Source organism: Chitinophaga silvisoli, assembly GCF_003412465.1.
GTDB lineage: Bacteria > Bacteroidota > Bacteroidia > Chitinophagales > Chitinophagaceae > Chitinophaga > Chitinophaga silvisoli.
This window is the reverse complement of the sequence record NZ_QTJV01000004.1, coordinates 57,672-173,014: the sequence shown is the minus strand read 5'-3', so window position 1 is coordinate 173,014 and position 115,343 is coordinate 57,672. Positions and strand designations below refer to the sequence as shown.

Below are 115,343 nucleotides of genomic sequence, written 5' to 3'. Positions count from 1 at the left end.
GGAAGAATGGACAGCGCAAAAAGCCTGGAAAGGGAAACCGGTTGTGAAGGACCATGCCTTATAATGGTTATTCAGCTGTTGCCATAGTTGTTTGTCTGAATACAAAATCCTGTACAGCGGGAAATAATTCAAATAACAACCCAAACATCATTCTCTTAATCAGTATTGATGTCGATCAGGCCATAGCGGATGCCGAAGATTACCAGACCTACCCGGGTTTTGACTTTCAGCTTATCGCATAGACTGCTCTTGTAGTCGTCGATCGTGCGTGGGCTGACGAACATCTTTTGCGCAATTTCTTTGTAGGACAATTCCGTACAGAGATATTGCAGGAAGGTTTTTTCCTTCGGCGTGAGTTCGATCTTTTCACTCAGCGACAACACATCTTTCTGCAGACCGGAGATCACCTTGCCGGAGATATAATCAGGCAGGTAGAAGTCTTTCTTGATGATAGAATCAAAGGCTTCCTTCAGGTCATCGGGTTCTACATTCTTCATAATGTAGCCTTTCGCGCCTGATTTCAGCATCTTAATGATCACAGATTCATCGTTCAGCATGGACAGTGCCAGTACCTTGATCTGGGGGAAATGGTTATTGATCCAGGTGGCAGTCTCATATCCGTTCATACCCGGCATATTCACGTCGAGAATGAGGATATCGGGGAGCTGCATTTCCCGGTTATTAATGATTTTGATGACTTCCTCTCCATTGTTCGCTTCGAAGAGAATGAAGTAATCCGTAAAAGTGTTAATTAATCGCCCAAGGGCTTTTCTGACAAGTACATGGTCATCAGCAATGGCAACACTATATTTCGCTTTCCTGGTTATGCTCATGGAATGATTGTTTGTTTACGGGTATAGTGATTCGGATAGCAGTTCCGCTGTTCTTAGCGCTGTTGATCTGAAAGGTTCCACCAATAAGACTGGCTCTTTTACGAATATTTCTGAGTCCAAGGCCCTTGTGCTGGTTTGAGTCGGCAAACAGGGCTTCCTGGTCAAAACCTATTCCGTTATCAGTTATTTCCAGGTCAATAAAGTCAATGTTATGGGAAAGTCTTACTTCCACTTTCGTTGCCTTGGCATGTTTCACAATGTTGTTCAGCATTTCCTGTACAATACGAAAGACAATGATTTCTGTCTGGTGGTCAAGCAGGTTCCGGATGTCTGCAAAATTAAAGGAAGTTTCGTACAAATTAGTTCGTCTCAGTCTTTCGAGTTCGAAATTGATACTTTGTCCTAAACCGACTTCCGTAATTCTGTCAGTATGGAGGCTGCGCGACAGGTCTCTCAGCTCTGTAATGGCTTTCTGCAGGGCTTTTCGGCTTTCCTCTATGTATTCATGCGCTTCACTGTTGTTTTCCACGGGTACGGTGAGCAGGGAGAGGGCTACAAAGGTCAGGGACTGACCAATGTTGTCATGGATCTCCTGGGATAGGTGTCCAAACACGTTTTCCTGGATTTCCAGCTGTGAGCGCAGTAGTTCCTGCTCATACCTTTCCTTGAGCAATCGTAGCTCCTGGGCCTGCGCAAGTCGGCCTTTCTGATTCAGAATCAGCATAATGATAATGAACCCTACCAGCAATACAAGTAGGAAGATCGATGTAAATACTACAGGGAAGATTTCCTGAAAATCAGATTGCATATAAACGAAATACTAAAGAATAAATATAGAATAATATTTATCATAATATTTGTTACATGTAGCGTAGTAAATACAAGCCATGGCATATTTGAAATAAAATTCAGGATTCCATTCAGCGGAAGGCTGCATGTATAAAAGAACAACAATCCGGTAGCTGTCCAGAAAGTAGGATCCTGGAGCAGGCTATGCGGACCGGGATATTTAATCCGCTCATAGAAGTAAAATATGCAGGTGATCACTACCAGCAGGCAGCCTACCATATAAGTATATGTATTGAAAATATTAGGTCCCTGAATAAAAAGCAGGTTGATCAGTGCACAAATGGGAAAGATGACAATGGTATAGCTCAGTGCTTTTATGACCTTAGGTGTCGATAAGAAGGAACGGAGCAGGAAGAGGAGGTAAGGAAAATTCAGCGTGATATAGCCATTATAGAATTTCAGGTTGTTCATATTATGAAGGCTGTACCACCAGGTAATAATTTCGACCGATATAGTGGCCAGTATATAAATAATGAACGAGTTCAGGTAGCTGGGAGGTTGTTTCTGCAATTTGGCCAGGAGTGCAACAATGAAGCATAACGAAATTGTCATGACAATCACCGGTTGCTGATAAAGCGAAAAATGTGATAACGTTAAAACGTTCAGTAGTGCACAGGACATAAAAATTATAATACGATAGCTTTTAACTGTTATTGGTCGTGGAAAGTTAGTAAAAGCAACGTGAAATTTTTTTTGCTTGAAATAAAACTGCCGGATGACTCATCCGGCAGTATAACTTGAAATCTGTATATAGATGGGGTATATATTAGATTTTACTGGTAACTGCAGCATCAATTTTAACACCCTTTAACTCGTTCCCAGCTTGACCGATGCAGGCTGGAGGGCAAGGATAACCAATATTAAAAGCTACGATCTCAGCACCATTAGGTGTGGAAACATACAGATCTTTATTTTCAGTTTTACCGGATTCGCTTACTTTCTGTTGAGTAGCTACGAAAGCAATGGTTTGTCTGTCTTCCAGCAGAATGTTTTCCGGGTAGGAAGAAGGATATACCCCGAAATAGACTCTGATACCGTCCGCACCAGCAGCTTCAGCTGTCTCGATATAGTGTTTCAGTTCAGCCAGGCTGTACCAAACACTCAGGGAATCCAATTTGCCCAGACGTTCAGAATTCGCTTTCCATCTGGTTTCCTTGTAATTATTCCGGAGCATGGTAACATGCTTATCGTTTACAAACTGACCGGCCTTCATAATAGTAGCGGCTGACATAAGATATTGTTTTAGGTTTTGAAAATCTCATTGACAACATAAAACTAATTATAAACAAATACAGTTATCACTGTAAGTTATTAATAATCATAACATTACAATGTGTATAAATTCGTAATTACTGTATAATCAGTTCATATATGATTTTATATAATGCAAAAACCGCCCTTTTCTACTCAAAATTCCTGTAAAGATGCAGTAATATTTGCGTTAATAACGGTACGTGTATACCGGGAATTATCGGTGTGGGTATTTTTTTTCTACATACTACCTGATTTAGGGATACTCCTTCGGTCAATTCAGGGCTATTACGATTACACTTTAGAATGGAGATCTTGAATACCGGGAAACCCCGGTCTTTCAAATACCGTGATTCACGCAGTTTTTATATACGTATAGGTACGTTTCGTGTTGATTCATTGCCGGTTTTTTATACCCACGAAATCGTAAAACTGAGACTGTATCTCAGTAATTTATCCACCAAAAACCTCCTACCAGCATGACTGACAGGCATTTTGCTCATTGCGTGTTTATTCGGATGTTATAACAGTTAATCCAAACATAACAAATGCACCTAACATATTCATTCATCAAGCGTGCTACGTCAACTTTATTTTTAATAATATTGATCAGGCAATTAGCCTGAATGCTGATTTAAAATATTGTACCCTTTGAAAACCCTAAATTGTATTGTCCCCCCCAAAGTACCATAACTGGCCTGCTTTTTAGCAGGCCTTTTCTTTTTATACTACTCTCACTTCGTATTCCTTCAAAGCCGTCACGTCATACAAAAACCGAAATGCAATCACCGTTTGCAACAGTGTATTGGAAGTCTGCAATGTAATCTCCGTATCACTCTCCGTTACCCAATTGTTTTGAGCAGCGGGCTCTCCGTATAAGTGGCTCAGCCTTGTAGCCAGCTGAAAACCAGCTTGATCCGGGTAAATAAATAGTCGGTTGATAAATCCATTCTCATTCACTCCCGCAAAGAGATGACTCAATGCAATCCCACTGTCTTTTTGCTCAATCATACACCTGATAGGTCTGTTAAATACATGGTAAAGACTGGCATGTGGTGAGACAGTAAAATGATGTTTGCCAGTGTATAAGTTAAAAGGTAACATACCTGGAATGTGTCCAGGTTTACGGCCCAGCTGAATATCGCCGATGCCCAGGTTGTGGAACCTGAAACGGGTTGGTTGCGATGAAGATTTCATATGTGCAGGGTTAGTTATTATAAATTTACGAAATCCTTTTATCATGATGCTCCCTTCAACCTGGCATGGATACTTAAGTACCAGGTAAATACCTATGCTTGTTCTATACTTCTTCGACGCTTGTTCGACGCTTCTTCGATGCTTGTTCGACGCTTCTTCGACACTTCTTCGACACCAAAAGGTCACCTCTATATCCCGGGGATATTGAAGTGACCTTTTGGTGCCCTTATAGTGCCCTTTCGATGTACTGTTTCCATCGAAGCCTACTACCCGCTTAAAACTCAAAAAGGCCCCTTCAAGGCCGTTTCCAACCTCAAAGAGACCTTTCGATCTATGCTTTAGCAAATAATGTTACAACCTACTTCTTTGGCTTCGCTCCCATATAAAACACCAGCTTACCACCATTCATAATATCTTCATGCGTAATTGAATTACTCAGTACCGGTTTACCATTCAGCGTCACCTTCTGCACATACACATTCGTCTCACTCTGATTCGGTGCCTCTACTGTAAAGGTTTTCCCGTTTTCTAACTCTAATACCGCATTCTTTACCGCCGGACTACCCAAAATGTACTCAGTAGATCCAGGACAAACCGGATAGAAACCAAGAGAAGTGAAAATATACCAGGCACTCATCTGACCACAGTCATCATTACCACCCAGACCATCAGCTGCCGGTTTATACATCTTCTTCAGGATCATCCTCACACGCTCCTGCGTTTTCCATGGCTCACCCGTCCAGTTATATAAGTAAGCCGCGTGGTGAGATGGCTCATTACCATGTACATAGTTACCAATTATACCATCCCTCGTGATATCCTCCGTCTCTGCAAAGAACTCATCCGGCAGGTGCATCGTGAACAGGGAATCCAGGTGACGGGAGAACGCCTTCTTATCACCACGCAGTGCTATCATGGCCGCAGGTGCCTGTGGTACATACAAACTGTAGTTCCAGGCATTGCCTTCTATGAAACCCTGGTTGTCTGTCTTCAGTGGATCGAACTCTTTCCTGAAACTACCATCACTCAGGCGTGGCCGCATATAACCCGAAGCAGGATCATATACGTTCTTATAATTTTCAGCCCGCTTCATGAATTCCGTATAGATATCGTTTCTGTTCAGTTTCTTCGCCATCTGTGCTATACACCAGTCATCATACGCATATTCCAGCGTCTTGGATACCGAAGCACCACTCTTGTCCTCAGGTACATAGCCATTGTCTATATAGTAGCCTAAACCATCATAGTTACGATGACGCGCCGTCGTTACACAGGCATCCAAAGCCTTGTTCGCATCGAAAGGAGCATTACCCTTGATCACCGCATCCGCAATCACCGATACACTGTGATAACCGATCATACACCAGTTCTCATTTGCATAATGTGACCATACCGGCAGCATATGCTGTGCACTCTGGTCAAAGTGTGCCAGCATGCTCTGTGCCATATCCGCATTGCGTTTTGGCTGGATGATATTGAACAGGGGATGCAATGCACGGTAAGTATCCCAGAGGGAGAAAGTCGTATAATTGGTGAAATTCTTTGCCTGGTGAATATTCTGGTCTAAACCACGGTAGCTGCCGTCTACATCCATATAGGTAGTAGGACTGATGAATGCATGATACATGGCAGTATAGAAGTTCACCATTTCATCCTCATTCAGCAGCTGCGCATCGATTTTGTGCAGTTCCTTATTCCACAGCGCCTGACCATCAGCTTTCACTTTTTCAAAATCCCATCCCGGAGCTTCTGCTCTCAGGTTCTTCAATGCACCTTCTGTACTCACTGGTGATAATGCAAACTTGATCTTCACCTTTTCGCCGGCGGCTACCTTGAAGTCAAAATAAGCGCGGATCTGTCTTCCCGCCATTTCAGGGAAATTGTGGTTCGTGTCGAACTTCCTCCAGAAACCTCTGTATACATCGTTCGTCTGGTTCTGATGCCCATACTGATAGAATGGTTTGGAGAAGGACATGGCGAAATATTCGATCCTTGTTCTTGCCCAGCCGTTCGTCTGGCGGTAACCTGTAATGAGGGTATCATTTTCCACTCTTACAAATGTCCACACGTTCTTGTTGGAATAATTATAAATACCCGCCATCAGATCGAGAATGATGTGTGCCTGATCTGTAGCTTCTGCAAAAGTATACTGGTGAAAACCGACCCTGTTGGTAGCCGTCAGTTCCGCTGTAATATTGTATTTATCCAGCTTCACTTTGTAGTAATCGGCAGCAGCGGTTTCATTGTCGTGCGAGAATGTACTGCGGTAACCCGTTTCAGGATGATCTGCTGTACCCGGGTTCAGGTGCAGCTGACCGGTAGTCGGCATAATGAGAAAATCACCCAGGTCAGAGTGACCGGTGCCACTGAAGTGGGTATGACTAAATCCACAAATCGTCTTGTCCGAATACTGATAACCCGCGCAATACTTATACACATCCGGGTTATATTTTCCATTCATTTCATAAGGAATGGTATCCGTGTCAGGACTCAGCTGCACCATGCCGAAAGGTACGGTAGCCCCGGGATATACATGCCCCATTTTGGCAGTACCGATTATAGGTTTCACATACCGGGTCAGGTCTTTTTCCTGTGCCTGTGAAGATTCCCTGGCAAAGAGCGTAACAGCGGTCAACATTGTAAGGTGAAAAGCAAAACGTGCACCCATTGGTTCAATTGATTTTTAAGCGTTGTAAAGTACAGGCACGGTTCAAAACACGTGTCACAGTTGGGTCAAAGAGTTTAAATGAAATGTAAATCCAGGGCCTGAATTGTAAATCTATTTCAAATACGGTTGCAGGTAAGTCGCCAGTTTACTATACCCTGTATTGTTTGGATGCAGGCCATCTGTGTAAAGAGTACTGTCAGGTGTCTGGTCTGCCTTCAGCAATACCTGCCCCGGGTTGATGAACTGCACCTGTGTACTGCCTGCCAGCTGGAGAATGCTTTTGTTGATTTTTGCTACTCTTTCAGCCATATCTACCCTTGGCAGTATGCCTGCTAAAAGTATATCCGCCTTTGCCTGTCTTGCTTTAATGGCAAGTACCAGTTGCTGCAGTCCTGCTATGATTTCCGCATCATTATTCATCTGCAGGTTATTCGTACCTATCATGATGAGGATCTTCTTTGCTTCAAAACCATCCAGTTCATCATGATAAACCCGCCAGAGCACATTTTCAATCCTGTCCCATCCAAAACCCATATTCCGTGCGCCTGCAGGCCAGGAATCTGTGCCCCTTGCAATTGGCCCCGCAGGTTGTCCACCCCAGAAGTGTGTGATGGAATTACCAATGATGGCAACTTTGGGGGCCTCCTTTTTGTTCATGCGCAACTGCGTATAATGGCGCAGATCCCAGTCATAGCGAACCAGTTCGCGGTATTGCCGGCAGGGGATGGTCGTATTGATATTGCCCACCGGCTCATTAAAAATCTGCCTGAGTACCTGCGCATAGCCTTTGGCATATTGCTGCATTCCTATATCATTGGGATGCGTGCCGTCTACGGTACTTTCCAGGTCTAAGCCTAATTGAGCCGCCGGCAGCAGGTATAATTGCTTTTCGCCATGCAGGAGCAATTGCTCATAAGCGGCTTCCTGTGCAGCATTGCCGCTGATACGGGCATGTTCTACCAGTAAAATCGGTGTCGCAGGTTTCATCTTCCTGATTTGCTTTACAGCCGTCAGTACCTTTTCAGTGATCTCTGCCGCGGGGAGCCCTGAGATATTGGGCAGACAATCCAGCACATACACCTTCGCATCTATATCAGTCAATAATTCCGTTACCGGCGGATCCAGTTTCCCGTTTCCCGCAAAACCAAGATTGACCAGGGGCCGGTCCATGATCCTTTCCAATTGATTGGCCCAGGCTAATCCCGGGCGGGAGGCACAGGCTCCCTGGGCAATAGAAGTGCCGTAAATGACAATAGGCTGCTCCAGCCGCAGGGGCAGAAAGTGAATAGAATCGGCTTTGGTACCTATTTCCAGCCATTGTACCGTATTGTAGAGTGGCAGGTACAGGCGGTATTCCCCCACATCCTTACTCATACCGGAAAACCTGTAAGTGATGGTATCCCCGAAACTGTATTTCCCAGCACTCCATTTCCATTCTCCATTAGGATCTATGCTGTATAAATCTACACCACTGGCACCTGTAGCCGGCATATGAGGCATTTCCTGTTTGCCACTTACCACATACCTGACCATAATATCCGGGGCAGAGGTACGAAAGCGAAGGGAAAGTCCCGCACTCATCCTGGATAGACTCCATACTTTGGGAGGCACTGTTTTTTCCGCCCTGGCGGGTAGTCTGTCATACTTGCCGGCAACCGGGAAGCCCTGACCTTCAATCCAGGCAGGGGTATACCAGTGATACCCGGTATCCTGCTGAGCATAAGCAGTGCCGCAGATCAGGCTGATAATGGCTATCATGGCTAAGGTAGGAATTCGACTGTTTTTCATGGGTTTCTCATTTTAACCGGCCGCAGGCCGCAACCAGACCTGGCAACAAAATACTTTTTTAAAATATACTCAGCAATTTGAATAATTTTGGCAACAAATTTTTGGGACAGTGACTAAACCGATACTCGTAATCAAATTTGGATCAGCCTCCATCACACATGCAGATGGGGAGCTGGATGAGACGATCATAGCTTCAATAGCCCGTCAGGTGGCAGAATTACAGGAGCAGTACAATATCGTGTTAGTTTCTTCAGGAGCAGTAGCTGCAGGCAAAAAATTCCTGCAGGGATACAGTGGCACCATTAGTGAGCGCAAAGCGGCAGCTGCCATCGGCAACCCCTTGCTGCTCAGCAAATATGCCCGTTATTTCGCTCCTTACAACATCGCCATTGCCCAAAGTCTCTGCGAACGCCGTCACTTCAGCAACAGGCAGCAGTTCCTGCAACTGAAGAAAACGTACGAAGAGCTGTGGGCCAGCAATGTCATCCCGGTAGCCAATGAAAATGACGTAGTGAGCGACCTGGAATTGAAATTCTCTGACAACGATGAACTGGCGACCCTGATTGCCGTAGGCTTTGGTGCCTCTTTGCTGTTATTCAGTACCTCCGTAGGCGGATTGCTGGGTAAAGACGGAAAGGTAGTCCCGGAAATCCCGGAAATCAACGAATCAATATTATCACTGGCAGATACAAAGAAATCATCAGTAGGCCTGGGTGGCATGGTGTCCAAACTCACCTTTGCCCGCCTGGCTACAAGAATGGGAATCGGTGTGGTGATCTTCGGTATTCATACCACCGATGGCATCCTCAATGCCATTGCAGGCACCACAGGCACCGTATGTTTACCACAGGAATGCAGCATGCCTGCAAGAAGGAAATGGCTGGCCAGCGGTAGTCTGGTCACAGGCAGAGTACTGGTAGATGCCGGTGCACTGACAGCACTACAGAAAAGACGTAGCTTGCTGGCAGTAGGTGTATTAACCGTGCTGGAAACATTTGAAGGAGGAGAGGTGTTTGAAATAGTAGACGAAGAGCACAATGTAATTGCCGTGGCACGCGCAAAAGTTTCTTCTGATTTACTCTCGGAAGACAACAAACAACATGACCTTGAGGTAGCACATGCAGACGATATCGTACTGCTGTAGCCACCGGAAACGAAATTACAATGCAAAGCATACAACAAATGCTGGTAGATGCACAACAGGCTACCAGCGCTATAAAATCACTTGCCGATGAGCAGAAGCAACAACTGCTGCGCAGACTGGCAGTGCAGGTGACAGCGCAGACAGCTGCAATCGTTGCCGAAAATAAAAAGGATCTGGATAAGATGTCTGACGAAGACCCTAAGAAAGATCGCTTATTACTGAATGAACTGCGCATACAACAACTCGCAGAGAGTCTGAACGAAATTGCCGCTTTACCTGATCCTGCCAATGAAGTAGTATTAGAACGCACGCTGGACAATGGGCTGCATGTACAAAAACGTACGGTTCCTTTGGGTGTAGTGGGGGTGATCTATGAATCAAGACCCAATGTAACCCTCGATGTGGCAGCACTCTGTATCCGTTCAGGCAACGTATGTGTGCTGAGAGGTGGCTCCGATGCTTTCCATACCAATACCATCCTGGTACAAATCATCCAGGATGTGCTGCAGGAATTCAACGTCAATGTACATACCGTACAATTACTGCCTGTGGATCGTGCCCTGATCCAGGAGATGCTCAGCGCAGTAAAGTATATCGATATCATCATTCCAAGAGGTTCCCAGCAACTCATCGAATTTGTACGTGCAAACAGTAAGGTACCTGTGATAGAAACAGGTGCAGGTGTATGCCATACATATGTGGAAGCCACAGCTGATCTGGAGAAAGCCAGCAGGATCGTGACGAATGCAAAAGTGAGCCGTCCCTCAGTGTGTAATTCACTGGATACAGTGTTAGTAGATCAGCAGGTAGCTGCCGGGTTATTGACATTGTTAGCTCCTTCACTGGCGGCGTATAATGTGGAGATCTTTGCAGATGCACCTTCTTACAAGATCCTGGAAGGCTTGTCTTATCCACATCTGCAACACGCAGCACCAGCAGATTTCGGTCGTGAATTTCTCGACTTCAAATGCTCTGTGAAAGTGGTAAATGGAGTAGAAGAAGCATTAACGCATATACGGGAATTCTCTTCCAAACACTCCGAAGCCATTGTATCCAACGATGCAGCCATCAGTGAACGCTTCCTGAACGAAGTAGATGCCGCTGCAGTGTATGTCAATGCCAGCACCCGTTTCACCGATGGCGGTGTATTCGGCTTGGGTGCAGAGATCGGGATCTCTACACAGAAACTCCATGCCCGCGGACCTTTTGCACTGGAAAAGCTGGTGACAGAAAAATGGTTCGTTAGAGGAGATGGGCAGGTGCGTTAATGTATTGACCTGATTCGAAATTCATGGAAAAAATTTTATCATTCATTGAATGGATTTCTTATTCAATTGACCGATTCATTTATTTTCCGGAAGCTATATCCTTGCTTTTTCAATGAGGTGATCAGCTCATCCAAATGATCATACAATTTATCTTTACGCCGGGGATCAGTGCCTGCATGAATCAGCAGGATCACACCATTCAATCCTCCCTTGAACCGGGAGATGGATGTCAGGATAGCCGCACTGCTTTTGTAAGCGGCACCCATTTCCGGATAGGTATAATCAGCATTGCTGCCTGTACCCGGCGTAAAGTTTACAATCTGTAATCCCATCTCAGCAGACCATGCAGCAATCGTACTGTTCCACCATTCATAAGGAGGAATATAATATCTCACTTCAGCAGTATCCACACCAGCCTTAGACATCTTTGCCAGGCAACGTTTCATATCATCCCGGAATTCAGCGGCTGTTACCAGTAAACTATCTCTCTTATTCCAGTCACAATACAATAAATGCTGATCAGAATGTGGTCCTAAATAATGACCTTGCCTGATCAAAGCACGTACATCATGTTGCGCATAAAACCTGCCTGTGAAGAAGAAAGAAGCCTTTACTTTCTGTTGCTGCAATACCCGTGTAATAGCAGGTAAACCATCTGCAAATTCATCTGCTGTAAATACAAGTGAGATTTCTTTTTTAGTAGTATCGGTTCTTACAATTCCCCGTTGCACCACCGTATTCTTAGCACTTTCCTGTGCTGCCAGCAAATAAATCAATACTGCCGTACCATCCATAGTCGGCTCATTCGTACTGTAATCTCCAAAGTCATCATGGTACACAGCGAGATCACTTTGGAAAGGTGCATACTCATCTTCATTCTCCAGTTTGATCCCGATCAAACCCTTGTAAATACTGGTATATACAGGCCCATCTACCAATCCGCCATCTATCGGATATTGTTTCAGGTGTGTAAAAGATGAATGCGGATCAGCTGGCGTATCGCCATTTGCAGGCAATCCATACACCATGGACGTACCCCAGGGATTACAACCAAAGAGCCAGTCAAAACAAGCCTGCTCCAGTGGCAGATAAGTATTATCACCACTCAGTTGTCTGTACCAGTAACATTGAATGGTAAATGCAGTTGTTAAATTATTACTACACCAGATGAAAGGAATGGCGCGATAAAAAGCATTGTGATTCGCTTTTTGCCAAACCCTTTCAATCCCTTCTTTATAAAATTGAACCAGGCTATCTCTTTGTGCGCCCTTTAGTTGTTTCGCCAGTTCATAATGCCCCGGGTTAATAAAAGGATACCATTGATAATGCCGGGCAGTATCTTTCCCTAACCAGGGAGTCACCGGTTCCTGCCTGGCAAAGGCCATTGCCTCCGCAGGTTTTGTGAGCATGGCGGCTGCCAGTTCCATATCATCTACCCAGTTGTCTTCTTCATAAAAATAAGGTGACCTGCCGGGTGCTGTCTGGCAGACACCCGGGTATTTCAATCCTAACTGGTATGCTGCATTTGCCTTATCCTTCATCAGGGAAGAAGAAAATAATTGTGATCCCAATGCAAAGCAACTGGCAAACTTACCTGCTGTAGAAGCGACTCCTGTAGCCCGGTTCTTATATTTCAACAATCCCTGGGGCTGGCCGGAACAGAAGTAAACGGGCCGCTCTAATCCATGCTGGTAAAAGTTTGTATCCTGTTTTGGTAAGCGCATACCCTGGTGATCCCTGTCGTCCCCAATCTGGTTAAATAGCCAGTCATCAGCAGGATACATTTTCAGCAACCAGTCAAGGCCCCATTTCGCCTCATCCATGGCATCAGAGAAGCCGTTTCTGCCGCTTAACCCATTAGCCTGTACAGTATCTCCAAATACATCGGGGAAGTCTCTGCAGGCAGCTAATAAGTGGTAAGTGGCATTAGCAGAAGTAGTGGCATATTGAAGGTAATCAGTAGCATCATGCCATCCTCCTGATACATTAATAAATGTATCCTTAGGTGCATACACCGTAAACCCGTCATGGGTATGACAGCTATCTTTCAAAAAGGGATTGAAACCACTTCTCTGTTGCCGCATATATCTTAGACAAAACTCCGCGGCTCCCCCATACACATTTTCATTGATTTCAAACTGTGGAGACCTTGTATCGCCGGTCTGTATATAATATAGCCCTGCCCGCTGCAAAGGCGAAAAATCCAGTCTGCATGTTTGCGCAAAGGGGCCATAAGCACCAGCGGCTTTTCCGGCAGCATGCCTGTACATCACCTTACCGGTACGGGCATCAACAACCTCAAAAATTTTTAATGTATCTTGGCCCTTACTGCACCAAACAGCGACTTTCATTCCTGCAGGGCGGTATCCGAGCTGATTAATTCGGATCCAGTCTGCACGCAGCGAAAGATGTAAAAACAGCAGCAGCAATAGTATGGATAATTTTTTCATACACTTATCTTTGTCTGTGGAATCAGGATGAATGTAAATTTATTCGTCTTTTTGCACATTATTTTAGTTTTTTTGCGTTTTTCTCTGTAAGTTTATTTGAGGGAATGCGTTTTTATGCGGTTTTATCTGCCAAAATTGTATATCGGTTATGTCACCAGTGCTCTTATTTTCAATCGTAGTCGTTTATTTTATTGTCTTATTGGTAGTAGCCTGGTATACCGGCCGTAATTCCAGTAACGAGTCTTTTTTTATTGGCAACCGCAATTCCAACTGGATGCTGGTAGCTTTTGGTATGATTGGTACCTCCCTGAGCGGTGTCACTTTTGTAAGTGTGCCCGGCGATGTGGCGAAGAATTCCTTCTCCTATTTCCAGGTGACCATCGGGTACCTGATTGGCTATCTTGTCATTGCCTTTGTGCTCCTGCCGCTCTATTACCGGCTGAAGCTGACATCGATCTATAATTACCTGGAGACCCGTTTCGGCGTGGCATCATACAAAACCGGCGCTTCCTTCTTTATATTATCCAGAACACTGGGGGCCACTGCAAGGTTGTACCTCGTAGTGAATATCCTGCAGGAAGCAATCATGAACCAGTTCGGAATCCCTTTCTGGGTTACGACGCTGGTCATCCTGCTCATGATCCTGCTTTATACTTTCGAAGGTGGGGTAAAGACCATCGTATACACAGATACTTTGCAGACCACCTGTATGCTCCTGGGCTTAGTACTTTGCACCATTTACATCCTGCACAGCATGGACATCAGCATGGGTGAAAGTATCAACAGGATGTCGCAGCAGGGTATGACGAGGATCTTCTTCGGTGATCCCAACAGTAAGTTATTCTTCCTGAAGCAAATACTGGGTGGTGCCTTTATCACTATCACCATGACGGGTATGGACCAGGAAATGATGCAGAAAAACATCTCTGTAAAAACACTGAAAGATGCACAGAAGAATGTGGTGACCCTGTCACTCATCCTGATGGTCGTATTACTGTTGTTCCTGTTCTTAGGCGGTTTATTATACCTGTATGCAGAGCAGCTGAATGTAGATGTAAAGGGCGATAAACTCTTCCCTGCACTGGCGCTGAATCACATGCCTGCTTACATGTCTATCATCTTTATCGTGGCCTTGATCTCTGCCCTGTTCCCAAGTGCAGATGGTGCCATTACAGCACTGACCTCCTCTTATTGTATAGATATCCTGGGTATTAACAGGAACGCTGAGCAGAACGAAAAGCAAAAGAAATCTACCAGGCAGCGCGTACACCTGGTCTTCACATTTATCTTCCTGCTCTTCGTACTGGTCTTTAAATGGATCAGCAGTGCGAGCATGATAGGTGTAATCCTTACTGTAGCGAGTTATACTTACGGACCATTGCTGGGTTTATTCTCCTTTGGCATACTCACCAATCGTCGTGTGCATGACAAGGCGGTGCCTGTAATTGCGGTGGTAGCACCATTGGCCTGTTTATTACTGGATACCTATCAATCAGCAATACTCGGCGATTTCAAAATAGGGCTGGAACTACTACTTATAAACGGATTGCTCATGTTCGCCGGCTTATGGATTTTCTCAAAACCCGCAGAAAAAACATTATTATAATATGCTAACTACTGAAAGTTCATCTCACTATAACAACCTCGAAAAGATGAGCGTAAAAGCCATCCTGGAAGGGATCAACAGTGAGGACAATACTGTACCACAGGCGGTCGCGAAGGCGCTGCCGCAAATCGAAAAGCTGGTAACGGCTACCGTAGAACGAATGAAAAAAGGGGGTCGCCTTTTTTACATCGGGGCAGGTACCAGCGGGCGATTGGGGATCCTGGATGCATCAGAATGTCCGCCCACATTCGGCGTAGGTTTTGATCTGGTCATAGGGTTGATAGCAGGTGGTGATACCGCCATCCGCAAAGCAGTAGAATTTGCAGAAGACGATAAAGAACAGGCGGTAAAAGACCTGGATGCATATCATATCAATGAGCATGACGTAGTGATAGGAATAGCAGCATCAGGGACCACGCCTTATGTAATAGGTGGTGTGAAACAAATGCGGGCACGTGGTATTCTCACGGGATGTATTACCTGCAATCAGAACAGTCCATTGGCCGCAGAAGTGGAATACCCTGTAGAGGTACCGGTAGGTGCAGAGTTCCTGACAGGCAGCACCCGGATGAAAGCCGGTACTGCACAGAAGCTGGTGTTGAATATGATCTCTACTACCGTCATGATCCAACTGGGCAGGGTAAAGGGCAATAAGATGGTGGACATGCAACTGAGCAATCATAAACTGATAGACAGGGGCATCAGGATGGTGATGAGTGAACTGGGAGTAGACAAGGACAAGGCAAAACAACTGATCGAAGAGCATGGCAGTATCAGAGCCGCCATCGAAAGCCGTATGCATGAACAGTAATTTACAAAGACTCTTTACCATTACGCAAAAGCCGGTACGACGTATTATCGGCCTGATGTCAGGTACATCGCTCGACGGGCTGGATGTAGCTTTGTGTGCAATCAGTGGCAGTGGCATGGAGACGAAAGTAGTACTGGAGCAATTTGAAACAGTACCCTATCCACTGGAAGTAAAAGATGAAATCCGCAAAATCTTTGCAAAGGAAACCATCGCTTTTCAGCAGCTTTGCCTGCTCAATCCATGGATTGCAAATCATCATGCAGCCTGGATTCTACAGTGCTTACAAAAATGGAATATAGCACCTGCAGCAGTCGATTTGATTGCATCGCACGGTCAGACAGTATATCATAGTCCTAAGATTTTGCATCAGCAGGCAGCGTTTCCAAATGCGACTTTGCAAATAGGAGATGGGGATCACATCGCCGTCAAAACAGGCATTATCACCCTGAGTGATTTTCGCCAGAAGCATATTGCGGCAGGAGGAGAAGGAGCCCCGCTTGCATTGTATGGTGATTACTGTTTATTCTCTCAACAGGGAGAAGACAGGATCATGCTGAACATGGGAGGAATTGCAAACTTCACATTCCTGCCCGGATCACTGGATGCAGGTAAAGTATTTGTAACGGATACGGGACCGGGCAATACCTTGCTGGATGCATTTTCCCGTCATTATTTCGGGAAAGAATTTGATGAAGATGCAGCATTTGCAAAGCAGGGAACAGTAAATGAACAATTGTTGGCTGCCTTAAAAGATAATTCCTTTTTCAAAGAAGGATTCCCACGTACGACAGGCCCTGAATTATTTAACAGGGAATACGTATTGGCAGCGCAATCAAAAAGTCAGACCACCGGTCTGCTCCCGTTTGATGTGATGGCCACCCTCACCCAATTCAGTGCAGATACAATCACCGATGCATTACTAAGTGTACTGGATGCAAACAAATCTTACGCCGTATACATGAGTGGTGGTGGTGCACACAATCCGCTCCTGGTAGAATTGATTAAAACCCGCATGCCGCATCTGAAAATTAAAACGACCGCTGAGCTGGGGATAGCCGGAGATGCAAAAGAAGCGGTTTTATTTGCTATCTTGGCAAATGAAGCGGTGATGGGAGAGGGAATCAATTTCGGGAAGCCCGGGATGCCGGCTATCACTATGGGCAAATGCTCATTTCCTGCATAAACCGGCAAGATTCTCAAAAATATTGGCGTGAACCAGCAAAAAATGCGGATTTATATTTGGATTTGTGCGTTTTTTTGCTGAATTTCATTTCCAGATCGCACCAATCATTATTTTCAACCAACTAATCATAGCGGGATGCTAAAAGAAGAACGCCACGCCTATATACTACACCAGGTGAACTTACATAACAAGGTGCTGTCTTCACATCTGAGTGAACAGATCCAGGTATCTGAAGATACGATCCGCAGGGACCTGGCTGAACTGGCGCAGGAAGGTAAAATCATCAAGGTACATGGTGGTGCGTTGTCAAATTCTTTTCATCTCGGTATCACTTCTCAGGATGTATATGCTGTAGAAGATAAAAAGACCATCGCGTTAAAAGCGGTACAGCTTATACAGGATGGCATGTTTGTATTAACAACAGGTGGTACCACCATTGCGGAACTGGCGCGGATGCTGCCCAAAGATCTGCAGGCCACTTTTATAACAGTTAGTTTACCGGCAGCTTTTGAATACGCCAACCATCCTAACATCGAAGTGATCGTAATAGGCGATAAACTGGCCAAAGGTTCCAAGATCACAGTAGGTGGAGAGGCGATTTCAAAAATCAAAATGATCAAAGCAGATCTGTGTTTCCTGGGGAATAATGCGATGGATGCCAATGATGGTTTGACGGACAATGACTGGGAAGTGGTGCAGGTAAAACGTGCCATGATCAGTACCTCGAAAAAAGTAGTGGTATTGTCCATCTCAGAGAAACTGGATACAGCAGAGCAGCTGAAGATCTGTGATGTGGAAGAGATAGATATTCTGATTACAGAGTTGCCACCTAATTCTAAGAAATTGCAACCTTACAGGAAGAAAGGCATTCAGATATTGTAATAAACACTTGTGAATAAACTACAGGATTGTTTTAAAAGTAAATTTCACCCAATTAAATTCGGGTAAGGGGAGGAGGAATTTTAATTTTCATTTTCTACATACCTCCTGGTTACTTTTGATGCAAACCCGGAAATCAAAATCGTCGTTCAGTATGGAAGCTATGCGCAAAGGATAATCAGTAATTCATTTTGCAGGACCGTTGTCGTAAACAGTGAAGTGTATCGCCTGAAAACTGGTGTGGAGCAACAATTGCCACCAGTCAACACCTGTAATCATTTTTTTATTAAGCATTATTGACTCATTGTATGCATGAGTCATTGTATCATTTAAAAAAACATTTATCCCTACGGGACATGGGGATACTTTGCCAGGATCTATCGTCTTTACATTTAAAAATTAGCTATGAGAATGTATCAATTATTCCGGCACATCAGGTGCAGGTACCTGTTACTCTTCTTTGTCATGCAGTGTTTAACTGCCGCCACCGTCTTCGCACAGGTAAAACTGACAGGTAAAGTAACAGACGAAACCGGCACTCCATTGCCCGGCATCACTGTAGCCATCAAAAACACCAAATCAGGTGCTATGACTGACGTGGATGGCAAATTTGTGATCAACGCCGAACTGAAACCAGGCACTTACACTGTGAGCTTCTCCGGTGTCGGCTTCGCTGCTAAACAAAGTGAGCTCGTCATTGGTACAGGCACCACCTATACATTAGATGCCCAACTGGGTGCTGCTGTATCCAAACTGGATGAAGTAGTCATTACAGGTACATCCGCAGGTACTACCCGCAGGCAACTGGGGAGTTATGTGAGCACTGTAAAAGCAGCAGAACTTTCCAAAGGTGCTACCGGCAACGTACTCGCTGCATTGCAGGGTAAAACCATGGGCGCACAGATTACTCAGAACTCCGGTGATCCTGCAGGCGGTATCTCCGTAAAACTACGTGGTATCAGTACCATTTCCGGTTCAACAGAACCATTGTACATTATAGATGGTGTGATCATTGACAACTCTACTACCCGTGTAACCAATGCAGATGCCAGCTACAATGGTGGTACATCTGTAGGTAGTGTAGGCCAGAACCGTATGGTGGATATCAACCCTGCGGATATCGAAAGCATGGAAGTACTGAACGGTGCAGCAGCAGCGGCCATTTATGGTAGCCGTGCAAATGCCGGTGTGGTACAGATCTTTACCAAGCGTGGTTCAGGTGGTGCGCCTATCGTGAATTTCAGCACCAGCTTCAATGTCAACCAGCTGCGCAAAAAACTGGATGTAAACGAAGCCCCTACCAAATTTGGCGGTGATCCGGCTACATCCACACAGACAATCCTGACACCTACTATCACCAATACTACCGATGTACAACGCTACGATTACCAGGACTACATCTTCCGCACTGGTGTAGGGTCTGACAACAATATCTCCGTTACCGGTGGCCAGAATAAAACCAAATACTATGCTTCAGCCGGTTATCTCTACAATCAGGGTATTGTAAGGAATACTGATTTCAACCGTTACAGCTTCCGCTTAAACCTCGACCAGGAACTGAACAACTGGATCAGCTTCAACGCCAGCATGAACTATGTGTATAGCAAATCAAACGAGAAACCGGATGGTAACTCTTTCTTCTCACCTACCAACTCTGTCACCATCATTGGTAACTATTACGACATCTGGGCAAGAGATGCACAGGGAAATATAAAGGCAGTGGGAGAACGTGGACGTGTAAACCCTGTTTCCGTAATAGAAGACATCAAACAGCAGCAGCAAACGAGCAGGATCATCGCGGGGGCGGGTATTAAACTCAAACCCGTGAAGAACCTGACTATCGACTATCATATGGGTATTGACAACTATAGTCAGGATGGTACTACCCTCATTCCTCCTTATGCTTACAATGTAAGTTCCAGCTTCTTTGGTGGTGGTGCTTCACTGGACCCTACCCAGAATGGTTACGCCAGTGCAGGTAACAACAATTCATTCCTGATCAACCATGATCTGAATGCTACTTACAATGCACAAATCAGTAGTCGCCTGGCTTCAGTAACACAGGTTGGTTTCTCCCAGCAATATTCCAGAATGCACTATGCTCTGCAGCAGGGCCGTGGTCTGCCTCCTTACGTAACGACTGTAAGTGGTGCAGCTACTGCTATCACGGGTTATGATCAGCGTACAGAAACTTCTATCTCCGGCGAATACATCCAGCAGAACTTTAAATACCGCGACCAGTTCTTTGTAACAGGTGCATTGAGAATAGATGGTTCATCCGTATTCGGAGAGTCAGAAAGAAACCAGCTGTATACAAAACTGAGTGGTAGCTATGTGATCTCCGGTACCGATTACTGGCAGAACCTCGGTGTATCCAAATGGTGGAATGTGTTAAAACTGCGTGCGGCATATGGTGAATCCGGCAACCTGACAGGCATCCCTGCCTATGGACGTTACAATACATACAATGCAGTGGCATTCGTAGGTGCAGCTTCTTTCACTTCACCTACCACTTACACCAACCCGAATGTAAAACCGGAAAGGCAAAAAGAACTTGAATTTGGTACAGACCTCGCTTTCCTGGACAGTCGTGTGAATGTGTCTGTGAACGTATATCATAAGCGTGTAAATGACCTGCTCATCAGCCGTGCCATTGCACCCACACAAGGCTATTCCAGCAGCCTGGACAACATCGGTTCGCTCCAGAACAATGGTGTGGAAGTATTGCTGAATGTAGCGCCTGTGAAGGCAAAAGATTTCGAATGGAACCTGACTGCTATCTGGAACCACAATAGAAACAAAGCACTGGATATCGGACAATCACTCATCCTGTACAGCACAAACAGTGGTGCCCCGGTAGCTATTGCAAATGGTCAGCCTATAGGTTTCTTCTATGGCACTTTCTTCGCACGCGATGCGAATGGCAAAGAAATCACCAATGCAGCCGGTATTCCGCTGACAGAACTGGGTACACAAAACGGTGCGATGAGCTATACCGCTGGTCGTGATGCGAATGGCTTACCAACAGGCTCCTCCCTGCAAAAGAAAATTGGTGATCCGAATCCTGACTGGACAGGTACCCTGACGAACGATTTCCGTTACAAAAGATGGAACCTGCATACACAGCTGGATGCCGTACAGGGAGGCAGCGTATTCAATGCTGACTTCAGAACCAGGCAGGGTGTGGATAATGGCAAGGTGGCAGAACAGGAAGACAGAGGTCAGCTGCCACGTGGTTATATCGCAGGTGTATATGCTATTCAGGAATGGAGAATTGATGATGGCTCTTTCGTAAAACTGAGAGAATTATCATTGAGCTACAATATTGGCAAAGTTAAAGGGATCAAAGATCTGACAGTGAGCGTGGGTGGTAGAAACCTTTACTCATGGGATCATTACAAAGGATACGATCCGGAAGTAAACGCAGCAGGACAAAGTACAATACTCCGTGGTATTGACTTCGGTACAGTGCCTGCTCCAAGAACTTACAACGTAGCGATTCGTGCCAAATTCTAAACCATCAAAAAGGAGATTCATGAAAAGGTATATCAATAACTATAGCAGGTCCATTATGGCAGGGATTCTTCTCTTTGCTGCATCATCCTGCAAAAAAGATTATACAGATCCTTCCGGGCCTTCAACGGACAATGCATTCAATACTCCGAATGCACTGACTGATGTAGCGGTAGGTTTACAAAACTGGTACACAGCCAACAGAACCGGGAATGTGTATACTAAGATAGCTGCTGCCAGTTTGCTGACCGGCGAAACCTATGTGGTCAACGCAGGTAATACAGATGAAAATCAGCTGTACCTGGGTGGTACCAATGTGCAGAACACCAATACAATTGTGACAGGCCTCTGGACCGTCAGCAATAAAATCATCTTCGATGCCAACAATGTACTGAGTCATGTGGATGCCGTAGTTGCCGATAAAAGCTATGCCAGTGGGCTCATCGCCTACACCTCCATCTGGAAGGCGCTGGCTATTGGTGATATGGCGGAGTTCTGGGAGCAGATTCCGGATACTACAGGTACAAATGTTCCCTTCATTACCAATACTGCTGGTTATGCCAAAGCCATTGCCATTATTAACAATGCGCTGGCAGCGATCAGTGCCAATGCAGTGAGCAGTACTTTTACTAAAAACATCCCTGCGGGTATCGATCTGCAAAACACCCTGTATGCGCTGAAAGCCCGCTATGCATTGTTTGCCGGCGATTATACTACAGCACTTGCAGCAGCTAATGCTGTAACACTAAGTACTACCTCTACTTATAACTACAATGCACTGACCACAAATCCCATCTTCACACTGGTAACGTCTACCAACAACATTTACCAGGTAACTGACTCTACTATGAGCCTGCCTGCAGGCCTCCGTCCTGATACTGATGACAAGCGTTATCCATTTTATGTAACGATCAGCAGCAGTCCGCGCTTCCGTATCAAAGGTTTCTACAACGCAGTGTCACAGGCTATTCCTGTATACCTCCCCGGAGAGATCACATTGATCAAGGCAGAGTGTTATGCCCGTCAGCATGATGTGGCAAATGGTTTAATCGAGTTGAATAAAGTGGTGACCAAAACCGCATCGCAGGATGCATTTGGTGTGGGAGCTGGTTTGCAACCAGTAGTAGCTGCCACCGAAAGTGAACTGCTGGACCTGATTTACAAACACCGCCGTATCGAACTGTTCATGGGTGGACTGGCACTGGAAGATGAGCGTCGCTTTGGCAGACCTACTACCGAGCGCAAGCGTTCTTATTTTCCTTATCCATTCGTAGAGCGGAACGATAATACAAATACGCCAACAGATCCATCATTCTAATAAACACTGAAGTTCAGTTGTAAGCCGGCCACATAATTTGTGGCCGGCTTTATTATTCATTCGTCTATAAATTCCCCCCTTCTGCATAGTATTTCCCCCTGTTAATGTTAATAGGATATTTTTGTCTCACCACTCGACCTAGCATTCTGTTAATCTCAAAGCATTTTCCGGTATTGACTCATCTTGTATTTTATTAAAAAAGAATGCCGAAAGGATGGCCTGCGGCCACTTTTAAAATCGAAATGCTGTCAATACCCAATTTCCAAGTACTATACCTGTATAATGATCATTGCTATCTTAAAACGTAAGCGTGCAAGAGTGAGCGCTTGTTTCAAGTGTTTGCTGTCGATGTGGTTGCTGCTACTTTGCTCACACGAAATGAAGGCCCAGTTATGTACCGGGAGCCTGGGTGATCCCGTTGTAAGTCTTGACTTCGGATCAGGCACTTCCGATTTTGGCGGTGCACTGGCATCGGGCATTACTACGTATACATATGTAGCGAAAGCATTTCCCAGTGATGGATATTATACAATAGAAAGTTCCACTGCCAATTCAGGTTCGGTATGGTGGAGTACCACGGATCATACGGGGGGTGGCTATATGATGGTCGTAAATGCCGCTACTTCAGTACAGGATTATTTCTATAAGAAAACAGTAACAGGTTTATGTGGAGGTACTACCTATGAATTTGCAGCATGGATTGTGAACCTGCTGCGTTCACAGGATAATAATCCTCCTAACGTGACATTCTCCATTCTGTCAACCGACGAATCTACCACTTATGGCAGCTATACCACAGGCTCTATTCCCCTCACCAGTGGGGGCGCTGTCTGGAAACAGATTGGTTTTTATTTCACCACACCCGCAGGGGTAACTGATGTAGAAATCAAAATCAGCAATAGTAGTCCGGGTGGTGCGCCAGCCAATGACCTGGCCCTGGATGACATTACATTTCGTGCCTGCGGACCTACCGTGACCGCCTATACCAGCGATGGCGCTTCTGCTAAGGAACTGTGTAAAGATGATGCCACCGTGTTCACATTCAATGGCACTGTATCCAGTGGCTATACAGATCCTGCTTATCAATGGCAGCTGAGTACAGATGGTGGTACTACCTGGACAGATATCAGTGGTGCGACCAGTACAACTTATGTACGCCAACCTACAGCAGCAGGTACTTATCTATATAGAATGACTGCCGCATCCACTACCAATATCGGATCTTCTGCTTGTCGTGTCAGTTCAAATGTGATCACGATCCAGGTCGATGATAACCCTGATCCGCAGGCCAGTAGTAATGATCCGGGCTGTGAAGGAGATACGCTTGCATTAAGTGCCACTACATTTTCCGGGGCCACCTATAGCTGGACTGGTCCTAATGGCTTTACGAGCAGTGAACAAAATCCCGTGATCTACCAAGTGACGGATGCTAACAACGGAGACTACATTGTAACCCTGACGACGGCAGTAGGTTGTACCAATAAAGATACCACCAGCATCGATGTAAACCCGGCACCCGATGCGGACGCGGGCGAAGATCAAAACATGTGTGAAGGCGCTTCCGTAACACTGGAAGGGAGTGGTGGCAGTACCTATTTATGGTCTCCATCAGCTACACTTACAGCTCCTACGAGTGCGACTACGAATGCTTCTCCAACCGATACTACTTCTTATATATTAACAGTGAGCAATGGTACCTGCAATGCTTATGATACAGTGACGGTGAATGTATGGAAACTGCCAACAGCTAATGCTGGTGCGGATCAGCACATCTTTGAAGGCGAAGCCGCACAGCTGGCAGGTATTGCAGGTGGCACGGATGTAAGCTATGCATGGACCCCGGTGTATAATATTACTGATGCATCGATTCTAAATCCCATCGTGACACCTGCGGACAATACCACCTATACCCTGACCGTCAGCTCCAACCTGGGTTGTGGTGATGCAACAGATGATGTATATATCCGGGTGTACAAAACGATCATCATCCCGAATGCATTTTCTCCCAATGGCGATGGGATAAATGATACCTGGAAGATAGCGAAGCTGGATACCTACCCTGAAGCCATCGTAAATGTATTCAACAGGTATGGACAGGTGGTTTTCCACAGCCAGGGCTATGGTACGGAATGGGATGGTACTTACAATGGTAAGCCCTTGCCGGTAGGCACTTATTATTATACAATAGATCTGAAAATTGGGTTTGGCACTAATCCCAGTGGTTGGGTGGTGATTCTCCGATAAGAAAACCAGCGATATGAACAAAGTGATCATTTTAGGTATTTCCATGCTGCTGGCGATAAATGGGTATGCACAGCAAAAGCCACACTATACACAGTATATCCTTAACCAGTATATCATCAATCCTGCATTGTCAGGTATAGAAAACTATATTGACGTGAAGGTGAGTCATCGCCATCAGTGGACGGGGCTGAGCGGAGGGCCGGTTACAAGTTATGTTACGATCCAGGGGCCGATCAATAAAAAGGATTATCATACTACCGCCACTTCTTTTGCTGTACCTGGCGAAAATCCACGCGGACAACGATATTGGGAAAATTATACGGCAGCAGCGCCTCATCACGGTGTAGGTATGCAGCTGATCAATGATGTGACAGGGCCTTTGTCTAACCTGAGTTTGTACGGCACCTATGCCTATCATATAGGTCTTACACCGCGAACGAATCTGTCAGCCGGATTTGGTGCGGGTTTCAGCCGCTTTAGTCTGAACAGTTCTTCCCTGAATTTTAATAATACGACCGTGGATCCGGTGGTCTATTCCAGCGGCATCCTGAACAGGACGAAGTTTGATATGACAGCGGGTGTATACCTCTATTCAGCAGATTATTTCATCGGTGTATCTGCACAGCAGATTGTGCCCAATACCCTGAGCTATTCAGATCATACTATCACAACAACAACCGGGAAAACGGTACCACACATATTCATAACTGGAGGGTATCGTTTTTTAATAACAGAGGATCTAAACCTGACACCATCTCTGATGGTCAAATATATCAACCCCCTGCCGCTGCAGGTGGAAGTGAATACTAAGTTGCAATACCGGGACATGATCTGGATAGGGGCGAGCTACCGGCATAAGGACAGTTTTGCGGGTATGGTGGGTTTCAATATCTCCAATACCGTGAACCTGGGTTACTCATATGACAATGCGACAACTGCGCTGGCGGCTTATAACCGTGGTACCCATGAGCTGGTACTGGGCTTTACTTTCGGCAATAAATATGACGATGGTTGCCCGCGAAATGTGTGGTAACGCCGTGTAATCGAAACGTTAAATATACTGCTGAGATTCGGCCAAAAATGTGAAAAGCAGTAATTTTCCGGCGCTTTTTTCTTAAACCTTCAACTGCCGATGGCCTGTCCCGCTCATAGGGACAGGCTACATTTTTATCCTGAAATGTCATCCATTCGTCATAATAAGTTTGTAATATCTGTTGAGTTTCCTAATTTCATTCCGGAAGCTTATTACTATTACAAAACCCATGGTCATGAAATTTAAGAAGTCCCTTATAGTGCCATTGTCATTGCTAGTGGCAGTGTCGCTTTGTTCACTTTCAATGCCTCCTGAGGAGAAGGCAAAGAACCTGAAAGTATTGCCTAAGAACACCAGTCATGAAGAGCTGATGCAGACAATGCGTGTTTTCAACAAGTCATTGGGTGTAAAATGTGATTTTTGCCATGCGCATTCCAAGGATGATCCTAAGAAGATGGATTTTGCCAGTGATGTAATGGAAGAAAAGGAAACGGCCAGGGATATGATGAAATTGACAATGCGGATCAACAAGAAGTATTTTAAATCAGGTAAGGATGAGAATGGTAAACAGATTATGACTGTGACCTGCTACACTTGCCACAACGGGCAGAAATTCCCCGAGTCAACCCCTCCCGGTGGTGGCCATGATGGTCCTCCGCCTCCCCCACAAAATAATTAATTATTTATTTCAGGCAGCCGGCCTACGCCGATTGCCTGAAATTAACTTGGTCGAAAGCATAAAGTTTTTAACTTTATAATTAAAGGTTCCACTGTAGTTTTTTTAAAAGATCAACACCATACCGCACAACTAAACTGGATTGTTATGACCATGTTCACAACGCTCGCCATCCTGGCCCTTGTATTTTTCGTCGCCCACGTTATTCTGTTATTTACATCCTTTGGTAAAAATGGATACCAGAAAAAGCGCTATTTCTATTCACACCTGACCCTGTGGATAACAGGCATATTACTGTTCGCGATGGCAGCACTATACGCCGGCAAAGAAGTATCCCCTGTCCTGGATGTATTTGACACCATTGGTAAGCAGGCGCTGATCCTGGGCGCAGTAGTGGTATTATCACTGACCGCACACACCATTTGCCGCTACCTGGTAATTCCCCGTTTTAATAAGTAATTAGCAGTTGATGCTTTAACAGATAGCCGCCTTTGCAAAAGGGCGGCTATTTTTTTTATGAAAATAGCGGTCCTATCTATTCGCCCCTTCGTCTTTATAGTGAAAAGCAGCTTTATTAATTGAGAACCCGTTAACCAAAATTGTAACACCATGAGAAAAACCCTCTTAATTGCCTGTAGTGGCTTGCTGATTCTTTCTGCCTGTAAAAAAGAGGCGGAAGATAAGTTAAAGAACACCGCTACTACCGCCGTGACCACGTCCTCAGTCACCAACTATTATGTCAATGGTACCACTGGTAGCGATGCCAATGCCGGTACCTCAGACACCTTGCCATTAAAGACCATCCAGGCCGCCCTGTGGAAAACTGCTGATGGGGTCGGAGCCACCATCTGGGTTGCCGCCGGTACCTACAAGGAAAAGCTCTGGTGGCCTTATTCAGGGGCAGACTCTACCCATCCCATTACCCTCACCAACTACAATGGTGGTACGGTGATCCTCGATGGAGTAGGCGCTGCCAATGGTGATCAGAAAGCAATGATTGCCGCAGTTTCCAGGAGCCATGTCCGCATCAACAACATCAGCGTGGCAAACAACATTACCTCCAGTGCCGTAGGCATCCTCTTCCAGGGCAGCGGTACCGACATCCAGGTCACCGGTTGTAAGATCTACAATATCGGCTGGACCACGGATTCTACTGCCGTACCTTCTTCTACCGACAATGCCAATCCACTCATGGTATGGGGCGATGCACTCGCTTCTTACAACAAAGTGTATATTGGCAGCAACCAGATCTACAGCTGTAATACCGGTTATAGCGAAGGGCTGACCATGGCTGGTAATGTGGAGAACTTCCTCATCGAAAGCAACGTGGTACATCACATTCGCAACATCGGTATCGACATGACAGGTCATTATTCCTGGGCAAATCCCAATGATAGTGTGAACATGGCCCGTAATGGAAATGTGAAATACAATATCGTATACAACTGTATTTCACCAGTTGCACTCAACGGCGGTATCTATGTAGATGGTGGTAAGTACATCAACATCGAAGGTAATATCTGCTATAATAACTATGCAGGTATTTCAGCTGGTTGTGAAAATAATAATTACACGGCGACTGGTATCAACATCAGGGACAACTTTATCTACAACAGTAAGAATGCAGGAATCCTTGTAGGCTCCAACCAGACAAACAGTAAGGTCACTTATTCTACCATCATGAACAATTCGCTGTATAAGAACAATACAGATGGTGGATGGGGTGGAGAAATCAGTCTGCAGAACACTGATTATCTCACCATCAAAAACAACATCGTGTATTCTGCCAGCGATATCATGATTATTGCACTCTGGGGGTATAATTCTACTAACCTGGTAAGTGATTATAACCTGTATTACGGAGCATCAGGCAGTGCGGCATCTTCTACTTTCGACTGGTATCCTACCGGCACTACCTATGGTTCACTGGCCGCCTTTACAGCAGCTACAGGCCTGGATGCACATTCTACTTATGGCAATCCAAACTATGTAAGTACCACGAATTTGCACCTGAGCAGTACTTCACCGGCTATCAATGCAGGTGATCCTTCATTTGTATTAGGTTACCAGGAATTGGATATAGATAAACAGAGCAGGATTCAGAATAGCAGAGTGGATAAAGGTGCAGACGAAACTGCATATTAATACTGAAACAGCCTGTTAATATTTTAACTGTCGTTCCTGCATTCAACAGGAGCGACAGTTTTTTTATCCTACCAGGTAAGCCTTCAGATTTCTACCTGCTTCATCACCCAGGTAAGCACCCTGTACCACAGTCCCCTGTCTGGAGATCACTGACTTGTGATGTGATCTGTGATGATAATAACTTTCTTTCTTCCAGTAAGAATGTTTAGAACTTTGACTCCATGTATAAGAATCAATATCTACAATCGCCCGGCTTCCGCAGGAATCGCAATAGTAAAAGATAATTTTAATGATTTCTTTTGGCTGAGCCGGCCCTTTTTCCGGCAGTTGATTCATATCCATTACCAGATCCAACAGAAAATCATAATCAGCTGGCTTCCTGGCGTGTTTGTAAAACTTGCCTGAATCTAAAATAAAGATGGATGTACTGGAATAGTATTGCCTGCATTTCTCACAGTAATAGTTCATCATCAGCATTATAGACAGCGGGAGGGCTACCATCACCAATTCTACTAAATGAATCCCCTTCATTTCCATATTACAATAAAAAATCCAGTTGGTGAGCCAGGAAGACAAACTAAGGAAGACCCCGATTCCAACATTGATCCTGGCATTTCTGTTATGATTATAACGTTTAAACAGGTAAAAGATGAGGGACAGGGCCGCTGTCCAGAAAGACATGGCCAGAATCCGCCCAAAGAGCCCCATTTCAGCAGCTATAGTAGGGTTATAGGAACCTGTCTGTGCCCCATAAAAGTTCCCGCACCAGATGCTGGCAGGGAGAGCCAGAAGAGTCGCTATCGTAAGGGGGATCGGGGCATATTTTCCCGAAGAGTGGTAGTGGGTTTTAGGCATAGGGGATCTAAATTGGGAATAAATTTACTGAAACAATGCTTCACTTTAATTATTTTTAGCAGGATAACATCAATTCAAAGCAGCTAAAGGAGCGATAGTCGGGTTTATTTACGCATGCAGGCTACCACGGATACGGAATTACTACAACAGCTGAGGAAGGGGAACGAAAGTGCCTTCCGGCAGCTATATGACCGGCATAGCAGGCCGGTAGCCGCGTTTATATACCAGTTAACCCACTCCTCGGTAGATGCGGAAGATATTCTCCAGGATACCTTCCTGAAACTATGGACCAGCCGCGACCAGCTTCCCGCTATCGAGAACATTGGTAACTACATCTTTATAATAGCCCGCAACAAGACGGTCGATCATCTCCGCAAGGTAGCACGGCAGCAACAGCTCGTGGACCAGGTATGGGCCAATATATCGGAAGTGGCCGATGCCCTGGATCTGCAGCTCAACGCCCGGGAGAGCCAGCAACTGATTTCCAATGCCCTGGCACAGTTGTCGGAGCAGAAACAGACCATTTTCCGCCTCAGCAGGGTAGAGGGCCTGAGTCATGATGATATTGCCGCACAGCTGGGTTTGTCAAAAAGCAGGGTTAAGAATTTGCAGGTAGAGACATTGAAACATATCCGTACATTTTTGTCACGTTATGGAGGGCCATTAGGGGTACTCCTGTTCATATGCTTAATGAAAAGCTAACATACAATTCATTGAATAATTTCCAATTTTAGGGCATGAAACAATTACTTATATTACTGTTGCTGGCTGGTACTGTCAGCGCACAATCCAAACGTGAGAAAAAGGTGGTATTTGTCATTGCAGACGGTATTCCTGCCGATGTAATAGAGAAGGTAGCCACCCCAAATATAGATAAAATCATTGCCGCAGGGACCTATACCCGCATGCATGTAGGTGGGGGCAAAAACACCTATTCAGAAACACCTACTATCTCGGCAGTGGGGTACAATAGCCTGCTCACAGGTACATGGGTCAATAAACACAATGTGCCTGACAATGATATCAAGGCTCCAAACTATCACTACCATAATATCTTCCGCCTTTTCAAAGAGGCCTACCCGACGAAGAAGACAGCGGTATATTCCAGCTGGGAAGATAACCGTACAAAACTTGCCCTGTCTGAATATGTAGACCTGCATGCAGATGGTTATGAACTGGATACTGCCAGTTTCCATCATGACAAGCAGCGTGATTTCATGCATAACATCGATGAAAAGGTGATTGCTGAAGCCGTAGCAGGCATCAAAAAAGACGCAGCATCCCTGAACTGGGTGTACCTCGAGTACACGGACGATATGGGGCATATGCATGGCGATAGCCCCGAATTTTACAAGGCTGTCAGCCTGATGGATGCCCAGATGGGAAAATTATGGGAGGCGATTCAGTATCGGCGACAGCATTTTCCTGAAGACTGGATGATCGTGATTACTACAGACCATGGTCGTGATGAAAAAACGGGTCGTGATCATGGCGGGCAGTCAGCACGCCAGCGCAGTACCTGGATGGTGACGAGCTATCGCCCCCTGAATAATTATGCAAAGTATTATGAACCGGGGATTGTGGATATCATGCCTACAATAGCACGCTATTTACAAATCAATATTCCGGACTCAGTAGCCCGTGAAGTGGATGGTACGCCCCTCATTGGTAAGGTGGCCATTGCGCAGGCAGCAGGTACTTTTATACAGGGGAATATCGATTTGAAGTGGAAGGCGCTGGAAGATGCCGGAAATGTGAAGATTTATGTAACAACCACTAACCAGTTTAAAGAAGGTGGGCAGGATGAATATAAATTAATAAAGGAAGTGCCATTGAAACAGGAGCATGCATTAATAGATGTGAAAAACCTGGGTGGTTCTTTTTATAAGATTGTTCTTGAAACCAGATTAAATACAGTAAATATCTGGGTGAAGTAGCCGGCTTTTCATTTTTGCATTAAGCGCCGGCCGCAGGCCATGAATACAGCAAAAAATCCTGCTTCTGCAACGGGTGGAAGCAGGATTTTTTGCCTGATTTAAAAAATTATTACTTTTTCACGGTCCTATCCCAAACATCAAACGTCTTTATAGTATATGCCAGAGCATCAGTCAAGGATAGAATATTTGTTGGATCGTTATGTGAATAGATCTTGCACCCGCGAAGAGCTGGACGAGCTATTTATATACATCAATGATGAACATCATCAGGAAGCCCTGAGTAGCTTCCTCGACAACTACGCTGAAAAAGCGGCTTCACACACCGCTCCTGACTTAGACTACGAGCACATCTACAGCCAGCTCATCCCTCCCCGGGGCCGGATCATCACATTCCGCCGCCTGGCAGCCGCTGCTGTAATCCTCCTGCTCGCAGGCTCCGCATTCTGGTACCTTGGCCAGACAGGCAAACAAAAACCTGCCCTGGCCCAAACCAATACTGATGCCATAAAAAGCATCAACCCGGGTAGCAACAAAGCCACCCTCACCCTCGCAGATGGTACCGTCGTAACACTGGACAGCGCCGGCAACCAAACCATTCACCAGGGCAACCAATCCATCAAACAGCAAAACGGACAATTACTATACACAGGACAGGGGAACACAAGTACTGTACACTACAATAAATTATCTACCCCAAGGGGAGGACAATTCCAGATCGTATTGCCCGACGGAACCAAAGTATGGCTCAACTCAGCTACCACCCTCCGCTATCCGACCGCTTTCACAGGCAGCAACCGTGTCGTGGAACTGGAAGGCCAGGGGTATTTTGAAGTAGCATCCAACGCCACACATCCTTTCCTCGTAAAAGTACCTTCCACACACAGGGACAGTATGGAAGTACAGGTACTGGGTACCGGATTTGATATAATGGCCTATGCCGACGAAGCCACAGTCAACACTACCCTCATTTCAGGAAGCGTAAGAGTAAAAGAAGGAAACACACTACAAACCCTGCAACCCGGTCAGCAGGCTGTCATGGACAATGAGAACCATGCCATCACTGTCAGACCCGCAGACATCCAAAAAGTAACCGCGTGGAAAAACGGTGTGTTCGTGTTTAATAATACAGCTTTGCCAGCCATTCTCAGAGAAGTAGCCCGCTGGTACGATGTAGAGATCGTATACAATGCGAGCCCAAGTGCTGAACTATATGGAGGGGGAATCAGCAGAAACCTGCAACTATCATCAGTGTTACGTTTGCTGGAAGCAAGCGGATATAATCACCTGAAACTGGAAGGAAGAAAGGTCATCGTATTACCGTAAACATTTAAACCAAAATTTATAGCTATTGTTACCGAGAGGTATCTGAACCAAAATTTAGAATTGAACCAAAATTTAAAAGCAGCAGAAGAATTCTAAAAAAGCAGCCGCTAAAAGGGATACCTATGTAAAAACCGGAGACGCTCGCAACATCCCCGGTTTAAGTATCTGGCATTCCTTGCATAATCACTGTAAGACCATTTAAGTACTACCAAACACTACAAAAGTATGCATTTCGATTGTAATGTAATGGCCCGCTGTGTGCGCGGGCTATCAACCAAAATTTGCCTGGTTATGAAATTGACCGCCCTGCTTCTCCTGGTCACCTGTCTGCACGTTGCTGCTGCAGGGTACTCCCAGAAGGTAACCTTAACGGTTAAAGAAGCGCCACTCCAGAAAGTGTTTGCCGAGATCATCACCCAGACAGGGGTCTCTATCGTTTATTCTGAAAAGGTATTGTCCAACACAATCCCTGTATCTTTTCAGGTAAGAGATGCCAATGTACAGGATGTACTCGACCTATGCCTTAAAAATCAACAGGTCACCTACTCGCTGGAAGGTAGCAGTTTCGTGATTCACAAAGCCCGGATCCCTGTTCCCATGGCTGATACCACTATTACCGTATCAGGCCGTGTCACTACACCCGGCGGCGCTGGTTTACCCGGTGCTACCGTGATGGTAAAAGGTTCCCGCAAAGGTACACAGTCTGATGCCGATGGTCACTTCACCATTCGCGACCTGAATAAGTCCGATGTACTGGTGATCAGCAATATTGGTTTCGCTACAAAAGAATACCCGGTAGCTGGTGTACATGGTAACATCAGTATCCTGATGGAAGAAGATACTAAGAAGTTCAACGAAGTAGTGGTAGTTGGTTATAGTGATAAAAAGAAAGGCGAACTGACAAGTGCTGTTGCTGTAGTGAGCGCTGAGAAACTGAAAGACGTAACCACCAATGACCTCGGTAGCATGCTGCAGGGTAAAGTACCTGGTCTCCAGGTGGTGAATAGTTCCGGTGCACCAGGTGCTGCTTCTGAAATAAGACTGCGTGGTGTTTCCTCTGTCAATGCATCGCAGACTCCATTGGTAGTCGTAGATGGGATCATCGGTGGTAATTACGATCCTAACGATGTGGAAAACGTAACCGTACTGAAAGATGCCGGTGCCACTGCTATGTATGGTTCACAGGCAAATGCAGGCGTAATCATCGTCACAACCAAAAGAGCAAAACTTGGTAAAACACAGTTCGAAGCAAAGGTAACCACCGGTCTGCGCAAACCTGACTTTGGAAAAATGAAGATGATGACCGGCAGCGAACTGTATGAACACCAGAAAGAATACTACCGCGATTATATTCCGGGTACTACAAATAACTCCTATAAAATTGATATCCTCAAGTTTTACAGCGAGCGCCCGAAAAGCCTCTTAGATCAAAACTACAGCTGGTTAAATACCATGTTCAGCACAGCACCTATGCAGAACATCTATATCGCTGCCAGCGGTAGCACTGAAAAGAATGACTACTATACAGCACTTACCTACTACAATGAAAAAGGTACTTTCATGAATTCAGGTTATCAGCGTGTAAACCTGCGTGCAAACTCTACCTATCATTTCACCAGGGATGTGGCTGTTACCAACAATATCAATATCAGCGGTACCAGCGGTAAGTCTTACAACTATGAAGATGTATACTATGCATACCTGGGCATGCCATGGGATAATCCATACAATGAAGACGGCTCACCTAAATATGTAGATGGCAGCTCCACTTTCAAATGGTGGTCAAGAGATAGAACAAACCCCGTGCATACCGTTGCCAATTCTTCACATCCATATAAGAGCTTTGATGTAAACTATGACCTGGGACTGAACGTAAACATCACGCCATGGTTGTCATTCAGCAGCAGCAATCGTGGTGCTGTAAACTATTCCAAATCCAAAGATTATTATTCTCCTGAAACGGTGGCTTATCACAATGATGGCTACCTCTACGAATACAGCACCCTTGGCTATGGCTTTATTTCTAACGACCTCCTGAAATTCAAATTCAGGTTTGGGGATCACTCCCTCACAGGTTTAGCAGGTGTGGCCATTGAAAACAGTAAAGCAGAAGTACTGGGTGCATCCGGCAGGGGCTTGCCTTTAGGACTGCAGGTACTGAATGTTGTATCCAATACCCAGCAGGTATATGGCTCCGCAGATCAGTCTATCATCCAGTCCCTGATCTCCCAGGTAAGCTATGGTTATAAAGAGAAGTACTTCCTCACAGGATCCTTCCGCGTGGATGGATCAACTGCCTTCCCTTCCAATAAACGTTATGGTAACTTCCCCGCAGTATCTGCAGCATGGGTGATCAGCAACGAAGACTTCATGAAGGATTCCAGGTTTGTAAACAACCTGAAACTGAGAGGTAGCTTTGGTGTGACAGGTACACAGGATATTGGTGCCGGTCGTTACCTGGGCCTGTACTCCCTGGGCAGCCAGTACAATGGTGCTACAGCCGCTACTCCTTCACAGCTGCCAAGTCCGAACCTGACCTGGGAAAGCAAGCAACAGATTAACGTAGGTGTGGATCTGAGTGTGCTCAACAACCGCTTGAACATCACTGCAGATGCTTATAATAATATTACCAAGAACCTGCTCCTGCAGGTATCCCAACCCCTGTCAGTTGGTTTTGAACAACGCTGGGAAAATGTGGGCCAGGTAGTGAACAATGGTATTGAACTGGGCATCAATTCAGTGAATATCCGTTCAAAAGATTTTGAGTGGAGCACAGACTTAAGTGTGAATGTGAATACCAACAAACTGCGCCAGTTGCCCAGCAGCATTACCCGTACACAATCTACCTGGAGCATTTCACAGATCTATCGCAACGATGGTAACCTCTATGAATTCTACATGCCTAAATGGTTAGGTGTAAACAAGGAAACAGGTGCACCACAGTGGGAAGTAGTGAACTATGATACAAATGGAAAGGTGACCAGCCGCGAAGCGACTTCTGACTATGCCAGCGCTACTTACCAGGAAGTTGGTTCTGCACTGCCTAAATTCCAGGGCGGTCTGTCATCTACCTGGAAATATAAAGGTATCAGCCTGAGCGTGAATACCTACTTCATCACTGGCAACAAGGTATTCAGTAACTCACTGCGCTTTGTGGAAAACGATGGCAATGAACCTTACTACAACCAGATTGTATTGCCAAAGGATCATAAGATCTGGACCAAACCAGGCGACGACGCAACAGAGCCTAGTCCGCAGAACGCTGCTAATTCTACAGAAACATCTACCCGTTATCTGAAAGATGGTAGCTTCCTCTCTATCCGCAATATCGCACTGGCTTACCAGCTGCCTAAATCACTGGTGAAAAAATGGTTGTTGAACGATGTGACAGTATCCCTGACAGCAGATAACGTGTATACGTTTACCAAATTCCTGGGTCAGGATCCAAATACATCCATCACCTCCACTGCTTATGTGATGCCGGGTGTTTCGGATTTCAAATATCCAAACAACCGCCAGTTTCTGTTTAACATCAACATCAGGTTTTAGTTAAAAACTATCAGGCCATGAGAACAAGATTTTTCTTTATCATACTTACATTACCAGTCTTTCTGGCCAGCTGCCTGAAAGATGTGAGTCCCAGTGATGCGCTTACAACTGAAAATCTGACCAGCACCGTGACTGGTATGAAGAATGCGCTGAACGGGGCATATGCATTGTTCAAGGATCACATGGATTTTGCCGGTGGTCGGGATGATAACAATATGTACCTGCGCCAGTACTTCCAGATGAATGATTTTGCCAGTGATGATATAGTATGTGGGCAAACGACAACAGATGCCTTCTATTATAGTTTCTCGCTGGCACATACGCCTACACAGACAAACAGCCGTTTCTTCTGGTACGTGTCTTATAAGATCATCAGCGATGCCAATACAGTACTCGCTGCCGCTGCAACGATCGCGAACCCCAGTGATGAGGTGAAGCAGATGATCGGGGAATGTTATTTCCTGCGTGCATGGGCCACCCTGGGACTGGCGCGTTTTTATGCAAAGCCTTACACACAGGATCCTTCAGCACCAGGTGTTATTCTTCGTACATCTACGACAGATCCTTCTTCCAAAGCCAGGTCTACAGTAGCCGAAACATATGCGCAGATCATCTCCGATGCTGAAATGGCGGCAAGCCTGATGAATACATCCCGCGGTGTACAATACGCTTCTAAAGAAGCTGCATATGCACTCCTGTCAAGAGCATTCCTCTATGAAGATAATACGGACAGCACCATTTATTATTCAAACCAGGTGATCAATTCAGGTCGTTTCAACCTGGAGACAGCTGCTGGTTTCCCCAGCATGTTTGCCAATGCCACCTCCAGCGCAGAGACGATTTTCTGTATCGCTTTCACAACAGTGGACGATTATAAAAAAGCATCTATCGCCTCTATGATCTATACAGATGGTACTTCTGGCTGGGGCGAAGAATTTGCCACTACCTCACTGAGAGATACCATGTCAGAATATGCGGACAAGGATGTTCGCTGGAGCTACATCGTTCCCTTCAAAGATGCAGATGGAAATGTATCTAAGAAGAACGGTATTGAGATGTACATGATCTCTAAGTTCTCCGGTCAGGGAGGTAGTCCTACCTTAAGTTCACCTATCCTGTTCCGCCTGGCAGAGATGTACCTGAACAGGGCGGAGGCAGAAGCCAAGGCCGGCAATGTGTCCGCAGCACTGGCAGATGTAAATATAATCCGTCAGCACCGTGGCCTGGAAGATGCCCAGTATACAGCATTGCCTGCAGGCAAAACGATCCTGGATGTAGTGCTGAAGGAAAGACGAATAGAACTGGCATTCGAAGGTCATCGTGCCTTTGACGTATACCGCAATAAACTGGCGCTGAACCGCACGTATTGGGGGTATCACCTGCCAGGTCTGAAAGAGTCTGATATTAACCTGTCTGTATTGCCGACGAATTATGATAACATGATCATTAACTGGGACAATACAAAGACCATCTATTACATCCCGATAGATGAGATGCAGACCAATACTTTGTGCACACAGAATCCTTAATCCTTAAAGCCGTAGATCATGCGTTTCAATAAATATATCATGATAGCCCTGATACTGCTGGTAGTAGCAGGAGCCTGTAAGAAAGATAATGACACCGCATCTGCTGATGTGTTTTACGAAGTGGCGGTAGATGGTAACAACGTTACATTTACAAATCAAACCACTGGTGCCACTTCCTATAAATGGGATTTCGGGGATGGGGATTCTTCTACCGAAGCAAGCCCTGTACATACCTATCCCGGTAAAGGGAAGTATGTACCTACCTTGTATGCTTATACGGCAGATGGCAGGGTAGCTGAAGGGTCTACAGTGATCAACATCGCTAAAACATCACCGGTAAAACTGAATGATAATACACTGTCCGACTGGGATACGATTTCTACCTATGTAGTTACACCTGCAGCCGGGGAAACATACTTCCAGAAAGCGAAGTTCGATTACGACGCGAACTATGTATACTGCTACTTTGAAATGAAATCCACCAAAGCAGCCAATGATATCTTTGACATCTATATGGATTCAGATAACAATCCTGCTACAGGTTATGTCACAGGTACATTCCTGGATGCAGGTATAGATGTATTGATAGAAGGTACCCTGCTGGATCCTGCCACGGTAGCACCTGCTGTGTATAACTATGGAGGTACCAATAATTCATGGGCCTGGAATGATTCCGGTGCGTCAGAATATTACTCCATAGGTACAACAGTACAGGATGGAAGCACCTTGAAATACGAAATGAGATTTGTACGAAGCAAGATCAAAAACCTGCCTGCATCCAGCGGATTCAGAATAGGTATACAGGCCTCTAAAAATGACTGGTCTGTTACCTATGGCTCACTGCCGGGATCCGGCGTAGCAGCATACCAGGTTGTATTTGAATAAATTTTTGCCGTAGCTGGTAAAGGGGGGCAGGGAGGCATTAATTTGCATGACCTGCCCTTTTTATTTTAACATTAAAGATAATTTCATGAGGGCGATACGCTTATTATTCCCCATTATACTGCTCACCGTAGCATGTGATAAAACCAGCGGAGGAGAGAGCAATGTGGGCAAGGATAGTACTACTATTACCTACACTGCCAGTACTGAAGATTTTACAAATCCGGAAAGAGGTTTCTACCGGTATTCAGAAACAACGGTTGATAATTTCACGGCGTTGAATGCGACAACCTTAGCTTCCTACAAAAGTGGTGCAACGCCTTCAGGTGGTAGTTTCAGTGTGATGAGTACATTGGTGTTCCGCTATTTTATTATGAGCGGGTATACCGGCAAGGCATTACCGGATGCGTTTCTTACTAACCTGGCAAAAGACTTTGCGACAGCCCGTGCAGCTGGTGTAAAACTGATTCCAAGATTTACATATACCATCAGCGTAACGGCAGGCAGCTGTCCGGAGAGCTGGATCTGTACCCCGTATGGAGATGCTCCAAAGAACATTGTATTGAATCATATCGCACAACTGAAACCGGTACTGCAGGCAAATGCAGATGTGATAGCTACCGTGCAGTTAGGTTTTATCGGTGTATGGGGCGAAAACTTTTATACAGACTATTTTGGCGATGCTTCCTCCAATGGGCAGAAGCAATTGCTGGATAAAAACTGGCAGGACAGGTCAGAAGTATTGAAGGCCATGCTGGATGCCTTGCCGGTAGACAGAATGGTGCAGATCCGTTTGCCACAGCTGAAACAGAAGTTTGTATATGGTGTAAGTGCATTGCCCACATCCGGTGCAATGACGGCAGAGGAAGCAGCCACAGGTACTGACAAGGCCAGGATCGGTTATCACAATGACTGTTTCCTGTCCAGCGCAAATGACTACGGCACCTTTGCTGATTATGACAGTTCCGCTGCCACACCGGTAGAAGCCACCACCGCTATGCACAACTTTACAGCTATGGACAGTAAGTATGTGGTAGTAGGAGGGGAGACCTGTAGTGATGCATATAGCCCGCAGAATGATTGTGAACCCTCAGGCCATGCAGAGCAGGAGTTCAGCGATATGCACTATAGTTTTCTGAATGCAGATTATAATTCGGAGGTAAACAATGACTGGCAGACGGGTGGATGCCTGGATAATATCAAGCGGAAACTGGGTTACAGGCTAGTGTTGAAAGATGCTACATTCCCTTCAAAATTATCGGCTACTGATTCATTGACAGCTACCATCCATATGCAAAATGAAGGCTATGCGGCTCCTTACAATCCACGGCCGGTACAATTGCTGCTGCGCAATACAGAGACGAAGAAAATAGATACCCTTACCTTTTCAACAGAAGTACGCAAATGGCTGACGGGCGCTGTTACATTGAGACAATCCTTTAAATTGCCGGCAGGTATTGTAGCAGGTACCTACGAAGTATTGCTTAACTTACCGGATGGATATAATTCGCTGCGCAATATGCCGGCATATAGTATCCGCCTGGCGAATAACAATGTTTGGGAATCCACCACAGGTTATAACAACCTGAATCATCAGATCACAATCCAATAATATGATAAAATCTTCCGGACGTTTATTATCACTGGATGTAATGCGTGGTATTATCATGATCCTGTTGGCAGGAGAGAGCTGCCGGGTGTATGATAGCCTGCATGAAGTATGGCCGAATGCATTTATAGAGCAGTTTTTTCATCATCCCTGGCATGGCCTGCGTTTCTGGGATCTGGTACAGCCGTCCTTTATGTTTATGGCGGGTACGGCAATGTATATCTCTTACGAAAGTAAGTTGAGAAAAGGCGTGAGCTGGTCGCAGAACTTCCGGCATATATTGATCCGGAGTCTGAAACTCTTTATCTGTGGAGTGGGTTTGCATTGCATCTACGCGGGGAAACCGGTATGGGAGCTATGGAATGTATTGACACAACTGGCATTTACCAGCATCATCGCTTATTTGTTTATCCGCAATTCATTTACAGTACAGATAATCGAGGGTTTCCTGTTGATCATCCTCAACGATGTGTTGTATAGAACGATCCTGGTGCCGGGTTTTGATCAGCCTTTCGTAGAATACCACAATTTTGGTGCATACATGGATACGGTATTGATGGGAAAGATCAATACAGATGGCTGGGTAGCGATCAATATTATTCCTACGGCGGCACATACCCTGTGGGGAATGGCAGCGGGGAAATTGCTGACGGGCTCCCGAACAGGCAACCAGAAGATCATGGCGCTTTTGGTGGCTGGCCTGGCAGGATTGATATTAGGTTTTGCGGCAGACTGGTTTGAGTTATCCCCGATCATAAAAAGAATAGCAACGGCTGGATTTGTGTTGGCATCCGCAGGCTGGGTCTTATTGATCTTAGCTTTCCTGTATTGGTGGATCGATCTTCAGGAGCATAGCAGGTACACCTGGATAGCGGTGGTAGTAGGGATGAATGCGATTTTCATTTACCTGTTTTTTGAAACGGTGGGTGCTCAGTGGGTGAATGGGGTAGTAGGGATTTTTGTGCCGGTGAAGGTATTGGCGGCGTTTGTGACCTGGGGACTGGAATGGGGTTTATGTTATTGGTTATATAAGCGAAACATTTTCTTTAAACTATAATAATTAATACGCCGTTGCCAAAGGCAACGGCGTAACTTTATAAATAGCGTTCTTTCAAAATTTGCATGTGATGCAGTTCATGACCTGCCATAATATACAAAATCGTCCTTACTGAAATCGGGTTGCCGGCAGAACGGCCTTTGATCGCTCCCTGTTCTTCCGTCAGGTTGCGTACCAGGTAATAATTCGCTGCGCGCACCAGTTTCATTTCTTCGGCCAGGTCCCGGATGGTTCTTGCACCGGCATCTGAATTGACTACATAATCATCCTGCTCAAAGCCTGGCAAACCCTGTTTTTCTCCCCTGATGAAGGCGAGCAGGCGATACCCAAAGATCCTTTCCGTATCTATGATATGCCCTAATACTTCCTTGATGGTCCATTTGCCCGGGGCGTAAGCATGATTTCCCTTCTCCTCCGGGATGCTGGTATAAAAATCGTAACCCTTGTCCTTCAGTTCCAGCAGCAACTGCTGAACAGGGGCATCTCCCACCTGTTTAATGTAATTCATCTGGTAGTCAACATATTCTCCTGGCTGTGGTTTGGTTGTTATCATGGCGGTAATTTTAACAACAATATAGTTTAGGAATCAGGATTTTTTTGTATATTTTTAGGCATAATATCTCAATACCGCAAAAAGATGGGGACAATTGGAATAACGTGTTTGTTAATTATTCTCGTTAACGTCATCGTCTCGTTCAAAGGTTTCAGGGACGAAGCATTTTTTAACCGTTACGCCTTTGATGTAGACGGCATCATTCTTTATAAGCAATATGACCGCCTTATCAGTTCAGGTTTTCTGCATGCCAATAAGATGCACCTGTTTTTTAACATGCTGGCGCTCTTTTTCTTCAGTACCAGCCTGGATTATGTACTTAGCAATGCAGCTTTCCTGGCCGTATTTTTTATGAGCCTGGTAGGGGGCAGCTTATTATCACTCTTCCTGCACCGGCATCATGGAGATTATACGGCTATTGGTGCCTCAGGAGCGGTCAGCGGCATTATATTCGCCGCTATAGCACTGGAACCCGGGATCCATGTAGGCTTGTTATTCCTCCCTTTCCGTGTGCCTGGCTGGCTCTTTGGCATCTGCTATGTATTGTATTCCATATATGGCATCCGTTCCCAAAGGGATAATATCGGGCATGATGCACACCTGGGCGGGGCCATGGTAGGAATGGTGACAGCCCTCTTTTTCCAGCCCCTGGCAATGGTTTACAACTACTCAACTATACTACTCATCCTGGTGCCTGGTATCTTTTTTATTTACATGGTCATCCGGCATCCGCATCTCCTGCTGGTTGATAACCTGTATTTCAAACGCCACCATAAAGGGGACCTGACCATAGATGACAAATACAACTCTGCACGTGTAATTAGGGAACAGGAAATAGACGGGCTGCTGGAAAAAATCCATAAAAACGGGCTCCGCAGTCTCACCAAAAAAGAAAGAAAAACACTGGAAGATAACTCCAAACTATGAAGAAAGTACTGAAAATCATCTTGTTTACGATTCTTACACCTGTAGTACTTGTAGCACTTTACCTGTTTTCTGCCTGGGGGCTTTCCCGCATTGCTGTAGCAGCAGAGCCATCAACCAATAACAATATTCCCATGTACATCCTCACCAATGGTGTGCATACAGACCTGGTGGTACCAGTCAGAAATGCACAGATCGACTGGAGCAAAAGCGTATTATTTGAAAACACCATTGGCAGGGATACGACGGCCCGGTGGATCGCTTTCGGCTGGGGCGACAAAGGCTTCTACCTCGAAACTCCTACCTGGGCAGACCTGAAGTTCAGCACAGCTTTTAAGGCGGCTACAGGTCTTAGTACAGCTGCCATCCATGCAACTTACTACCATCAGCTCCGCGAAGGGAAAGACTGTATTCGTACCAGCATTGACAGCGCCAGGTATGCACGGCTCATTGCCTATATACAGCAAAGTTTCAGGAGAGATGGCAATGACCAGATCATACACATCGTAACGAATGCCAACTATGGCCGTACAGATGCCTTCTACGAGGCAAAAGGCAGCTACAGCCTCTTCCATACCTGCAATACCTGGGCAAACAATGGGCTGAAGGCATGTGGACAACGTGCCTGCCTCTGGACTCCTTTTGATAAAGGCATCTTTTATCAATACAGGCAATAAGATTACATCATTGTATATGGCTTGATGATAGAGATCAGCTTCTGCGTACGCAGCTCCCTGGCATTTTTTCTCAGGTGATAAACCGTGTCATAATATTCGCTGTCATCGAAAACGAAATCTTCAGGGGAATTAATGACCGGTATTTGCAGATTCATCGCCAGGTCGTTCTGGTACTTTTTAATGACAGCTTTATTGATGTTATAAGCGTTCCTGGAATAAGTTGGAAACACGAAGTAAAGATGTATGCCATTGTCTTTGGCATATTGCGCCAGTGCGTTTATTTTTTGGATCCCATCCCAGTACCTGTATTCAAAAGCTTTCTTATCCTTGATGGTAGCAGGAGCAGGACGATTCAGGTGGGCCACCACATCACCATATTCATTGAATGAGGTGATGGAAGCGATCGTGTTTTCTTTTTTAGCCCCAAAGAATTTTTTCGAGAGCTTATCAAACATCACATCCTTATTGGTCTTTAACTGTTCCATGATGCCATCCACCAGGATCGGGAAATCATTGAGTGCAAGGTGTTTCAGGTACTGCCTGGCCTCGGGGTAACTGTCAGCCGCTTCTTCATCCAGTTTATAACGGCCTTCGTCCAGGTAATATTCAGGAGAAAGAAAAATGTAATCACCCCTGCGTGCACTGTGCTTCAGTTCAGAGAGCATAAAGTCCAGGCCCAGCCCTGCATGGATGGCAAGATTGGTAACCGGCAATTTGATAGAATCTTCAATCTCCCTGCTATCTATACCATATGCGACATTAGACCCTCCGGCAAACATGACTCTAGGTCCTTTAAAACTATTCAGTCTTTCGTGTTTTAAGCGGATTGCACTCACAAAATTGCCTTCTGCTGACTTCGCATAATTTGCGCTCAGGAGCGCTACTAAGCCGCCTAAGATAACTGAGAATATAAATAATCTGGCAAGAAACTGTTTCATACTAAAACTGGAAATAAATGAACTGTTGAGGAGAACCTTTAAATATTGCGATAATGAATATGATCATAAAGTAAAACGACCATCTGACAGGTCTGGGCCATTGAATGCTAATGCCCGCAATGGCATAAGGTTGTTCCCTTCCCAGCCATTCGATGACGAGGAAGATCGCAATCAGCACCAACTGGGTTTTAGGAAACACTTCGGGCGTGCTGAAAAGGGTGCGGCTAAAGATGCCTTTTACGTAGTTAAATGCATACCGGAGACTTTCTGCCCTGAAGAAGATCCACGCAAAGACCACCTGTGCAAAGGTGATGAGGATAGCGAAGAATTCTCTGAGAGAAGGCAGTGTTTTCCCTTTTGCCGCGATTTCAATATTATTCCTGTTCCTGTCAAAAAGCAGGAGGGGCAGGAAATAGATAGCATTTAATAAACCCCAGAAAATAAAGGTCCAGTTGGCACCATGCCAGAAACCACTAAGCAGGAAGATAATAAAGGTATTACGCACTGCTTTCAGCTTTCCACCCCGGCTACCTCCCAGCGGGATGTATACGTAGTCTTTAAACCAGGAGGACAGGGAGATATGCCATCTCCGCCAGAACTCAGCAATATCTCTCGAAAAATATGGATAGGAGAAGTTCTTTAAGAGCTCAAAACCTAATAAGCGGGCCACGCCCAATGCAATGTCAGAATAACCGGAAAAATCGCCGTAGATCTGGAAGGTAAAGAGGATGGCCCCTAAAACCAGGGTACTTGCATGGAGGTGTGTACTGGATGAAAAAATTTCATTGGCGTACATGGCACTTACATCTGCAATCACTATCTTCTTAAAAAGCCCCCATAGAATCTGCCTTAAACCATCGCTGGCTTTCTCTGCAGAAAAGTGCCGGGCTTGCTGTACCTGCGGTAACAGGTGGGAGGCACGCTCAATAGGACCTGCCACCAGCAAAGGAAAGAAACTCACAAATACAGAGTAGTCGATCAGGTTCCTGGTAGGCTCACTTCGTCCTTTGTAGATATCAATGACATAGGAGAGACCATGGAAAGTATAAAATGAAATACCTACAGGAAGGATGATTTTGAGTGTCCAGATGTTAGGCTGGAAACCAAAATTCATCAGCAGGTCCGCAAAGGACTGTACAAAGAAATTATAATATTTGAAGAAGAGCAGGAAGCCCAGGTTGATCGTAATACTTGTAATCAGCCATAGCTTTTTAGACCTTGGAGTGGCTGCTTCGCTGATTTTGATCCCACTGTAAAAATCCAGGAGAATCGAAAACGATAAGAGGAAAAGGAAACGATAATCCCAGCAACCGTAAAAGAAGAGGCTGGAAATCAAAATAATGATATTCTGTAATCTGGTATTTTCCTTTCCTACGAACCAATACAGAAAAAATACAATGGGAAGGAAAATTGCAAACTCTAAGGAGTTAAATAACATAACAGCAAAATATAAGATAATGGTTTAGTTGGTCTGTGTCCTAAAGGAAATTATAACATTTAAGTTGGATTTTTATTTAGCAGGCTGAGTTTGAATGAAATTATACTTGTTTGAGTAGTTGATCATCTTTGTTTGGCGGGATTTGAATTGTTTATAATAGTAGCATTGTATCTTTGTAAAATGGATACCTTCAATCTGCCAATGGACCTGGTACAGGAAAGTGACAACCTGCATATCATCGGCTATGAGTCATCAGCGAACCTGGTGAAGAATAAGATCACGATGCATACCAATTTATTCAGTTTCCTGCTGGAGGGGGTAAAAACCACGTTTTATGCAGAAAAGAGCGCGCAGATTGACCCGACTCAGTTCATCCTGCTCTCCGGTGGCAATTGTTTGATGAGTGAGAAAAATGCGCCTGAAAATGGCATTTATCGCAGTATCCTTTTTTTCTTCGACAATAAGGTTCTTTCAGACTTCTTTATCAAGTATCCAGGTCCACCACAAGTCCACGTTGAACAGGGCGCTTATTCGACTGAGCAACCTTTCATCACCTTCCGGCACGATGCTTTTTTACTGAACTTCCTGCGTTCCCTGGAACTGATGCTGGCGACCGGCAGGCCTATTTCAAGGGCTATGCGGGTGCTGAAGTTCGAAGAGCTCATGTTGTATATGGTGGACAAGTACCCCCGGCAGGTGCTAAGTCTGCGTACTGCCAACAGGGAGGAACACGATTTCCGCCAGGCAGTGGAAGCACACATAGAAAACAACATTAGCGTCGAAGAACTTGCTTTCCTCTGTAATATGAGTACTTCTACCTTCAAGCGTCGTTTTGCGAAGGTGTATGGGGTAGCACCCAGTAAATGGTATTTACAGAAGCGAATGGAAATAGCGGCTACCTTATTGCTAAACAACCGCGAAAAGCCCAGTGATGTATACCATAAGGTAGGGTATGAGAACCATTCCAGTTTTAGCCAGTCTTTCAAACAGGTCTTCGGTGTAAGTCCCAGTGAATACCAGCAACAAAAAATGAACGTTTTGCCATAAGTTCTGAGCTGTTAGCTATAAACCCGCCCCCATGGCTCCCCTTAACTTTGTATCACAAACAAATAAGAGGAACTATGAAGAAATTAAGCACCTTATTAGCCATGATAGCCATCTTCGCTATCAGTGCACATGCCCAGACCTTTACCCTGAAGAGCAGTGACCTGGGTGGTCAGTTTTCGAACAAACAGTATAACAATTTTATGGGATATACTGGTGAGAACCAGTCTCCGGCCCTGTCATGGGAACATGCGCCCGCGGGTACAAAGGCTTTTGCTGTAACCATGTATGATTTTGATGCGCCAACAGGTAGTGGGTTCTGGCATTGGGTGGTATACAATATTCCTGCGGATGTGAAGGAGCTGAAAGCGGGTGCGGGTAATCCGGCGAAGCAGTTATTGCCTGCCGGTGCTGTGCAGGGAGTAACGGATTTTGGTCAGCCGGGTTATGGTGGTCCTGCACCGACTCCGGGATTACCGCATATGTATTTGATCACTGTATATGCTTTGAAGAGTCCTTTAACCCTGGATAAGGGAGCGACAGCGGCGTATGTTGGGTTTAATCTGAATATGACGATGCTGGGTAAAGCATCTATCATAGCATATGCACAACACCCCTGAATAATATGGGCCGTCCACATGGACGGCCCATATTTATTGTATAAATGTTGCTTTCTTACTCATTTGCTGCACCCAGTTCGAAGCGTAAATCACCTGCCCGTCATCCGCCAGCCGTTTCATCATTCCCTTCACAAAACTTTGCACCTTCTCCGGCAATTCATAAAACTCCTTATCTACCTCCGTGGTCCGGCTTCCATCAAACTCTGAATTCTGATGCCTGATCGCCACCTTCTTCCCCTTATAATACATGAGGATCTTCAACCTTCCGTCGCTCTTCCCATTCTGTCCCGTGCTGCCATAAATAATCAGGGGATCTGTTTCTCCATCTCCATCCAGATCTTTGATCGTCACATACTTTGTATAAAACCAGATACTTTCTTCCATCTGTGCCGTCAGGATATAATCATTCAGCTCCCACTGCTTTACAAACTGCCCGCCTTCATATTTCAGGTTGATGGCTTTGATCTTGTAATGCGTAGTGTCATCTTCTCCTACACCATCAAAGCTCTCACAGATGGGCAGGTAATAGGTCCCGTTCTTATCGGTAAAGTTATACACTAATCTGATCCGGGACTTGAAACCCAACTGTTGTTGTACACCCTCCGGGAATAATTTATCCATTTCCCCTTTAAGTAAAATTTTCGTTTGGCTATGCCCATTTATAAAAACCATCAGGGCAAACAATGTGATTATAATTCTCTTCATGCCCTAAATATACAACAGAATCACTTCGCCCTTTCCTGTTCCTGGTCAGCTGTATTATCACTATGGTTCCGTTTACGCGCAAACGTTTCTCTGCCAAAGCGATAGGTGAACGCCACACTTACTTTCTGAGAATCATAGATTCCCCTGTGTGTATAATAACTGTCCTTTACGCCTTCAGAATGGCCGGTTTGACCGGAAGAATGGAAAATGTCGTCCATATTGAGTTTTAGAGTAGCCTTGTTATGCCACAGCTTTTTCTGCACAGCCGCATACATAATATACCTTGGATTCGTGATGTCCTGGCCATTGAGGTTCACACCTGAATAATCTCCACTGGCTTCCGCGCTCCAGCCATGTGATAAATCAAACTGGTTGTACAAACGGACTCTTACAGAAAAGATACCGGAATTCAGGGCCGTTGTAAATGCCTTTCCATGTAACTGTGCACGTCCTGTCATTATATTACCGTTCAATGACCACCACTTCGCAGGATGTGCACTTACATTGGCGAGGAACATGAAGATAAATCCCTTTGCTACATTGTCCGGTTTCGAAATATAGATGTTGTCCACCACATCACTCATCGTAAAAATAATATCTTTAAACCAGTTGTATTGTAAGCCCAATCCCAGCCATTGTTTATATTGATATTTTAACTCGGTTCTGTAGTTGGTTTGTGGTTTCAAATTAGGGTTACCTGTGGAATAAGTATAACTATTCTCAAAGGCGATGAAAGGATTTAACTGTTGGTAATTAGGTCTGTTCACCCGTCTGCCCAGGTTCCAGCTCAGGGTATGGTTGCCGGCGCTATCCATTTTATAACTCAGGAATACAGTAGGGAATGCCTGTGTATAACTGCGGGTAAATAAGGAGGGAGCAATCGCTGTATTCCCCGGTTGTCTGCCCTGGATATTGGTATTTTCTATCCTCAAACCTGCCTGGGCTCCCCAGCGTTTCCATTTCTTCCTGGCGCTGATGTATGCTGCATTGATGTTTTCATCATAAATGAAATGGTTGGAATTACTATCTACCTGCATGATCTTTTCGTTCAGGTAGCGGGAGTCATAATCGTTTTTGACAAAACTGGATTTTACGCCTGCCTCAATCCCGATAGGGTGCACGTAATCAGCTTTCACTGCAAAGATCCGCATGTCTGATAAGAGCTTGTAGTGGAAATAATCGTTGTCATTATTCAGGTCCTGCATGTCATTATTCTTATAGGAAATATAACTGGCATCGGCGGAAATTTCATGTCCTTTGTTATTGAACCTGTGCAGGAAGTTCAGGTTGCCGCTGAGGTTTTTCCAATTGGCATCGCTATAGGTATAGCCCCTGCTGCTACTGTCATTATTGGCTTCACTGGTATAGTTCCTGGTGTAGATACTCGGTCTTTGTTGCGCATTTACCTCAAATCCCAGGACGGTTTTGGCACTAGCATTATAATCCATTCCCAACCTGATACCTTTGGTATTAGACCGGCCTTTCACACGGGAATGCAGAAATACACTCAGATTTTCTGCATAGTAATCCCTGTTGGTTTTGTCGTCATTGTATTCCGCATCCCTGTTATAGCTAAGGCCGGCAAACCAGTTCATTTTTTTATAGTTATAATTGACATTAAGTGAATTATTTGTCCTGGCATAAATACCTTGGGTAGCACTCAGCGATATATTGCCTGTCAAACCCAGGATGGTGCTCTTTTTCAACCTGAGGTTGATCACCGCCCCGCCACCCGCATCATATTTCGCAGGAGGGGCATCCATCAGTTCTATTTTATCAAGTGTGCTACCGGGCAGGCCTTTCAGGTAATTGGCCAGATCCTGGCCGGACATATAGGTGGTTCTGCCATTGATCAATACCAGCACTCCTTTCCCATTCAGGTTGATGGTGCCGTTCTGATCTACCGTTACCCCGGGGGTTTTATTCAGTACTTCCAGGGTATTGCTGCTGGCGGCACTGATCATGGCATCTACATTCACTACGGTTCTGTCAATACTCTGTTCCAGCAAGGGCTTTTTGCTGGTTACTTCTATACTTTTCAGCTGTACCTGTTTGGGTTTGGTAGTATCCTGCCCATATACCTGGACAAAGGAAAGAAGGGGGATGAAGATGGCGAAAATGGGTCTCATTGCTGTGTGATTTTTAGCAAAGATTGTCTGGTAGCGGGGGTAATAGAAATTTTAGTGATGTAACTGGCCGGATCCGTGACGAAAACCTTATTTTCAGGGTTCGTCAGTCCTTTTCACAGGTTCGTCATTATAAGCTGGCAGATTGAGACATGTTACTCATATTTGTAGCATAGAAACACAATCGATATGAAAACGGTGAGTAATCTGAAAATACATCTTATAGCCGGCATGGTATCCGGGGTGGTGTTGTTTATAGTAATAAGACAATATGTACATTCTTTCACAACGATGGACGATGAGGAGATTGCCTTTGCCATGACTGTCGGGTTCCTGGGTGCTGTTTATACCGGCCGGTTTCTATCTCTCTTATTCATCGATAGCAGGAGGCATGTACATTGGACCATATTGTCGTTCCTCTCATTGATCTTCCTGTTGGCCGCCGGTCTCTGTTTCCTGTTTATAGGCAAGGCTATTCAGCGGCAGGACTTCTTCCACGACTTCCTGTTCCCCCTGTCTTTCCTGGTCATGAGTCTTACACTGGGCATGCTCATCAAGCTATACCGCACCCGGATCTATACGCACCTGCGGGAAGCCCAGATTCTGGCTGCCAATAGCCAGAGTGAACTGCAAAACCTGCAATCCCAGTTAAGTCCACATTTCCTGTTCAATACGCTCAATAACATGTATGGACTCTCTATCACCTCTCCGGACAAGGTGCCGTCCCTGCTGCTGCAATTGTCCGATTTGCTGCGCTACTCTGTATACGATGCCAAGGAAATGTTCGTACCTTTAAAAGATGAGCTGAATTACATCAACAACTACATGGAGTTTGAGAAGATCAGGATAGGGGAGCGCCTGCACCTGAATACCGTGATAGAGCCATTTGATGATGTACAGGATATGATTGCACCTATGCTCCTGATTGTATTTATAGAAAATGCATTCAAGCATTCCAGGAATACTACCAGCGAAAAAATCTATATAGAAATCATGATCAGGCGCTGGAGCGATACCATCCTCTTCTCCGTGAAAAACTCTAAAGGTGAGGCCCCTCATGAACGCAGCGGTGGCCTGGGGCTGGAGAATGTAAGTAAGCGCTTATCTTTACTGTACCCGAATCAATATGACCTGAATATAGAGGAGAGCGATAAATATTTCACAGTACAGTTGCAGCTAAAAATAAAGAATAATGAGAAAGATCAATTGTCTGATAGTAGACGATGAGCCAATTGCCAGGCAGATAATACAAACGTATTGTAGTCATTTTCCGATGCTGCACATCGTAGCCTCCTGCGGTAATGCGCTGGAAGCAAAGGCCATTGCGCAGCAGGAAGACATTGAACTGATCTTTCTCGATATCAATATGCCGGTATTGAATGGACTGGCATTTCTGAAAACGCTGAAGTACCAGCCACAGGTGATCTTTACAACGGCATACAAGGAATATGCAGTAGAAGCTTTTGACCTGAATGCAACGGATTACCTATTGAAACCGTTTTCATTGGAAAGATTTATTGTAGCTGTGGATAAGGCCTTGGAGAAGCTGACCGGGCCTGAATTTACAGTGAGCAAAAAAGAGCATTTCATCTTTATAAAAGCAGATGGAAAGATCTATAAGATCCTGTATGAAGATATCTATTATGCAGAAGCCAGCGGTAATTATACAAAAGTGGTAACGAAGCAGCGCACCATCCTGCCTACCATTACTTTTTCTGGTTTCGAGGAATTATTACCATCGAATTTATTTATCAGGATCCATCGTTCATTTATAATCAACAAAGCCAGCATTACACATATAGAAGGCAACAGGGCATTTATCAATGCCACAGAAATACCTATAGGCAGCAACTATAAAGAAAATTTCCTGAAACAACTCGGCCTGTAATCAGATCCGCACACCTACTCCCGCAGAAAAATAAAACATATTACTACCTGTTTCTACACCACTGATCAGGTGCTGTGGCATGACATAAGTACCTGATAGGGTGGCATTGAATTTCTTATAAACAAATACCACGGGCAGTGAAAATTCGTAAGAAAGTACATTGAATTGTTCACTGTTTTTAGTCACCACTTCCGGTGTTGTTGGAATGAGGTTGAAGAGCTTCTTTTGTTCGTAATAAGTATGGCTGAAATTCTGTGTTCCGAAGTACGCATATGCAGAAGGATTGATGCCAATAGCGGCATGCTGGTTGGGATACCGGATCAGGAACAGGTGATCCAGGCCTGCTGCTGCGCCTACGTCGGTCTTATTACTGAACTTGAGGTTCCCATTGATGTTGAAAGTGATCACCTTTGTTTCGTACGCTACATTAAAACCAGTTTGTGATTTTACGACAGACTGGATAAGGCGGGTATCTTTTTCATACAGGTATTGATTGTAAAAGATATTGCCGGAGAATTTTTTGTTTTGTCCGAAGCGGTAGCCCCCTTCAAAAATGGTGGCTGTATAATCCAGTGACTGGACAGGATTATTGATAAAGATCATGCTTGCCTGCGCATACAATCCCATTTTGAGCTGGTAGCCAATGCTGGGATTGAGCAGACTGCTTTTCAGGCTGTCAGTACGGCCGTAATAGGAGATCCTTGACTGGAAATCCAGGTTAGCGGTAAATACATTCCTGCGTGTATCAGGCTTTGTAGTCTGCGTAGTGTCCTGTGCACGGAGGAATAAAGGCATGGCAATGCCAGCCAGCAAAAGGAATTGTATGCGGGCAATCATGACTAATAATTGATGGTTACTTGTGGGGGGAGTAATTAATGATTGGCATTCACATGACCAGATACGTTGGCGCTGGCACTGGCAGAAGGTTTAACAGCATTGGCTGTGTTGGTCGTAGTGGTCTTTGCTGCATTGGCAGTAGACTTTACATCATTCACAGTGTTGGCAGCTGCTGTTTTGGTAGTAGTTGCTGCTTTGTGCGCAGTGCTTTTAACCTCGCTGCTGGCAGCCTTTGTATCTACATTCGCATTGGCTGTAGTAGCAGAAGATGTAGTGGCATTAGTACCGCTTGCAGCTGCAGTCGTGTTGGAAGAAACTGATACGCCGGTGCTACCTTTAGCGCGTTGTACAGCTGCTGTTGTATTGGCTGCTGTATTGCTTGTAGCTGCTGTTGTTTTACTTACAGTAGACTGGGTGGCACTGGCTACTTTGCTGGTAGTTTTGTTCACTACTGCTGCATTCGTTTTTGCTGCCACCGAACTGCTGGTAGCGGATGTAACACCCAGGTTAACCTGGGAGAACCCTGCATAGCTAATGAACATAGCACCTGCTGTCAGCAGGAATTTGAAACGTGCATTCATGTTGATATGGTTTTAGGTGATTCAGAAAAAATATGTAATGGAAGAAAATCCATAATTATGCCAGACTCAAAAATGCCTGGCATAATAAGCTTACGTAATCACCTAAGTCATTGGTTTTAATTTTAAAAAAAGAAAACCAGGTCACCACCCTGCATGATTTGTTCATATGTAATTGCGTGTCCTTTCAACTCTTTCCCGTTATAAATCACAGCCCTCCTGTCTCCTGTCTGAATGGCTCTCATCTGGAATTTTTTATTGTTGGGCAGTAAAATAGTTACAGTGTTAAAAATTGGAACGGACAACTCATAATTATTACTGACAGGATCTACGGGGTAGAAGCCCATTGCAGCAAACAGGTACCAGGCTGACATTTGTCCGGCATCGTCATTGCCACTCAGGCCTCCCGGTCCGTCCGAATATTCTTCGTCCAATATTTTCCGTACCACCTTACGTGTTTTCTGGGGGGTAGATGTAAAGTTGTACAAAAATGGAATCTGGTGCCCGGGCTCATTGCCATGCCAGTACTCATCTTTTGCAAATAAACTATCCAGTGCTGCTTTCAGGTTTATTTTCTTAGCTAGTCCACTTATATCATGCGGTACATAAAAAGTGTACTGCCTGGGTGTGCCTTCAGTAATATATGGTTCTTTTTTATCGGCATTAAAGGGTGTATACCAGCTGCCATCAGCATACTTCCCTCTGGCCATACCTACTTTCGGATCAATGACATTATTGTAATTCTGCGCGCGCCTGCTTAATACCCCGTAATCTTCTGTTTTGCCTAAAGCTTTTGCTACTGTAGACAATGCATAATCATCATAAGCGTACTCCAGCGTTCTGCTTACCTGTTCTTTTTTGTGAAATGCCATGGGTACGCTATCTTCCATTGGAATGTATCCGTATTTCAAATAGGAATCCAGTGCCCTTCTGCCTTTCCCGTTTTTATAATCATCACCGGTGGCCATTTCAAAAGCATTTTTACGCATCAATGCATAAGCTGCATCCACATCATAATCTTTGATTCCCTTGTTAAATGCAGAAGCAATAAATGCCGTGGAGTGATCTCCGATCATGGCAGCAGTATAACTATTCCAGCAGGGGAAAATAGGTAGCCATCCACCTTGTTGTCCTTTCAGTATCAAAGAGGAAACAAAATCATTTACCAGTTTCGGCTGTAATATTTCAAACAATGGTAGTTGCGCCCTGTAGATATCCCACATGGAATAATCGTCATAATAATTCCCTTTGCTCACCCGCTCATTTTGATAGTCCCCTGTAAAGCGTGGATAACTGCCATCTACATCATTGAACAAACGGGGATGCTGCATGGCATGATAGAATGCGGTATAGAATATACGTTTGTCCTGTTCATCAGCAGTAGATACCTGGATCTGGTTCAGCGCCGTATTCCATACGGCTTCGTTCTTTGCTTTCAGGGCAGCAAAGTCCCAATCGGGTATTTCTGCTTCCAGGTTTTTGCGGGCATTGTCAATGCTGGTAAAAGAGGTACCGATACGTACCCTGACCTGTTCCCCTTTCTGCAGGTAAAAAGCGGCGTAACCGGGTTTCGCGACAGTAGCCATGGTCTCGATCTGCATGACGAAATAACCACAGAAACCTGCCGGTTCACCCCATCCCTGGTAGATCCGGTGCACAGGATTGTAACCTGAAATTTCACGCCTGTAGCTATGAATATTTACAATACCCTCTTTCCGGTCACTATTCGGGGTGAGTAACAGGTACAGGCTATCCGTTTTCTCCATGGTGAACTGGATCATGCTACACCTGGCAGTTGCCGTAATTTCAGTAGTCACTGCCGGCAATGACAGTTTATAATAGGCAGGAGTACTGGTTTCCTTGTCGTGAGAGAAAGGTACGGCATAGTCGGTAGTGAAATGGCCTACGATCGGCATGATCGTAAAGCTGCCGTAATCCTGTGTGCAGGAGCCACTGAGCCAGTGAGTACCTCTGAACCCGGTCAAAAGGGTGTCTCTATAAGTATAGGGTGGGACGCACTTATTTTCCGTAGTGTTTGTTTGCGGTGTCCATTGCGTCATACCAAAGGGCAGGCCTACAGCCGGGATGGTATTGGCATAAGACTCAGTGCCGCTGCCATGTTTCCGGGAAGAAGCCGTGGTGCTGGCTGCAGTGCCCGAAAGAGGCTGAACATAACGTAGAAGATCTGATGACTGTGCATTCACCTCTATGTGGAAAAGGCAGGCAAGTGCCGCCAGTGATACAAATAAGCGCATAGCCACAAGTATAAAAAATAATTATGTCATTTTCTCCGCTTGTTTACTAAATTTGAGATGGCTTTAGGGGTGTTCCTGATAAGGAACTGAGAATTACTCTTCGAACCTGATCCGGTTAATACCGGCGTAGGGAAAAGCAGCAGCTTAACGCATGCGTACTCCTGGCCATTATACTATAAAACTTATATGGCATTATGAAGGAGTCTATCAGGGAACAGATCCTGGCTGTTCGGCAACAATCCCCGCTGGTTCACAGTATCACTAATTATGTAGTTATGAACAATACTGCCAATGCTTTGCTGGCAGTAGGGGCATCGCCCATAATGGCCCATGCCCATTCGGAAATGGCAGACATGGTTAAGATTGTAGGGGCGCTCGTAATCAATATCGGTACCCTCGATGAATATTGGGTAAAGAGTATGGAACTCGCTATCGGACAAGCCAATACCCTCGGCAAGCCCTGGATCCTGGATCCCGTTGGGGCAGGCGCTACTCCTTACAGAGATGAGATCTTAAGACAGTTACTGGAATTGAAACCGACCATTATCCGTGGCAATGCCTCCGAAATTATGGCTTTGGCCCGCAGGAATGTAGCTACTACCAAAGGAGTGGATAGCACGGAGGAAAGTACGGCAGCTGTAGACGCTGCCCGCTACCTGCAACAGCAGTTTGGCAGCGTGGTATGCGTATCAGGAGCCGTGGATATCATAGTTGGAAAAGATACAACCATATTATTGTCAAACGGACACCCGCTGATGGCCAAAGTAACGGGTATGGGTTGTACGGCGACCGCGCTTATCGGGGCTTTTGCTGCCGCCAACCCGGCTGATCCTTTCTGTGCCACTGTTTCGGCCATGGCACTCCTGGGTATAGCAGGTGAGAAAGCGGCCAAGGTATCCAATGGTCCTGGAAGTATGCAGGTGAATATCCTGGATCAGTTATATCAACTCACAGATGAAGCAGTGGCATCAATGGTAAAACTGGAGGAGTCGCATGTTTAATCGCAGATTATACCTGGTCATCAGTGAGGATGCCTGTAAAGGCAGAGACCTGGTCAGTGTGGCAACAGCCGCGGTGAAAGGAGGGGTAGACGTGATCCAGCTAAGGGAAAAGCATTTGGATAACCCGGCTTTTCTGGAGCGGGCACTCCGCCTGAAAGAAGCGCTCGTACCCTTTAGAGTGCCCCTGGTCATCAACGACAATTTATGGGTAGCACAGCAATGTTGTGCTACAGGGATCCACGTAGGTAACAGCGATCTGCCGCCTTTGGATATCAGGGCACAATGGCCCTCCTGTGGGATCTTAGGCTATTCCATAGAGTATGAAAAGCAGCTCTGTACAGCAGATGCTGCTGCGGCTGATTACCTGGCACTGAGTCCTGTTTTTGCCACCGCTACCAAAACAGATACCGTTACCGAATGGAAACTGGAAGGCATCAGGAAAATCCGTGCGATGACAGACAAACCCCTGGTAGCAATTGGTGCTATCCACGAAGGGAATGCTGCCGGTGTAATCAGGGCCGGAGCTGATTGTCTGGCCATTGTATCCGCAATTTGTGCAGCCCCGGATCCTGAAAAGGCAGCCGCTGCTATTCGTCTTCAAATAGAAAAAGCACTATGACAAAATATAAATATGTAGGAGTGTTAACCATCGCTGGTTCAGACAGTGGGGGTGGGGCTGGCATACAGGCAGACCTCAAAACATTTTCTGCGCTTGGGTGCTTTGGCACCTCAGCGATTACAGCGATTACTGTACAGAATACATTGGGTGTAACAGGTATTCACAGTATTCCACCTGATATCGTAGCAGGTCAGATTCGTGCAGTGATGGACGATATACAACCTGCTGCAATTAAGATAGGTATGATCCATTCTCCTGATCTGGCACTGGCAATAGCAGCGACTTTAGAGCGCTACCCCGATGTGCCGGTGGTACTCGATCCTGTTATGGTGGCTACGAGTGGAGACAGGTTGATAGAATCCGAAACCATTTCCATCTTAAAAGAGAAATTATTCCCTTTGGTATCGCTCGTGACTCCTAACCTGGATGAAGCAGCAATACTGGCAGATATGCCCCTGCATCATCTTTCAGATATGCAGGAAGCAGCAGACAGAATCTTACAAACAGGGTGCAATGCCGTGTTGGTAAAAGGGGGCCATCTGGCAGGAAAGGAACTCTTTGATGTATACAAAGATCAGCAGCATAATGCGCATATCATCTCCAGTCAGCATATAGCCACGGAGAATACGCATGGTACGGGTTGTACCTTATCATCCGCCATTGCTGCATACCTGGCCAGGGGCGAAAAACTGCTTACTGCAATCGATAAAGCCAGTCATTATATCCATACTGCTATTGCCGCAGGGCAGGATGTACAAACAGGGAAAGGACATGGTCCTTTGAATCATTTTTTTGCACCGGAAAAACTAATTACACATGAGTTGGAGTGAAAGAGCCTGGCAGCGAACTGCCCATATCTATGACGAAATCATCACCATGCCGTTTATCAAAGAACTGATAGATGGCACATTGCCGGTAGAGAAATTCAAATTTTATATTTCGCAGGATGCATTGTACCTGGAACAGTTCGGGCGTGCATTATCCCTGATAGCAGCGAGGGCTTATACAGTAGAACAGGTATTGCAATATACACGTTTTGCAGAAGGGGCCATTGTAGTAGAAAATGCGTTGCATGCTGCTTATTTTCAACAATACGATATTACTGAAAAGATCAGCATCTCTCCTTCCTGCCATCATTACACCAGCTTCTTACTGGGTACCTGTGCATTGGCCCCGGTGGAAGTAGCCATGGCAGCAGTACTGCCCTGTTTCTGGATTTATAAGAGAGTAGGGGATTACATCTATGCACAGCAAACAGCGGCAGATCATCCTTATCGTAACTGGATAGATACTTATGCAGGAGAGGCTTTTGGTGAGCTGGTAAAGAAAGCCATTGATTTTTGTGATGCTGTAGCGACACCTGCCCAGGAAGAGGCGATGCATGTGGCATATGAAAAGGCCTGCAGGCTGGAATATATGTTTTGGGACAGTGCTTACAGGCAGGAAAAATGGACAGTTTAAAAGTAGTTTGTAGTCCTAATTTTTTTGCTATATTGAGAGCATGACACAACAAAATCCACGCAAAACTATCGTAATATTCCTGCTGATCACCTTTGCCATCAGTGCTATTTTTTACGCCTTTATCATTCATACAGGAAAAATCATGGGTGGCAGGGGTGCATTTGTTATTGGTATGATGTGGAGTCCTGCCCTGGCTGCTTTCCTGACATCATTGATTATCAAACGACCCATCAGTGCCATGGCCTGGAAATGGGGGGAGGCCCGTTACCAGTTATGGAGTTACCTGGTGCCCTTCTTATATAGTTTCGCCGCCTATTTAATAATCTGGACAGTAGGATGGGGCAAATTTTATGACCCTGAGTTTGTAGGGGGCGTAGCGGAATCATTTGGATTGGAAAAGTTACCGAAGGTCATTGTGATTGCCTTGTATATTTTTCTGACGGCCACCTATGGCATGGTGAGAAGTATGTCTACCGCATTGGGAGAAGAGATCGGCTGGCGTGGATTTCTGGCACCTGAGATGTACAGGATCCTGGGCTATACAAAAACCGCCTTTATCACAGGTTGTATCTGGGCGCTCTGGCATCTGCCCATCTTGCTCTTTGCCGATTATAATAGTGGTACCCCTGCCTGGTATGGGTTCTCCTGCTTTTCTATCTTAGTAATCAGTGGCAGTTTCATATTCACCTGGTTTCGTCTTAAATCAGGTAGTCTGTGGTCGGCGGTGATTTTACATGCCAGCCATAACCTGTTTATCCAGGCCATCTTTACACCACTCACCCTTACTTCGGAGAAAACTAAATACTTCTATGATGAATTTGGGATAGTAATTCCTATCTTGAGCCTGTTGGTGGCTATTTATCTCTGGACAAGGAGAGGAGAACTGCCGGCACCAAAATAAGAACAGCTACATGAATGCATCTACGCGTCCCTTTGTATTATCAGGAGGGGGAGCCAGGGGTTATGCCCACCTGGGAGTACTGAAAGCCTTTGCAGAACAACAGGTTACACCATCCGCAATCGCGGCTACAAGTGCCGGCTCTATCGCCGCTGCTTTTATCTGTGATGGGTATACGACAGATGAGGTGAGAGAAATATTCCAGCACAATAAGATAGGCCTTTCTATGGAATGGCGCAATTGGCGGACAGGACTGCTCTCCTTAAAAACCGTGGAGAAGGTGTTGACCCAAACCCTGCGCCACAGGAACTTTGAAGACCTGGAAGCACCTTTATATATAGCGGCTACCGATTTCAACAAGGGGACCCAGATGATCTTTGACAAAGGGCCGATCATCCCTGCTGTATTGGCAGCATCTTCCATTCCACTGTTATTCCAGCCGATCGTGATAGACGGCATTCCTTATGTGGATGGCGGACTGACAGGTAATCTGCCTGCTGAGCCCCTGCTTGAAAAACATGACGATATCATTGGGGTGCATGTGAATCCGCTCACAGCATACCATCCTGAAAATGGTTACCTCGCCAATATCGATCGTACCCTGCACCTGGCTATCCGGGAGCCGGTGTTGAAAAATAAAGCACGTTGCCGTGAGTTCATCGAACCGGAGGGCTTAGGGAAGTTCGGAATGTTTGATTTTAAGCACTTTGAAGAGATCTATAATATTGGGTTAGCATATACCCGCCAACTATTACAACCGTAAAAAATCAAAAAAATCTTCCTTGTTGTTGCAGGTCCTGATTCCAGAAACAGGACTTTCCATCCTTGCAGCAGCATGCAATCCTAAAAATAATTGACAGCTTTTCGGCAATAACACGTAACTTATTGCAGAATTATGAACACGGATTATACTATCAACCCGCTGGGCGATCATTCCCTGATCATAGAATGGTCACAGGAAATCTCTGCTGCAGTTCACGACCAGGTCATGAACGTGTATAATCACCTGCTCACCATGCAGCTGCCATACATTCTCGATATCATTCCTGCTTACGCATCGCTTACAATCGTATACGATATTCTGTTAGTACGCCGTGAACAAAACAATAATGCCTTTACTACCATACAGTCATTAATTGGGCCTGCGCTAACAGCTCCGCTCGTACACAAAACAGAAAAACATCGTCTTTTAGAGATTCCTGTATGCTATGATCCATCGCTTGGGCTGGATCTGGCTACAATGGCGGCTCAAAAAGGCATGAGCGAAGCAGACATCATCGACCTGCACACTTCACAAACATATACTGTCTACATGCTGGGTTTTCTCCCGGGTTTCCCATATATGGGCAAGGTAGACGATCGCCTGGCTACGCCAAGGCAAAAAAAGCCCCGCTTAAACATTTCGGCGGGCAGTGTCGGCATTGCCGGGGGGCAAACCGGCATCTACCCATTAGCATCTCCGGGGGGCTGGAACATCATCGGGCAAACACCTGTGAAAATGTTTGACCCTGCACTGGAATCCCCCTGCTATTGTCATCCCGGCGACGAGGTGAAATTCATACCTATCTCGCTGCGTGAATTCCATAAAATGATATAAATGATACAGGTTATCCAACAGGGCTTACTGGATACAATACAGGATGGGGGCAGATATGGCTACCAGCATCTGGGCATAAACCCGGGTGGTGCCATGGACCGTGCCGCTATGTATGTGGCCAACATTCTCGTAGGCAACGATCCGGAAGCTGCTGTTATAGAGTTACATTTTCCTGCAGCTGTGTTACTTTTTGAAGAGGATACCCTGATTGCACTCTCGGGAGGCGATTTTGGAGCGATGGTGAATGAGCAGCCACTGGACATTAATCAACCTATCTGGATTTCCCAGTTGTCTATATTACGTTTTACCAAACCAGTTTCCGGCGCACGTTGCTATCTTGCTATCAGGGGTGGTTTGAACAATACACCCTGGTTAGGCAGCCATAGTACCCATCTGAAGGCAGGTGCCGGTGGCTTCGAAGGCAGAAAACTGCAAAAAAACGACCGCATTCCTGTCAATCATGTAGATGAGGATATCGACAAGGCATTGCATCAGAAATATCTGCATACTACCCAACTGGGTACGCCCTTGCCCTGGCGGGCAGATGTGCGTGACCTGTATTCGGATGGAAGTGTGATCAGGGTGGTGACAAGCCTGGAATATCCTGAGCTGACACCTGCATCGCAATCGGTATTTACTTCTCATCTCTTTACCTTGTCGGAACAATGTGACAGAATGGGATACCGGCTCAAAGGCCCCGCATTACACATGGTACACGAACAGGAACGGCTCTCGGCCGGCATTACCAGGGGTACCGTACAACTATTACCTGATGGCCACCTGATCATTCTTATGGCCGATCACCAGACAACAGGGGGATATCCACGCATCGCACACGTGGTCAGTGCAGACCTTCCAATATTGGCGCAGTTACTGCCACACAGCAAATTTATATTCCAGATCATACCACATGATGAAGCCGAAGAGCTGCTGATAGCAGCCGAACAACACTTGCATTTTCTCCAAAATGCCTGTAACTTACGATGGCAGGAATGGCTGCAACACAACCAAAAGTAAATATGTACATCGACCTTAACTGTGACATGGGCGAAGGTATGGCTACCGATGCCGGAATAATGCCTTACATCAGCAGTGCAAATATTGCCTGTGGCTATCATGCCGGAGATAAGGCAACCATGGAGCGGACAGTGAGCCTGGCCCTGCAACATGGAGTAGCCATCGGCGCACACCCGGGCTTTAATGACAAAGCCAATTTCGGCAGAACAGAACAACAATTAGCCGATCAGGAAGTGTACGACCTCATCACCACACAAATACACAGTTTACAGGAAGTATGCCGCTCACTGGGTGCCACCCTGCAGCATGTAAAACCACATGGTGCTTTGTACAACATGGCAGCCAGAGATCAACAGCTGTCAACCACCATCGCACAGGCGATCAGGGATACCAATCCGGCGCTCTGTTTGTTTGGCTTGTCTAACAGCTGGCTCATCAAAGCAGCGGCTGAAATGGGCCTTAAAACAGCCAGTGAAGTGTTCGCCGACAGGACTTATCAGGATGATGGTTCTCTCACACCACGCAGCAAACCCAATGCCCTGATAGAAAATGAAGCAGATGCCCTGGCACAGGTCATACAAATGGTGACGAAACAGGAAGTCACCGCCGTCAGTGGAAAAGTAGTGCCACTGCGTGCCGAAACAATTTGCCTGCATGGCGATGGGGCACATGCCGTCACATTCGCAAAAGCAGTGCATCAGACCTTACAAAGAATACAACACTCTTGAATAAACAACGCGCTTCCGTTCTCCTGGGTGCCGCCTTTTTAATGGCGACATCCGCAATAGGACCAGGTTTCCTGACCCAGACAACCGTATTTACACAGCAGCATGCCGCTGCTTTCAGCTTTGCTATCCTGGTATCTATCCTGCTGGACATTGGGGCACAGGTAAACATCTGGCGAATTTTGACAGTGAGTCAATCCCGTGCACAGGACCTGGCCAATGCCTTACTACCCGGCCTGGGATATTTCCTGGCATTGCTGGTGGTATTGGGTGGACTGGTTTTTAATATCGCGAATATTGGTGGTTGTGGATTGGGATTACAAGCCTTGTTTGGTCTTGATACCTTGTATGGCGCTATCCTGAGTGGGGCGATCTCGCTTTTTATCTTCTGGATGAAGGAGGCGGGGAATGCCATGGATCAGTTTACACGTTATTTAGGTATCTTAATGGTCTTACTCACCCTGTATGTAGCGGTAAGCTCTCATCCCCCTGTAATAGATGCGATGCGGCAAATGGTTTGGCCGGATCGCATTGATACAAAATCTATCATCACACTGGTAGGAGGTACAGTAGGCGGGTATATCAGTTTTGCAGGCGCACATCGTCTGCTGGATGCGGGAATAGGAGGCCCCGAATCTATTCCGCAGGTAAACCGGAGTGCAACAAAGGGGATCCTGATCACAGGTGTGATGCGGATCCTGTTATTCCTGGCAGCACTGGGTGTAGTGACGGCAGGTGTGAAACTGGATAGCGGAAATCCGGCGGCGGCCGTGTTCAGAAGTGCTGCAGGGGAGATCGGGTATCGTTTCTTTGGTATGGTGATGTGGAGTGCAGCGATTACTTCTGTGGTAGGTGCTGCATATACCTCGGTATCATTTTTAAAAACATTTCATCCTTTTATAGCGAAAAATGAAAAATGGTTTATTACCTTTTTCATCGTGTTCAGTACTGTGATTTTTGCGGCAGTGGGAAATCCGGTGCAGTTGCTCATCATAGCAGGTGCATTAAATGGATTGATCCTGCCGGTAGCACTGGCAGTGATGTTGCTGGCAGCTTACAATAAAAGACTGGTGCAGGGATATAATCATCCGCTGTTGTTGTCTTTGATCGGCTGGATAGTAGTGCTGATCATGGGCTGCCTGAGCATCCTTACGCTGAAGGAGTGGTTGGTGTAATATATTTTTCTACGTTATGAATAAACGAATGCTGTGGGTGGCATCAGGCATTATAAGTCTGATCGCATTATTATCCCAATGTATCACACAGCCGGCGCAGGACCTGAGAGGGCCGGCATATGCCGGTGCCAATACCTGTATCAGTTGTCACCAGGACATTTACAATCATTATTTACAGACAACCCATTTTAAAACGAGTAGTACCAATGTATTGGGTACTTTCCCGGGCTCCTTTACCTATGATGATAGTACCCGTGTAGAGATGGTCGTGACGGATAGCGGCAAGGTACAGGGCGGACATTTATTTCACCTGGCAGTGGGTTCAGGGCGGCATGCACAAACCTATTTGTACTGGAATAATGAGAACTATTACCAGTTGCCCGTATCCTACTATGTAAGTGCAGGGCATTGGGCCAATAGTCCCGGTTTCCCGAACTCCCATCCTAAGTTCGACAGGCAGATTCCAAGTACCTGTTTTGGTTGTCATAGTTCGGCAATTGGTATTAAAAGTGTAGCGATGGTAGGCCGGGGATTGAAAGAAACGTTTGAAAAAGGTAAGATCATTTATGGAATAGATTGCGAGCGTTGTCATGGGCCGGCAGCGGAACATGTGGCTTATCATACAGCACACCCGGAGGAGAAGAAGCCAATGCATATGACAGCTGTTCGCTCCCTGGGTAATCAGCAGCAACTTGATATGTGTGCCTTGTGTCATTCGGGTCTGAAGACACCGCAGAAATCACTTTTTGACTATCAACCGGGAGATGCTTACGACGATTATTTCTTCCCTGATATCAGTGGGCCTTCCAGGCCGGAGCAACTGGATATTCATGGTACACAATACCAGTTGTTCACAGCGAGTCAGTGTTTTAAAAAAAGCCGGCAGATGAATTGTACGACTTGTCATGATCCGCATCAGAACGAGGCGAATAATATGGTGGCATTTTCAAAGAAATGTATGCAGTGTCATCAGCAACAGCCATCTCCGGCTTGTAAGTTTGATAAAATGGCGGTATTGAATTGTGTGGATTGTCATATGCCCCAATTACCTTCCTCAAAGATTGTATTGTCGGGTACTTACTACCTGCGCACTCACCTGATTGGTATTTATAAACAATAACTTAACACAGGGCATTCCATGGGATGTATAACTTTGCCAGGATCTTAAGAAGAACCTTATTCAAGCGAATGGGCGGCCTGTTACTCGCCCCTGCCTTGCCATTGAGCAGTATGGCGGATACTGGTGCAAAACCTGCATTGCGCATCGCCCACCTTACAGATATTCATCTGAAAGACAAGTTTGATGCTCCCCTTCACCTGCGGGATTGTTTACATCATGTACAGTCCCGGCAACCCGCTGTTGATTTTATATTGAATGGTGGTGACCTGGTATTTGACATGAACAAAGAGGACCTGGCTACGAATGAAGCGCAGTGGAAACTGGTGAAGAGTGTGTTCAGATCGGAATCCAATCTGCCTGTGTATTCAGTGTTAGGGAATCATGACATCTGGTGGAAGGAGAAAAATGAGAAAGCGTATGCACTGCATCAGCTGGAACTTGCAAAACCTTATTACAGTTTTGTAAAGGGTGGGTGGAAATTCATTTGCCTGGATAGTGTGCACCTGGATATAGATAATACCTGGTATATCGGCAAGCTGGGAGAAGAGCAGTTTCACTGGCTGGAAAATGAATTGAGTAATACAGACAGGAACATGCCTGTATGTGTCTTATCACATATCCCTATACTTACCGCTACTTTAATGATTGAAGATAACATCGTCAATAAATGGACGATGTTAGGCGGCGATATGCACACGGATACAGCTGCTATTATCAGTTTGTTTTATAAGCATCCAAATGTGAAATTGTGTTTGAGCGGGCATATTCACCTGAGAGATAAGGTGGTGTATAACAATGTGACATATATATGCAATGGAGCAGTAAGTGGTGCATGGTGGGAAGGTAACAGGAGGGAGACAGCACCGGGCTATGGGTTGATAGATCTGTATGCGGATGGAACCTTTGCAGAGCAGTATGTAAATTATAAATAAAGAAAAAGTGGGTGAACCAAAAAATTTTAAAAGCATTGAGATGACATAAACAATAATTCTATCCATCGGAGCTCCGGATTAAATCAGGAAATTTTACCTTCGCAATGCACGACAATTATGGAGAAAACTCATTTCAAATATGCCCGCCAAACTGGTGGCCTGGGCTTTTACGCCGAGGTAACTATTTCGCTTACACGGGATCATGCAGGTACTATAAAAGATAACTGTGACAGGATAGAATTACCCTGGCGCGCAGCTGCAATTCAGGGTATGAATTTCGCCCTTGGCAATGTATTGCTGCGCAGTAGTTACCGGTTTGCCCTGGAGGAGATAGAAGGACATATAGCGCATTCCAGTGAAAATGCATTCTTTATAGCCGGGGCATCGGCGGTATTCAAATCTCTGGGAATCAATCTGAAAGAAGAGGACAACGCATTGCTGCTCAGCTATATAACAACAGGTACCATCAGCCGCTTCAATAATCTGTATGAAGTACCATAAATACCGGGTATAACTCCATTCCGCCTGTATGATGTCACCGACCTTTGATATTCTAAATCATTCAAAATGAAAGTTTTCATCACAGGAGTTAATGGATATATCGGAGGTACAATTGCCAACTTATTAATAAGCAAAGGTTACGAAGTCTCAGGTTTGGTTCGTCGCCCGGAATTGCTGTCACCCTTAGCCGACATGGGCATCAAAGCAATTGCCGGTAATATCGACAATGCAGCATTATTACAATCAGCAGCAGCAGGAGCTGATGCCGTTATTCACACTGCTTCTCATGTAGATCCATATAGTATTGAAGTACTGTTAGCAACACTAAAAGGTACCGGCAAGACACTTATTCACACTTCTGGTTCCAGTATTTTAGGAAGAAAGGAATATGGTGCAGCTGCCGGCTTTATTTACACAGAAGATTACCCCATTGCTCCACGAATAGAACGGATTGCCTGGACGGGGATCAATAACCACGTCTTGCAGGCGGCAAGGACGGGCATCCGTACCATAGTCATTATTCCTACCATGGTATATGGTGTAGGTACAGGGCTGCACAAAGAAAGCATCCAGCTTCCACTATTATATAAGGTGGCCAAAGAAAAAGGGCAGGGTATTTATGTGGAAAAAGGAGAAAGTATCTGGTCAAATGTGCATGTAGCTGACCTTGCTGAATTATATGTGAAAGCATTGGAAAATGCGCCGGCAGGGAGTGCATTTTATGCAGAAAATGGCGAAGCCAGCTTTAAAGATCTTGCAGCAGCCATGAGTGCGAAATTAGGTGTAGAAAAGACATTATCACTTTCTATGGATGAGGCAATCAGCATTTTCGGCCCTGATATGAGCCATTATGGCCTTGCTTCCAACAGCAGGGCATCTTCTGAAAAAGCCCGCCGCATGCTGGGCTGGCAACCGTCAATAAATGGTATCTTTGCTCATATCAAAAATGAAATCAGTTAAGCATAAAATACCTGTTATTAACGGCAGTAATTTCCGGGATAAATATTTTTATCCTGCGGATACGCATATAGATTCAGGACGCTTCGAAATTCATCGCAGGGAAGATGAAGCATATCGTTGTCAACCCCTGATCACTGCAAACAGGCTGGATTTCTACATGGTGGTATTAGTGACAGGGGGAGAAGGCATCAAAACTTTTGGAACCAAAGAATATTACATCCGCAAGGGAATGTTGTGCTTTATACCTCCGGGCATGGTCACAAACTGGGAGTCTGTGGTAGATGAGCATGAGGGATACATTATGACATTTGATGAGCACATATTGCCCAACCTGCATGCGTATCCATTCTTCCAGGTAGATGGTTGTCCGGTCATCACATTGAATGAAGCACAGCAGCAATATTTCTATCATTATTTTCAGGAAATAGAGCAGGAATATATAGCGGGCCAGCCGCATCAACTGGAATTAATAAAGGCTTTGCTGACGGTTGTTTTTATAAAAACCCAACAGCTGTATACAGTTACTGAACCAATGGGAGGCAGCAATGCCGCCATTCGGCTTACAGCAGCTTTCACGGCATTGATAGATAAGGATTTTGAACAGAAATTATCTACCTATGCAGGCTTGCTGAATGTGACACAAAATCACCTGAATGATACGGTAAAAGCTGTTACGGGCAAGACTCCGGGTACGCATCTACATGAGCGGATGATTAAGGAAGCAGTACAATTACTAATCCACACTCAGCTTACAATTGCGGAGATCTGCTACAGGTTGAATTTTTCAGATCAATCCTATTTTGTTCGTTTTTTCAAAAAGTACACGGGCCTTACACCGGGGCAATACAGGGCAAATTCAAAAAGATAAATCAATCATTCCCTCCTGGAAAATCTTCCAGCTTTTTCGAAACCGGCATCTCTGTTTCATCGATCGCCCATACAGCCATTGCATACAAGACCGGCCTGAGTGCATGTCCGGAAGGTGTAAGACTATAATGCACCACAGGCGGGACATTACCAGTAGCATCTCTTAGAATCAATGCATCTGTTTCCAGTTGTTTCAATTGCTGGATAAATACTTTCTCACTAATACCCGGAATGTTTTTTTTCAGTTCATGGTATCGTTTTCTGCCGGATAATAATTGGAAAAGGATAATGGGTTTCCAGTATCCGCCTATCTTTTCCATCACATAAGTGACAGGGCATTCCTGGAATACCGTCTTTTTATTTTCCTGAATAGTCGAGCTTTCTTTTACAGCGGTCATAGCTACCTACTTTAGGGTAAGTTCTTCTTTTAGGTTCTGTACAAAGGTAGCTTTGCGATAGTAAAATGACAAGACATGAAAATAACACTCACAGGTTCATTAGGTAATATCGGCAAACCACTGGCGGAAACTTTGATTAGTGCGGGACATGAGGTAAGGATCATTAGTAGTAAGGAAGGGAATATTCCAGCGATTAAAAGTTTGGGAGGTATACCTGCTATCGGAAATCTGCAGGATCTGGCGTTTTTGACTGCAGCATTTAAAGGAGCGGATGTAGTTTATACGATGATTCCACCTAATTTCAATGTGCCTGATTACAGGGCTTACAGTGCCACTATCGGGCAAATATATGCACAGGTTATCCAGGCAGCAGGTGTGACTCATATTGTGAATCTAAGCAGTATGGGCGCACATCTCAGTGAAGGAACGGGATTGACAGTGGGCGCTCACGAGGTGGCGAAAATACTCAATCAAATTCCGGGGATATCTATAAAACACCTGGCTATACCTTACATCTTCACAAACCTTTATGGCAATATTGCCATGATCCGGCATATGGGAATGCTGGGGGCTAATTATGATGCAAATACCCGTTTGGTGATGGCGCACCCGCTGGATATTGCAGCGGCGGTGGCAAAGGCAATTCAGGCACCATTTGCAGGGAATGAAATCATCTATGTAGTGAGTGATGATCGTACTACGGGAGAGGTAGCAAAGGCGCTTGGACAGGCTATTGGTCAGCCGGACCTGCCCTGGGTGACTTTCAGTGATGAACAGGCTTTAACGGGTATGATACAGGGTGGAATCAGGGAAGAAATTGCCCGCCTGCTGGTAGAAGTGGGGGTAGCGGTACGCACAGGAATCCTGTGGATGCCGTATGGAAAGAAGACAGGTTCCCGTTCGCTGGAGGTCTTCGCGGAAGAATTCGCTACCCGTTATCAGCAAAACTAACCGCTGATATTAATATATTTTTATATTATAAAAATATATTATCTTGTGGTTCGCTATGAGATATACATTATTTATCCTTGGAATTACCTTGGGGTTTATTGCTTGTAAAAACTCAGTTGCCAGTAAACCTGAATCTGAAATTGAAACCGCTACTGAATCCGCGCCCCCTGTAGCAGAGCCTGATTCTGTTGGTACCTTTGAAGCATTGGATACGGCTTTGAGTTTTGCCGGAATATGGGTGAATGAAGGGTATGTCAATGACCTGCATATCACCCAGTCTCCCCGTCTTTGCAGGGCGGACAGTATTAGCTGTATTGAGATTCCTGCCCGCACATTGATGGTGACCAGGTACATTAGTGGTTTCCATGATGGAGCACAGGATATGGTGGTCGTGAAAAACGGCAATCAATATCTTTTCACAGCACCAGACCTTTCTAAAAAGAATGTGGATACAATCCAGGTGCTTTCACCTACGAGAATCAGGATCCGTAACACTTACCTGTATAAATTAGGGAAAGGAGATGTGAAAAAATCTGACTGGGGAATATTGGAAGAATTATTGTTCAGTGGTACCTACCATTTTGAAAATGGCAAGAAGGTGATATTTGGAGAAAATGATACGATCATTGGGCTGGATCTTTTCACAAGGTATACACCGGTCATTGATGGTTTGGCGGAGGAAGTAGAAAATGATGTGGATTTTATCGATTTTGAGACATCCACAAATACGAGGGAGACATACGGATACAAGTTTTTTATGGATACATTGACGATCTATAAAACGAAATGTCTACAGCGGAATGCACGAACGAAAGCGTGTACGTTTGAGACATATGGAGAGAAGGTATTTACTTTGATAAAAGAAAAATAAAAAAAGAGGGTGCTTCGATGGAGGCACCCTCTTTTTTTATAAGAATAATAGCTTACCTGATCTGATATCGTCTGTCATTCCCTTATAGGGAGCTACTGCAATCACCTTCTCATTGTTCACCCCTTCATTTTTTGCAAAAGTGATGGTCGCAAATTCAGGGACCACATACTTTGGATAAGTCTCATACTTCAACCTGGACTCATGCATTACATTGATAAAATCGTTCTGGAAGCAAACCGTGATTTCAGGATGCTCATGTACCCATTTTGGAAAGAAAATAACCCCGTGCAATTTCTTCTGTTCAGGCATAATGTTCAGACATACATCAGTACCGGTGGGTTCCGTCCATGAAATCTTATATACATCGTCTGCAAGTTGTACAAGATCTACTTTCTGGTCCCTTACCCATCTGCCGCCTACCATTCCACTATGTATTCTATAGTCGATTGTATTTTCATTCTTTACATACAGTTCATATTCCCAGCCATTATCGTAAGTATAGATAAAGTGAGCGCCGATAAATTCTTTCATGATTAATAATTTATCACAAAATTACCCCGCATTTGAGTAGGCTTTTTTACGTGGAAAGTCAAAGTTTCGCTCATTTACGCCAATCAGGTATCTTTGTACTATGGCATTATCATTTGATAAGGTTTATCAGGATGTACAGCGGTTCCGCCTGGGAGCCTATTGCAGTACATCGGAAAAAGGGGAGATTGCTACGCCTTTTCACACGCATAATAAAGGGCAGTTTATTTATGCAGAGAAAGGTACCCTGCACATTGCTACTGCAGACAGGCAGTACTTTCTGCCGGTAGAGCATTTTATCTGGATTCCCAGGGGTGTTACACACAGGATGTGGACAAACAATGCTACTGTGCGGATGTTTACCATTTATTTTGACAACCAGCATCTGGAGGATGATTTCTATCAGACTACCGGCGTTTATATGGTCAATAATCTGCTGCATGAGATGATTCGCTTTGTATTGAGTTGGGAGGGGCATATCGGGAAAAGTGAGTTTTCTTCCTATCAGTTTTTACAGGCATTGAAAGCGATTTTGCCGGGAGTGAGTAAGACAAGGCAACTCCCTTTGTTAGGTTTCATAAAACCGCGGGATGAGCGATTACAGGAAGTGATTGATTATATGCGGAAACACCTTGATGAAAAATTAGAATTAGGACAGGTGGCAGGAAAATTTGGATTTAGCACACGCTCGCTGAGTAGAAGTTTCAATGCGGAGGGAACGAGTTTTATTGAGTACCTGCAGTCCTTGAGAATAATTCAGTCCATGGAGTTGCTGGCAGAGAAAGATTTCTCAATAAGTAGAATTGCGGCTATGGTGGGGTATGATAGTATCACGGCGTTTAGTCATACTTTCATGCGGTTTACGGGCATCAGACCTTCGGCATATACAAAAGGGCTGTTATCTTAAATGATTTCCGTTATAAAAGGGGGAAAAACGATCAATTACCTTGCTGCCGCGGGCCAAAAAGAAATAATTTATTCTCCAAAAAAAGATCATCCAAAAATAATTTCAATCATTAATACCAATCCATCACATTTAAATTTTATATACTATATTTGACCCTCCAATTTTAGCATATCGAAAGGCCTAATACGAACGTGAATTCTGAGACTATGAAATATACCATCCTTTTCGCATCAGCATTTATGCTAATGACGAGTTGCCGGCAACAGGCCATAGATACTGCCAATAGCGACAGTACCTTCTCTCTCGAGTCAGCACCTCCTATTGCAAAACAAGCCGATGATGCAAATGTGCTGAAAGTGTACGTCGAAAAAAACGGTACCATCTTCGCCAATGGCACTCAGGTCACCATCGATGAATTAGATAATCAATTAAAACAATTGAAAGAAAAAAACGGTATTGTCTGGTATTCCAGGGATAATCTCTCTGACGATCCATCCCGCGAAGCAATGGCTGCCGTAAACATTATCCTGCAATATGAATTAAGCGTAAAATTTTACGCTGATAAGGAATTCACTAAAGAAGCAAATTTCTAATGTTTGCTCCGGATTGCTGACATAAACCGGCAAGATTGCCCCGGAGAATCATTCACAAAATTCTAATGTCTGTCCGGGCGTATAAATCCTAAAGCAAAGGGAACACCTGCACCAAGCAAAGCACCCGTTGCCACATCAGTAGGATAATGCACACCCAGGTACATCCTGGAATATCCAATCGCCGAAGCCCAGAGCATGGAAGGCGCTATGATATACCACCTGGGATACGCCCTGGAAAGCGCCGTAGTAGCACTGAAAGCAGAAGAAGTATGACCCGAAGGAAATGAATATGACGTAGGTTCGTACACTGCTTTCAGTCTTACATTACTCACAAAAGGCCTTGGCCTTTTCACAATCACCTTTATCAGTGTATTCAACAGGAAAGTAGAGGCTGTACTACTGGCAATGTACAGCGCATTCTGTTTCATGTCAGGATCATTTTTGATAAGCCCGGCCGTTAATACAACTACAGGTATTCCCACATCAACATAGTCATTCATATTGGAAATAGTGCGCCACATCTTTGTTTGCCCGGGTGTACGGTGGGCGGCGAGGTCCTCGAGCACATGATCATCGAACTGTTGCAATTTGGATTGGGCAAATGTAGCCGGACGGAAAAAGATTAACAATGCCGGAATAATGAACCATTTCATGTGAGCAAAGGTACTCAATCCTGATGAAATACAGGAGATGGCTGATGCCACAGGCACCAGCCACCGGAACTACTATTATGAAATAGCTGACAGCACTACTTTTATAAAATAGTTATCAGTAGTACTCTTTTATGAAAGAGCTATCTCCACTATTCTTTTATGAAAGAGCTATCTCCACTATTCTTTTATGAAAGAGCTATCTCCACTATTCTTTTATGAAAGAGCTATCTCCACTATTCTTTTATGAAAGAGCTATCTCCACTATTCTTTTATGAAAGAGCTATCTCCACTATTCTTTTATGAAAGAGCTATCTCCACTATTCTTTTATGAAAGAGCTATCCCACTATTCTTTTATAAAAGAGCTATCCCACTATTCTTTTATGAAATTACCTGTCAGCTGCTTCACACCACCAATCACCACAAAATACATTCCCGCTTTCAGGCCCGAAACATCCAACGTTTGCTGTTGCCCTACTACCATTAACTTTCTTACTCCGGATAAATCATAAATTGTAATGTACTTACCTGTTACATCTACCCCGGAGAATGTAATCGTATTTCTGGCAGGATTAGGATAGATCTGCAATGCACTACTCTTCACCGTCTTCATAAACGTATCTGACACCGTCTCCGGATGCAATACAAACTTTACCCCATCTGCAATTACATACCCATTCGCTGAATCATTCCGTATTAATACATTGCCACTAGTGCCCGCTGCAAAGTCATAAGTACCCAGGTACTTCCACACGCCATTATCTATTTGCTGATTGATCAGGTATGTATTACTGCCACCATCATAATTCACATCCACAGGTGTATTGGATGCCCTGTTTGTACCAGAGGACCATCGCATATATACATCATAAGCGCCTGCTACCGGAAGGTTGGGAGAATACCTCATACTCTTCCCACCTGTGGCACCTGTATTACCATCCGTAGAATAATTTGTACCATAATACCCCGGACTTGATGTACTGCCCGTCCAGGTACCTGTAGCCACAGCAGCTGTGTTGTCTACATATACAATATTTGCCGAAGGCATATCTTCTGTTACATGCCCCAGTGCACTTTCTGCCCCACCTACGGAAGAAATTCTGTAGTAATAATTCACATCATTCGTCACATTGGCATCTGTATAAGTTGTGCCGGTAAGTCCTGAAGCAATCAGGGAATAAGGTCCCGTTACATCGTTTGCCCTGTATACATTATAACTGGTTGCGCCTACCGCTGCTTTCCACCAGTTTAACTGTATGGTCTGATTGCCTGCTTCACTCGTGAGGTACATGGGCAGGTCAGGCGCAAAGCCTGTACCCGTGGTAGTGGCCTGCACTTCCGGACCATTATTCACAACATAATAATAAGTGGTATTGGCTGTCAATACTGTATCAGCATAATTGGTTCCTGTCACTGAGTCAATCGTAGTATAAGGTCCGCCACTCACAGTGCCTCTTTTTATAACATAAGCAGTTACAGCAGTATCAGCCGGCCATGAAAGGTTGATAGCGGTAGGAGAAACTCCATAGGCACTCAGCTGCGCTGGCTGAGGCTGATCTGAATTTTGTTTATCTGCAAACCATTGCTGCATAAATAACCCCTGGTTTTCTCCACTCATCAGGTTCCAGCTCCAGTCGAAATACTGTGGCTTCCAGTAATTATCAAAAATATAACCCGTAAAACCTATCTCAGGATGTGCGTCGAGATAAGTTCTGAAAGGCGTGCCCCAGGCAGTCGTTGTACCATGCGTCACCCCGTCTGAATAACTACTGTTATCATTCCAGCCAAACTCGGTCAGCATCACGGGAATTGTCTGTGCCGATGTACCAAACTTCGTGTCCAGGTTAGCTGTTGTAGCTGCTCCCTGGTTCGGATAAATATGATACACATACACCAGGTTTGCCCCCGTCATGGGATTCGCCGCCGCACTATTTACCCTGGTACTCCATTGTGGTCCACCTACGAGAATAATATTCCTGGGTGCCACCGCCCTGATCGTATCAATCACCGGCTGTATATAGCTTTTCCAGGTAGTCCATACATCCGGATTAATCGGTTCATTATAGACCTCAAACAGTACATTGGGCGTGTTGGCATACCTGGGGGCGACATACTTCCAGAAGTTCATCACATACACCTGAGGGATCCCACCCGAACCATAATTGGATACAAAATGAAGGTCTACAATTATGTACAATCCTTTGGCAATCGCCTGCTGTACATAAGGGTCAATAATGTCTGCAAAACTTTGTGCCGGATCGCTCACCTTTGCGCAGGTAACCTGCAACCTGACGATGCGTGAATGCCAGCCCCTGCCGGCATCCGCCTGCCATTGCAGCATTTCACTGATAGGTTTGGCAGCACAGGTAGTACATTCATTATTATGCTCAGGTGCCAGGATGGATACGCCTCTCAGCGTAACATTATTCCCGCTGGAATCTTTGATTCGGTTACCATCTACATGGAGCCAGGATACCTGCGCATGACCTGTAAAACAAAGTAATAGCAATACGAAGAGTAGATTTTGGATTTTCATAAGGAAGTGGAATTTAACAGTGAACAAACAATATTTAAATTTAAGGAAAATAAAAAAGCTTCTGCCATCGACAGAAGCTTTTTTTCTGAAAATAGATTTCATTTCCCTTAGTGAATTCCCTCTTTCTTGACGATTTTATTTAAATTTCGAAACTATTCGCAATTTGCAATCCTTGGATTATCACCGGATCCGCAAGGGAAGAGATATTTACTTTGCGGGAAGGCCGCCACCGGGTTATCCGTCACTTCCAGCGGTGTCATTCCCTGTGGCAGACTCACCTGTACTGATGCGCCATTTCCCAGGGCCGTATTCTTCGCATTTGCATTGCCGTTGAAACTATAATCTATCATCGCATCCAGTAATCTGTATACTACATAATAATCATATGCATCATAAGCCGTTCTCGTATTGGGCAGATCATGCGCCGCCGTATAAGTATATCCATCTACCACACTTTGCTTTACTAAAATATAATCCTTCTCCGCATCTGCAATATTGATATGCTTAAACATATCGATTGCCAATCTGTGATCATTGGTTACGTCGTCATTATATACTTCTGAAATCAGCTTTGTATTGGTAGGAAAACTTTGCAGCTGTGTGGCTGTAATGTTATAAGAATACCACTGTGCCATGGTGAAAATAAACCTTCCGTTTACCCCCCATCCATTCTCCACAAATCCCTTATAGGCCAGTGCAAAGGAAGCGCCTCCGCCAAATGAATGACCCATGAAGCCGACCTTCTTTGTGTCAATGATACCAGGATAGTCATTCACCGCTTTCAGAAAACTCTGCCACAGTGTATTATATCTTGAATCCACCGTAACACCTGTGGTCGGATAAGGTGCAAATACGACGGCATAACCTTTCTTTGCAATAAAATTGTACAAACCTATATTATAACTGACTTCCTCTCCACCATAAGGATGTGAATAGAAAATAACAGGTACAGGTCCGGTAGCCTCTTTAGGATAAAACAGGGTCACCTTTTTACCACTATAAGTAGGGCTGTCAAAACTCACGCTGGCAACTGTATAAGAACCATCCGCACCATACCCGCTGGCAGGTCTTGATACGGGGCCTTCCAGATCGTCATCAGTATAATTGGTTGTGGTAGTGTCAGATTTTCTGCAGCTACAGCAGATCAGCATTAGGGCGATTACGAACATTCTCATGGTAGTAAATAATTATACAGTAAAGAAAATAAAAATCTGATAGAGAATTTTAATAATCCGGGTAAAACAGATGATTTGTATGGTGAAGCTGATAATAGCCACAGCCAGTTAATTTTTTCCTTTTGCGTAAATGAAATTCCGGATTCGCATAACTATCAGTCGCTTTACTTATTTCCTTTGCAGCCCTAAACTATATTCTGTACAATGATCCGGACTACAACAACTTTAGCAGCAATATTGCTATTATCTACTCTTTGTGCTTTTGCACAGCATAGCATCAGTGGTACAGTAAAAGATATTAATAACCAACCACTTCAGAAAGTAAGTATCTCATTAAAAGGTCACAAAAACAGCACTTTTACAGATGGAAATGGTGCATTTCATATAGAAGACCTGCCTGCAGGGAAGTATACCATTCACTTCTCTCACACTGGTTTCCAGGGGCAGGATGTAGCCTTCAATGCAGATTCGGCTATGCCAGTAGATGTTGTATTGTTGCCATCTCTGGAACAGTTGCAGACGGTCGAAATCACAGGCAGAAAAGAAATAGGGTATAAGAACACTAATACCTTCATTGGTACCAAGACCGCCACCCCCCTGAAAGATGTACCTGCGGCCATCGCTTATGTCACCAAGGAATTAATTCAGGATCAGGCAGCCGTAAGAATCGGTGATGTCGTAAAGAATATGAGTGGTGTGAACCAGTTCACCTTTTACGACGACCTGACGATTCGTGGTTTCCGTATCAATGGGGGGAGTACCACACAGCTCATGAACGGCATGCGTACCTTCACCGGCTTCTGGAAACAACCCATGGTGAACTACCTGGAAAGGGTAGAAGTGATCAAGGGGCCGGCATCCGCATTATTTGGAAACGCTTCTCCGGGTGGTGTAATCAACCGTGTGACCAAAAAGCCTCTCGATGAAGATCGTAAATCACTCAGCTTTACCATGGGTAGTTTCAATACCACCCGTGCATTATTAGACTTTACCGGTCCGCTGAATGAGGATAAGACGATCCTGTATCGCCTGAACCTGGGTTATGAAAATGCCGAGTCATTCCGTGTATTACAATTCGATAAGAACCTGGTGATAGCACCATCAGTATCTTTCCTTCCAAATAAGAAAACCCGTATCAACTTTGACGCGGTATATAATAAGTCTAATAGCCGCCTGGATCGTGGTCAATCCATTTTCCTGGGTCAGGACCTCTATTCAACCCCCATCTCACAGTCACTCAACGCTACCAACGACTACCTGAACGAGGAAACCTATACGGTAATGGCCTCTTTGAATCATCAGTTCAGCAGTCGCCTGGCATTCAATCTTGCTTACCTGCGTACAGGTTATACAGAAGATCTGCTGGAGCACAGAAGCGCCAATGCATATGCTGTGGATGCGGATGGCAATGTAATTTCCAGTCTGATAGCCAGGCAGGTTTTCGTACGTAAAAAGAATCCTGCCAGTGCCAATGCCAGCATGTACCTGACCTACGATGCCAATACAGGAAAGGTGGAGCACAAGTTACTCGCAGGATATGACTATTCACAGGCTACACTTTCTCCCGGCGCATCCCAGATGACGGCGACTAACTACCAGCTGAAAAATGGTGGAGTGGCTCCTTACAAAGCGGCGAATGCTGCCGATTATGTGATGTATAAATATACTACAGCCTCAGGTCAGGTGATTAACATTCCCAAACCCAACGTACCTTCCTTCGATTTGCTGAACCCTAATAATATCCTGGAAGATATGACCCGGTATGTATACACGCCTCAAAACAGTGCAGTACAACCTGCCTTCAATAGCCTGGGTGGTGTATATGTACAGGACCAGATCAAATTTGGTGCATTGCAACTGCTGCTGGGTGTCCGTTACGAAACTTACACCGACAGACCTAATTATAAAAAAGCGAATGAAACAAAGGTAAACCAGCATGCTTTGCTGCCTCGTGTAGGCCTGGTATACTCCGCTACTAAAAATGTCAATGTATATGGTGTATATACAAGAGGTTACAACCCACAGGATGCCAGCATTCAGAGCAATCCGGCATCAGGCGGTCCATTCGATCCGATCGAAAGTGAGCTGATAGAAGGTGGTCTGAAAACAGAATGGCTGGAGGGTAAACTGACCGGCAATCTCTCTGTTTATCACATCATTCAGAAGAATACATTATACCTGGCCGGAGTGGCAGAACAACCTGATTTGTATACACAGATAGGTAAAGAAAGAGCCCAGGGAGTGGAATTAGACATCACAGGTCAGGTGACGAAAGACTGGACTATTATGGCTAACTATTCTTACAATGATGCGGTGATCACTGGTGCCAAAGGTACTGACACCACATTGATCGGCCGTCAGAAACCAAATGCACCAAAGCACCAGGGGAACCTCTGGACTAAATATACCATTCCCACAGGCAAAGTAAAAGGTCTCGGCCTTGGTGTAGGTGCCAACTTTGTAACGACCCGCAATGTATCGCTGAATTCTACACAGACATTACCGGGATATGCATTGCTGAATGCTGCCCTGTATTACAAGGTGAATAAGGTACAGTTGCAGGTGAACTTCAATAACCTGACAAATAAAATTTACTGGGTAGGTGGTTATGATTACCTGCGTCTCTTCCCGGGAGCACCGAGAAGCTGGCAGGCGACCATCTCTTATACATTCTAAGCATGAAGAAAATATTAGGCTGGCTACATTTATGGCTGGGCATCGCCTCGGGTATCGTAGTGCTGATAGTGGCGCTGACGGGAAGTCTGCTGGTATTTGAAGAAGAGCTGGAACACACGTTCCACTCTTCCTTTTTTTATGTAGCAGCACCTGCACATGTAAATCGCCTACCACTGGATCAGCTGGTGACGACCGTGCAGGAAAAGTATAGCGGCTACAAAACCGCTAACATGAAAATAGAGCCAGCGGGCAACCGGAGCATCATTTTCCTGTTGCAGAAAAATAAGGCAAATCAACTGTATATCGCCGTCAATCCCTATACAGGGCACATTATAGAGGCAATGCCTGCCAGCAGGCGCTTCTTTACGATCGTACTGCAACTGCATCGTTACCTCTGCATGGGAGCGGTGGGTAAGGCAATAACCGGCATTTCCTGCGCTATATTCGTCTTTCTCACCCTGAGTGGACTCATACTATGGTGGCCAAAAAGAAATAACAGGAAGCAACGTTTCCGTGTGAAATGGAAGGCTTCGTTTAAGCGCTTGAACTGGGATCTGCATGCAGTGTTTGGATTTTACATTCACCTGGTATTATTGGCGATCTCTTTGACAGGACTGGTGTGGAGTTATCAGTGGGTGAACGGATTGTTATTCTACACCTTCAATGGCGGCTTTAAGGCGGAGAAAGTAACCCCGCCACCCAGTATTGCACGACAGGGAAGTGGCTATTTTGAAAAGATCTATCGTACTACCAATGAAACCCTGGTCTATGATGGGCCGGTGACCATTACCTATGGCAACGATTCCCTGGCAATCACCGCTTTTAAGAACAACATCGCTGCTTCCACAGCTAACACATACGATTTTCTTTATTTCGAAGCAGGGACCGGGAACTTGCTGAAGAAAAGACTCCATAAAGATGAAAGTGCGGGTATGAAAGCGAGAAGACTGGTATACCCCATTCATACAGGCAGCATCTTTGGTTGGCCGACACGGATCATTGCATTGATCAGCGCATTGGTGGCGGCTTCACTGCCAGTTACCGGCTTACTTATATACCTGGGCAGAAAGAAAAAGCAACCCATTGTGGCGAAGAAACGCGTGTTGGCCTAGCTATCACGCGTTTTTGCATTGATATTTACTCATATATTTGTCCCCAAATTATCTCTTATATTTATGAAATCCCCGATCGGCATACTGAGTTTATCGCTCCTTACCTTGTTTTCCTGTCATTCGCAACCCCCGGATGCGGGAGGAAACAGGGTTATTTTCAAGGACAGTCTTGGTCATACTATCACCAGCGCCGTGCTCTCCAATGCTACGGGGCAGGTCAATTATGAAGTGATGGATAAGCTAAGCATCAATCCTGAAGCAAAGGAACTGCATAATGAAGCGAGGGAGCTGGGGCAGGCGGGAAAGTATGAGGAGGCGATCGCTAAGCTGGAACAGGCAATCAAAATACAGCCCGCATGGGCTTATCCACCCTATGACCTGGCTTTCGTGTATCTATTAAAGGGAGACTTTGATAATGCCCTGAAGTATTATAAGGCCGCAGATGACTTATCTCCCAAAGGTTTTTTCACTGCCAAGACGGCCGTCTACACCCTGGAAGGTGAAAAGGCAGGGAAGTTCCCAAAAGGCATGTATGCTGCTTACCTGCAAATAGAATGGGCGGCGGACGAAAATAAGAAACTGGAAATAGCCCAGACTATCACGGAGAAGGTGCCTGATTTTGCACCGGGCTGGAAGGAAATGGCGATCCTGGCAGATAAGCCGGCAGAAAAACTGGAATATATCAACCTGGGGCTTTCAAAGAACCCGGATCTGGAAACGAAAGGTGTGTTGCTGATTAATAAAGCGATTAACCTGAATGGATTGGGGAAAAAGGAGGAAGCGAAAAAACTGCTGGGAGACCTGATTTTTTCTCCGGATGTGACGACGGGCAACCTGGAACTGGCTAAGTTTACTTTAAAATCTATAGTAGAATAAAGTTGTACCAAAGGTAACCTGAAACCATAGAGAATAACATTTACAAAATTGTCTTCATCAGTTACCCGAATTAAATCCCGGGAATTTTAGTCATAATACAGCCTGGTTCATTAGGTATTATTTCTCAGTACATTTTTCAGCACTTTCAAGGCGCTTTTAGTATCCTGGGATAAGCCGCTGATGATTTCCCTGAACCCGTACAGCAGGTTATCCAGGTTGTTCTTTTCGCTCTTCCAGTCGATGAACCGGGCGCTTTGTGGTGTCTTTGCAAAGCCTTGCAGGAATTCATATTTTGGGTGATTGAAAAGGGATTTAATTTGTTCCTGCAGATCCTTCACCTGTTCTTTCAGGGTGGTATTATACAGGTGTAATTTATCGTTTGTGAGCTGATCAGGGTGTTTGTCTTCCCTTTCGATCCATTGCAGTTCCAGCTGTAACATGGTGAGCAAATCTTCGTTTTCTTTTGCGATGATGAGCTGCTTCATGAGGTCTTCTTTCAGCTGAACCTTTGCCGGGTCCTGCTCCAGGTCAGGATGAAAGAACTTGGCCAGTTGCCTGTAGAGCTGTTGAATATTCTTTCTGCGCAGTGCATCCAGTAGTCTTTCCTTTTCTTCCTTATAGCGTTCCCGTTTGGATGTCTTTACGGTTGCAGGCAAGGTTTCTTCGGTAGCTGCAGCGGCCCTTAATTTCGACAGGTATTGTTCATTGATATCCTGGTAGCTGGTATCGGACAGGGCATTGAAGATGTCGAGTAATTCGCCTTCAGGTTCTCCCTGCTGGTACCTGAAAATATCCTGTAACAAGTGTAGGATGAGTATACGCAGGTCTTCTTTTTCATGGTCTGAGAGGCCTTTGGAAAGGGTCATAAAACCATTCATAAGTACCACAAGTTGTGCACGCAGACCGGTGAGCTGCTGAACGAAAGGGTAGATGTGTTTGATGTAGTGCTGGCGTTGTTTATCCAGCACTATGGTGAGTTCGGCCAGTTCCTGCCGAAGGCTGGCGATCTGTTGGATGAGTTTGTTGAAAGTCTTTTGCTCTTTGCTGAGACTGGACTTATTGATATTGAGTTCCCCCGGGCGCTTTTCTAATTCCTGTGACATGCAGTCAAAAGTAGGATAATTATTTTTGCGAAACAGGATGAACGAATTTATGTTTACCACATTTTGGACAACTATCCGATGCCTTTATTTCATCATTGCCACAATTATAACATACCTGTCCGTCAGCATTGATATGTAAGCGATTAATGAATTTTTCATCTTCCTCCGGCAGCACGGAGAGACCTGGTTTAGGCACTGTTTTGTTAATAAGCGTAAAGGTTCCATCTGCCTCAAAGTAAAAACGTCCCACTTGTCCAAGGTGTTTCACCCCCTCTTTACGCAGCTGTGCAAAGAGACGTTCCCGCGAAATGCGGGAGGATACCATCGCTTTTATATTCATGGTTCCTTCATGAATCAGCACCCCAATATCGCCCTGCGATTTCTCTTCAAACCGTTCACTTTTTGTAAAAAAAGCGGCAATAATGCGTTGTCCGAGAATTACAATCATAGCGACAATAACTGCTGGTAACAGCCCTCTGTCAGGCGACTGAATAGGAATACCAATAGCCGCTGCAAGTGAAGACATAGCTGCCATTTCATTACGGCTTAATTGTGAGGACATTCTTTTCCCCATCATCCGCATAGAAAAAAGTAATAACAGGAAAACAAAGAGTACCCTGAAGATTACTTCTATGAAGAATATTACCGGTACATTACCTATTAATATGCGCATCCAGTCATCGATGAAGATCTCATTCTCTTTCATATGTTATAATTTATATTACAGCCTTATCCCATTTTTTTTCGCCACAATTGGCACATGTAGTATCCGCCTGAATTATTTGCTGAGTAGCACCACAATTCTTACAGGCATAAACATCATCCGCTACCTGTTGCTGATAGGAATGCACCTGTTCATCCTTTTGTGGCAGCAAAGACAAGCCCGGTTTTGCTTTTTCCATTTTAAATATACTGAAGATCCCACAGGCCTCCAGGTATACGCGTTCTACCTCTCCAAGATTAAAAATCTTTTTTTGCCTGAGTAAGCTATACAGCTGCCCACGTGAAATGCGTGTTTTTTTTAATTCCTCAGTAACCATTAAACCATCCTTTACAAGGATAGACATTTTACCAAAGGTGATATCTTCAACCTTACTATTTTTTACACCCCAAAGGCTTAACCCGCGATGGAAAAATAATATCAGGAACAAAATCATAATTCCCTGAATGATTCCCCGGTCAGGCATTTCCATCGGAGGGGCTACAATGGCACCCAGCATGATAGTAATGCTCAGGTCAATAATAGTAAGTTGTCCTGACATGCGTTTGCCCAGCCACCTCATGAGCATCAGAAGAAATGCATAAATAATGACAGTGCGGCAAAATACCTCTATCATATACACCATCGGGGCATCACCTATAAAGATGCGTTTTAGATCTGTTAGCTTAATCTGTGATTTGTCCATAATCAATTCTATTCAAAAATTATGCATGGCAAATGGTCGGGAACGCTTACTGGTTAAGGATTTAAATTTGCATATAATCAACAAAAATCATCACAATGGAAAATGAAAGCAAACAGGAATGTCCGGTTCCAAAAGGAATACTGGTAATCATTGGCGGAAAGGAAAACAAAGGCGAAAAACCAGATTCTGAAGTGCAGGAAGAAAATGGATCTCCTCTTGAAATTCTGAAAACAATTGTAAAATTGATCAATAAACCAGATCCTTTGGTAGAAATAATTACTACTGCCAGCTCAGAAGGCGAAGAATCTTATAAAGAATATGTGGCTGTGTTCAAAAAGATTGGGGTTAAACGTTCCCGTCATATCCATCATAATTCCCGGCCTGAGGTAATGGTACACAGAGGGCCCTTTGTACGAATGGCGCAGATCATCATTACCAATCCTACCTGTATCGGAATTGGGGATTGAAGAAGATTCAGCAATTATTGTAGGGGATGGTTTGAATGCAACAATAATTGGAAGTGGAGTCGTATCATTATAGATGGCTCCCATTCAGAGAAAATGGATAGTGACTCTTTTACAAATATGAATGCAGTATCGGTAAGAACTTTGAAAGTTCACTTACTACTTCTACCTGTGGAATTTTATTTTGCTGCATATATTATCCAGAGGAGAGAAATATAACCTGGCTGAACGCCAGGCTATCCGGCAAATAATTTAAAAAAATCCGGCTTATTATAAGCCGGATTTAATTATTTTATCGGTCCCTGCTGATCACTGCCATTCGGATGATGGAACAACTTATTATTCCTGTCATACGTGTCAATAAACGGGTACAACCTATTCACCGTCGCCTGGATCTCGAATAACTTCTTCAATTCCTCCAGCTTCTCCGGATACTTCTTCGCCAAATCCACCCGCTCATTAAAATCCTCCTTCAGGTTATACAAAGCCCATACATCATCCTCAAACCTGGTTTTCTCCAGCTTCTTCCCCTCTGAGAAATTATAATCAATCCCATCCGGCCTATGTGCCGCACTAATCTTCCATCCATCATAATACAATGCCCTGGCACCAAAGATGTAATAATGCTGGATCAAATGTCTTGATTTCGCCTGCGCATCATTGATGGAATAGACCAGTGAAGTACCTTGAACAGAATCCTGCTTCACACTCCGGATATACTTTGGTTGCTGAATCCCTACCAGTTCAAGTGTAGTCGGCAAGATATCTATCACGTGTCCATACTGCTCACGAATCCCGCCTTTTTGCTGAATCCCTTTTGGATAATAAACAATCAGGGGATTATGTGTACCTCCCTCAGAATGCGCATCCTGCTTCCAGTCTTTAAAAGGCGTATTCGCTGCCTGCGCCCACCCAATCGGATAGTTAGTACTCGCGGCTGCCGTACCGATAGAATCAATAAAGGTCAGGTTGGTTTTCAAATACTCTGCTTCAGAAGCCTGGGTAACTTTGTTTAATCCCGGTTTGATCACACCATCCACAGTACCTTCCTTACTCGCGCCATTATCCCCAATGATCACATAGATTACCGTATTCTGCTCCAGGTTATTTTCACGGAGATAATTCACCAGTCGGCCAATCTGGTAATCAGTATAAGTAAGATATCCCGCATATACCTCAAAGAATCGTGCAAACAACTTTTTCTCATCAGCAGAAAGACTATTCCATGCCTTCACTCTTGAATTGCGATCCGGCAACTGTGCATTTGCAGGAATCACTCCCAGCTTTTTCTGTTGGGCCAGTACTCTTTCTCTATACACATCCCAGCCTTCATCAAACTGCCCTTTATACTGATCACTCCAGTATTTATCTACCTGGTGCGGAGCATGTGTAGCCCCTGGTGCATAATAAAGGAAGAATGGTTTATCCGGAGCGACCCTGTGTTGCCTGTCAATGTAAGCAATGGCCTTATCTGTAATCTGTTCATTCAGGTGTCTGCCATCTGGTTTGATATGCTCATTGTCTTCCACCAGGTCTGGTTTATATTGATCCGTAGCGGAACCCAGGAATCCGAAGAAGTGTTCAAACCCTTTCCCACTCGGCCAGCGATCAAATGGTCCTGCATCAGTAGCATCTTCATCGGGTGTCAACCCATACTTACCTACCGCAAATGTATTATACCCATTGTCTCTCAGGATCTCAGCAATCGTACCCGCAGAAGAAGGAATACGTCCGTCCCAACCCGGGAAGCCTGCAGACATTGCAATATGCGAGAATCCACCTTCATGTACAAAATGACTATTCCTGCCCGTTAGCAATGCAGATCGTGTCGGTGCACAAATGGCAGTCGTATGAAAATTAGTATACCGCAATCCATTATTGGCCAGGTTATCCAGCACAGGTGTGCGGATTAATCCTCCAAAACTACTGGAAGCTCCAAAGCCAACATCATCCAAAAGAATCAGGACTACATTGGGAGCACCCGCCGGTGCTTTCGGAACAGGTGCCCACCACTCCTGTGATTCAGCAAGCGTTTTGCCTATCTTGCCCTTATAGGTAGTATCCTGTGCGTATAAAAAGGAAGAAAAACTTCCTGTCATGAACAATAGCAAAAATTTCTTTTTCATAATTATAAAGAATGGGTTTTACTACCACCCAGGGTTCTGAGTGAGTAATGGATTATTGTCAATTTCTGTTTGTGGAATAGGATATAAATAATGTTTGTCCGCTACGTTGGTCTTTCCCACCTTCTGCAGACTGCTAAGCAGGATACCACCACCACTGGCATTCTTTTCACGGATCAGATCAAACCATCGCTGGTATTCATACACGAGTTCCAGTCTGCGCTCTAAATAAACAGAATCCCTGAACTGATCCTGTGAAAGGCCCGTAGTCAAATCAGGCAATCCTGCCCTGGTCCTTACCCGGTTAATGGATTTGTATGCCTTGGCCGTTGGACCATTCAGCTCATTTTCCGCTTCCGCATGAATAAGTAATACTTCTGAATAACGAAGGATAGTCACATTGGTAGAAGACTCACCTGCACTGGCATAGTTAGGGTCCCACCACTTATTGTAGAAAGGAGTGGAGTCATTGGGTACAGCAGGATTCGAAAGCGGCAGTCCATATTTCTTACCATTCGTAGGACTGGTAAAGCTGCGTACAAAAGTGACGTTTCTTCTTTTGTCATCCGCCCTGAATATTTTATAAATGCTGTAATAGTTGTCGCTACCCACGGTATAATAGCGTACCATGTGAGCATAGTTATTGCCAGTAATTCCAGGGATTGCAGATAAAATAGCTCTCTGTGTTTCATTGTTATCCTGGTTATTGGAATTGGCCAGCATTTGCGCGGAAAAGACATGCTCTACACCATTTTTATAAGCAGGCAGGAAGGTATGTGAATAGTCTGTGAACAGGTCATAACCATAAGTACCGGTTCCTCCATCCTGTGCAGACAACACTTCTTCTGCTTTGCTGACAGCCAGCTGGTATTTGCTGGTGATTTTCAGTGGCAGGGAAGCCTCATATAAATAAACTTTCGCCAGCAATGCCTTTGCTGCGCCTGCTGTTGCCCTACCTACATCCGGAGAGGTATAGGAAGCAGGGAGTGCAGTCGCTGCTTCAGCCAGGTCTGTTTCAATCTGTGCATATACGGAGTCAGATGCTGTTCTTGTAGTATAATAGGAAGATGCCAGCACTTCAGACTGATAAGTAGTAATCAATGGCACATCGCCAAACAGGCGCACAAGGTTGAAATAAAAAAGGGCACGCAGGAACTTTGCTTCACCCAGGATCCTGTTTTTCTTTGTTTCATCGCTGAAGCTAATGTCCGGCACCTTTGCCAGCACCACATTCGCTTTCCTGATAGCCGCATAATGTTGTTGCCATAGCTCATATACACGCTGATTGCTGGTGGTATGAGACAATACTGCCAGTGAACGTACATCTGAATTAGTTGCACCAGGACCGGGATCTTCATCATCATCCGCCATATTCATTCCGGTATTGAACAGGGTATTGTATGGACTTTGTACAGAGCCTGTATTCAGGTGATAGTACACGGCGTTGATAGCAGTTTCTGCATCAGATTCTGTCTGGTAAAACTGTTCTTCCGAAACAAAAGACTCCGGATCTTCTTCCAGGAAATTTTTGCAGGAGCTTAAAAAAACAGGGAGCGCAATGAGTATATAATAAAATTTCATGATCAAGTTTTTAAAGAGTGAGGGTAAGACCTGCCTGGTAAGATTTATTGTTAGGGTAAGAGTTGTTATCAACGCCCTTATTAATCAGACTTTGGCCATTACTGCTTACCTCAGGATCAAAGCCTGTATAATTCGTCCAGGTAGCCAGGTTCTGTGCGGAGATGTAAAGCCTTAACCCTTTTAACTTCGCAGCTGTTAAGAAAGACCTTGGGAAAGTATAACTCAGCGATACGTTTTTTAGCCTGTAATAAGTGGCATCTTCAATAAAGCGGTCGGACATGGTGATTGCGGGATCCTGGTAAGCTTCTTTCACATCAGTGTTGGTATTGGTAGGAGTCCATCTTCTCAGCATCACTTTCGATGCATTGGTATACCCGGTTCCCAGCTCCAGCTGCGCTTCATTGGTATTATATATTTTACCACCTACAGAAGCCTGGAAGAATACATTCAGGTCAAACCCTTTATAGCTGAATGAGTTTGTCAGGCCAGCGGTGAACTTCAGCTGGTTGTCGATAACAATACGGTCAGCAGAAGTGATCTTACCATCACCATTTACATCTTTATACTGTTGCCCTCCCGGACCATTATCTGCCTGTGGAGTCAATGCTGTTTGACCTTCCTGTATAATGCCGTCAGTCTGGTATACGATAAAAGAACCTACAGGATGACCGATCTTAGCGATAGAAGGTGCTGCGCTATTCGGAATGTACTCGTTTACGCCCTCCGTCAATTGCAGGATCCTGTTAGTATTCCTGGAGAAGTTCAGGATCGTGTTCCACCTGAACTCACCGGTGAGATTATTGGAATTCACATTCAGCTCAAAACCCTTATTGGAGATAGCCCCTATATTCTGATAGGTCGTAGATGTCTGGTTATTGCTCAGGTCAGCGAGACCGGAACTACCAGGTACAGTACCTGTCAGCAGCAGATTCGTCGTTTTTTTATAGTAGTAGTCAGCCACGATAGAGATTCGTCCATTCAGCAATCCGAGATCTAAGCCACCGTTAACCTGGAAGGTTTTTTCCCAGGTAAGGTTCTGGTTAGATACAGTGCGGGGTGCATATCCTGATACAGCAGTGCCTGAGAAGTTGTAAGGGTAATAAGAGATCCTGGCCAGTGACTGATATGCATCGATATCCTGGTTACCCGTAGACCCGGCACTTACTCTCAGCTTCAATACACTGATACCTTTTACATTTTCAAAGAATTTTTCTTTATAGATGTTCCATCCAATGGCACCTGAGGGGAAGTAACCCCATTTATTGCCTGCGGAAAATTTGGAAGAACCATCTGCTCTGAAAGAAAAAGTGACAAGGAAGCGATCATCAAAAGCATAATTTACCCTGGCGAGATAAGATGCCAGTGCCCACTTGAGCGCAGAGGAACCTGGTGTGGCAGCACTGGTACCACTACCCAGGTCATTGTAAGTCAGCTTATCAGAAGTATAGCCATAGGAAGCGGCTGTTAAACCTTTTGACTGTGATTGCTGGGCGGTAAAACCTGCAACAGTGCTGATCCTGTGTTTGTCGTTAAACTGTTTGTCATAAGTGATGGTATTCTCATTCAGCCAGTTACTGGTAAAGAGTGAACCTACAGCAGCATATCCGTTATAGGAAGCACCTTCATAGGTAGATTTTGGCAGGTACCTGTTTTGCTTATTATCTACGATGTCTGCACCTAACAATACTTTTGCCTTCAATCCATCAAGGATGGTATACTCACCTGTTACATTACCAAGAAAGCGATTGGTGATGGTTTCATTTGTCTGGTTGTTTAAGGTATTGATGGGATTTGCATATATTGTTTCAAAAGGACTGTTCACTACATAGGCACCATTATCCTGGTAAATGGGTAAGGAGGGTGGCGTATAAAGCAGGCCCTGCACGATATTGGCGGGTGCTACATCCGCTTTGGTATGCGTGCCGATGATGCTGGAAGTCAGTTTTAATTTAGAGCTATAATCATGTTCTACATTTACACGTGCAGAGATGCGTTCAAACCCGGTTTTAATAATCACCCCTTCCTGTTTCAGGTAGTTGCCCGCAATTGCCAGGCGCGTTTTATCACCTCCGGAAAAGATAGATAAGCTATGACTCTGCACCGGTGCAGTAGTAAATGCTGCTGCCTGCCAGTCAGTTCCCACGCCGCTTGTATCGAGGGTATAACCAGATACAGCAGGGAGTGTCACAGTCTTACCGGAATTCGTTGCAGCGTCTTTACGTAGCTCCCACCATTCGCGGGCATTCAGCAAAGGAATCGTTTTAATTACTTTTTGGATGCCATAGTAAGCATCGTAATTAACAGAAGACTTGTTCCTGGATCCTTTTCTGGTCGTGATCAATACTACACCATTCGCACCTCTTGAACCATAGATCGCAGTGGCAGAAGCGTCTTTCAATACATCGATAGATTCAATATCATTTGTATTTAAGGTAGAAAGGGGATTGATATTAGGACCATTGGTTACACCGGCATTGGCCACGCTGTAATTATTATTGATCGGGAAACCATCGATGACATAGAGCGGATCACTACCTGCAGAGATGGAGTTGTTTCCACGTATCTGCACACTCACACCACCTCCCGGCTGACCATTGGTCTGAGTAACGACTACACCTGATACAGAGCCTTGTAACAGGCGTTCAATGGAGTTGACAGGTTGTTCTTTTACAGCAGGAGGAACAGATGCAATAGAACCGGTGACATCACTTTTCTTTTGTGTACCATAACCTACTACAACCACGCCATCTAACTGGTTTAATGTTTGTGTTAATTCCAGTCTCGCCGGGGAGGCCGTTAATTGAACTCTTAAAGTATCATACCCAATAAAGCGGACTACAACATAGTAAGGTAACTTCTGGCCTGTTACCAATTGAAAATGCCCTTTGTCATCCGTGACAGTCTGATTGGTCACACCTTCGATCTTGATAGATGCGCCGGGCAATGGCTCTTTAGTTCGGGCATCCACCACTGTTCCGCTCACAGAAGAATTAATCAGTGGCTTATCCTGCGCGGGCGATAGCATTGCAGACAGCAATGGCAAAGCCAGTAATACTAACTTTTTATACATGACATTTTTGATTATAGACAAAGACTTCCCCCTGGCCATGAGCGCATGGCCTGTAGATGATGATTACAGGAAATGAAAAGAGAGGATTATTGACAACAGCAGCTAATAGTGCTATTGCATAGAACACTGCCTGGGATGGAATGAGAATAGATAATTGGATTCTTTTTCATCGTTATATTATTAGGTTGATTTTTAGTGTGAACAGGCTAAAAATGCAATTAGCTGGACATAGCATCCCTCAAAGCTTTCGCTCAGGAAAATAAAAAATGGAAAAAGTAAATGAATTTGTAAGAAATCAACACCCTCAGAATGACATGCTCTGTTTGCGTGTATAAGGGAGGTTTGGTGGGGACATACCTTATAACAGAACAAACATACAATTAAATGTTTAATCTACAAAATTAATAGACTAATAATTATATTTGCTCTCCCACCAATCAATTCATCTCAATCAAATCTAATGAAAAGTATAGGAGCTATGCTTGCGCTGCTGACTATTCCTGTCTTCCATGTCGCAGCCCAGACAAAAACAGAGAGGCCAAATATTCTCTGGATTGTAAGTGAAGATAACACGACCTTCCTTGGTTGTTATGGTGATCAGTTTGCAACAACACCCAATCTTGACAGATTTTCAAAACAAGGTGTATTGTATGAGAATGCATTTTCTACCGCACCTGTTTGTGCACCTTCACGGAATACGCTTATCACAGGCATGTTGCCAACCAGCCTGGGTACGGAGAATATGAGAAGCACTTATCCCGTTCCTTCCTTTGTACAGTTCTTTCCAAAGTACCTGCGTGCTGCCGGATACTATACCACCAACAATTCAAAGAAGGATTATAACACGATTGATCAGACAGATGCCTGGGATGAATCAAGTGATCAGGCGACTTACAAAAACCGTAAACCCGGTCAGCCATTCTTTGCCGTCTTCAATATCTTCACTACTCATGAAAGTAGCATCTTCGGCAATCAGCCTGACCTGAAACATGATCCGGAGAAAGTACCCATACCTCCCTATTTGCCCAGGACTACAGAAATGAAACATGATTGGGCGCTCTACTATGATAAGGTGGAACTGATGGATAAGCGGGTAGGAGAGTTGTTGCAGGAACTGGAAGAATCCGGGCAGGCAGATAATACCATTGTATTCTATTATGCAGATAATGGCGGCGTATTAGGCAGAAGTAAACGCTTTATTTATGAATCAGGTTTGCATGTACCGCTGATCATTCGCTTCCCTGAAAAGTATAAACATTTATCCCCCGGTACACGCACTGATCAACTGGTGACCTTCGTAGACTTTGCACCTACAGTATTAAATCTGGCAGGTGTCAAAATACCGGCTTATATACAAGGCAAGGCATTTGCCGGCCCCAATCTGCCGGCTCCACATGACTATGCCTTCAACTTCCGTGGAAGAATGGATGAGAGTGATGATAAAGTACGATCCATCAGGGACAAACAATATAGGTATGTATGGAATTTTTATCCGCACAAGATCTACGGTCAGCATGTCGGGTTCCTATGGAATGCAGCTTCCATGCGGTCATGGGAAAGTGCATACAAAGCAGGCAGCCTGAATGAACTGCAATCAAGATTCTGGAAAGAAAAGCCAACAGAAGAATTATATGATGTAATCAATGATCCTGATAACATCCATAACCTGGCAGGACAAAAAGAATATAAGCAGGTATTGGCGAGAATGCACCAGGAACTACACAAAGAACTGATCCATACAAAGGATGCCGGATTTATTCCTGAAGCACAGCTCACAGAGATCATAGGGAAAACAACTCCTTATGAATATGCGCATTCAGTAAATTATGATATTGATAAGGTGTTGGCTACAGCAGAAGCAGCGTCCTCCAGAGATGTAAAGTACCTTCCTTCATTAATTAAAAAACTAAAAGATAAAGATCCTGTCACCCGCTATTGGGCGGTCACAGGTATTATTATCCTGGGTGCAAAAGCCGATGTATTGCCCTTACTACAGGATGAGAGTATCGCAGTCAGAATCGCTGCAGCAGAAGCTGCCTATAAGTTGGGAGAGAAAGAACCGGCCCTGAATGTACTCCTGTCGGCCATTGATAGTCCTAATGAAATGGCAAGACTACAGGCCCTGAATGTACTGCAGTCAGTAGACAAGAATGATTTAACCAGGTTCCGGGAGAAATTCAACACCCTATCTGCTACTTACGAACTGACATTATCTAAGTACCTCTTAAATAAATAATATCATATGAAACATGCTGCATTCATGACCATCAGTGCACTGGCCTTTGGCTTGCTGTCTCCACAAAAGAGTATAGCCAGGCAGCAACCGAATATCGTCGTTATTCTTGCTGATGACATGGGTTACTCCGATCTGGGATGTTATGGTAGTGAAATTCCCACACCCAACCTGGATAAGCTGGCGCAGAACGGTGTCAGGTTCACACAGTTTTATAATACCGCACGCTGTTGCCCGTCCAGAGCCACCTTACTGACAGGGCTGTATAGCCATCAGGCCGGAGTAGGGCATATGATGAATGATCAGGGGCCTGATCACGAAGCATACCGCGGACAGTTGAACAACAAGTCAGTCACTATTGGTGAAGCCTTAAAAAGTGCCGGTTACTTTACAGCCATGTCCGGAAAGTGGCATGTGAGCTTTGACTTCAATGTAAATCCTGCCAACAGGGGCTTCGACAGATCCCTGGCAGCCCCTAATGGTGGATTCTACTATGCTGACAAGAGATCCCGGCTCTTCCTGAATGGGAGAGAACTGGATGTGAACAATGCGCCGGAACTGCCTAAGAACTGGTATACTACAGATATCTGGACAGACTATGGCCTCAAATTCATAGATGAGGCATTGACAGAGAAAAAGCCTTTCCTCTTATACCTTGCCTACAATGCGCCTCATTTCCCGTTACAGGCACCAGAAAGCGAGATTGCGCCGTTCAGGGGCAAGTACCTGCAAGGCTGGGATAAAGTAAGAGAAGCGCGTTATCGTAAACAAATTCAACTTGGTTTAATAGACTCCTCATTGAAACCAGCACCTGGTAACCCAATCATCTACAAATGGGATACCCTGAGCGATGCAAAGAAAAAACAGTACGATGATATGATGGCAATATATGCAGCCGTGATTACTCATCTTGATAAAGAAGTAGGTGTGCTCATAGACGGACTTAAGAAGAGGGGAGTCTTTGATAACACAGTTATCCTTTTTGTTTCAGATAACGGAGGCAACGCAGAACCAGGCATAGAAGGCCGATATGACGGCGCGCATCCCGGCACCGTGAATTCAGATGTTTATATCGGACAGGGATGGGCACAGGTAGCGTGTACGCCATTCTGGATGTATAAGCACCATACGCACGAAGGAGGCATTTCCAGTCCTGCAATCGTGAGCTGGCCTGCTGGTATCCCTAAGGAGAGAAACGGGAAATTTGAGCAGCAACCGGCCCATTTGGTAGATATTCTTCCTACCCTCCTGGATCTGGCTCATGCCACTTATCCTTCCGAATATAATGGCAATAAAATACAGCCATTGGAAGGTACCAGCATCAGACCTGCATTCACAGGAAAGAATATTGACCGGAAAAATCCTATCTTCTGGGAGCATGAAGGTAACAGGGCCATTCGCGAAGGCAAATGGAAACTGGTGGCGGAGCGCTCAGAAAGATGGCAGTTGTACGACCTGGAAAAGGATCGTTCAGAACTGAAAGATGTATCCCGTCAATACCCAAAAGTTGCGGCAGACCTGGAGGCCAAATACAATGCCTGGTATACCCGTGTGCATGCAGAGCCATACCCTAAACCACTCAATAGCTGGTTCTATGATTATACCAGCCTGAAAAGCGGGGAGTAAAAACCTGAAGGAAGATAGGTAGCTACTAAAAAATGAGGAAGAATGATCTTTCATTCTTCCTCTCAGATAATTATAGGTTATTCAATGCTAACTGGGCTCTTTTTTTCATCCGTCCATCCATCCTCACTAATTCCTTAAACATATTCCGCGCTTTGACTTTCTGCTTTTTATATTTAAAACACATGGCCAGCTGATACCGGGCTAGTTCCCTGTAATTGCTGCTGGTATCTGTTGTCAACTTTGTAAGTAAGGGCATGGCATCATCCAGGTTACCTTTGTAATAATGTGCCATGGCTGTTTTAAAAATAGACTGATCTGTTTCAGTTGTTGTTGCTGCTGTTGCTAATACAGGAGGCGCAGCAGCAGTACTGTCTCCTTCTCCTGTAGCCACCGTATCGGTATGGGCAGTGCCGGGAGATACCGTTTCCTGTGCAGCTACCTTTTCCGTTTTTACAATAGCAGGATGTCCGTTGTCTGTTTTTGTCTGTTGCGTGATCAGGAATACGAGACCGGTTACAAGGGCCGCCGCAACTACACTCCAGAAGTAGGTGAGGAACTTTTCCTCTGTTTCTATTTTCTTCTGGTAGCGTTCAGTCTCATACACCGGGGCTATTTCATTGCTGCGTATCAGCTCCTGCACTTTCACACCCATCGCCTGGTATTGTGCATGATACTTTGGCTTTTGAAGAATTTCAACAGCGCTGCTGCAAAGCTCACAATTCACAAGATGCTGTTCCAGGAGGTGCTTTTCAACATGCGTTAAACGGCCATCTACATAACGGGGAAGTTGATCTTTACTAAAACAACGAACCTTGCTGAAGATCTTTAATATCTTGTCCTTGTTTTCGGGAGTTTGCATATCCTTGATTTGAATCTTGTTCTTGATTGCCTGAATTTTCTATTTCCGTTTCTAAATTGGCAGAGACCAGTACTAAAGTAGGTGCCGGTTTAATTGCCTGGAGATTTTCCTCAGCTTGTACAGCTACCCTTAGCGTGGCTGCTTCCTGTCCCTCATCTACAGATATCAGTATGCCTGCTGGCTGCGATTCCTGTTCCTGTATGGCTGATTTTGCCGATATCAGCACTAATGCCGGTTCCTGTTTCTCTTCAACTACCATTGTGTCACTCTGTTTTTGCTTCCGGGGAGCTGCATTTTTCAGAGATGAAGTACTGCTCTTTTTCCGCTTTTTGGGTGGTTCATTTTCTATTACCAATACTGGTTCAGGTGTCTCATTTACCGGTCTTGTATGTTTATTGATTTTCGCATATTCCAGTTTCTCCAAAATAAGAGAAGCTAATTCCTGTTTGGACCGCTTAATCATTTTCCTGATCTTATCCATGGTATATTCCCTGTCAGCCGCTATTTCAGCAAAAGTCTTCTGATCAAAATAGAACTCTTTCAATACTTCTTTGTGGGATGCGTCTAAATCATCAAAGGCTTCTTTCATGGTAGCCGTCAGTTCTTTTCTTTGCAGTAAATTACTGTTGGCTTTTTCTGCCTTATTTTCAAGCCTGGTAATATCGCTGGATGCAGAAGTAGGGAAATAATAAGTATTCCTCGCTTCCCTGTTACTTTGTGACTTGATGAAGAACTGCATCCATTCGCCTATTTTAGGGATCGTCTGTGTCTGCAAACTTTTAAAGAGCCTTTTTAATAAAGACGGGAAAAATTCATCAGGGGTATTGTCGTAGTTATTTAAAGAAGGTAAGGACACTGCGGCCAGCAAATGGCTATATCTCTCCAGTAAAATTCCAGCTGCTTCCTCATCTTTCAATTTTCTTGCTCTGGCCATGAGCTCACTGTCTGGCAAATTTGCAAGTTGATGTAGCATAGTTCTAATTAATATTTACAAATAGAAATATATGGGAAAAAAACGCATTGAGGATTTAGCCAATAAGTATGCCGTATGTACCAGATAAAAATCGAAGATGTTGATAACCAATAGAAGTTAACTTAATCAGTTTGTTGCATAATAGATAAAATACATGTGAATTTCCACGGTAGAAAGCGGAAATTGCCTGATTAAAAAACTACCCAAATAAGTAGAAATCAGAGAATTGTATTTTGAGAAAGCGCGAGTATGAGCCTGTCACATATTGGGGAAACAACATTCACAACTTGAGGAATACATCATGTACTGATGACTTTTCGATGTTCTCTTCCCCAATTCACTAAACTTTCTACAATCGGATATAATGATTCACAGTATTCAGTCAACTTATATTCCACATGCTTAGGGAAGTCAGGATCTTCCATCCGCAGCACCAGGTTATTCAGTTCCATGATCTGCAATTCTTTCGACAGCATGGAAAACGTAATCCCCGGTATACTCTGCGCAATCTCCCTGTACCTGCGCAATCCGTTATGCAGGGCTAATATCACAGGCATCCGCCATTTACCACTCAGCACATACAGTGCATCCTGGGCATACCTGATTTCTTTTTCATCCATTGTGGTACAGATGTATGGTTTTGTCTTTTTATCTTTCATTGTCAGGGTGCTATCGTCTACCATAGCATTTTTAAAATCAGTTTGTGTCACGGTTACATTTGCTAAGTAAAATTAAAACTTTGTGAAATGAAAGCAAATTTATTGCAACTCAGCATAGCAAACGGTGTAGCAAATATCACTTTGAATAACCCTCCGGTCAATGTGCTGAGCGGTTCACTGATCCTTGCATTAAAGCAGATGCTGAAAGAATTGTCTGATAACAACGATGTAAAAGTAATTGTGTTCGACAGTGCCAACCCTGATTTTTTTATTGCACATGTAGATATCAATATCCTTGAAGAGCGCGAGATCTTTAATCAATTGCAGGCGACAGCTCCGGAAGGTTTCAATCTATTTCAGGCAGTAGGAGAGATGTTGAGAGACCAGCCGCAGGTGACGATCGTAAAACTGAAAGGTATTGCACGCGGTGGTGGTGCTGAATTTGTAACAGCTGCAGATATGAGCTTTGCTTCACTTGAAAAAGGGAAACTGGCGCAATGTGAAGCATTGATGGGTATTATACCCGGCGGTGGCGCTACACAGTATCTATCAGAAAAAATGACCCGTAGCCGGGTATTGGAAGTAATCCTGGGTGCTGACCTGTTTGATGCCGCTACGGCAGAACGATATGGATGGATCAATCGTGCATTGCCGGATGCCTCACTAGATACCTTTGTAAGTCAGCTGGCACATAATATCGCCGCTTTACCTGAGGGGGTACTTGCCAAAACAAAACAGGTTTTATCTCCTGTAAAAAATATAGCAGGATTTAAAGCAGAAAATGATGCCTGGGAATCACTCGTATTTAATCCCGCAGTAACGGAGATCATGATGCATGCCCTGCAGCATGGTGCTCAAACGGTAACGGGGGAACTGAAACTGGAAGAGCTGCTAAGAAAAAAAGAGGTTGGATCAAAAATAATTTAAAGGCATCGGGCATTAAAAAAACATAATTCCCGCCATCAGGTATCCTTATTAATCCAGAGGAATTTACCTTTGATCCAACCTCTGTTATTAATAAGATACCTGTTGCCCTTGCCAGCCCGTGGTGCGCAGAAACTGTTCCCAGTTCAAAGTACCGGGGTTGATCTCACGGCTCCAGTTCAAATCACGCTCTTTGCTGTAATAACCATATTCAACTGCATACCTTGCCATTCCCAGGATCTCACTCACTAACAACTCATTTGATGCAAAAGCAGGTAGTAACTGCAGGAATTTTTCTCTTGTATAGGCATCGCCATATACAGCCTTCTTTCCTGTTACCCTGACAAAAGTATCCACCATTTCCTGCGGAGATAAAAATTCTCCAATCACTGGTAAAGTCTTCCCGGCATATTTATCCGGATGTAAAAGGATCTCCAGTACTGCAGGCCCTGTAGCTGTTATAGGATCCACATATGGCGCTCTAAAATCCTTTGGCAGATAGATGGGAAACACGAGTGTATCACCCCGCAAAACAGGAGGATAAAACTCTAATAGGTTGGTGAAAAAGAATGCCATTTGGATCATGGTACTGTTCACAGGGAGCGTATTAATATATTCAGCTACACGTGCCTTATCCGTGAAATGTGGTGCAAAGAGCTTCCCGCCGCTTATCTTATCTACATTCTCCAGGCTACTGAACACAATGTGTTGCACACCCGCTGCTGCCGCTGCGTCTGCCAGTTCTTTTCCTAATTCAAACTCATGTGTTTGCGGTGGCACTATTCCCGGGGTCATCAGGAACACACCTGCTGAGCCACGGAACGCTTTTACAAACTCATTTTTATACCCCAGATCAAGTGGTATATTCACCAATTCTGCACCTTGTCTGATCAATTCCAGCGCCGCCGGCGAATCTACCCGGCGCGTAATCCCGCGCACACGGAAACGTCCGTCCTTCAGTAGTGTATTTGCTGCACTATGACCCTGCTTGCCCAGGATACCAACGATGGTAATGAGCGGTTTATCTTCTCCCATAAGTAAAATTTATAGTTGCAAAACTATTGGGGCTTCGATAAATTTGCAATAACTATCCATTAGGATAGTTCTATAAAACTGGTGTTATGGATATAGAATGTCAAAGTGAATTTATAAAGGTCAATAATAAATTATATCCTTGTACAGTAAGTGTGGCAATGGATCTGGTAGGAGGGAAGTGGAAGGCAGTCATACTGTATCACTTAATGGATGAGGAGAAGCGATATAGTGAATTAAGAAAAGCATTGCCGGGTGTTACAGAAAGAACATTGAGCATACAACTGAAACAGCTGGAAGAAGATGACCTGATCTCCAAGAAAGTCTATGGGAAAAAGCCCCCGCTTAAGGTTGTCTACAGCCTGACTGAATTCGGTAAATCCTGTACTCCGATGCTGAATGCAATACTGGGATGGGGAAATATGGTAGCTACGCAAAAAGGAGAATTTGTAAAGGCATAAAAAGCTGCCTGTTATTCCCTTTCTCTTGATTGCCTGCGAAAGGTCAGCGCTGTCATACCTGTCTCCTTTAAAAAGATCTGAGAAAAGTAGGAATGATTCTCAAACCCCAATTCACCCGCAATCTGTTTTACATTCAGGTCAGTAAAATATAAGAGACGTTTAGCCTCAGTCAGCATTTTATATTTAATCCAAAAAGATACAGTCGAACCAGTCGTTTTTTTCAATGCTTCGTTGAGATAGGGCTCCGAGATATGGAGCATCTCTGCATACGCTGCCGGTGTTTTAAATTGCTGTATATTTTCATTCAGCAACTTTTTGAACTGCATAGATATGATAGCTGGCCTGGAGTTGTGGGATACCGCCTTTGAATGTATTTGAATCGTACTGGCAGCCATTTCAAAAAAAGAACGGAGCAAAGAATGAAGTACTGATAGATTAGCTTCCTGCTCATATGCTTTGCGATATAAAATACCCAACAGCATATCATAGTCTTGGATCTCTCCGGCACTTAAAACAATCGGTTCCTGGAACCCTGACCAGCTTTCAATAATATCCCTGCAAGCCGGATCGACCAGCGCCGGATCGGCAGCTAAGAACCACCCCTTTGCTTTTTTAGTAATGATCCGGTAGTGTATTTGTTCCGGAAGAATGTAATACAGGGTATTAGGTCCTACAATTTTCTCTTCAAAGTCTACAACCGTAGAGCCACTGCCTTCCAGCGTAATAAAGAAAATATAATGATCATCCCGGTGTGCGCCCTTCGCTTTCGATTGCTGAGCAGTGGCTGCTTCCTTTGCCGATGGTTTCAACTGAAACCCCAGTTTACTTTTATCCTGTAACTTGCTGACTGGAACACGCTTCATGCAACAAAAATAGCATTTCCTGCCTATTTAAGTCCCAGGAGCTTGTCTGCATTTAAGTGTGCAATTTTCGCCAGTTGTTCTTCCGGCAACTCAAGCGCATGTAAGAAATCAACACCTACCTGGTTACTGCTGAAAGGATAATCTATAGAGAACATAATATTGTCAATACCGATGGTATCAATGACAAGTTGTAAGGGGGCGGGTGTGAAAATACCACTGGTAGTAATAAAGAGCTGGGCTTTGAAAGTTTCAATCAGTGTCCGCTTGTTCTTTCCTGCCATTCCCGGTGTGAAAACCTTATTAGCCCTGGACCACATCATAGGCAGCATCTCACCCATATGCCCAATAATGATTTTCAACTTAGGATATTGATCAAACACACCTGCTGCTAATAAACGTAAAATATGAATGGCCGTTTCTGAATGCCATCCCCATCCATAACAGGCAATGGCTTCATTAGGTCCCGGGGTATCCCCTACGTTGCTGTAATAGGCATTTATAACCTCTTTAGGCGGTATCCCGGGATGAATATAGATAGGTACCCCAAGTGCCTCCGCCCGCTCAAAAATAGGGGCATATTTTGGCGCATCCAGGAACTCCCCGTTAATGGTGCCTTTAATCATGGCACCACGAAAACCATAAGTCTTTACAGTACGTTCCAGTTCTGCTGCTGCAGCTGCCGGATTGCTTACAGGAAGTAGTGCAAATGCTGTAAATGATTCCGGGTGGCCCTTTATTTTCTCCGCCAGCAAGTCATTATATTTTGACGCAAAGTTGGCTGCATCCCCTCCGGATAGCAGGTATACATCGGTATTTTCAATTGATAATACCTGTGTGGAAATCCCGGTTTCCTGCATAGATCCTAAACGTTCACCAGTGATATCCGCCAGTTTATCCTGCATAAGCCCCAAAGAACGTCTTTCTTTCAATATACTTTCAGGCAGCAGTGCGCTCATTTCCGGGAACGATGTATGTTCCTCCAGCGTTACTATTCTCATTGTCAATGATTATTTTATGCAAAGAGACGAAAGTATGGATGCTTCATCAATAAAAGGAATGGGGTATTTATATCAAAATTTGGGGTAACTTAGGTACCTGCACCTTTGTCGCAACCCGGTGCTTTAATTTGTTATGTCAACCTAATTTCCACTAAATGAAAACCGATGAAGAAACTACTTTATCTTTTATTCCTCCTATGTTCCGTTACCACGTACGCTCAAACACTCAGAACCTTTTACATTGACTTCGGACCCAATGATGTTACTAATGGTAACATCACCTCCAGTCCAGACGCAAATGGTAATTACTGGAACAACATTACCAATACCAGCACAACTGCTGCTTCGGTCTATCTCCTGACAAGCAAAAATGCCTCCTCCGGTGCCCTCATCAACATCACTGCAGGCTTTAGCTCCAATGGGATCAATAACGGTGGTTTATTGGCTCCCAGTGCCTCTCTTTTGAATGATATCGCTATCAACACAGCCACGCAGGATTATTTCTACACTGATAATACTGCCGGCTTTATCATCAAAGGTCTCGATGTAAGCAAGGGATACATCTTTCATTTCTTCGCTACCAGGAACGATCCTGAAGTCAGGAAATCAAATTACACATTGACAGGTAGCACAACATATAGTGCTACTTTACAAACCTCAGGCACGAATCTGGGTGGCACCGGCTACAATGGTAATAACAGCACTATCCTGACAACCAGCACAATTACACCTGATACGAAAGGACAGATCGCGATCACTGTCAGGCGGGAAACAGGGACATTCGCCTATATCGGGGTACTGAAAATAGAAGAAGTCCGCTTGCCTGTCACACCATTGAAAACAACCTATATCGACTTCGGACCTAACGATGTCACCAATGGAAATAGCACCACCAGTCCGGACATCAATGGCAACTATTGGAACAATGTTACGAATACTGCTGCCACGGCACCAGTTGTGAACCTGTCAGATAAATCGAATGTCCCCACAGGCGCATCCATTAAAATCATCACCGGCTTTTCTTCCAATGGTATTCTCAATGGAGGCTTATTGTCTCCCGATGCCAGTCTGCTGGGTGATTTCGCCATTCCTACAGCCACGCAGGATTACTTCCATACTACCAATTCTTCCAGCCTTTCCATCAGGGGACTGGATAAAACAAAAGGCTACGTTTTCAGTGTCTTCGGCACCCGCAATGATCCTGAAAAAAGAGTGTCAGGTTATGCCATTACAGGATCCACCTTCTACAATGGTACCTTGCAAACCTCTGGTACTAATCTGGGTGGTACTGGCTATAATGGTAATACCAAAACTATCCTGACTTCTGATATAATAATGCCGGATGATAACGGCCAGATAAACCTTACCCTCACCCGGAACGAAGGTACATTTGGATACCTGGGTATCATGAAAATAAACCAGGTAAATCCTGTCACCTTTGAACCATATTGCACCACCAAAGATGCCAGCCGCATTGCCATCATGGGGTCTTCCGTTCCTTCCGGTACAGGGGCTACAAACAACCAGGGATATGCTCAATTATATGCTCAATTGCTTAGCAACAGGGCAAACAGTGGGGTAGGGCAGACCTGGAATGTATCGAATATTTCGGTGCCGGGAAACAATACGCTGAGTGTCATCAACCGTTGGGATAAGGATTTACTCCCCCTTTGCAGCAGGTATGTGATCTATGCATTGTCATTGGGCAATGAAGGTATTACCACCGGCGGCCAGGCCATCTTTGACCAGTTCAGGGACAACATGAAACTGCTGATCAATAAGGCGAGACAGCAGGGCATAGAACCCATCATCACGAATTGCTACAGCCGGGAAGATTACACAGCTACCGAATACAATTTCATCAAGCAAATGAATTTGCTGATTCACTCCTGGAATGTAGCCAGCATCAATCTCCTGGGTGCGCTTGATAATGGTGCTGGTAAATGGGCCAGCGGCTACAAATACGACGACCTGCATCCTAATGATGCCGGGCATCTTGAATTTGAGTACGCCATCGTGCCTTCGCTGTTCGATGCCCTGAAAGCCGGAAAAACACAGCCTTATTTTATAGAAGGTACCTCATTAAACCTGAGTCCTGCCAGCGGGTATAAATTGCAAATTAAACCAGAAGAGATCCTTCATTCATTTACTTACTCCTTTGATATCCAAACCTCCACAACCGGGCAGGTGGCGGAGTTAAGTACCGTCAGCGGACAAAATAAACTGGTGATCAACGCTTCCGGTAAACTGGATTATTCATCCGGTATTACAGGTACGACTACCCTGACCGACAACCAATGGCATAAGGTAACCCTCACTCACTACTATGCAATGGGCAAAACCCTGTTATACATCGACAAGGTATTACAGGGTACTGTTGCTGAGAAGATCGTCACCACCAGCTTTGACCTGAATGGTACAAATGCGCCAACTGCCGGTTACCGCACCTTGCTCCTCTATCGTTCAGGGATGACTCCTGAGGAAGTAAGCGCAATGGTAGATGCTAATTTGCTAAAGTCAAGTCTGGAAATCTACGCTCCTTTGGATGGTGCCACTGATCCGCTTGTAAACAGGGCTCAAAGCACCAATACTGTTAAAAAAGTGAAACTGATCGCAGGCACCTATTACCTCCGGAACCGTTACAGCAGATTGTTTATGGATGTAGATGATAGCCAGATAACGACAGATGGTGCAAACATTCAGCAATGGGAATATAACGGAGGTACAAATCAACAGTTTACCTTTACTCACTTAGGCAATGACATTTATAAAATCCTTTGTGTCAAATCAGGTAAGTCTGTCGACGTATCCGCTGTCAGTACCGCCGATGGTGCCAATGTACACCAATGGAATTATGTTGCCGGTGCTAACCAGCAATTCCTGATGATACCCTTGGATAGCGATTATTATAAGATCATTGCCAAACATAGTAACAAACTGGTAGAGGTCTCTGATTACAGTACAATGAACGGAGGCAATGTGCAACAATGGACAGACCTAAATCAAACCAGTGGTCAGTGGAAACTGGTGAAAATGGAGAATGCCACCTTCTCAGCAATGGAAAATGCCGCCGTCTCAGCAAAGATGACCGGCAGGCAGATTACCGTATTCCCTAATCCAGCTGTCACTACCCTGTATATCAATGGTCTGGCAGACTATGCCTATATCAAAGTCTTTAATAGCTCCGGACAGTTGCAAGTATCCGGATACGGCACATCCATCGGCGTTGACAAATTAAGTCCTGGTGTCTATTTCGTGCACCTGAAATCAAAAGGTTTCTACAAGGTGATAAAATTTGTCAGGCAATAATCTTAGCAGGCCTTCCATTCGAAAGAATGGAAGGCTTATCTTTGAAACATGGCTAAGAGACGTGCATCAATTCCGGTCAATCCCATGGCAAATCAGTTCGGTGCTGGTATTGCAATTGAAAAATTACTCGTAGAAAAATTACTTCCCAAAGAAAAAGAAGAGGCCGGAAGACCTCATCGTGAAGATGGCCATTCATTCTTCCTCCTTGAAAAAGGAAAAGTATCCATTGAAATTGACTTTGAAAAGTACAATATCAAACCGTCCTCCCTCCTCTATTTACATCCTAACCAGGTACATCGCATCACCGCTTTTGAGAATGTAACGGTCTGCGTATGGTCCATCAGAAACGAACACCTACAGCCGGAATACCTGAAGATTCTGGAAGAGCTCACGCCAACCAGTCCTCTGTTGCTAAAGAAAGATGCCGTTTCCCTGCTATCTGACGCAGTATCATTGGGCATGCGATTGTTTGACCGAAAGGAAGATAAATTATATCATGCGGCTATCAAAGACAGCTGCAATGCATTGGTGGCATTGGCGATCTCACAATTCCTGGGTCACACTACATCCACGCAGAAACTTTCCCGTTTTGAAACGGTGGCTAAATCATTCAGGAATTTATTGGAACGTAACTATACAACCGATAAACGCCCGGCAGTCTATGCAAAAAAACTCAACATCTCCATACCTTATCTGAATGAATGTGTCAGGCACGCTACCGGCTTTTCAGTTTCTCATCATATACAGCAACGCGTGATTTTGGAAGCCAAACGCCTGCTTTCTCATTCCGACCAGGCTATAAAAGAAATAGCTGCCGAATTAGGTTACGACGATTACCCTTATTTTTCCAGGCTCTTTACCAAAGTAGTAGGAAAAACCCCGGTGGCCTTCCGGAACAAAAACCTCGATTAGTACAAGTATTACTTCGTATAGACCTTATCTGCCTTCATTACTTGCTTTTACTTTGTACAAAAAAAGAAAGTGAAAAGAATACTCGTCTCGGGAGCAAGCATAGCAGGACTAGCAACTGCTTATTGGATGAATAAATTAGGTTATAAAGTAACAGTAGTTGAAGTAGCGGCCTCACCCCGCACGGGCGGTACAGCCGTTGATCTGCGCCTGGGCACAATTGATGTCATTAAGCGCATGGGTATCTTCGAACCAATAAAAGCAAACGCCCTCAACCTGGAAATGATTGTGTTCAAAAATGCAAATGACGAAACCGTCAACTCCTTCGCCCAAAACAGGTACAACAATGATGAAGAAATCGAAATAGAACGTACTGTATTAGTCAGTATATTATTCGATACCATCAAAGACCAGGTTGAATTTATTTTCAACAACAGTATTACCGCCTTAAACGAAACACCGGATGACATCCTGGCTACATTCAAAGACGGTTCTCAACGTACCTTTGACCTTGTAATAGGTTGTGATGGTACACATTCGAATGTAAGAAAGATCTGGTTCGGCCCGGAATCTGACTACGCACATTTCCTGGGTGCCTATTTTTCGATCTCAATTGTAGAGAAGTCACTGCTCAGCCCTAATACAGTGAATTTCTATAATACGCCGGGTAAGGCCTATATGCTGAATGCCTACAAGAACAAAACGGATATTATCTTCTGCTTTGCTGCTGATCATGAAATTCCATACGATTACCGGGATGTAAATCAACAAAGAAGTATCATCCTCGGGCAGTTCACCGGACAGCAGTGGAGAACCGCCGAATTATTGGCAGAAGTAGCCAATTCAGACAACTTCTACTTTGATAAATTCTGCCAGATAAAGATGCCCTCCTGGACAAAAGGCAGGGTAGCGCTGGTAGGCGATGCTGCTTATTGTGCGTCACCGGCTGCAGGGATGGGAGGTTCACTGGCACTGGATGGTGCTGCCGCTCTCGCCGATGCATTGGCGACACACCACGGAGATTATGTAATGGCATTTCAGGATTATAATCATGCCCTGCGTCCATTTATAGAAAGCGTACAGGCCGAGGCTGAGTTGAATGCAAGAGAAAAATTCATTCCCAGAACCGAAGAAGCAATCAATCAAAGAAATATGGAAGGTTTTTAGCTGCCCGGCAAGTTTCCCCCTGTAGATGATATTAAATATTAATTTAATTATTATCTTGCTCGGAAATAACAACTTTAAAGGGGCAAATTTGCATTGTAGCTAAACTACCTATCTATGAAAAAACTGTACATGCTGCTGATTTCAGTGGGCCTATATTCCTGTAGTGCGACAAATCACGTCTATATCAGCGTATTACAACCGTCACCAGTTACACTTCCTCCGGGCATAAAGGAGGTGGGGATTATCAACAGAAGTCTTGTATCCGAAAAGAATAAGGTACTTGATATAGTGGATAAAGTCATGACATTGGAGGGGGATAGTCTGGATGCCCAGGCATCGCAGGCCGGTATCATCGGATTGGCGGATGAACTGATTAATAACAAACGATTCACAAACGTAACGGCTTTCACTAACCTGAACCTGCGTAGCAATGTGCCGGGGCAATTTCCCACGCCGCTTACCTGGGACCTTGTCGATCAGATTTGCAGGGAGAAACATGTGGATGCCTTGTTCTCTCTGGAGCTGTTTGACACAGATTCCAAACTAAGTTACACAACAGTGCCGGTCAACATCAAAACACCATTGGGCAATATCCCGGGTGTGGAACACCATGCTTCTATGTTTACCACGGTCAAGACCGGATGGCGAATTTATGATCCTGTGCAAAGGCTCATCCTGGATGAATTTCCGATTGCCCGCAGCATTACCTTATCTGGTAAGGGCATCAATCCTGTAGCAGCAGCAGGCGCTATAATCAATAGAAAAGATGCCGTGAAAGATATAAGCAGGAAAGTAGGCCAGGATTATGCATACAGACTACTGCCTTACTGGATAAAAGTAACCAGGGATTATTATGTAAAGGGTACTGACAATTTCAGTATAGCAAAGCGTAAGGCGCAGACGGGCAATTGGAATGGAGCCGCTGAGCTATGGGAAAAAGAAACCAGGGCATCCAGCAGTACCATAGCGGGTCGTGCCTGTTATAACATGGCCATCATTTGTGAAATAAACGGTCAGTTAGACAACGCAATTGAGTGGGCACAGAAAGCGTACGAAAATTATAACAATAAACTGGCGCTGAGATATGTCAACATATTAAAGCAGCGAAAAGAAAGTAATAATCTCCTTACATATCAACAGGAGAATTAATAAAAAAGCCTCAGGAATCAACCGGAGGCTTTTTTATTAAAAACCATAAATACCACCGGATGCAGAGATCAACTCTCCCGTGATCCACGCTGAATCATCAGAAGCCAGGAATACTGCAGCCTTTGCAATATCTTCAGGTTGACCTATACGGCCCAATGGCGTTCTGGCCACCAATTGCTGCTCAAAATCGCTGCCGATAATTCCTGTGGCATGGGTACCTTCAGTTTCAACAGAACCCGGCAACAAAGAATTGATGCGTACTTTTTTACCACCCAGTTCTTTTGATAAAGCAACGGTAATTGCATCTAATGCAGCCTTTGTTGCAGAATAGACAGAACCAGTAGCCGCTGGCATTCTACTTACACCAGAGCTGATATTGATGATATTACCACCCTTATCACCAAAAAGCTTTAAAGCAGCTTGTATGGTGAAAACAGGTCCTAAAACATTCGTGTTGAATTGCTGATGAAATGATGTTCTTGTTACCTGCTCAATGGGTGCCCAGTCATAAATACCTGCATTATTTACCAGTACATCCAGCCCGCCGAATGCGTTCTTCGTTTCCTCAAATAAGCGGTTGATATCCGCTTCTATTGCCACATCAGCCTGTACCGCAATGGCAGTACCTCCGTTGTCAGTAATGGCCTTTACAACCTTGTCCGCACCTTCTTTGCTGGATGCATAGTTAACAACCACTTTAGCCCCTTCTGCGGCAAAATACTTTGCAATAGATGCTCCTATTCCTTTCGATGCGCCTGTAACTATAGCTACTTTGTTCTTCAGTTTCATATTTTCTTGATTTGAGATACAAAATTAGTGGAGCTGTATTTATTTTGGTAATTTTGTTACTAAAAGTAACTGTAACCTGGAGGTAACAAAGTAACATATGGTGTGTAAAAATTTTGAGCAAAATTACAAACAGGAGATGAGAGCGGTCCAGGATTCAATGGACGTGCTAAGCGGAAAATGGAAGATCTCCATCCTCTCATCTATCTGCTTTTATAATAAAAGAAGGTTCTCCGATATATTAGCTGATATAGATGGGATCTCCAACAAAATGTTGAGCAAGGAGCTAAAGGAATTAGAAGTGAACAAGCTGGTCAAAAGAACCGTATTGGATACGCAGCCTGTAACCGTGCAATATGAATTAACAAAGCATGGTTTGTCCTTAAAGACGATTATCAAGGAATTGACGGACTGGGGAATCAGGCATCGGAAAGAAATTATTGGGAAGTAGCAGCCCGGAATTCCAATGGAGACATCTTCGTCTTTTTTTTGAACAGCTTATTAAATGACTGAGGATAGCCAAAGCCCAGCTCATAGGCAATTTCAGCCACGGTAAGATTTGTGCTGGCCAGGTATTCCTTCGCTTTTTCAATTACCTTGTCGTGAATGTGTTGCTGCGCACTTTGTCCTGTAAGGGAGCGCAACATGTCGCTGAGATAATGTGGAGAAAGGTTCAGTTGATTTGCCAGGAACTCAACTGTAGGAAGCCCGTTTTTTAAGGAATTGGCAGTGTTGAAATATTCATGCAACAGGCTTTCCATTTTTTCGAGTAAGGTATGGTTAGTAGTTTTTCGAAGATAGAATTGTCTTTCATAAAAACGGTTGCCATATTTTAATAAAAGGTCCAGCTGGGCAATGAGAATGTCCTGCGTATGCCGGTCAATATGTTGATATTCCTTCTCCATTTTCTGAAAAATATCAATGACATCATTCTCTTCCTTTTCCGAAAGATGCAAGGCTTCATTTACAGAATAAGAAAAAAATCCATATTGTTTGATATCATTAGCCAGCGGATAACCCGTAAGGAAACTGGCATGAAATAGTAAGGCATAGCCAGTCCCTGCCTGGGGATTGGCATTGATAAGATCAGCAACTTCCAGCGCCTGGATTTGTTTAGGCGCTATGAAACTCATAACGCCTTTGTCAAAATCAAAATATTGTTGTCCGTATTTCACCTTAGCCTGCACATCTCTTTTCAAAGAAATTGTGTAAAAATCCTGCAGGAAATTTTCCGAAAGGAAGGCTGCTGTCAAACGTATATCTTCTACCCGGATCACACTTATCAAAGGATGCAGTGGATCAGGCAGCGATACCAGTCGGTGAAAGGCGGATAATGAATTGATACTTTTCACGCTTACAAATTTATGCTTTGCAGCTGAGCCTTGAAAAAAGGAATTAATTTTCCCAACGCTTCATTGGTAGCAAAAGGCTGGTCATATAAATCATAATGACTGGCACCATGCACGACATGAATATGTTTGTCGGTAGATGCCGCTTTATTGTACAGCTCGAATCCATCTCTATAAGAGCCGAAAGCACCTACCCTGTCACCTACAATCACCATTAGCGGCTGGTTGAGTAATTTCTCTGCCAAATGAAAGGCATCAAAAGCGACCACTGCACCCATGCTTGTAAAGAGAAGTTTATTGCAGGCCCGGGGATGTTCTCCCCGTGGTGTTCGGTAATAATCAATCGCCTCAGCCATATCCATTTCTACTTCACCTGCCTGTTGTGCTTCTTCAATGGAAGCAGGTGTCCAGTTCGTAATGAATGCGGGTGTTCCATTGGCTTCAGCAGTACGTTGCTTTCCTACAGCTTCCAGGATCTGGAGTGCATTGCGCTCACTATTAGCCCTGGCAAAATTGGCAGCCACGACAGTGCCTACTGCCTTAATTCGTTTCTCAGTCAGCGATGCATTGGCCGCATAAGCTCCGCCTGCACAAATGCCCAGAATGCCAATACGCTCATTGTCAATAAAGTCTAAAGTAGTGAGGTAGTCCACCGCACACCTGATATCCTCTACTCTTGTAGCAGGGTCTTCAAGATAGCGGGGTTCTCCACCGCTCTCACCCTGGAATGACGCATCAAAGGCCAGTGCTACAAAGCCTTCCTGAGATAACCGCGCTGCGTACAAACCAGCCGTTTGTTCTTTTACACTACTCCCGGGATGAACACAGATGATAGCCGCATAGCTATGCTGCTCATTAAAGTCCTCAGGCAAATGTAAGTTGGCCGCCACATCCCATGTCCTATTCTTAAATTTAATTGCTTTTTGCATGATCGTATTTTGAAAACAAAGCTCCGGGAATAAATATGGATGCGTGTTTCCAAAGCGTGTTAAATTGTATCCAAATTGCCTGTGTTGCCGGGGCGGTAATTAATGCAGTCTCAACATGTATATAATAGAATTGACCATCTTTACCCCAACCTGCAACCTTTTTTAAAAACCGCAATAATCGGATTTTTCATTGCCCATAGCCTCGCTAGTTTTGCAGCTATGAATATCTCAACTCAAAACTGGCAGGCGATTACACAAGAACTTCATGACAATGGATTTGTCATCGTCAGGAATGTCCTCGACAGGCAAGAATGTGATGCCCTGATTGCTGATTACAATGCAGACAACACCTATAGAAAGACCATCAAAATGGAGCGCTACCGTTTTGGTCAGGGAGAATACAAATACTTCCAATACCCATTACCCCCGCTCATTACCACACTAAGAGAAAGTATATACGCCCTGATAACACCCGTGGCCAATCAATGGATGCAGGAATTAAATATCGATAAGCGGTTCCCGCCCACACATGCTGAAATGAAAGCCCTTTGCAAAGCCCATGGGCAGGAGAAGCCTACTGTTCTTATATTAAAATATGGAGAAGGAGGTTTTAATACCTTGCACCAGGACCTTTACGGAGAAATCTATTTTCCTGTGCAAATGGTATTCATCCTTGATCAGGACTACACCGGCGGCGAATTCGTTATCACAGAACAAATCCCCCGTGCGCAATCTAAAGCCAATGTATTAAAACCTGGTGCCGGGGATATGATTATCTTCACTACGAACTTTCGCCCGGCAAAAGGGAGTAAAGGCTATTACAGGGTGAATATGAAGCACGGTGTCAGCACAGTGCACAGTGGTAAACGGCATAGCCTGGGGATAATTTTCCATGATGGCTTATAAATTCAACCACCTATAATAAAACTCCTTTCGCTAAACGCCGGTAAGGCTGGAGCTGCTTCATAAAAATATCTGATCTCATCATCCGGATCCGACAAACCCAGGCTATACAACACAGGCACAAAGTGATCCGGTGTTGGCGATGCCAGGGTACCTAGTTGATGACTGGATTGGTATTGAATAATATTTTCAAATTTCCGCTGGTCTATCTGCTGTTTCAGCCATGCATCATATTCTGCTTCCCAGCCAAAAGGAGTCATATCATTACGCCGCATCTTATCCCTGACCAGTGATAGATTATGAATTAATGATCCGCTGCCGATGATCAATACCCCCTTTTTTCTTAATGACTTAAGCTGCTGTCCAAGGGAATAATGATATTCAGGCCTGGCATAATAGTCCAGGCTCAACTCAAAAACCGGGATATCTGCATCAGGGAACAGGTGCATCAGCATAGGCCATGCCCCGTGATCCAGTCCCCATTCAGCAGTCTCCACCGCCTGTGGTATGGCTTTCTTTACTTCATGTGCAAGCTCAGGAGCACCTTTGGCCTGGTAATAGACTTTATAATATTCATCGGGGAACCCATAATAGTCAAAAATTTGCTGTTGACTGGCGGAATGGTTCACAAAAGTGCCTTGTGTGCACCAGTGTGCGGAGATGACAATGGCCGCTTTTACATCATAATTGCTTTTCAGATCTTTTCCAAGATGGTATAAGGCATTCCAGAACGGGTGTTCATCCCTGCTCATCACGATGTTCATAGGATTGCCATGAGAGGTGAACAATACGGGCATCTTTTTGCCTTGTATCTGCAGACTGTCTGTGTAGTTCTTTAATGCGCTTATAGACTCCATAATAGGCAAAGCTAATATGATCTGCGCGAAATAAATCAATGCTTACCTGGAGGAAAGCAGGTCTTTTTTATATACAGCTGCAAAGGAAAAGTATGGAGACAACCCGGAGAAAAAGCAAAGCTGTAGAACTCCCCGTCTTTTAAACAAACCAGAATTACGACTTTTCAGCAAAGTGACTAACCTGTTTTATCTCGAATTTTGATTGATCAAATACATAACGATGTATACAGACAAAACAGTATTAGTAACAGGTGGTGCGGGATTTATCGCCGTTCATTGCATCCTTCAATTATTAAATGCAGGCTATCGCGTAAGGGCTACGCTTCGTTCTCTGAGCCGGGAACCGGAAGTAAGGGCAATGCTGAAAGAAGGTGGGGTAGAAGCGGGTGATCGTTTATCCTTTATCCGGACGGACTTATCTTCAGACACTAATTGGAATGAAGCGGTTAAAGATTGTATCTATGTAATCCACGTAGCTTCACCCACTCCAATTGTCAATTATAAACATGAGGATGAAATGATCATCCCGGCCAGAGAAGGGGTACTAAGAGTTTTGCGTGCATCCAGGGATGCGGGTGTAAAGCGTGTGGTGCTGACCTCAGCTATTGGTGCAGTGGTATGTGGTCATCCTGCCCAAACAGCACCTTTTGACGAAACGTTCTGGACTAACACTTCCGGGAAAGCCCCCGCTTATCAAAAATCCAAAACCCTGGCAGAAAGAGCTGCCTGGGAATTCATCGAAAAAGAAGGCAAGGGCCTGGAACTCTCAGCAATAAATCCTGTCGGCGTACTGGGTCCCGTGCTCGGCGCTGATTACTCACATTCCATTCACATCATCAAAAATCTCCTCACAGCCAAAATCCCTGGTACACCAAAGCTCAATTCCGGCTTTGTAGATGTGCGGGATGTAGCCGATCTGCACCTGCGTGCTATGATACATCCTGCTGCAAAAGGAGAACGTTTCATTGCCACCGCAGGAGAAAGTATCTGGTTAGTAGAAGTAGCAAAGATTCTCAAAGATAACCTTGGACAATCAGCGAAAAAGGTGCCTGTAAAAGAGATCCCTTCGCTCTTGCTTCGAATCGCGGCATTCAAAGATCCGAAACTGAAATCAGTCATCCCCTTCCTGGGTACAGTGATAAACGTAACCAGTGCAAAGGCTATCCACACCCTCGGCTGGGCCCCACGCTCCACCAAAGAAGCCGTGCTGGCTACAGCAGAGAGCCTGATTCGCTTACGCCTGCTTGATCAGTGATTTCCTGGATTCAACTATGTCAAGACTA

101 protein-coding genes and 1 riboswitch (2 of these 102 cut by a window edge) are annotated in these 115,343 nt (G+C 44.8%); of the genes, 62 read left to right on the top strand and 39 right to left on the bottom strand.

What is annotated here, in order from left to right; translation table 11 throughout:
- A protein-coding gene (locus DXN04_RS12780) for a DUF2264 domain-containing protein (RefSeq protein ID WP_116853746.1) crosses the window boundary here: on the top strand, nucleotides 1-64 show its 3' end. Its footprint begins 1,187 nt before the window's first position; the window shows 64 of its 1,251 coding nt (coding positions 1,188-1,251); its start codon lies beyond the left edge, outside the window; its stop codon occupies nucleotides 62-64.
- 91 nt (nucleotides 65-155) lie between these two features.
- Here the strand turns inward: DXN04_RS12780 and DXN04_RS12775 are convergent, their stop codons facing one another.
- The 7 genes from DXN04_RS12775 to DXN04_RS12745 form a co-directional block, all read right to left on the bottom strand.
- Nucleotides 156-833 (bottom strand): response regulator transcription factor, encoded by a 678-nt coding sequence (locus DXN04_RS12775; protein WP_116853745.1) that lies wholly within the window; start codon nucleotides 831-833, stop codon nucleotides 156-158.
- Nucleotides 805-1,641: a sensor histidine kinase gene (locus tag DXN04_RS12770; RefSeq protein WP_116853744.1), complete on the bottom strand. Its 837-nt coding sequence runs from the start codon at nucleotides 1,639-1,641 to the stop codon at nucleotides 805-807. The genes DXN04_RS12775 and DXN04_RS12770 overlap by 29 nt, the downstream gene beginning before the upstream one ends.
- Nucleotides 1,608-2,234 (bottom strand): hypothetical protein, encoded by a 627-nt coding sequence (locus tag DXN04_RS12765; RefSeq protein WP_116853743.1) that lies wholly within the window; start codon nucleotides 2,232-2,234, stop codon nucleotides 1,608-1,610. The genes DXN04_RS12770 and DXN04_RS12765 overlap by 34 nt, the downstream gene beginning before the upstream one ends.
- A 214-nt stretch (nucleotides 2,235-2,448) precedes the next feature.
- Nucleotides 2,449-2,913, bottom strand: coding sequence for a hypothetical protein (locus tag DXN04_RS12760; RefSeq protein WP_116853742.1), 465 nt, complete (start codon nucleotides 2,911-2,913; stop codon nucleotides 2,449-2,451).
- 743 nt (nucleotides 2,914-3,656) lie between these two features.
- Nucleotides 3,657-4,130 carry a hypothetical protein gene (locus tag DXN04_RS34535; protein WP_147319915.1) on the bottom strand — a complete coding sequence of 158 codons (474 nt, stop codon included), beginning with the start codon at nucleotides 4,128-4,130 and terminating at the stop codon, nucleotides 3,657-3,659.
- A 358-nt stretch (nucleotides 4,131-4,488) separates the two neighbouring features.
- Nucleotides 4,489-6,798: a GH92 family glycosyl hydrolase gene (locus DXN04_RS12750; RefSeq protein ID WP_116853740.1), complete on the bottom strand. Its 2,310-nt coding sequence runs from the start codon at nucleotides 6,796-6,798 to the stop codon at nucleotides 4,489-4,491.
- Nucleotides 6,799-6,909: 111 nt separating this feature from the next.
- Entirely contained in the window at nucleotides 6,910-8,586 is a 1,677-nt protein-coding gene (locus DXN04_RS12745) for an SGNH/GDSL hydrolase family protein (protein ID WP_199415037.1), read from the bottom strand.
- Nucleotides 8,587-8,695: 109 nt separating this feature from the next.
- Here DXN04_RS12745 and proB point away from each other — a divergent pair, with 109 nt between their 5' ends.
- Nucleotides 8,696-9,730 (top strand): glutamate 5-kinase, encoded by a 1,035-nt coding sequence (gene proB / locus DXN04_RS12740; RefSeq protein ID WP_116853738.1) that lies wholly within the window; start codon nucleotides 8,696-8,698, stop codon nucleotides 9,728-9,730.
- A gap of 20 nt (nucleotides 9,731-9,750) precedes the next feature.
- On the top strand, nucleotides 9,751-10,998 hold the full coding sequence (locus tag DXN04_RS12735; RefSeq protein ID WP_116853737.1) for a glutamate-5-semialdehyde dehydrogenase: 1,248 nt from the start codon (nucleotides 9,751-9,753) through the stop codon (nucleotides 10,996-10,998).
- Nucleotides 10,999-11,060: 62 nt separating this feature from the next.
- Here DXN04_RS12735 and DXN04_RS12730 read toward each other — a convergent pair whose 3' ends face one another.
- On the bottom strand, nucleotides 11,061-13,448 hold the full coding sequence (locus DXN04_RS12730; RefSeq protein ID WP_116853736.1) for a glycoside hydrolase family 9 protein: 2,388 nt from the start codon (nucleotides 13,446-13,448) through the stop codon (nucleotides 11,061-11,063).
- A 148-nt stretch (nucleotides 13,449-13,596) separates the two neighbouring features.
- On the opposite strand from DXN04_RS12730, the gene DXN04_RS12725 reads away from it, so the two are divergent.
- The 11 genes from DXN04_RS12725 to DXN04_RS12675 all read left to right on the top strand — a co-directional run bounded on the left by DXN04_RS12725 (nucleotide 13,597) and on the right by DXN04_RS12675 (nucleotide 28,856).
- Complete coding sequence (locus DXN04_RS12725) at nucleotides 13,597-15,054, top strand: sodium:solute symporter (protein WP_116853735.1); 1,458 nt, start codon at nucleotides 13,597-13,599, stop codon at nucleotides 15,052-15,054.
- 1 nt (nucleotide 15,055) lies between these two features.
- The gene (gene murQ / locus DXN04_RS12720; RefSeq protein WP_116853734.1) at nucleotides 15,056-15,865 is read left to right on the top strand and encodes an N-acetylmuramic acid 6-phosphate etherase; all 810 of its coding nucleotides are present in this window, start codon (nucleotides 15,056-15,058) and stop codon (nucleotides 15,863-15,865) included.
- Nucleotides 15,855-17,048, top strand: coding sequence for an anhydro-N-acetylmuramic acid kinase (locus tag DXN04_RS12715; protein WP_116853733.1), 1,194 nt, complete (start codon nucleotides 15,855-15,857; stop codon nucleotides 17,046-17,048). The genes murQ and DXN04_RS12715 overlap by 11 nt, the downstream gene beginning before the upstream one ends.
- A gap of 135 nt (nucleotides 17,049-17,183) precedes the next feature.
- Nucleotides 17,184-17,930, top strand: coding sequence for a DeoR/GlpR family DNA-binding transcription regulator (locus DXN04_RS12710; RefSeq protein ID WP_116853732.1), 747 nt, complete (start codon nucleotides 17,184-17,186; stop codon nucleotides 17,928-17,930).
- Nucleotides 17,931-18,338: 408 nt separating this feature from the next.
- Nucleotides 18,339-21,443, top strand: a complete 3,105-nt coding sequence (locus DXN04_RS12705; RefSeq protein WP_233525583.1) for a SusC/RagA family TonB-linked outer membrane protein — start codon at nucleotides 18,339-18,341, stop codon at nucleotides 21,441-21,443.
- 19 nt (nucleotides 21,444-21,462) lie between these two features.
- Nucleotides 21,463-22,758, top strand: a complete 1,296-nt coding sequence (locus DXN04_RS12700; RefSeq protein ID WP_116853730.1) for a RagB/SusD family nutrient uptake outer membrane protein — start codon at nucleotides 21,463-21,465, stop codon at nucleotides 22,756-22,758.
- A 282-nt stretch (nucleotides 22,759-23,040) separates the two neighbouring features.
- Entirely contained in the window at nucleotides 23,041-25,002 is a 1,962-nt protein-coding gene (locus tag DXN04_RS12695; protein WP_116853729.1) for a gliding motility-associated C-terminal domain-containing protein, read from the top strand.
- A gap of 13 nt (nucleotides 25,003-25,015) precedes the next feature.
- Nucleotides 25,016-26,035, top strand: coding sequence for a PorP/SprF family type IX secretion system membrane protein (locus tag DXN04_RS12690; protein WP_116853728.1), 1,020 nt, complete (start codon nucleotides 25,016-25,018; stop codon nucleotides 26,033-26,035).
- A 235-nt stretch (nucleotides 26,036-26,270) separates the two neighbouring features.
- A complete protein-coding gene (locus DXN04_RS12685; protein WP_116854313.1) occupies nucleotides 26,271-26,714 on the top strand; it encodes a c-type cytochrome in 444 nt (147 codons plus the stop codon).
- 144 nt (nucleotides 26,715-26,858) lie between these two features.
- Nucleotides 26,859-27,170, top strand: coding sequence for a hypothetical protein (locus DXN04_RS12680; protein ID WP_116853727.1), 312 nt, complete (start codon nucleotides 26,859-26,861; stop codon nucleotides 27,168-27,170).
- Nucleotides 27,171-27,320: 150 nt separating this feature from the next.
- On the top strand, nucleotides 27,321-28,856 hold the full coding sequence (locus DXN04_RS12675; RefSeq protein ID WP_116853726.1) for a choice-of-anchor Q domain-containing protein: 1,536 nt from the start codon (nucleotides 27,321-27,323) through the stop codon (nucleotides 28,854-28,856).
- A gap of 63 nt (nucleotides 28,857-28,919) precedes the next feature.
- Here DXN04_RS12675 and DXN04_RS12670 read toward each other — a convergent pair whose 3' ends face one another.
- Entirely contained in the window at nucleotides 28,920-29,711 is a 792-nt protein-coding gene (locus DXN04_RS12670; RefSeq protein WP_116853725.1) for an ECF transporter S component, read from the bottom strand.
- A 114-nt stretch (nucleotides 29,712-29,825) separates the two neighbouring features.
- On the opposite strand from DXN04_RS12670, the gene DXN04_RS12665 reads away from it, so the two are divergent.
- From DXN04_RS12665 to DXN04_RS12630, 8 genes are all read left to right on the top strand, one after another.
- Entirely contained in the window at nucleotides 29,826-30,413 is a 588-nt protein-coding gene (locus DXN04_RS12665) for an RNA polymerase sigma factor (protein ID WP_116853724.1), read from the top strand.
- 35 nt (nucleotides 30,414-30,448) lie between these two features.
- Nucleotides 30,449-31,648 (top strand): alkaline phosphatase family protein, encoded by a 1,200-nt coding sequence (locus DXN04_RS12660; RefSeq protein WP_116853723.1) that lies wholly within the window; start codon nucleotides 30,449-30,451, stop codon nucleotides 31,646-31,648.
- A 201-nt stretch (nucleotides 31,649-31,849) separates the two neighbouring features.
- A complete protein-coding gene (locus tag DXN04_RS12655) occupies nucleotides 31,850-32,971 on the top strand; it encodes a FecR family protein (RefSeq protein WP_158568986.1) in 1,122 nt (373 codons plus the stop codon).
- A gap of 291 nt (nucleotides 32,972-33,262) precedes the next feature.
- Complete coding sequence (locus tag DXN04_RS12650) at nucleotides 33,263-36,520, top strand: TonB-dependent receptor (RefSeq protein ID WP_116853721.1); 3,258 nt, start codon at nucleotides 33,263-33,265, stop codon at nucleotides 36,518-36,520.
- 17 nt (nucleotides 36,521-36,537) lie between these two features.
- Nucleotides 36,538-38,049 (top strand): RagB/SusD family nutrient uptake outer membrane protein, encoded by a 1,512-nt coding sequence (locus DXN04_RS12645; RefSeq protein ID WP_116853720.1) that lies wholly within the window; start codon nucleotides 36,538-36,540, stop codon nucleotides 38,047-38,049.
- Between the two features lie 18 nt (nucleotides 38,050-38,067).
- Nucleotides 38,068-38,934 (top strand): PKD domain-containing protein, encoded by an 867-nt coding sequence (locus tag DXN04_RS12640; protein ID WP_116853719.1) that lies wholly within the window; start codon nucleotides 38,068-38,070, stop codon nucleotides 38,932-38,934.
- 85 nt (nucleotides 38,935-39,019) lie between these two features.
- Nucleotides 39,020-40,543 (top strand): DUF4832 domain-containing protein, encoded by a 1,524-nt coding sequence (locus DXN04_RS12635; RefSeq protein WP_116854312.1) that lies wholly within the window; start codon nucleotides 39,020-39,022, stop codon nucleotides 40,541-40,543.
- 1 nt (nucleotide 40,544) lies between these two features.
- Entirely contained in the window at nucleotides 40,545-41,597 is a 1,053-nt protein-coding gene (locus DXN04_RS12630; protein ID WP_233525582.1) for an acyltransferase family protein, read from the top strand.
- Nucleotides 41,598-41,634: 37 nt separating this feature from the next.
- Here DXN04_RS12630 and DXN04_RS12625 read toward each other — a convergent pair whose 3' ends face one another.
- Complete coding sequence (locus DXN04_RS12625) at nucleotides 41,635-42,150, bottom strand: DinB family protein (protein ID WP_233525581.1); 516 nt, start codon at nucleotides 42,148-42,150, stop codon at nucleotides 41,635-41,637.
- A 108-nt stretch (nucleotides 42,151-42,258) separates the two neighbouring features.
- On the opposite strand from DXN04_RS12625, the gene DXN04_RS12620 reads away from it, so the two are divergent.
- Together DXN04_RS12620 and DXN04_RS12615 are read left to right on the top strand one after the other, a co-directional pair.
- Nucleotides 42,259-43,077 (top strand): rhomboid family intramembrane serine protease, encoded by an 819-nt coding sequence (locus tag DXN04_RS12620; protein ID WP_233525580.1) that lies wholly within the window; start codon nucleotides 42,259-42,261, stop codon nucleotides 43,075-43,077.
- Nucleotides 43,074-43,751 (top strand): TIGR02117 family protein, encoded by a 678-nt coding sequence (locus DXN04_RS12615; protein ID WP_116853717.1) that lies wholly within the window; start codon nucleotides 43,074-43,076, stop codon nucleotides 43,749-43,751. The genes DXN04_RS12620 and DXN04_RS12615 overlap by 4 nt, the downstream gene beginning before the upstream one ends.
- A 2-nt stretch (nucleotides 43,752-43,753) precedes the next feature.
- On the opposite strand, the gene DXN04_RS12610 is transcribed toward DXN04_RS12615, so the two are convergent.
- Nucleotides 43,754-44,689 (bottom strand): hypothetical protein, encoded by a 936-nt coding sequence (locus DXN04_RS12610; RefSeq protein ID WP_116853716.1) that lies wholly within the window; start codon nucleotides 44,687-44,689, stop codon nucleotides 43,754-43,756.
- Between the two features lies 1 nt (nucleotide 44,690).
- A complete protein-coding gene (locus DXN04_RS12605; RefSeq protein WP_233525579.1) occupies nucleotides 44,691-46,025 on the bottom strand; it encodes an MBOAT family O-acyltransferase in 1,335 nt (444 codons plus the stop codon).
- 282 nt (nucleotides 46,026-46,307) lie between these two features.
- Between DXN04_RS12605 and DXN04_RS12600 the strand changes: the two genes are divergently transcribed.
- Both DXN04_RS12600 and DXN04_RS12595 read left to right on the top strand, forming a co-directional pair.
- Nucleotides 46,308-47,174 carry a helix-turn-helix domain-containing protein gene (locus DXN04_RS12600; RefSeq protein WP_199415036.1) on the top strand — a complete coding sequence of 289 codons (867 nt, stop codon included), beginning with the start codon at nucleotides 46,308-46,310 and terminating at the stop codon, nucleotides 47,172-47,174.
- Between the two features lie 74 nt (nucleotides 47,175-47,248).
- Nucleotides 47,249-47,791, top strand: a complete 543-nt coding sequence (locus DXN04_RS12595; protein ID WP_116853714.1) for a YbhB/YbcL family Raf kinase inhibitor-like protein — start codon at nucleotides 47,249-47,251, stop codon at nucleotides 47,789-47,791.
- Nucleotides 47,792-47,824: 33 nt separating this feature from the next.
- On the opposite strand, the gene DXN04_RS12590 is transcribed toward DXN04_RS12595, so the two are convergent.
- Both DXN04_RS12590 and DXN04_RS12585 read right to left on the bottom strand, forming a co-directional pair.
- Complete coding sequence (locus tag DXN04_RS12590) at nucleotides 47,825-48,412, bottom strand: M949_RS01915 family surface polysaccharide biosynthesis protein (protein ID WP_116853713.1); 588 nt, start codon at nucleotides 48,410-48,412, stop codon at nucleotides 47,825-47,827.
- A gap of 104 nt (nucleotides 48,413-48,516) precedes the next feature.
- Nucleotides 48,517-50,625 carry an outer membrane beta-barrel protein gene (locus DXN04_RS12585; protein WP_116853712.1) on the bottom strand — a complete coding sequence of 703 codons (2,109 nt, stop codon included), beginning with the start codon at nucleotides 50,623-50,625 and terminating at the stop codon, nucleotides 48,517-48,519.
- Between the two features lie 186 nt (nucleotides 50,626-50,811).
- Here DXN04_RS12585 and DXN04_RS12580 point away from each other — a divergent pair, with 186 nt between their 5' ends.
- Nucleotides 50,812-51,849 (top strand): sensor histidine kinase, encoded by a 1,038-nt coding sequence (locus DXN04_RS12580; RefSeq protein WP_116853711.1) that lies wholly within the window; start codon nucleotides 50,812-50,814, stop codon nucleotides 51,847-51,849.
- Nucleotides 51,815-52,510: a LytR/AlgR family response regulator transcription factor gene (locus DXN04_RS12575; protein ID WP_116853710.1), complete on the top strand. Its 696-nt coding sequence runs from the start codon at nucleotides 51,815-51,817 to the stop codon at nucleotides 52,508-52,510. Before DXN04_RS12580 ends, DXN04_RS12575 begins: the two co-directional genes overlap by 35 nt.
- On the opposite strand, the gene DXN04_RS12570 is transcribed toward DXN04_RS12575, so the two are convergent.
- From DXN04_RS12570 to DXN04_RS12560, 3 genes are all read right to left on the bottom strand, one after another.
- Nucleotides 52,511-53,347, bottom strand: coding sequence for a hypothetical protein (locus tag DXN04_RS12570; RefSeq protein ID WP_116853709.1), 837 nt, complete (start codon nucleotides 53,345-53,347; stop codon nucleotides 52,511-52,513).
- Between the two features lie 35 nt (nucleotides 53,348-53,382).
- The gene (locus tag DXN04_RS12565; protein ID WP_116853708.1) at nucleotides 53,383-53,928 is read right to left on the bottom strand and encodes a hypothetical protein; all 546 of its coding nucleotides are present in this window, start codon (nucleotides 53,926-53,928) and stop codon (nucleotides 53,383-53,385) included.
- A gap of 122 nt (nucleotides 53,929-54,050) precedes the next feature.
- Entirely contained in the window at nucleotides 54,051-56,180 is a 2,130-nt protein-coding gene (locus DXN04_RS12560; protein ID WP_116853707.1) for a GH92 family glycosyl hydrolase, read from the bottom strand.
- A gap of 55 nt (nucleotides 56,181-56,235) precedes the next feature.
- Nucleotides 56,236-56,330: riboswitch (TPP riboswitch) on the top strand.
- A gap of 44 nt (nucleotides 56,331-56,374) precedes the next feature.
- Between DXN04_RS12560 and thiM the strand changes: the two genes are divergently transcribed.
- The 15 genes from thiM (at nucleotide 56,375) to DXN04_RS12485 (ending at nucleotide 69,054) form a co-directional block, all read left to right on the top strand.
- Entirely contained in the window at nucleotides 56,375-57,181 is an 807-nt protein-coding gene (gene thiM, locus DXN04_RS12555) for a hydroxyethylthiazole kinase (protein ID WP_116853706.1), read from the top strand.
- Nucleotides 57,174-57,800, top strand: coding sequence for a thiamine phosphate synthase (gene thiE, locus DXN04_RS12550; RefSeq protein ID WP_116853705.1), 627 nt, complete (start codon nucleotides 57,174-57,176; stop codon nucleotides 57,798-57,800). Before thiM ends, thiE begins: the two co-directional genes overlap by 8 nt.
- The gene (thiD, locus tag DXN04_RS12545) at nucleotides 57,797-58,630 is read left to right on the top strand and encodes a bifunctional hydroxymethylpyrimidine kinase/phosphomethylpyrimidine kinase (RefSeq protein ID WP_116853704.1); all 834 of its coding nucleotides are present in this window, start codon (nucleotides 57,797-57,799) and stop codon (nucleotides 58,628-58,630) included. Before thiE ends, thiD begins: the two co-directional genes overlap by 4 nt.
- Nucleotides 58,617-59,261, top strand: a complete 645-nt coding sequence (locus DXN04_RS12540) for a TenA family protein (RefSeq protein WP_116853703.1) — start codon at nucleotides 58,617-58,619, stop codon at nucleotides 59,259-59,261. Before thiD ends, DXN04_RS12540 begins: the two co-directional genes overlap by 14 nt.
- A gap of 40 nt (nucleotides 59,262-59,301) precedes the next feature.
- Nucleotides 59,302-60,162, top strand: a complete 861-nt coding sequence (locus tag DXN04_RS12535; RefSeq protein ID WP_116853702.1) for a CPBP family intramembrane glutamic endopeptidase — start codon at nucleotides 59,302-59,304, stop codon at nucleotides 60,160-60,162.
- A 10-nt stretch (nucleotides 60,163-60,172) separates the two neighbouring features.
- On the top strand, nucleotides 60,173-60,922 hold the full coding sequence (locus DXN04_RS12530) for a patatin-like phospholipase family protein (protein ID WP_116853701.1): 750 nt from the start codon (nucleotides 60,173-60,175) through the stop codon (nucleotides 60,920-60,922).
- 132 nt (nucleotides 60,923-61,054) lie between these two features.
- Entirely contained in the window at nucleotides 61,055-61,756 is a 702-nt protein-coding gene (pxpB, locus tag DXN04_RS12525; RefSeq protein ID WP_116853700.1) for a 5-oxoprolinase subunit PxpB, read from the top strand.
- Nucleotides 61,757-62,773 (top strand): 5-oxoprolinase subunit C family protein, encoded by a 1,017-nt coding sequence (locus tag DXN04_RS12520; protein ID WP_116853699.1) that lies wholly within the window; start codon nucleotides 61,757-61,759, stop codon nucleotides 62,771-62,773.
- 2 nt (nucleotides 62,774-62,775) lie between these two features.
- On the top strand, nucleotides 62,776-63,501 hold the full coding sequence (locus DXN04_RS35350) for a 5-oxoprolinase subunit PxpA (protein ID WP_116854308.1): 726 nt from the start codon (nucleotides 62,776-62,778) through the stop codon (nucleotides 63,499-63,501).
- A complete protein-coding gene (locus DXN04_RS35345) occupies nucleotides 63,498-64,673 on the top strand; it encodes an NRAMP family divalent metal transporter (RefSeq protein ID WP_233525578.1) in 1,176 nt (391 codons plus the stop codon). The genes DXN04_RS35350 and DXN04_RS35345 overlap by 4 nt, the downstream gene beginning before the upstream one ends.
- Before the next feature lie 16 nt (nucleotides 64,674-64,689).
- Nucleotides 64,690-65,793 (top strand): multiheme c-type cytochrome, encoded by a 1,104-nt coding sequence (locus DXN04_RS12505; protein WP_116853697.1) that lies wholly within the window; start codon nucleotides 64,690-64,692, stop codon nucleotides 65,791-65,793.
- A 68-nt stretch (nucleotides 65,794-65,861) separates the two neighbouring features.
- A complete protein-coding gene (locus DXN04_RS12500; protein WP_233525577.1) occupies nucleotides 65,862-66,725 on the top strand; it encodes a metallophosphoesterase family protein in 864 nt (287 codons plus the stop codon).
- Between the two features lie 117 nt (nucleotides 66,726-66,842).
- Nucleotides 66,843-67,226 carry a hypothetical protein gene (locus tag DXN04_RS12495; protein ID WP_116853696.1) on the top strand — a complete coding sequence of 128 codons (384 nt, stop codon included), beginning with the start codon at nucleotides 66,843-66,845 and terminating at the stop codon, nucleotides 67,224-67,226.
- Nucleotides 67,227-67,292: 66 nt separating this feature from the next.
- The gene (locus DXN04_RS12490; protein ID WP_116853695.1) at nucleotides 67,293-68,186 is read left to right on the top strand and encodes an NAD-dependent epimerase/dehydratase family protein; all 894 of its coding nucleotides are present in this window, start codon (nucleotides 67,293-67,295) and stop codon (nucleotides 68,184-68,186) included.
- Nucleotides 68,173-69,054 carry a helix-turn-helix domain-containing protein gene (locus tag DXN04_RS12485; protein WP_158568985.1) on the top strand — a complete coding sequence of 294 codons (882 nt, stop codon included), beginning with the start codon at nucleotides 68,173-68,175 and terminating at the stop codon, nucleotides 69,052-69,054. Before DXN04_RS12490 ends, DXN04_RS12485 begins: the two co-directional genes overlap by 14 nt.
- A 1-nt stretch (nucleotide 69,055) precedes the next feature.
- On the opposite strand, the gene DXN04_RS12480 is transcribed toward DXN04_RS12485, so the two are convergent.
- A complete protein-coding gene (locus DXN04_RS12480) occupies nucleotides 69,056-69,451 on the bottom strand; it encodes a winged helix-turn-helix transcriptional regulator (RefSeq protein ID WP_116853693.1) in 396 nt (131 codons plus the stop codon).
- 75 nt (nucleotides 69,452-69,526) lie between these two features.
- On the opposite strand from DXN04_RS12480, the gene DXN04_RS12475 reads away from it, so the two are divergent.
- On the top strand, nucleotides 69,527-70,402 hold the full coding sequence (locus tag DXN04_RS12475; RefSeq protein ID WP_116853692.1) for an NmrA family NAD(P)-binding protein: 876 nt from the start codon (nucleotides 69,527-69,529) through the stop codon (nucleotides 70,400-70,402).
- A 55-nt stretch (nucleotides 70,403-70,457) separates the two neighbouring features.
- The gene (locus DXN04_RS12470; RefSeq protein ID WP_116853691.1) at nucleotides 70,458-71,273 is read left to right on the top strand and encodes a hypothetical protein; all 816 of its coding nucleotides are present in this window, start codon (nucleotides 70,458-70,460) and stop codon (nucleotides 71,271-71,273) included.
- A 36-nt stretch (nucleotides 71,274-71,309) separates the two neighbouring features.
- On the opposite strand, the gene DXN04_RS12465 is transcribed toward DXN04_RS12470, so the two are convergent.
- On the bottom strand, nucleotides 71,310-71,804 hold the full coding sequence (locus DXN04_RS12465) for a phenolic acid decarboxylase (RefSeq protein ID WP_116853690.1): 495 nt from the start codon (nucleotides 71,802-71,804) through the stop codon (nucleotides 71,310-71,312).
- Nucleotides 71,805-71,904: 100 nt separating this feature from the next.
- Here DXN04_RS12465 and DXN04_RS12460 point away from each other — a divergent pair, with 100 nt between their 5' ends.
- Nucleotides 71,905-72,708: an AraC family transcriptional regulator gene (locus tag DXN04_RS12460; RefSeq protein ID WP_116853689.1), complete on the top strand. Its 804-nt coding sequence runs from the start codon at nucleotides 71,905-71,907 to the stop codon at nucleotides 72,706-72,708.
- 206 nt (nucleotides 72,709-72,914) lie between these two features.
- Nucleotides 72,915-73,301 (top strand): ExbD/TolR family protein, encoded by a 387-nt coding sequence (locus tag DXN04_RS12455; RefSeq protein ID WP_147319914.1) that lies wholly within the window; start codon nucleotides 72,915-72,917, stop codon nucleotides 73,299-73,301.
- A gap of 62 nt (nucleotides 73,302-73,363) precedes the next feature.
- Here the strand turns inward: DXN04_RS12455 and DXN04_RS12450 are convergent, their stop codons facing one another.
- From DXN04_RS12450 to DXN04_RS12440, 3 genes are all read right to left on the bottom strand, one after another.
- Nucleotides 73,364-73,954, bottom strand: a complete 591-nt coding sequence (locus tag DXN04_RS12450; RefSeq protein WP_116853687.1) for a phosphatase PAP2 family protein — start codon at nucleotides 73,952-73,954, stop codon at nucleotides 73,364-73,366.
- 371 nt (nucleotides 73,955-74,325) lie between these two features.
- Nucleotides 74,326-76,488, bottom strand: coding sequence for a cellulase family glycosylhydrolase (locus DXN04_RS12445; RefSeq protein ID WP_158568983.1), 2,163 nt, complete (start codon nucleotides 76,486-76,488; stop codon nucleotides 74,326-74,328).
- A 152-nt stretch (nucleotides 76,489-76,640) separates the two neighbouring features.
- Entirely contained in the window at nucleotides 76,641-77,663 is a 1,023-nt protein-coding gene (locus tag DXN04_RS12440; protein ID WP_116853685.1) for an alpha/beta hydrolase, read from the bottom strand.
- A 204-nt stretch (nucleotides 77,664-77,867) separates the two neighbouring features.
- On the opposite strand from DXN04_RS12440, the gene DXN04_RS12435 reads away from it, so the two are divergent.
- The 3 genes from DXN04_RS12435 (at nucleotide 77,868) to DXN04_RS12425 (ending at nucleotide 82,327) form a co-directional block, all read left to right on the top strand.
- Nucleotides 77,868-80,339, top strand: coding sequence for a TonB-dependent receptor (locus tag DXN04_RS12435; protein WP_116853684.1), 2,472 nt, complete (start codon nucleotides 77,868-77,870; stop codon nucleotides 80,337-80,339).
- A gap of 2 nt (nucleotides 80,340-80,341) precedes the next feature.
- Nucleotides 80,342-81,451, top strand: coding sequence for a PepSY-associated TM helix domain-containing protein (locus DXN04_RS12430; RefSeq protein WP_116853683.1), 1,110 nt, complete (start codon nucleotides 80,342-80,344; stop codon nucleotides 81,449-81,451).
- Nucleotides 81,452-81,514: 63 nt separating this feature from the next.
- On the top strand, nucleotides 81,515-82,327 hold the full coding sequence (locus tag DXN04_RS12425; protein WP_116853682.1) for a tetratricopeptide repeat protein: 813 nt from the start codon (nucleotides 81,515-81,517) through the stop codon (nucleotides 82,325-82,327).
- Between the two features lie 110 nt (nucleotides 82,328-82,437).
- On the opposite strand, the gene DXN04_RS12420 is transcribed toward DXN04_RS12425, so the two are convergent.
- From DXN04_RS12420 to DXN04_RS12410, 3 genes are read right to left on the bottom strand one after another with little or no spacing between them, the layout of a single operon-like run.
- The gene (locus DXN04_RS12420) at nucleotides 82,438-83,430 is read right to left on the bottom strand and encodes a hypothetical protein (protein ID WP_116853681.1); all 993 of its coding nucleotides are present in this window, start codon (nucleotides 83,428-83,430) and stop codon (nucleotides 82,438-82,440) included.
- Between the two features lie 19 nt (nucleotides 83,431-83,449).
- Nucleotides 83,450-84,136, bottom strand: coding sequence for a DUF421 domain-containing protein (locus tag DXN04_RS12415; protein ID WP_116853680.1), 687 nt, complete (start codon nucleotides 84,134-84,136; stop codon nucleotides 83,450-83,452).
- A gap of 10 nt (nucleotides 84,137-84,146) precedes the next feature.
- Complete coding sequence (locus DXN04_RS12410) at nucleotides 84,147-84,836, bottom strand: DUF421 domain-containing protein (RefSeq protein ID WP_116853679.1); 690 nt, start codon at nucleotides 84,834-84,836, stop codon at nucleotides 84,147-84,149.
- 95 nt (nucleotides 84,837-84,931) lie between these two features.
- Between DXN04_RS12410 and DXN04_RS12405 the strand changes: the two genes are divergently transcribed.
- Nucleotides 84,932-85,303, top strand: coding sequence for a type 1 glutamine amidotransferase family protein (locus tag DXN04_RS12405; RefSeq protein WP_116853678.1), 372 nt, complete (start codon nucleotides 84,932-84,934; stop codon nucleotides 85,301-85,303).
- 284 nt (nucleotides 85,304-85,587) lie between these two features.
- Here DXN04_RS12405 and DXN04_RS12400 read toward each other — a convergent pair whose 3' ends face one another.
- Genes DXN04_RS12400 through DXN04_RS12390 form a run of 3 tightly spaced genes read right to left on the bottom strand, consistent with a single transcriptional unit; the run spans nucleotide 85,588 to nucleotide 92,074 of the window.
- The gene (locus DXN04_RS12400) at nucleotides 85,588-87,426 is read right to left on the bottom strand and encodes an arylsulfatase (RefSeq protein ID WP_116853677.1); all 1,839 of its coding nucleotides are present in this window, start codon (nucleotides 87,424-87,426) and stop codon (nucleotides 85,588-85,590) included.
- A 21-nt stretch (nucleotides 87,427-87,447) separates the two neighbouring features.
- Nucleotides 87,448-89,004, bottom strand: coding sequence for a RagB/SusD family nutrient uptake outer membrane protein (locus DXN04_RS12395; protein WP_199415035.1), 1,557 nt, complete (start codon nucleotides 89,002-89,004; stop codon nucleotides 87,448-87,450).
- 10 nt (nucleotides 89,005-89,014) lie between these two features.
- Nucleotides 89,015-92,074, bottom strand: a complete 3,060-nt coding sequence (locus DXN04_RS12390; protein WP_199415034.1) for a SusC/RagA family TonB-linked outer membrane protein — start codon at nucleotides 92,072-92,074, stop codon at nucleotides 89,015-89,017.
- Nucleotides 92,075-92,534: 460 nt separating this feature from the next.
- Here DXN04_RS12390 and DXN04_RS12385 point away from each other — a divergent pair, with 460 nt between their 5' ends.
- Both DXN04_RS12385 and DXN04_RS12380 read left to right on the top strand, forming a co-directional pair.
- On the top strand, nucleotides 92,535-94,310 hold the full coding sequence (locus tag DXN04_RS12385) for a sulfatase-like hydrolase/transferase (RefSeq protein WP_116853676.1): 1,776 nt from the start codon (nucleotides 92,535-92,537) through the stop codon (nucleotides 94,308-94,310).
- Nucleotides 94,311-94,316: 6 nt separating this feature from the next.
- Nucleotides 94,317-95,933, top strand: a complete 1,617-nt coding sequence (locus DXN04_RS12380) for an arylsulfatase (protein WP_116853675.1) — start codon at nucleotides 94,317-94,319, stop codon at nucleotides 95,931-95,933.
- 70 nt (nucleotides 95,934-96,003) lie between these two features.
- Here the strand turns inward: DXN04_RS12380 and DXN04_RS12375 are convergent, their stop codons facing one another.
- From DXN04_RS12375 to DXN04_RS12365, 3 genes are all read right to left on the bottom strand, one after another.
- Nucleotides 96,004-96,792 carry a zf-HC2 domain-containing protein gene (locus DXN04_RS12375; protein WP_116853674.1) on the bottom strand — a complete coding sequence of 263 codons (789 nt, stop codon included), beginning with the start codon at nucleotides 96,790-96,792 and terminating at the stop codon, nucleotides 96,004-96,006.
- Nucleotides 96,731-97,765: a sigma-70 RNA polymerase sigma factor region 4 domain-containing protein gene (locus DXN04_RS12370; protein ID WP_147319913.1), complete on the bottom strand. Its 1,035-nt coding sequence runs from the start codon at nucleotides 97,763-97,765 to the stop codon at nucleotides 96,731-96,733. Before DXN04_RS12370 ends, DXN04_RS12375 begins: the two co-directional genes overlap by 62 nt.
- Before the next feature lie 299 nt (nucleotides 97,766-98,064).
- Nucleotides 98,065-98,475, bottom strand: a complete 411-nt coding sequence (locus DXN04_RS12365; protein ID WP_199415033.1) for a winged helix-turn-helix transcriptional regulator — start codon at nucleotides 98,473-98,475, stop codon at nucleotides 98,065-98,067.
- A gap of 36 nt (nucleotides 98,476-98,511) precedes the next feature.
- Here DXN04_RS12365 and DXN04_RS12360 point away from each other — a divergent pair, with 36 nt between their 5' ends.
- Complete coding sequence (locus DXN04_RS12360; protein ID WP_116853672.1) at nucleotides 98,512-99,351, top strand: enoyl-CoA hydratase/isomerase family protein; 840 nt, start codon at nucleotides 98,512-98,514, stop codon at nucleotides 99,349-99,351.
- Between the two features lie 87 nt (nucleotides 99,352-99,438).
- Here DXN04_RS12360 and DXN04_RS12355 read toward each other — a convergent pair whose 3' ends face one another.
- On the bottom strand, nucleotides 99,439-100,383 hold the full coding sequence (locus DXN04_RS12355; protein ID WP_116853671.1) for an NmrA/HSCARG family protein: 945 nt from the start codon (nucleotides 100,381-100,383) through the stop codon (nucleotides 99,439-99,441).
- 86 nt (nucleotides 100,384-100,469) lie between these two features.
- Between DXN04_RS12355 and DXN04_RS12350 the strand changes: the two genes are divergently transcribed.
- Complete coding sequence (locus DXN04_RS12350; RefSeq protein ID WP_116853670.1) at nucleotides 100,470-100,841, top strand: winged helix-turn-helix transcriptional regulator; 372 nt, start codon at nucleotides 100,470-100,472, stop codon at nucleotides 100,839-100,841.
- An 11-nt stretch (nucleotides 100,842-100,852) separates the two neighbouring features.
- Here DXN04_RS12350 and DXN04_RS12345 read toward each other — a convergent pair whose 3' ends face one another.
- Together DXN04_RS12345 and DXN04_RS12340 are read right to left on the bottom strand one after the other, a co-directional pair.
- A complete protein-coding gene (locus DXN04_RS12345; RefSeq protein WP_116853669.1) occupies nucleotides 100,853-101,704 on the bottom strand; it encodes a helix-turn-helix domain-containing protein in 852 nt (283 codons plus the stop codon).
- 23 nt (nucleotides 101,705-101,727) lie between these two features.
- The gene (locus tag DXN04_RS12340; RefSeq protein WP_116853668.1) at nucleotides 101,728-102,702 is read right to left on the bottom strand and encodes an amidohydrolase family protein; all 975 of its coding nucleotides are present in this window, start codon (nucleotides 102,700-102,702) and stop codon (nucleotides 101,728-101,730) included.
- A gap of 165 nt (nucleotides 102,703-102,867) precedes the next feature.
- Between DXN04_RS12340 and DXN04_RS12335 the strand changes: the two genes are divergently transcribed.
- From DXN04_RS12335 to DXN04_RS12320, 4 genes are all read left to right on the top strand, one after another.
- Complete coding sequence (locus tag DXN04_RS12335; RefSeq protein WP_116853667.1) at nucleotides 102,868-106,011, top strand: RICIN domain-containing protein; 3,144 nt, start codon at nucleotides 102,868-102,870, stop codon at nucleotides 106,009-106,011.
- A 48-nt stretch (nucleotides 106,012-106,059) separates the two neighbouring features.
- Nucleotides 106,060-106,923: an AraC family transcriptional regulator gene (locus DXN04_RS12330; protein WP_116853666.1), complete on the top strand. Its 864-nt coding sequence runs from the start codon at nucleotides 106,060-106,062 to the stop codon at nucleotides 106,921-106,923.
- 69 nt (nucleotides 106,924-106,992) lie between these two features.
- A complete protein-coding gene (locus DXN04_RS12325) occupies nucleotides 106,993-108,087 on the top strand; it encodes an FAD-dependent monooxygenase (protein ID WP_233525576.1) in 1,095 nt (364 codons plus the stop codon).
- A 114-nt stretch (nucleotides 108,088-108,201) separates the two neighbouring features.
- Nucleotides 108,202-109,236: a DUF6340 family protein gene (locus DXN04_RS12320; protein ID WP_116853664.1), complete on the top strand. Its 1,035-nt coding sequence runs from the start codon at nucleotides 108,202-108,204 to the stop codon at nucleotides 109,234-109,236.
- Nucleotides 109,237-109,272: 36 nt separating this feature from the next.
- Here DXN04_RS12320 and DXN04_RS12315 read toward each other — a convergent pair whose 3' ends face one another.
- Nucleotides 109,273-110,025 (bottom strand): SDR family NAD(P)-dependent oxidoreductase, encoded by a 753-nt coding sequence (locus tag DXN04_RS12315; RefSeq protein WP_116853663.1) that lies wholly within the window; start codon nucleotides 110,023-110,025, stop codon nucleotides 109,273-109,275.
- 136 nt (nucleotides 110,026-110,161) lie between these two features.
- Here DXN04_RS12315 and DXN04_RS12310 point away from each other — a divergent pair, with 136 nt between their 5' ends.
- Complete coding sequence (locus DXN04_RS12310) at nucleotides 110,162-110,473, top strand: winged helix-turn-helix transcriptional regulator (RefSeq protein WP_233525575.1); 312 nt, start codon at nucleotides 110,162-110,164, stop codon at nucleotides 110,471-110,473.
- On the opposite strand, the gene DXN04_RS12305 is transcribed toward DXN04_RS12310, so the two are convergent.
- Together DXN04_RS12305 and DXN04_RS12300 are read right to left on the bottom strand one after the other, a co-directional pair.
- Entirely contained in the window at nucleotides 110,460-111,374 is a 915-nt protein-coding gene (locus DXN04_RS12305) for a helix-turn-helix domain-containing protein (RefSeq protein WP_116853661.1), read from the bottom strand. The genes DXN04_RS12310 and DXN04_RS12305 overlap by 14 nt on opposite strands.
- Before the next feature lie 2 nt (nucleotides 111,375-111,376).
- A complete protein-coding gene (locus DXN04_RS12300; protein ID WP_116853660.1) occupies nucleotides 111,377-112,300 on the bottom strand; it encodes an alpha/beta hydrolase in 924 nt (307 codons plus the stop codon).
- 219 nt (nucleotides 112,301-112,519) lie between these two features.
- Here DXN04_RS12300 and DXN04_RS12295 point away from each other — a divergent pair, with 219 nt between their 5' ends.
- Nucleotides 112,520-113,206: a 2OG-Fe(II) oxygenase gene (locus DXN04_RS12295; protein ID WP_116854303.1), complete on the top strand. Its 687-nt coding sequence runs from the start codon at nucleotides 112,520-112,522 to the stop codon at nucleotides 113,204-113,206.
- Between the two features lie 2 nt (nucleotides 113,207-113,208).
- Here the strand turns inward: DXN04_RS12295 and DXN04_RS12290 are convergent, their stop codons facing one another.
- Nucleotides 113,209-114,060: a dioxygenase family protein gene (locus tag DXN04_RS12290; protein ID WP_116853659.1), complete on the bottom strand. Its 852-nt coding sequence runs from the start codon at nucleotides 114,058-114,060 to the stop codon at nucleotides 113,209-113,211.
- Nucleotides 114,061-114,280: 220 nt separating this feature from the next.
- Here DXN04_RS12290 and DXN04_RS12285 point away from each other — a divergent pair, with 220 nt between their 5' ends.
- Nucleotides 114,281-115,315 (top strand): SDR family oxidoreductase, encoded by a 1,035-nt coding sequence (locus DXN04_RS12285; RefSeq protein ID WP_116853658.1) that lies wholly within the window; start codon nucleotides 114,281-114,283, stop codon nucleotides 115,313-115,315.
- On the opposite strand, the gene DXN04_RS12280 is transcribed toward DXN04_RS12285, so the two are convergent.
- Nucleotides 115,295-115,343, bottom strand: the 3' portion of a protein-coding gene (locus DXN04_RS12280) for a winged helix-turn-helix transcriptional regulator (RefSeq protein WP_116853657.1). 344 nt of this gene lie beyond the right edge of the window; the window shows 49 of its 393 coding nt (coding positions 345-393); its start codon lies beyond the right edge, outside the window; the stop codon is at nucleotides 115,295-115,297. The genes DXN04_RS12285 and DXN04_RS12280 overlap by 21 nt on opposite strands.

What these genes read in the sequence shown, in the direction of transcription:
- DXN04_RS12775 (WP_116853745.1), bottom strand. Translation starts at nt 833, where the DNA reads ATGAGCATAACCAGGAAAGCGAAATATAGTGTTGCCATTGCTGATGAC.
- DXN04_RS12770 (WP_116853744.1), bottom strand. Translation starts at nt 1,641, where the DNA reads ATGCAATCTGATTTTCAGGAAATCTTCCCTGTAGTATTTACATCGATC.
- DXN04_RS12765 (WP_116853743.1), bottom strand. Translation starts at nt 2,234, where the DNA reads ATGACAATTTCGTTATGCTTCATTGTTGCACTCCTGGCCAAATTGCAG.
- DXN04_RS12760 (WP_116853742.1), bottom strand. Translation starts at nt 2,913, where the DNA reads ATGTCAGCCGCTACTATTATGAAGGCCGGTCAGTTTGTAAACGATAAG.
- DXN04_RS34535 (WP_147319915.1), bottom strand. Translation starts at nt 4,130, where the DNA reads ATGAAATCTTCATCGCAACCAACCCGTTTCAGGTTCCACAACCTGGGC.
- DXN04_RS12750 (WP_116853740.1), bottom strand. Translation starts at nt 6,798, where the DNA reads ATGGGTGCACGTTTTGCTTTTCACCTTACAATGTTGACCGCTGTTACG.
- DXN04_RS12745 (WP_199415037.1), bottom strand. Translation starts at nt 8,586, where the DNA reads ATGAAAAACAGTCGAATTCCTACCTTAGCCATGATAGCCATTATCAGC.
- DXN04_RS12735 (WP_116853737.1), top strand. Translation starts at nt 9,751, where the DNA reads ATGCAAAGCATACAACAAATGCTGGTAGATGCACAACAGGCTACCAGC.
- DXN04_RS12730 (WP_116853736.1), bottom strand. Translation starts at nt 13,448, where the DNA reads ATGAAAAAATTATCCATACTATTGCTGCTGCTGTTTTTACATCTTTCG.
- DXN04_RS12725 (WP_116853735.1), top strand. Translation starts at nt 13,597, where the DNA reads ATGTCACCAGTGCTCTTATTTTCAATCGTAGTCGTTTATTTTATTGTC.
- murQ (WP_116853734.1), top strand. Translation starts at nt 15,056, where the DNA reads ATGCTAACTACTGAAAGTTCATCTCACTATAACAACCTCGAAAAGATG.
- DXN04_RS12715 (WP_116853733.1), top strand. Translation starts at nt 15,855, where the DNA reads ATGAACAGTAATTTACAAAGACTCTTTACCATTACGCAAAAGCCGGTA.
- DXN04_RS12710 (WP_116853732.1), top strand. Translation starts at nt 17,184, where the DNA reads ATGCTAAAAGAAGAACGCCACGCCTATATACTACACCAGGTGAACTTA.
- DXN04_RS12705 (WP_233525583.1), top strand. Translation starts at nt 18,339, where the DNA reads ATGTATCAATTATTCCGGCACATCAGGTGCAGGTACCTGTTACTCTTC.
- DXN04_RS12700 (WP_116853730.1), top strand. Translation starts at nt 21,463, where the DNA reads ATGAAAAGGTATATCAATAACTATAGCAGGTCCATTATGGCAGGGATT.
- DXN04_RS12695 (WP_116853729.1), top strand. Translation starts at nt 23,041, where the DNA reads ATGATCATTGCTATCTTAAAACGTAAGCGTGCAAGAGTGAGCGCTTGT.
- DXN04_RS12690 (WP_116853728.1), top strand. Translation starts at nt 25,016, where the DNA reads ATGAACAAAGTGATCATTTTAGGTATTTCCATGCTGCTGGCGATAAAT.
- DXN04_RS12685 (WP_116854313.1), top strand. Translation starts at nt 26,271, where the DNA reads ATGAAATTTAAGAAGTCCCTTATAGTGCCATTGTCATTGCTAGTGGCA.
- DXN04_RS12680 (WP_116853727.1), top strand. Translation starts at nt 26,859, where the DNA reads ATGACCATGTTCACAACGCTCGCCATCCTGGCCCTTGTATTTTTCGTC.
- DXN04_RS12675 (WP_116853726.1), top strand. Translation starts at nt 27,321, where the DNA reads ATGAGAAAAACCCTCTTAATTGCCTGTAGTGGCTTGCTGATTCTTTCT.
- DXN04_RS12670 (WP_116853725.1), bottom strand. Translation starts at nt 29,711, where the DNA reads ATGCCTAAAACCCACTACCACTCTTCGGGAAAATATGCCCCGATCCCC.
- DXN04_RS12665 (WP_116853724.1), top strand. Translation starts at nt 29,826, where the DNA reads ATGCAGGCTACCACGGATACGGAATTACTACAACAGCTGAGGAAGGGG.
- DXN04_RS12660 (WP_116853723.1), top strand. Translation starts at nt 30,449, where the DNA reads ATGAAACAATTACTTATATTACTGTTGCTGGCTGGTACTGTCAGCGCA.
- DXN04_RS12650 (WP_116853721.1), top strand. Translation starts at nt 33,263, where the DNA reads ATGAAATTGACCGCCCTGCTTCTCCTGGTCACCTGTCTGCACGTTGCT.
- DXN04_RS12645 (WP_116853720.1), top strand. Translation starts at nt 36,538, where the DNA reads ATGAGAACAAGATTTTTCTTTATCATACTTACATTACCAGTCTTTCTG.
- DXN04_RS12640 (WP_116853719.1), top strand. Translation starts at nt 38,068, where the DNA reads ATGCGTTTCAATAAATATATCATGATAGCCCTGATACTGCTGGTAGTA.
- DXN04_RS12635 (WP_116854312.1), top strand. Translation starts at nt 39,020, where the DNA reads ATGAGGGCGATACGCTTATTATTCCCCATTATACTGCTCACCGTAGCA.
- DXN04_RS12630 (WP_233525582.1), top strand. Translation starts at nt 40,545, where the DNA reads ATGATAAAATCTTCCGGACGTTTATTATCACTGGATGTAATGCGTGGT.
- DXN04_RS12625 (WP_233525581.1), bottom strand. Translation starts at nt 42,150, where the DNA reads ATGATAACAACCAAACCACAGCCAGGAGAATATGTTGACTACCAGATG.
- DXN04_RS12615 (WP_116853717.1), top strand. Translation starts at nt 43,074, where the DNA reads ATGAAGAAAGTACTGAAAATCATCTTGTTTACGATTCTTACACCTGTA.
- DXN04_RS12610 (WP_116853716.1), bottom strand. Translation starts at nt 44,689, where the DNA reads ATGAAACAGTTTCTTGCCAGATTATTTATATTCTCAGTTATCTTAGGC.
- DXN04_RS12600 (WP_199415036.1), top strand. Translation starts at nt 46,308, where the DNA reads ATGGATACCTTCAATCTGCCAATGGACCTGGTACAGGAAAGTGACAAC.
- DXN04_RS12595 (WP_116853714.1), top strand. Translation starts at nt 47,249, where the DNA reads ATGAAGAAATTAAGCACCTTATTAGCCATGATAGCCATCTTCGCTATC.
- DXN04_RS12590 (WP_116853713.1), bottom strand. Translation starts at nt 48,412, where the DNA reads ATGGATAAATTATTCCCGGAGGGTGTACAACAACAGTTGGGTTTCAAG.
- DXN04_RS12585 (WP_116853712.1), bottom strand. Translation starts at nt 50,625, where the DNA reads ATGAGACCCATTTTCGCCATCTTCATCCCCCTTCTTTCCTTTGTCCAG.
- DXN04_RS12580 (WP_116853711.1), top strand. Translation starts at nt 50,812, where the DNA reads ATGAAAACGGTGAGTAATCTGAAAATACATCTTATAGCCGGCATGGTA.
- DXN04_RS12575 (WP_116853710.1), top strand. Translation starts at nt 51,815, where the DNA reads ATGAGAAAGATCAATTGTCTGATAGTAGACGATGAGCCAATTGCCAGG.
- DXN04_RS12570 (WP_116853709.1), bottom strand. Translation starts at nt 53,347, where the DNA reads ATGATTGCCCGCATACAATTCCTTTTGCTGGCTGGCATTGCCATGCCT.
- DXN04_RS12565 (WP_116853708.1), bottom strand. Translation starts at nt 53,928, where the DNA reads ATGAATGCACGTTTCAAATTCCTGCTGACAGCAGGTGCTATGTTCATT.
- DXN04_RS12560 (WP_116853707.1), bottom strand. Translation starts at nt 56,180, where the DNA reads ATGCGCTTATTTGTATCACTGGCGGCACTTGCCTGCCTTTTCCACATA.
- thiM (WP_116853706.1), top strand. Translation starts at nt 56,375, where the DNA reads ATGAAGGAGTCTATCAGGGAACAGATCCTGGCTGTTCGGCAACAATCC.
- thiE (WP_116853705.1), top strand. Translation starts at nt 57,174, where the DNA reads ATGTTTAATCGCAGATTATACCTGGTCATCAGTGAGGATGCCTGTAAA.
- thiD (WP_116853704.1), top strand. Translation starts at nt 57,797, where the DNA reads ATGACAAAATATAAATATGTAGGAGTGTTAACCATCGCTGGTTCAGAC.
- DXN04_RS12540 (WP_116853703.1), top strand. Translation starts at nt 58,617, where the DNA reads ATGAGTTGGAGTGAAAGAGCCTGGCAGCGAACTGCCCATATCTATGAC.
- DXN04_RS12535 (WP_116853702.1), top strand. Translation starts at nt 59,302, where the DNA reads ATGACACAACAAAATCCACGCAAAACTATCGTAATATTCCTGCTGATC.
- DXN04_RS12530 (WP_116853701.1), top strand. Translation starts at nt 60,173, where the DNA reads ATGAATGCATCTACGCGTCCCTTTGTATTATCAGGAGGGGGAGCCAGG.
- pxpB (WP_116853700.1), top strand. Translation starts at nt 61,055, where the DNA reads ATGAACACGGATTATACTATCAACCCGCTGGGCGATCATTCCCTGATC.
- DXN04_RS12520 (WP_116853699.1), top strand. Translation starts at nt 61,757, where the DNA reads ATGATACAGGTTATCCAACAGGGCTTACTGGATACAATACAGGATGGG.
- DXN04_RS35350 (WP_116854308.1), top strand. Translation starts at nt 62,776, where the DNA reads ATGTACATCGACCTTAACTGTGACATGGGCGAAGGTATGGCTACCGAT.
- DXN04_RS12505 (WP_116853697.1), top strand. Translation starts at nt 64,690, where the DNA reads ATGAATAAACGAATGCTGTGGGTGGCATCAGGCATTATAAGTCTGATC.
- DXN04_RS12500 (WP_233525577.1), top strand. Translation starts at nt 65,862, where the DNA reads ATGGGCGGCCTGTTACTCGCCCCTGCCTTGCCATTGAGCAGTATGGCG.
- DXN04_RS12495 (WP_116853696.1), top strand. Translation starts at nt 66,843, where the DNA reads ATGGAGAAAACTCATTTCAAATATGCCCGCCAAACTGGTGGCCTGGGC.
- DXN04_RS12490 (WP_116853695.1), top strand. Translation starts at nt 67,293, where the DNA reads ATGAAAGTTTTCATCACAGGAGTTAATGGATATATCGGAGGTACAATT.
- DXN04_RS12485 (WP_158568985.1), top strand. Translation starts at nt 68,173, where the DNA reads ATGAAATCAGTTAAGCATAAAATACCTGTTATTAACGGCAGTAATTTC.
- DXN04_RS12480 (WP_116853693.1), bottom strand. Translation starts at nt 69,451, where the DNA reads ATGACCGCTGTAAAAGAAAGCTCGACTATTCAGGAAAATAAAAAGACG.
- DXN04_RS12475 (WP_116853692.1), top strand. Translation starts at nt 69,527, where the DNA reads ATGAAAATAACACTCACAGGTTCATTAGGTAATATCGGCAAACCACTG.
- DXN04_RS12470 (WP_116853691.1), top strand. Translation starts at nt 70,458, where the DNA reads ATGAGATATACATTATTTATCCTTGGAATTACCTTGGGGTTTATTGCT.
- DXN04_RS12465 (WP_116853690.1), bottom strand. Translation starts at nt 71,804, where the DNA reads ATGAAAGAATTTATCGGCGCTCACTTTATCTATACTTACGATAATGGC.
- DXN04_RS12460 (WP_116853689.1), top strand. Translation starts at nt 71,905, where the DNA reads ATGGCATTATCATTTGATAAGGTTTATCAGGATGTACAGCGGTTCCGC.
- DXN04_RS12455 (WP_147319914.1), top strand. Translation starts at nt 72,915, where the DNA reads ATGAAATATACCATCCTTTTCGCATCAGCATTTATGCTAATGACGAGT.
- DXN04_RS12450 (WP_116853687.1), bottom strand. Translation starts at nt 73,954, where the DNA reads ATGAAATGGTTCATTATTCCGGCATTGTTAATCTTTTTCCGTCCGGCT.
- DXN04_RS12445 (WP_158568983.1), bottom strand. Translation starts at nt 76,488, where the DNA reads ATGAAAATCCAAAATCTACTCTTCGTATTGCTATTACTTTGTTTTACA.
- DXN04_RS12440 (WP_116853685.1), bottom strand. Translation starts at nt 77,663, where the DNA reads ATGAGAATGTTCGTAATCGCCCTAATGCTGATCTGCTGTAGCTGCAGA.
- DXN04_RS12435 (WP_116853684.1), top strand. Translation starts at nt 77,868, where the DNA reads ATGATCCGGACTACAACAACTTTAGCAGCAATATTGCTATTATCTACT.
- DXN04_RS12430 (WP_116853683.1), top strand. Translation starts at nt 80,342, where the DNA reads ATGAAGAAAATATTAGGCTGGCTACATTTATGGCTGGGCATCGCCTCG.
- DXN04_RS12425 (WP_116853682.1), top strand. Translation starts at nt 81,515, where the DNA reads ATGAAATCCCCGATCGGCATACTGAGTTTATCGCTCCTTACCTTGTTT.
- DXN04_RS12420 (WP_116853681.1), bottom strand. Translation starts at nt 83,430, where the DNA reads ATGTCACAGGAATTAGAAAAGCGCCCGGGGGAACTCAATATCAATAAG.
- DXN04_RS12415 (WP_116853680.1), bottom strand. Translation starts at nt 84,136, where the DNA reads ATGAAAGAGAATGAGATCTTCATCGATGACTGGATGCGCATATTAATA.
- DXN04_RS12410 (WP_116853679.1), bottom strand. Translation starts at nt 84,836, where the DNA reads ATGGACAAATCACAGATTAAGCTAACAGATCTAAAACGCATCTTTATA.
- DXN04_RS12405 (WP_116853678.1), top strand. Translation starts at nt 84,932, where the DNA reads ATGGAAAATGAAAGCAAACAGGAATGTCCGGTTCCAAAAGGAATACTG.
- DXN04_RS12400 (WP_116853677.1), bottom strand. Translation starts at nt 87,426, where the DNA reads ATGAAAAAGAAATTTTTGCTATTGTTCATGACAGGAAGTTTTTCTTCC.
- DXN04_RS12395 (WP_199415035.1), bottom strand. Translation starts at nt 89,004, where the DNA reads ATGAAATTTTATTATATACTCATTGCGCTCCCTGTTTTTTTAAGCTCC.
- DXN04_RS12390 (WP_199415034.1), bottom strand. Translation starts at nt 92,074, where the DNA reads ATGTATAAAAAGTTAGTATTACTGGCTTTGCCATTGCTGTCTGCAATG.
- DXN04_RS12385 (WP_116853676.1), top strand. Translation starts at nt 92,535, where the DNA reads ATGAAAAGTATAGGAGCTATGCTTGCGCTGCTGACTATTCCTGTCTTC.
- DXN04_RS12380 (WP_116853675.1), top strand. Translation starts at nt 94,317, where the DNA reads ATGAAACATGCTGCATTCATGACCATCAGTGCACTGGCCTTTGGCTTG.
- DXN04_RS12375 (WP_116853674.1), bottom strand. Translation starts at nt 96,792, where the DNA reads ATGCAAACTCCCGAAAACAAGGACAAGATATTAAAGATCTTCAGCAAG.
- DXN04_RS12370 (WP_147319913.1), bottom strand. Translation starts at nt 97,765, where the DNA reads ATGCTACATCAACTTGCAAATTTGCCAGACAGTGAGCTCATGGCCAGA.
- DXN04_RS12360 (WP_116853672.1), top strand. Translation starts at nt 98,512, where the DNA reads ATGAAAGCAAATTTATTGCAACTCAGCATAGCAAACGGTGTAGCAAAT.
- DXN04_RS12355 (WP_116853671.1), bottom strand. Translation starts at nt 100,383, where the DNA reads ATGGGAGAAGATAAACCGCTCATTACCATCGTTGGTATCCTGGGCAAG.
- DXN04_RS12350 (WP_116853670.1), top strand. Translation starts at nt 100,470, where the DNA reads ATGGATATAGAATGTCAAAGTGAATTTATAAAGGTCAATAATAAATTA.
- DXN04_RS12345 (WP_116853669.1), bottom strand. Translation starts at nt 101,704, where the DNA reads ATGAAGCGTGTTCCAGTCAGCAAGTTACAGGATAAAAGTAAACTGGGG.
- DXN04_RS12340 (WP_116853668.1), bottom strand. Translation starts at nt 102,702, where the DNA reads ATGAGAATAGTAACGCTGGAGGAACATACATCGTTCCCGGAAATGAGC.
- DXN04_RS12335 (WP_116853667.1), top strand. Translation starts at nt 102,868, where the DNA reads ATGAAGAAACTACTTTATCTTTTATTCCTCCTATGTTCCGTTACCACG.
- DXN04_RS12330 (WP_116853666.1), top strand. Translation starts at nt 106,060, where the DNA reads ATGGCTAAGAGACGTGCATCAATTCCGGTCAATCCCATGGCAAATCAG.
- DXN04_RS12320 (WP_116853664.1), top strand. Translation starts at nt 108,202, where the DNA reads ATGAAAAAACTGTACATGCTGCTGATTTCAGTGGGCCTATATTCCTGT.
- DXN04_RS12315 (WP_116853663.1), bottom strand. Translation starts at nt 110,025, where the DNA reads ATGAAACTGAAGAACAAAGTAGCTATAGTTACAGGCGCATCGAAAGGA.
- DXN04_RS12310 (WP_233525575.1), top strand. Translation starts at nt 110,162, where the DNA reads ATGAGAGCGGTCCAGGATTCAATGGACGTGCTAAGCGGAAAATGGAAG.
- DXN04_RS12300 (WP_116853660.1), bottom strand. Translation starts at nt 112,300, where the DNA reads ATGCAAAAAGCAATTAAATTTAAGAATAGGACATGGGATGTGGCGGCC.
- DXN04_RS12295 (WP_116854303.1), top strand. Translation starts at nt 112,520, where the DNA reads ATGAATATCTCAACTCAAAACTGGCAGGCGATTACACAAGAACTTCAT.
- DXN04_RS12290 (WP_116853659.1), bottom strand. Translation starts at nt 114,060, where the DNA reads ATGGAGTCTATAAGCGCATTAAAGAACTACACAGACAGTCTGCAGATA.
- DXN04_RS12285 (WP_116853658.1), top strand. Translation starts at nt 114,281, where the DNA reads ATGTATACAGACAAAACAGTATTAGTAACAGGTGGTGCGGGATTTATC.